At 69.7% G+C, this 89,983-nt stretch carries 74 protein-coding genes, 1 tRNA gene and 1 pseudogene (1 of these 76 only partly in view); 35 read left to right on the top strand and 41 right to left on the bottom strand.

What is annotated here, in order from left to right:
- The 5 genes from AB0N14_RS06610 to AB0N14_RS06590 all read left to right on the top strand — a co-directional run.
- A partial coding sequence (locus AB0N14_RS06610) for a hypothetical protein (RefSeq protein WP_366024594.1) occupies positions 1–544 on the top strand: 544 nt, incomplete at its 5' end.
- A gap of 1,065 nt (positions 545–1,609) precedes the next feature.
- Positions 1,610–2,794 (top strand): DNA cytosine methyltransferase, encoded by a 1,185-nt coding sequence (locus AB0N14_RS06605; protein ID WP_366024593.1) that lies wholly within the window; start codon positions 1,610–1,612, stop codon positions 2,792–2,794.
- A complete protein-coding gene (locus tag AB0N14_RS06600) occupies positions 2,791–5,148 on the top strand; it encodes an ATP-binding protein (RefSeq protein ID WP_366024592.1) in 2,358 nt (785 codons plus the stop codon). The genes AB0N14_RS06605 and AB0N14_RS06600 overlap by 4 nt, the downstream gene beginning before the upstream one ends.
- The gene (locus AB0N14_RS06595; protein WP_366024591.1) at positions 5,145–6,797 is read left to right on the top strand and encodes a helicase-related protein; all 1,653 of its coding nucleotides are present in this window, start codon (positions 5,145–5,147) and stop codon (positions 6,795–6,797) included. The genes AB0N14_RS06600 and AB0N14_RS06595 overlap by 4 nt, the downstream gene beginning before the upstream one ends.
- The gene (locus AB0N14_RS06590) at positions 6,797–7,417 is read left to right on the top strand and encodes a hypothetical protein (protein ID WP_366024590.1); all 621 of its coding nucleotides are present in this window, start codon (positions 6,797–6,799) and stop codon (positions 7,415–7,417) included. Before AB0N14_RS06595 ends, AB0N14_RS06590 begins: the two co-directional genes overlap by 1 nt.
- On the opposite strand, the gene AB0N14_RS06585 is transcribed toward AB0N14_RS06590, so the two are convergent.
- Positions 7,368–7,781 carry a very short patch repair endonuclease gene (locus AB0N14_RS06585; protein ID WP_366024610.1) on the bottom strand — a complete coding sequence of 138 codons (414 nt, stop codon included), beginning with the start codon at positions 7,779–7,781 and terminating at the stop codon, positions 7,368–7,370. The two genes, AB0N14_RS06590 and AB0N14_RS06585, sit on opposite strands and share 50 nt — an antisense overlap.
- Before the next feature lie 1,860 nt (positions 7,782–9,641).
- Between AB0N14_RS06585 and AB0N14_RS06580 the strand changes: the two genes are divergently transcribed.
- Entirely contained in the window at positions 9,642–9,833 is a 192-nt protein-coding gene (locus tag AB0N14_RS06580; RefSeq protein WP_366024589.1) for a hypothetical protein, read from the top strand.
- On the opposite strand, the gene AB0N14_RS06575 is transcribed toward AB0N14_RS06580, so the two are convergent.
- A complete protein-coding gene (locus AB0N14_RS06575) occupies positions 9,808–10,272 on the bottom strand; it encodes a very short patch repair endonuclease (RefSeq protein ID WP_366024588.1) in 465 nt (154 codons plus the stop codon). The two genes, AB0N14_RS06580 and AB0N14_RS06575, sit on opposite strands and share 26 nt — an antisense overlap.
- 93 nt (positions 10,273–10,365) lie before the next feature.
- On the opposite strand from AB0N14_RS06575, the gene dcm reads away from it, so the two are divergent.
- Positions 10,366–11,625, top strand: a complete 1,260-nt coding sequence (gene dcm, locus AB0N14_RS06570; protein WP_366024587.1) for a DNA (cytosine-5-)-methyltransferase — start codon at positions 10,366–10,368, stop codon at positions 11,623–11,625.
- A gap of 288 nt (positions 11,626–11,913) precedes the next feature.
- On the opposite strand, the gene AB0N14_RS06565 is transcribed toward dcm, so the two are convergent.
- The 5 genes and pseudogenes from AB0N14_RS06565 to AB0N14_RS06545 all read right to left on the bottom strand — a co-directional run bounded on the left by AB0N14_RS06565 (position 11,914) and on the right by AB0N14_RS06545 (position 19,149).
- A complete protein-coding gene (locus AB0N14_RS06565; RefSeq protein ID WP_366024586.1) occupies positions 11,914–12,177 on the bottom strand; it encodes a hypothetical protein in 264 nt (87 codons plus the stop codon).
- A 229-nt stretch (positions 12,178–12,406) separates the two neighbouring features.
- Positions 12,407–13,269, bottom strand: a pseudogene (locus tag AB0N14_RS06560) (NgoMIV family type II restriction endonuclease).
- 72 nt (positions 13,270–13,341) lie between these two features.
- Complete coding sequence (locus AB0N14_RS06555) at positions 13,342–14,100, bottom strand: hypothetical protein (protein ID WP_366024585.1); 759 nt, start codon at positions 14,098–14,100, stop codon at positions 13,342–13,344.
- 440 nt (positions 14,101–14,540) lie between these two features.
- On the bottom strand, positions 14,541–17,534 hold the full coding sequence (locus AB0N14_RS06550) for a Z1 domain-containing protein (protein ID WP_366024584.1): 2,994 nt from the start codon (positions 17,532–17,534) through the stop codon (positions 14,541–14,543).
- A gap of 70 nt (positions 17,535–17,604) precedes the next feature.
- Complete coding sequence (locus AB0N14_RS06545) at positions 17,605–19,149, bottom strand: ATP-binding protein (protein WP_366024583.1); 1,545 nt, start codon at positions 19,147–19,149, stop codon at positions 17,605–17,607.
- 986 nt (positions 19,150–20,135) lie between these two features.
- Between AB0N14_RS06545 and AB0N14_RS06540 the strand changes: the two genes are divergently transcribed.
- Positions 20,136–20,930 carry an NUDIX domain-containing protein gene (locus AB0N14_RS06540; protein ID WP_366024582.1) on the top strand — a complete coding sequence of 265 codons (795 nt, stop codon included), beginning with the start codon at positions 20,136–20,138 and terminating at the stop codon, positions 20,928–20,930.
- Here AB0N14_RS06540 and AB0N14_RS06535 read toward each other — a convergent pair.
- On the bottom strand, positions 20,914–22,047 hold the full coding sequence (locus AB0N14_RS06535) for an XRE family transcriptional regulator (protein ID WP_366024581.1): 1,134 nt from the start codon (positions 22,045–22,047) through the stop codon (positions 20,914–20,916). The genes AB0N14_RS06540 and AB0N14_RS06535 overlap by 17 nt on opposite strands.
- 335 nt (positions 22,048–22,382) lie before the next feature.
- Between AB0N14_RS06535 and AB0N14_RS06530 the strand changes: the two genes are divergently transcribed.
- From AB0N14_RS06530 to AB0N14_RS06480, 11 genes are all read left to right on the top strand, one after another.
- Positions 22,383–22,739, top strand: coding sequence for a hypothetical protein (locus tag AB0N14_RS06530; protein WP_366024580.1), 357 nt, complete (start codon positions 22,383–22,385; stop codon positions 22,737–22,739).
- Between the two features lie 3 nt (positions 22,740–22,742).
- Entirely contained in the window at positions 22,743–24,098 is a 1,356-nt protein-coding gene (locus tag AB0N14_RS06525; RefSeq protein ID WP_366024579.1) for an FtsK/SpoIIIE domain-containing protein, read from the top strand.
- Between the two features lie 81 nt (positions 24,099–24,179).
- Complete coding sequence (locus tag AB0N14_RS06520) at positions 24,180–24,386, top strand: hypothetical protein (protein ID WP_366024578.1); 207 nt, start codon at positions 24,180–24,182, stop codon at positions 24,384–24,386.
- Positions 24,386–25,054, top strand: a complete 669-nt coding sequence (locus tag AB0N14_RS06515; protein ID WP_366024577.1) for a DUF2637 domain-containing protein — start codon at positions 24,386–24,388, stop codon at positions 25,052–25,054. Before AB0N14_RS06520 ends, AB0N14_RS06515 begins: the two co-directional genes overlap by 1 nt.
- A gap of 21 nt (positions 25,055–25,075) precedes the next feature.
- Positions 25,076–25,267, top strand: coding sequence for a mobile element transfer protein (locus AB0N14_RS06510; RefSeq protein WP_366024576.1), 192 nt, complete (start codon positions 25,076–25,078; stop codon positions 25,265–25,267).
- Positions 25,268–25,276: 9 nt separating this feature from the next.
- Positions 25,277–25,432: a hypothetical protein gene (locus AB0N14_RS06505; protein WP_366024575.1), complete on the top strand. Its 156-nt coding sequence runs from the start codon at positions 25,277–25,279 to the stop codon at positions 25,430–25,432.
- A gap of 24 nt (positions 25,433–25,456) precedes the next feature.
- Positions 25,457–25,768 carry a SpdD-like protein gene (locus tag AB0N14_RS06500; RefSeq protein ID WP_366024574.1) on the top strand — a complete coding sequence of 104 codons (312 nt, stop codon included), beginning with the start codon at positions 25,457–25,459 and terminating at the stop codon, positions 25,766–25,768.
- A 91-nt stretch (positions 25,769–25,859) separates the two neighbouring features.
- Positions 25,860–26,045: a hypothetical protein gene (locus AB0N14_RS06495; RefSeq protein ID WP_366024573.1), complete on the top strand. Its 186-nt coding sequence runs from the start codon at positions 25,860–25,862 to the stop codon at positions 26,043–26,045.
- Complete coding sequence (gene repSA / locus AB0N14_RS06490; protein ID WP_366024572.1) at positions 26,038–27,402, top strand: replication initiator protein RepSA; 1,365 nt, start codon at positions 26,038–26,040, stop codon at positions 27,400–27,402. Before AB0N14_RS06495 ends, repSA begins: the two co-directional genes overlap by 8 nt.
- The gene (locus tag AB0N14_RS06485) at positions 27,399–27,596 is read left to right on the top strand and encodes a helix-turn-helix domain-containing protein (RefSeq protein ID WP_366024571.1); all 198 of its coding nucleotides are present in this window, start codon (positions 27,399–27,401) and stop codon (positions 27,594–27,596) included. Before repSA ends, AB0N14_RS06485 begins: the two co-directional genes overlap by 4 nt.
- Positions 27,596–28,990, top strand: coding sequence for a site-specific integrase (locus tag AB0N14_RS06480; protein WP_366024570.1), 1,395 nt, complete (start codon positions 27,596–27,598; stop codon positions 28,988–28,990). Before AB0N14_RS06485 ends, AB0N14_RS06480 begins: the two co-directional genes overlap by 1 nt.
- A 174-nt stretch (positions 28,991–29,164) precedes the next feature.
- Here the strand turns inward: AB0N14_RS06480 and AB0N14_RS06475 are convergent.
- Positions 29,165–29,240: transfer RNA gene (locus tag AB0N14_RS06475), tRNA-Arg, on the bottom strand.
- A 304-nt stretch (positions 29,241–29,544) separates the two neighbouring features.
- Between AB0N14_RS06475 and AB0N14_RS06470 the strand changes: the two genes are divergently transcribed.
- The 4 genes from AB0N14_RS06470 to AB0N14_RS06455 all read left to right on the top strand — a co-directional run bounded on the left by AB0N14_RS06470 (position 29,545) and on the right by AB0N14_RS06455 (position 35,647).
- A complete protein-coding gene (locus AB0N14_RS06470; RefSeq protein WP_366024569.1) occupies positions 29,545–31,152 on the top strand; it encodes a dynamin family protein in 1,608 nt (535 codons plus the stop codon).
- A 35-nt stretch (positions 31,153–31,187) separates the two neighbouring features.
- Positions 31,188–33,179, top strand: coding sequence for a GTP-binding protein (locus AB0N14_RS06465; protein ID WP_366024568.1), 1,992 nt, complete (start codon positions 31,188–31,190; stop codon positions 33,177–33,179).
- A 293-nt stretch (positions 33,180–33,472) separates the two neighbouring features.
- Positions 33,473–33,964 carry a single-stranded DNA-binding protein gene (locus AB0N14_RS06460; protein ID WP_366024567.1) on the top strand — a complete coding sequence of 164 codons (492 nt, stop codon included), beginning with the start codon at positions 33,473–33,475 and terminating at the stop codon, positions 33,962–33,964.
- A gap of 276 nt (positions 33,965–34,240) precedes the next feature.
- Positions 34,241–35,647 (top strand): TQXA domain-containing protein, encoded by a 1,407-nt coding sequence (locus AB0N14_RS06455; RefSeq protein WP_366024566.1) that lies wholly within the window; start codon positions 34,241–34,243, stop codon positions 35,645–35,647.
- Between the two features lie 280 nt (positions 35,648–35,927).
- Here the strand turns inward: AB0N14_RS06455 and AB0N14_RS06450 are convergent, their stop codons facing one another.
- Complete coding sequence (locus AB0N14_RS06450) at positions 35,928–36,467, bottom strand: HAD domain-containing protein (protein WP_366024565.1); 540 nt, start codon at positions 36,465–36,467, stop codon at positions 35,928–35,930.
- A 243-nt stretch (positions 36,468–36,710) separates the two neighbouring features.
- Between AB0N14_RS06450 and ettA the strand changes: the two genes are divergently transcribed.
- The 3 genes from ettA to AB0N14_RS06435 are packed head-to-tail and all read left to right on the top strand — an operon-like array spanning position 36,711 to position 39,471.
- Positions 36,711–38,375 (top strand): energy-dependent translational throttle protein EttA, encoded by a 1,665-nt coding sequence (gene ettA / locus AB0N14_RS06445; RefSeq protein ID WP_366024564.1) that lies wholly within the window; start codon positions 36,711–36,713, stop codon positions 38,373–38,375.
- A 2-nt stretch (positions 38,376–38,377) separates the two neighbouring features.
- A complete protein-coding gene (locus AB0N14_RS06440) occupies positions 38,378–38,788 on the top strand; it encodes a thioesterase family protein (RefSeq protein ID WP_366024563.1) in 411 nt (136 codons plus the stop codon).
- Positions 38,785–39,471: a hypothetical protein gene (locus AB0N14_RS06435; RefSeq protein ID WP_366024562.1), complete on the top strand. Its 687-nt coding sequence runs from the start codon at positions 38,785–38,787 to the stop codon at positions 39,469–39,471. The genes AB0N14_RS06440 and AB0N14_RS06435 overlap by 4 nt, the downstream gene beginning before the upstream one ends.
- Before the next feature lie 25 nt (positions 39,472–39,496).
- On the opposite strand, the gene AB0N14_RS06430 is transcribed toward AB0N14_RS06435, so the two are convergent.
- The gene (locus tag AB0N14_RS06430) at positions 39,497–39,910 is read right to left on the bottom strand and encodes a globin (RefSeq protein ID WP_366024561.1); all 414 of its coding nucleotides are present in this window, start codon (positions 39,908–39,910) and stop codon (positions 39,497–39,499) included.
- Between the two features lie 122 nt (positions 39,911–40,032).
- On the opposite strand from AB0N14_RS06430, the gene AB0N14_RS06425 reads away from it, so the two are divergent.
- Positions 40,033–41,013: a methyltransferase domain-containing protein gene (locus tag AB0N14_RS06425; protein WP_366024560.1), complete on the top strand. Its 981-nt coding sequence runs from the start codon at positions 40,033–40,035 to the stop codon at positions 41,011–41,013.
- Between the two features lie 20 nt (positions 41,014–41,033).
- On the opposite strand, the gene AB0N14_RS06420 is transcribed toward AB0N14_RS06425, so the two are convergent.
- From AB0N14_RS06420 to AB0N14_RS06355, 14 genes are all read right to left on the bottom strand, one after another.
- Entirely contained in the window at positions 41,034–42,398 is a 1,365-nt protein-coding gene (locus tag AB0N14_RS06420; RefSeq protein WP_366024559.1) for an FHA domain-containing protein, read from the bottom strand.
- Between the two features lie 82 nt (positions 42,399–42,480).
- A complete protein-coding gene (locus tag AB0N14_RS06415) occupies positions 42,481–43,863 on the bottom strand; it encodes a VWA domain-containing protein (protein ID WP_366024558.1) in 1,383 nt (460 codons plus the stop codon).
- Positions 43,864–44,036: 173 nt separating this feature from the next.
- The gene (locus tag AB0N14_RS06410; protein ID WP_366024557.1) at positions 44,037–45,401 is read right to left on the bottom strand and encodes a protein phosphatase 2C domain-containing protein; all 1,365 of its coding nucleotides are present in this window, start codon (positions 45,399–45,401) and stop codon (positions 44,037–44,039) included.
- 3 nt (positions 45,402–45,404) lie between these two features.
- The gene (locus tag AB0N14_RS06405; protein WP_366024556.1) at positions 45,405–48,341 is read right to left on the bottom strand and encodes a tetratricopeptide repeat protein; all 2,937 of its coding nucleotides are present in this window, start codon (positions 48,339–48,341) and stop codon (positions 45,405–45,407) included.
- Entirely contained in the window at positions 48,338–49,660 is a 1,323-nt protein-coding gene (locus tag AB0N14_RS06400; RefSeq protein WP_366024555.1) for a hypothetical protein, read from the bottom strand. Before AB0N14_RS06400 ends, AB0N14_RS06405 begins: the two co-directional genes overlap by 4 nt.
- 87 nt (positions 49,661–49,747) lie before the next feature.
- The gene (locus AB0N14_RS06395) at positions 49,748–50,752 is read right to left on the bottom strand and encodes a glutamate ABC transporter substrate-binding protein (protein ID WP_366024554.1); all 1,005 of its coding nucleotides are present in this window, start codon (positions 50,750–50,752) and stop codon (positions 49,748–49,750) included.
- A 29-nt stretch (positions 50,753–50,781) separates the two neighbouring features.
- Positions 50,782–52,155, bottom strand: coding sequence for a hypothetical protein (locus AB0N14_RS06390; protein ID WP_366024553.1), 1,374 nt, complete (start codon positions 52,153–52,155; stop codon positions 50,782–50,784).
- 342 nt (positions 52,156–52,497) lie between these two features.
- Positions 52,498–53,472: a BadF/BadG/BcrA/BcrD ATPase family protein gene (locus tag AB0N14_RS06385; protein WP_366024552.1), complete on the bottom strand. Its 975-nt coding sequence runs from the start codon at positions 53,470–53,472 to the stop codon at positions 52,498–52,500.
- Positions 53,463–54,728 (bottom strand): 6-phospho-beta-glucosidase, encoded by a 1,266-nt coding sequence (locus AB0N14_RS06380; protein WP_366024551.1) that lies wholly within the window; start codon positions 54,726–54,728, stop codon positions 53,463–53,465. The genes AB0N14_RS06385 and AB0N14_RS06380 overlap by 10 nt, the downstream gene beginning before the upstream one ends.
- A 10-nt stretch (positions 54,729–54,738) precedes the next feature.
- Positions 54,739–55,632, bottom strand: a complete 894-nt coding sequence (locus tag AB0N14_RS06375) for a carbohydrate ABC transporter permease (RefSeq protein ID WP_366024550.1) — start codon at positions 55,630–55,632, stop codon at positions 54,739–54,741.
- A gap of 2 nt (positions 55,633–55,634) precedes the next feature.
- On the bottom strand, positions 55,635–56,576 hold the full coding sequence (locus AB0N14_RS06370) for a sugar ABC transporter permease (protein WP_366024549.1): 942 nt from the start codon (positions 56,574–56,576) through the stop codon (positions 55,635–55,637).
- A gap of 2 nt (positions 56,577–56,578) precedes the next feature.
- Positions 56,579–57,910, bottom strand: a complete 1,332-nt coding sequence (locus AB0N14_RS06365) for an ABC transporter substrate-binding protein (RefSeq protein ID WP_366024548.1) — start codon at positions 57,908–57,910, stop codon at positions 56,579–56,581.
- A gap of 88 nt (positions 57,911–57,998) precedes the next feature.
- A complete protein-coding gene (locus tag AB0N14_RS06360; protein ID WP_366024547.1) occupies positions 57,999–59,210 on the bottom strand; it encodes an ROK family transcriptional regulator in 1,212 nt (403 codons plus the stop codon).
- 209 nt (positions 59,211–59,419) lie between these two features.
- Positions 59,420–60,517 (bottom strand): mechanosensitive ion channel family protein, encoded by a 1,098-nt coding sequence (locus tag AB0N14_RS06355; RefSeq protein ID WP_366024546.1) that lies wholly within the window; start codon positions 60,515–60,517, stop codon positions 59,420–59,422.
- A 322-nt stretch (positions 60,518–60,839) separates the two neighbouring features.
- On the opposite strand from AB0N14_RS06355, the gene AB0N14_RS06350 reads away from it, so the two are divergent.
- Positions 60,840–61,376, top strand: a complete 537-nt coding sequence (locus tag AB0N14_RS06350; RefSeq protein ID WP_366024545.1) for an HNH endonuclease — start codon at positions 60,840–60,842, stop codon at positions 61,374–61,376.
- 96 nt (positions 61,377–61,472) lie between these two features.
- On the opposite strand, the gene AB0N14_RS06345 is transcribed toward AB0N14_RS06350, so the two are convergent.
- The 3 genes from AB0N14_RS06345 to AB0N14_RS06335 are packed head-to-tail and all read right to left on the bottom strand — an operon-like array spanning position 61,473 to position 64,038.
- Positions 61,473–62,831 carry an ABC transporter permease gene (locus AB0N14_RS06345; protein ID WP_366024544.1) on the bottom strand — a complete coding sequence of 453 codons (1,359 nt, stop codon included), beginning with the start codon at positions 62,829–62,831 and terminating at the stop codon, positions 61,473–61,475.
- Positions 62,828–63,508 carry an ABC transporter ATP-binding protein gene (locus tag AB0N14_RS06340; protein WP_366024543.1) on the bottom strand — a complete coding sequence of 227 codons (681 nt, stop codon included), beginning with the start codon at positions 63,506–63,508 and terminating at the stop codon, positions 62,828–62,830. The genes AB0N14_RS06345 and AB0N14_RS06340 overlap by 4 nt, the downstream gene beginning before the upstream one ends.
- Positions 63,505–64,038 carry a PadR family transcriptional regulator gene (locus AB0N14_RS06335; RefSeq protein ID WP_366024542.1) on the bottom strand — a complete coding sequence of 178 codons (534 nt, stop codon included), beginning with the start codon at positions 64,036–64,038 and terminating at the stop codon, positions 63,505–63,507. Before AB0N14_RS06335 ends, AB0N14_RS06340 begins: the two co-directional genes overlap by 4 nt.
- A gap of 233 nt (positions 64,039–64,271) precedes the next feature.
- On the opposite strand from AB0N14_RS06335, the gene AB0N14_RS06330 reads away from it, so the two are divergent.
- The 3 genes from AB0N14_RS06330 to AB0N14_RS06320 all read left to right on the top strand — a co-directional run bounded on the left by AB0N14_RS06330 (position 64,272) and on the right by AB0N14_RS06320 (position 66,946).
- Positions 64,272–64,511, top strand: a complete 240-nt coding sequence (locus AB0N14_RS06330) for a hypothetical protein (RefSeq protein ID WP_366024541.1) — start codon at positions 64,272–64,274, stop codon at positions 64,509–64,511.
- Complete coding sequence (malQ, locus tag AB0N14_RS06325; protein WP_366024540.1) at positions 64,512–66,596, top strand: 4-alpha-glucanotransferase; 2,085 nt, start codon at positions 64,512–64,514, stop codon at positions 66,594–66,596. It begins immediately after the preceding gene.
- 110 nt (positions 66,597–66,706) lie between these two features.
- On the top strand, positions 66,707–66,946 hold the full coding sequence (locus AB0N14_RS06320; protein ID WP_366024539.1) for a hypothetical protein: 240 nt from the start codon (positions 66,707–66,709) through the stop codon (positions 66,944–66,946).
- 97 nt (positions 66,947–67,043) lie between these two features.
- Here AB0N14_RS06320 and AB0N14_RS06315 read toward each other — a convergent pair whose 3' ends face one another.
- Entirely contained in the window at positions 67,044–67,616 is a 573-nt protein-coding gene (locus AB0N14_RS06315) for a TetR family transcriptional regulator (protein ID WP_366024538.1), read from the bottom strand.
- Positions 67,617–67,758: 142 nt separating this feature from the next.
- Here AB0N14_RS06315 and AB0N14_RS06310 point away from each other — a divergent pair, with 142 nt between their 5' ends.
- A complete protein-coding gene (locus AB0N14_RS06310) occupies positions 67,759–69,234 on the top strand; it encodes an FAD-dependent monooxygenase (RefSeq protein WP_366024537.1) in 1,476 nt (491 codons plus the stop codon).
- Positions 69,235–69,340: 106 nt separating this feature from the next.
- On the opposite strand, the gene pepN (AB0N14_RS06305) is transcribed toward AB0N14_RS06310, so the two are convergent.
- From pepN (AB0N14_RS06305) to AB0N14_RS06295, 3 genes are all read right to left on the bottom strand, one after another.
- Complete coding sequence (gene pepN, locus AB0N14_RS06305; protein ID WP_366024536.1) at positions 69,341–71,956, bottom strand: aminopeptidase N; 2,616 nt, start codon at positions 71,954–71,956, stop codon at positions 69,341–69,343.
- 132 nt (positions 71,957–72,088) lie between these two features.
- A complete protein-coding gene (locus AB0N14_RS06300; RefSeq protein WP_366024535.1) occupies positions 72,089–73,105 on the bottom strand; it encodes an aspartate-semialdehyde dehydrogenase in 1,017 nt (338 codons plus the stop codon).
- Positions 73,106–73,438: 333 nt separating this feature from the next.
- Positions 73,439–76,738 carry a S8 family serine peptidase gene (locus AB0N14_RS06295; RefSeq protein ID WP_366024534.1) on the bottom strand — a complete coding sequence of 1,100 codons (3,300 nt, stop codon included), beginning with the start codon at positions 76,736–76,738 and terminating at the stop codon, positions 73,439–73,441.
- A 378-nt stretch (positions 76,739–77,116) separates the two neighbouring features.
- On the opposite strand from AB0N14_RS06295, the gene AB0N14_RS06290 reads away from it, so the two are divergent.
- Positions 77,117–77,608, top strand: a complete 492-nt coding sequence (locus tag AB0N14_RS06290) for an NUDIX hydrolase (protein ID WP_366024533.1) — start codon at positions 77,117–77,119, stop codon at positions 77,606–77,608.
- Positions 77,609–77,655: 47 nt separating this feature from the next.
- Here the strand turns inward: AB0N14_RS06290 and AB0N14_RS06285 are convergent, their stop codons facing one another.
- Positions 77,656–78,225 (bottom strand): GNAT family N-acetyltransferase, encoded by a 570-nt coding sequence (locus tag AB0N14_RS06285; protein ID WP_366024532.1) that lies wholly within the window; start codon positions 78,223–78,225, stop codon positions 77,656–77,658.
- 236 nt (positions 78,226–78,461) lie between these two features.
- On the opposite strand from AB0N14_RS06285, the gene AB0N14_RS06280 reads away from it, so the two are divergent.
- Positions 78,462–79,691 (top strand): glycosyltransferase, encoded by a 1,230-nt coding sequence (locus AB0N14_RS06280; RefSeq protein ID WP_366024609.1) that lies wholly within the window; start codon positions 78,462–78,464, stop codon positions 79,689–79,691.
- Between the two features lie 103 nt (positions 79,692–79,794).
- On the opposite strand, the gene AB0N14_RS06275 is transcribed toward AB0N14_RS06280, so the two are convergent.
- Positions 79,795–80,847, bottom strand: a complete 1,053-nt coding sequence (locus AB0N14_RS06275) for a hypothetical protein (RefSeq protein WP_366024531.1) — start codon at positions 80,845–80,847, stop codon at positions 79,795–79,797.
- A gap of 308 nt (positions 80,848–81,155) precedes the next feature.
- Positions 81,156–83,768, bottom strand: coding sequence for an aminopeptidase N (pepN, locus tag AB0N14_RS06270; RefSeq protein WP_366024530.1), 2,613 nt, complete (start codon positions 83,766–83,768; stop codon positions 81,156–81,158).
- 160 nt (positions 83,769–83,928) lie between these two features.
- Between pepN (AB0N14_RS06270) and AB0N14_RS06265 the strand changes: the two genes are divergently transcribed.
- Complete coding sequence (locus tag AB0N14_RS06265; RefSeq protein ID WP_366024529.1) at positions 83,929–84,591, top strand: DsbA family protein; 663 nt, start codon at positions 83,929–83,931, stop codon at positions 84,589–84,591.
- 77 nt (positions 84,592–84,668) lie between these two features.
- Here the strand turns inward: AB0N14_RS06265 and AB0N14_RS06260 are convergent, their stop codons facing one another.
- From AB0N14_RS06260 to AB0N14_RS06235, 6 genes are all read right to left on the bottom strand, one after another.
- Positions 84,669–84,899: a hypothetical protein gene (locus AB0N14_RS06260; protein ID WP_366024528.1), complete on the bottom strand. Its 231-nt coding sequence runs from the start codon at positions 84,897–84,899 to the stop codon at positions 84,669–84,671.
- 23 nt (positions 84,900–84,922) lie between these two features.
- Entirely contained in the window at positions 84,923–85,924 is a 1,002-nt protein-coding gene (locus tag AB0N14_RS06255) for an NAD(P)-dependent oxidoreductase (protein WP_366024527.1), read from the bottom strand.
- Positions 85,925–86,048: 124 nt separating this feature from the next.
- Positions 86,049–87,428, bottom strand: a complete 1,380-nt coding sequence (locus tag AB0N14_RS06250) for an amino acid permease (protein WP_366024526.1) — start codon at positions 87,426–87,428, stop codon at positions 86,049–86,051.
- A 121-nt stretch (positions 87,429–87,549) separates the two neighbouring features.
- The gene (locus AB0N14_RS06245; RefSeq protein WP_366024525.1) at positions 87,550–88,440 is read right to left on the bottom strand and encodes a TauD/TfdA family dioxygenase; all 891 of its coding nucleotides are present in this window, start codon (positions 88,438–88,440) and stop codon (positions 87,550–87,552) included.
- 11 nt (positions 88,441–88,451) lie between these two features.
- Complete coding sequence (locus AB0N14_RS06240; protein WP_366024524.1) at positions 88,452–89,831, bottom strand: LLM class flavin-dependent oxidoreductase; 1,380 nt, start codon at positions 89,829–89,831, stop codon at positions 88,452–88,454.
- A protein-coding gene (locus tag AB0N14_RS06235) for an ABC transporter ATP-binding protein (protein WP_366024523.1) crosses the window boundary here: on the bottom strand, positions 89,828–89,983 show its 3' portion. It continues 618 nt past the right edge of the window; 156 of the gene's 774 nt are visible here — the last part of the coding sequence; its start codon lies beyond the right edge, outside the window; its stop codon occupies positions 89,828–89,830. Before AB0N14_RS06235 ends, AB0N14_RS06240 begins: the two co-directional genes overlap by 4 nt.

The following is an 89,983-nucleotide window of genomic DNA, read 5'->3' as shown; positions in this document are numbered from 1 at the left end:
ACTGTTCGTGCTGGTCATACGGGGGTGGACTCCTGTCTCGCCCAGGAAGGATAACCCGGCATACCCGGTGTCTCACCACAGACTGACAGGGAGGGCTCCCGCCACATCGTGGGGCATGCTGGTCGCCATGCCCATGGCTTCTCGCACCCACGCGCAAACTCACCAGGCAGGCCGTCACCTCGCTGTTGCCGAGGCGCTCCTGCGGGGGCTGCCGGCCAGACTAAAAGGCGCCCAAACCTACGTCGAGGTTGGCGGCCACACCGCGCAAGTGATGGTGGCCGCCAAGGGTGCTTGGATGATTGCGGACATCGAGAAGTTCGCAGCTCTGACCTGTACCCGAGTCATACTCGTCCACATCACAGCGGACGGGAGGTATTTCTACGTCGCTGACGGCGACACGCTGCGTGCCGAAGTGCAAACCCGCCACAGGCGGTTCTTGGAGCAAGTGGGAGGTGTACGCCCTCGCAACCCCGACTCGAGGAGCACCGTCATAAAGCCCGAGGACGTCACCGCTTGGCTGGACCAGTGGGAGCTTCTGGCGTAGCCCGATCTCGCCCCCTGCCCATCCATGGTTCCGGAGGCCGCTTGGGGGCCCGGGCAACGCGGCAGGTCACGGCCCTCCACGTGGCAGATTAGGCGGGACCAGTCCACGGGTAGTCCACGGCGGACCGGCACCGCCTTCGCGCCCTCGACCAAGACCATCGTGGACGTTTGGCTGATCGCGGCTCTGCTCAGGTCTGCCCTCAGGTACCGGCGTTGACTAGGAGGCGCGCGCCCCAACCGACGCCGGTCAGCCACTGCCGCTGGGATGTCGACCTGTCAGGGGCGCGTGGGCCTGGCTGCTTTGGCGGTTCTAAACCCGCCCGCCCAGTTCCATGTCTCGCCGTCAACGAGCCTATAGGGCCATCGAAGATCACAGTACGGTCACGTATCGTCACAGAATGAACACATCCTAAGTTGATCGGCTAGGTTGATGGGGCTTTCATCGGCAAGGGGGATGAAGTACTGACGGGTGGGGAGCCTGTGTGTCCTGCGGGTAGATCTGTTCATCTGTCCGCATGCTGTGCTGCCGCGCAGTCATCAGTGCTGCTGCACCGTGACGTTGCCCGCACGGCTTCGTGATTACGCTTCACCTCGCAGGACCACGGGGAAGATCAATGGAGCTGAACACCGTGACCGACTCATACGCGAGCTTCGGCGATGCTCCAGTCGCGAGAGCCGGGGGGCGGGCTAGTGCGGAGATGGTCGGCACTATGTACGGCCAGCGGCTCAAACCGCATCGACAAGGCGCGGGGGACTGTTACCAACAGGCTGGCATTGTCGATGACTTGCTCGCACCAGGCGCGGCCGGTTGACGAAGGTCCAAGGGCGGCCGGGGGGGGGCGACTGCGCGTTGTCGGCCGTCGGCTACCTCGGCGACGTCGCGTGAACCGTGGCGCCAAGCGCTTGCAGCCCGGAAGGCGATCAGGAGACCAACAGGTCCTGGCGAGGTCGTCGGGCCGTGCGGCATCATGATATTCAGACAAAGGCGATGGTTGGAAAGAAGTGCATGTCTGAAACTGCGGTCGTCCCCCGAGGAGTTGTCGCTCGCCACCCCTCCCTCCTATTGATGAGGAACACGCCCGCCCGGCTCGCGAGCGTGGAGTTGTTCGCTGGCGCGGGCGGGCTCGCGCTGGGTTGTCAGGAGGCTGGCTTCGACGCGCTGGCAACTCTGGAGTTGGACAAGTGGGCCTGTGACACGGTGCGACAAAACCAGGCTCGAGGTCACGAGCTCGTCGCGAACTGGCACGTCGAGGAATGCGATGTGCGGGACTTCAACTGGTCCCGCATCACCGACGAGGTGGACCTCCTCGCCGGTGGGCCGCCGTGCCAGCCGTTCTCCATTGGCGGCCATGGCAAGGCGGACGACGACGAGCGTGACATGTTCCCGGCCACGACGGAGGCGGTCGCCCATCTGAGGCCCCGCGCGTTCATCATCGAGAACGTCAGGGGCCTGGCACGCCCGAGGTTCGCTGATTATTTCCAGTACATCCAGGCCAGGCTTTCGATGCCCCTCCTCACCGCGAAGCCCGGCGAACTGTGGGCGGATCACCTGCGGCGACTGCAGGACGCGCGCAAGGACATCGGCAATCAAGAGTTGGCCTACCGGGTCACGTCGGCCTTCGCCAATGCGGCGGACTACGGAGTACCGCAACAGCGACAGCGCGTCTTCCTGGTCGGTTTCCGAAACGATCTAGACGTGACCTGGGAATTTCCGCATGCCACGCACTCGAAGAGAGCGCTACTGCATTCCCAGTGGATCACTGGTGAGTACTGGCAGGAACACGAAGTGCCCAAGGCGAGACGTCCAGAACGGCCTAACGTTCCCATACCCGCGGAACTGCGGCCGGACGAGGTCAAAGCACGCTGGCGCACCATACGTGATGCGTTGGTCGGTCTCCCCGAGCCGACGCTCACGGGTGCTACGGGCGTCCTCAATCACGTCCTTCAGCCCGGAGCTCGTTCCTACCCGGGTCACACTGGTAGCCCGATAGATTGGCCAGCCAAGACGTTGAAAGCCGGGCGTCACGGGGTCCCTGGCGGCGAGAACATGCTGCGTGAGACGGACGGCTCCATACGCTATTTCACGGTCAGGGAAAGCGCACGCCTGCAGACCTTCCCGGACGACTACGAGTTGCATGGCCCTTGGGGCAAGGCGATGCGCCAGCTCGGCAATGCGGTGCCCGTCGAGCTAGCGCGGGTCGTGGCTACCAGCGTCCATGCCGCCCTGCGCGCGGAGGGATCCGAGTCATGACGGAGACGGAGACGAGACCTAACACCCTCAACCTGATGCCGTCCCCGCGGATCTTGGAGATGATCGCGGAGGTCGACCTTCAACTTCACCAGTGTCTGTGCGAGTTGATTGACAACTGCCTCGACGAGCTCATTGAGGCCACCCGTGTCGATGAGACGTTGGAACCTCGAATAGACATCACCCTGCCGACGGCGGGCAAGGCGAACAGGGGCGCCAAGGTCGTCGTGAGTGACAACGGCCGGGGGATGTCTCAGGAGGAATTGGGTCACGCTCTGAGCGCCGGCACGTCGGGTAAGCAACGGTTCGGCAGCCTCGGCCTGTTCGGCATGGGCTTCAACATCGCCACTGCTCGCCTCGGCACGGTGACGGAGGTCCGTACGGGACGACGTGGCGACGACCATTGGATCACCGCCACTATCGACCTTCGAGCGATGCAACAGCGGTCGTCGTACGAGGTGCCCCTTCGCTACGATCCGAAGGATCTCGACGAGCACGGCACTCTCGTCTCGGTCACGAACCTCCGCGAAGACATCGTCGACAAGTTGAGGTCGGCGAGTTCGATCCGGGAAGTCAGCAAGAACCTGGGGCGAATTTACACCTACATGCTGCGTGATCCCGACGGGCCTCATTCAGGCGCGGAGCTGATGGGCGGCTTGAACCAGCGCCTGTACGTCAACGGCCGCCATGTACCCCCTCTCGTACCATGCATCTGGGACCCGACCCGGTCGGTCACGTACAAGGCCGGGAAGGTGCCTGCCGCGGAACCGATCGACGTGCCACTCACCAACGCGTTCGCATGCATGAACTGTGGTCGCTGGTACACCTCAAGGCACGATCAGTGCGTTGATTGCGAGAGCACTGACATCCAGGAGCGAGAGCGCCGGATCGTGGGATGGCTGGGCGTGCAAAGGTTCGCCGACAAGTCCGATTTTGGTTTGACATTCCTCCGGTACGGACGCGCGATCACGACTAGGGACCGGTCACTGTTCGACTGGGAGGGGCCGGACGGGGACATCGAGCTGGAGTATCCGATCGAACTCGGTATGGGCCGCATCGTCGGTGAGATCCATCTCGATCACGCGCCGGTCAACGTCCGCAAGACCAACTTCGACACGTCGTCGCCGGAGTGGCGGTACATGGTCGCGAAAGTGCGAGGCGACCTGCCTTTGCGTCCCCAGCTCTCGAAGCGCCTGTTCAATCGGGAGAACGACTCCCCGATGAGCCGGTTCTTCAACGCGTTCCGGGAGAACAAGCCGGGTCTCCGGTACCTCATGCCCGGTAACGGCAGCACCGCCATCCACACTGAGGCGAAGAGATGGGCACAGAAGTTCCGCAGCGGGGATCCGGAGTATCAGACCGACGAGAAGTGGTACGACGCCGCAGTCGATCATGACCGGATCAAGAACGGACCACCACCGGAGCCGGCCTCGCCCTCTGACGAGGATGACTGGCTAAAGGAGGAGGGGCTCGGACATCTGGGAGCGGGGGCGGCCGACGGCCCCACACCGTCCAAGGATCAGAAGCAGCCGGATGTAGCCGCGGAGACGCTGCCGGAGACCGAAGAGCAACGCTTCGCGAGGTACAAGGAGCACGCGATGCTGCTTCCCGACACCGACCGCGAAGTTCGCCTCGGTACCGCTCAGGCGTTCCTTCGCGTCTATGTCACCACCGGAGTCGAACTGATCAAGGACGGCCAACGGCAGCCGACTGTCGTTCGGATCGTAGCTGGCGAGGTGGAGATCTACGTGGATTCCGATACCGCGCTGATCGCGCGGTACGGGTGGTCTCCGCTGAACGTCGCGCTCTTCTGCGCGGCACCACAGTTGAAGAACGTGTACTCCGTGTCGGGCTCCATTGATGGACTGGTGACCTCGATCCTGGAGCAGTTCCCTGACCGGCGAGTGCACTCGAGTGCGGTGCGTGCCCGCGCGGAGATGCTGCTGGAGGGCCTGCGCGAGCGGCTCGCCGACCTCACTTCGAAGGACGCGTCCACGTTCTGGTCGGCCCTGTCCGGCGAGTCAAAGCGGGCTGCCGAGTCGTACGCCATCGCGGTGGCACCGGACGTCAATTGGAAGGCTGCGGTAGAAAACGGCGAGTTCGCACGCTACCTGGGCGCTGAGGGCATCCTCGACCTCGTTACGAACGCTCCCGAACTGGTGCTGGACGGCGGCTTGTTTCGTAGCACCTATGCGGCGCTGGGCGAGGAGACGCAGGCGGACCAAGTGGCCCGCGTCAGCGCCTTCCTCACTGACCTCAAGCGGATGGTTGTGGGTCCACCCCTGCAGAACACCCTGGAACTGTCCCGCTTGCTCCTTACTGCGGACCTGCTGGACTCGGAGATCGTCCAGGCATGAACCGATCATTCCTAGAGCCGGCCTTCCTCGTCGAGGAGGGCCCGAAGGGCTTCACGCGCCAGCTGGAGCGGTTGCTCGGCCTGATCTCGTTCACGGACGTGGTCAACATCGATGGTCCCGGGGACAAAGGCGCTGACCTCCTGGGCCGACTCAACGATGAGGACTGGATCTTCCAGTCAAAATGGAAGAAGTCGGGCAATGTGGATCGCGAGGCGGTGGACGAGGCCCACGCGGCGATGCGGCATTACGCCATCCACCGCGCGGTCGTAGTCACCAACCGACTGTTCACCCAGAAGGCCAAGGAGCGAGCGGACGCGCTGAGGGAGGTCGGAGTAAATGTGACCCTCTGGGACGGCCGACGACTAGCGACGATCTACGATCGCGCTCCGCAGCGAGTCACACCGTTCGACCTCCACCCCTATCAGGACCGCGCCGTGGAAGCGGCCTGGGCCGCCCTACAGGACACTGGTGAAGCACTCATTTACCTCGCCACGGGCCTTGGCAAGACGGTTGTCGCCGGCAGGGTGCTGCGACGATTCCTCCTCGCCAACCCGGGCTCCAAGGTGCTGGTCACCGCGCACATGATCGACCTCGTGGAGCAACTCGAACGGGCGATGTGGCGGGACATCCCCAAGGACGTACCGACCCGTCTGCTGCACGGCGACTCGAAACCGGACTCCCTGCCAGGCGTCACCTTTGGCGTATCGAACACGGCACGTGACTACGTCCAATCGGGATACGACCCTCAGCTGGTGATAGTGGACGAGGCGCACCACGTGGGAGAGGCCGGGAACTACGCCACCCTGATGGGTCTGCTGCCCAAGGCCAAACGGATGGGTGTGACTGCCACGCCGTGGAGGGGTGACAAGTACGACATCGAGCGGACCTTCGGTGAAGCAGTCGAGCGGGTGTCCATCTCGGAGGGCATGAGACTGGGGTACCTCGCCGAGGTGAAGTACCGTGTGTTCGCCGACAACATCGACTGGGACTTCGTCCGCCACGCCTCCGAGCACGGCTACTCCATCAAGGACCTGAACAAGCGTCTCTTCATCCCCGAGCGGGACGAGTCGGTCCGGGAGCATCTTGAGAAGGTCTGGGACCGGACCACAAACCCCCGCGCCATCATCTTCTGTCAGACGATTGAGCACGCGGAGCGGATGCGCGACCTGCTCGCCCGACGGCCCGGCTGGGAAAGGTCCGAGACGCTGCACGCCAAACTGAAGATGCGGGAGCGCCGGACACGACTACTCAGGTTCCGCTCGGGAGAGGTGCCTATCCTCGTCGCCGTAGACATCCTCAACGAGGGCGTCGACGTGCCCGACGTCAATATCCTCTGTTTCGCCAGGGTGACCCACAGCCGGCGCATCTTCGTACAGCAGCTTGGCCGCGGACTACGTCTTCGTAAGGGGAAGACCCACGTGGAGGTGCTGGACTTCGTTAGCGACATCCGGCGGCTGGCTGAGGTGTACGACATGCGCGGACAGGTGTCCGAAGGCGAAATCGAGCAGGTGTCGGTTGGGCGGAACCAGTTCGAGTTCGAGGACCTGAGGGTGAAGGGGCTCCTGGATCAGTGGATGGCTGACGTGGGTGACCTCGGGGGAGCCGACGACAGCGTCCGTTTGGAGTTCCCGCCCATCGAGGGGGTGTGATGGCGGTCCTTCCGGAACCGATCCGCCTGGAGATTTTCGCGGAGTTGGCCCGCCACTTCGACGCCGCACGGTGGGAGGAAGTCTCTCCACCTGCTGCAACGGAGATGTACGACCGCTTCGCCAAGGATCCCAAGATCGGGGGGCGACTCGCTCAGTTCATGCCCACGGAGAAGATACGCCCGTGGATCAAGGACGGACCGGCGAAGCAGTATCGCAGGGCGCTCGAAGGCCTCGGGCCCATGGCCCAGATGACGTCACGGGAGTACCCCGGTCCGCGGTCGGTAGTCCGGCTCGCCCTCGGCGCGGGTTGGACCCCTCGTGCTGAGACGTTGGACGTGAAGCCAATGCGGTGCTTCGCTGACGGTCCCGACGGTGAGGCGGCCTTCGTCACCTGGGGCCCGATGAACAGCCTTCAGGGCATGGTCTGGCACGCCTGCCTACGCCGAGCGGAGTCCGAGTCGCAATTGATCACCATTGCCGTCACCAAGCCCAACACCGCACCGCTGCCCGACGACGACTGGCAGCTCGCGGTCTCGCTGGCCAGCATCTTGAGAGCACGATGCGAGCAGGTCACTTACGCCGTCTCTCGGAAGGCGACCGCTGGCTTGCGGACCGTCTGATCACTTCGTTCTCGATCTTGTCGGCCACCTCGACCGGGTCAGCGTGCTCCCAAAAACGAAGAACGGTCCATCCCGCTACCGTGAATGCCCTGGTGGAATCTTGATCACGCCGCTGATTCTGCGCGACCTTGGCCGCCCAAAACTCCTTCCGATTCCCCTTTGCCGGCCGAAAGTGCTCCGGACAGCCATGCCAGAAACACCCGTCGATCAGGACGGCGACCCGCTGCCTGGTGAAGGCGATGTCGACCGTCCGCCGGAACGTGGACACAGGCTTGAAGTTCACCCGGTACCGGAGCCCGCGTCGATGCAACTCCCGACGCACTTTCATCTCGGGTGCGGTGTCTCGCCCTCGGATTCGGGACATACGCGCACTGACGACCGGGTCGACACCCGCAGACATCAGACTTCTCCACTCAAACTCTTAGGCTTCAGCGGCGACCTCGACAGGCCACACGTCCGTCAACACGCCGACGAGATGCCAACCGGCCGAGTTGCCATTGTGTGAAACCGAACATGTGATCTTGTGCGCTCAGTTCACCAGCATCGGCATCCTAATGGCAGCGGCGCAGGGAGAGGGATCCTTCGAAGACAACTCGGAGGCCGCGCTACTGATGCTGCAGCGCCATGCCGCATCCTTGGCCAAGCAAGAGTTGAGCAGCGTCGCGGAGAGCGCGACCGTCGAATGATCACGCAGGTATCGAACGCTGTGGTTAGTCCTCGCCCGAGCAGTACCAGGCCATCCGTCGACGGTGGCGTCCTGGCGGTCGCGGTCTCTGCCTGCGCCCATCACGCCGGCGGGGCTGCTGGTGTCCCACTGGCACCCTGTCCGCCCGCCACTGTAGTCCCCGCACGCCCGATCACAATTCGGATACTCGCCGTACCGGCGGAACCACTGCTCGGTCGGCTTACTTTTTCTTGCCCTGGGTCTTGCCGGGTATCTTGGTGAACTGGGTTTTCGCTGGTGAGGGGCGGTGGGACCGTGCGCTTGCTGGTCGTCGTTGGTCGTCTTTGGTTGCTGTCGAGCGGCCTCGGACGGCCCGGAGACGGCCCAGCCTCGGCGCGCTCGGCTGACGGCCAGCACCTTCAATGGCTCCGTCTGAACCTCAGCCAACGACAGCCAGCCACGACGGCGGGTCCGTCGACCACCCCAGGCGCGCGTGTGCCTCGTTGCACCCCCGGCCTCAGCCACGCTGTCTGTGCCGTCGACCAGAGAGCAACCCACGACGGCCGGCCTGTGACGACGGCGCCTGAGCCCTCAGCTTAAGAAGCTGCGAGCATGAGCGGTCCGTTCGCCCGCTTACCTGGGTGAACGGTCTGAGAGCTGCCTGCCGGCCTCGGCTGCGTTCACCGTGGTTCCCCGTTGTTCCCCGCTCGATCTGGTGCATGTGGTGCAGCCGTGATCATCCGCGTTAGAACCCGATGTCACCTGAACACGCAGACGACGCGCCCATAGTCTTCGATCTGCTGCTGTTGTTCGTCGGGACGAGGTGCGTGCTCGTCGTCTCCACACCTGAGGACTGTTCCGTCGTCTCCTTCAAATACGGAGACAACGCCTCCGTGATGGCTACAGGCCCCTTGGCGGCCAGTGGAGTCTGACGGTCACCCGTCTGAGCACTCGTAGCCCTGATACGTCCAGCGAACTGGCGTGAACGTGGCGGATGGAGCTCCAGACCTGACCCGTGGATCCTCATGATCATCGTTCCACCCACTGAGTTGGGCTGTGATCGGGAGGACGACGAAGATCCCTACGCCGATAAGGCCCGCCACGGAGTAGGCCACCACCCGAGCGACCCGCCACGCGCGGCTCTGGACAAGCCTTGCAGGAGACTGGGCACGGAAGACTTCTAGCAGAGCAAGCGGCTGTGGCGGGCTTCTTCGCCGACGTTGGCGGCAGCCCTCCACAGCGTCAAGCGGCGTGCTACTGGTCGTCGTGTCTGGCTTTCCGCAGACCCACCAACACGCTTTCCAAGTGTGCTCGTGCCCGCCGGAAGGTCGTACGGGACCGTTCACCTGCGTTTATGGGTGCTCGTTGCCCTGGGTATCGACTTGCGCTCGTACTCATCCGGACGGGGCGGTACGCGTGCGAATGAGACCAGAAGTGAGACCACTGCCCGGACCGGCACAGCCGGGTTGCCGGGCAATCGACCAGGTCCGACCGGGCGCCCTGACCTGCCACGTCACCCGTCGGTTGCGACGGCGGCCGCGGCATAGAAGGCTCTGCCTCGTGCTTAGGGAACCTATCCAGCTGACGATCGCAGAAGACGGCTCGGTCGTCCTCCCCCTTGGGGTGCTCGCCGAGGCAGGGCTATCGCCCGGGAGCTCCGTGCTGGCCTACAGCAACGGCGACGGCCGGCTCGTGCTGCGCAGGGAAGAGGACGCGGTACAGGACCTCATCCAGTTCGGGCGCCTCGACTAGCCGGGGCAGCGGCGTCAAGAACCGCGAGGATGCGCTCTACGGCCTCCTCCGGAGCCTCGTGCTCCCATACGCGGACGACTGTCCACCCTGCGGCTCCCAGGGCCTCGTCGGCGGCCCTGTCCCGTGCGACGTTGCGCTCTAGCTTGGGTCCCCAGTACCCGCCGTTGACACCAGGTTGCCGACCGTGCTCGGGGCAGCAGTGCCAGAAGCACCCATCCACGAAGACAGCCACTCGTGCGCGCGTGAAGACGATGTCCGGCCGTGGTCGTGCACCCTCCAGCTGCAAGCGGACATCAACGCGGTACCGCTTGCCTGCGGCGTGCAGCAAGGAGCGGATGGTTCGCTCGGGCTTGGTATCCCGCCGCTTGATCGCAGCCATGTTGCGCGAGCGGCCGGGAGTCGGCGGCGTCGGCGATGCGGGGTCACTGTTGAGGGCCATCGGTTACACCGTAGCCAAGAGTGAGTGTCAGACCCTCGGTGTTGGATGGGTCAGGATAGTAGACCTGTGCAATCCCGATCTGGAGGTACGAGCGTGGCTGATCTGTCGGCCGTGGAGATCTGCGCGGGCGCTGGAGGCCAGTCGCTCGGCCTTGAGCTGGCAGGGTTCGATCACGCGGTGGCCGTCGAGCTGGACGAGAACGCTGTCAACACGTTGCGTGAGAACCGTGACTGGAAGGTCGTACAGGGGGACGTCGCCGACGAGGACCGCTGGGAACCCAAGAAATACCATGGCGTGGATCTCCTGGCGGGGGGAGTGCCCTGCCCTCCGTTCTCGATCGCCGGTAAGCAGCTCGGTGCCACTGATGAGCGAGACCTTTTCGCATGGGCCGTCGAACTGGCCGGGAAGATGCAGCCCAGGGCACTGCTTCTCGAGAACGTGCGTGGTCTTTCGATGCCTCGTTTCTCCGCATATCGACAGCACGTGAAAGATCGCCTCAGGGACTTTGGGTATTGGTCTGACTGGAAACTACTTCACGCGAATGACTATGGCGTTCCCCAGTTGCGGCCGCGTTTCGTCCTCGTCGCCATGCGGCATGAAGACGCTCAATGGTTCGAGTGGCCTGAGGAAATGCCCACCGAAGCCACCGTTGGAAGTGCTCTGCATGAAATGATGAAATCTAAGGGCTGGCGGGGCGCCGACGCCTGGGCGACAGAGAAAGCGACCGATATCGCCCCGACAATTGTTGGCGGCTCAAAGAAGCATGGAGGCGCAGACCTCGGGCCAACCCGTGCTAAAACAGCCTGGCGTAACCTTGGCGTCGATCCCATGGGCGTTGCCGACGCACCGCCCACAGTGAAAGATCCTATCGACTTCACACCCAAGCTCACCACGGAGATGGTGGCTCGTATCCAAGGCTGGGGCAAGGAGCCTGAATACGAATGGCGTTTCACTGGCCGTAAGACGACGAGGTACCGGCAGATCGGTAATGCATTTCCGCCCCCCGTAGCACGAGCGGTTGGCACTTCCATTGCCAATGCGTTGAGCCGTAAGGGCCAGCCCAAGGAACTGGCTGAGGTAGAGACCGAGGTCATGCATGACCGGCTCTATTTGGCCCTTAAGAGTGCTCCGACTGCACTGACGGAGAAGGAGCTGGTGAAGCTCTCGGGCGAGAAGATGGACTCTCTGACTTTTGAGCGCCGGATGGCCATGCTCGCCCGAGACTTCGTGATCGACGAGGATGACCAACTCGGGGGACGTGCGTACCGACTCGTAGGCTTCAAGGGCTTCATAGGGCAGGAAGGCCACGAGCGGCACGCACGCTTCGCTGAGATGCGTTCGCGTATCAGCTAGCCCAATGCCTTGGCCGTGCCATGCGGTTAACAACTCGGCCCTGGCTATGGCGAATCAGTCAAGCTCACCCTGAAAAGTCGTCCAGTTCTTTCCAGGCTTGATCGGTCTTCCTCTCCAAAGTGTCTATATCTATTTTGTATTTATCAAAGGATGGGTGCTCACCCGGTGCACTCTCGGCTAGGGCTTTATTGAATAGGGCGTGACGAACGCAAAATTTTACGGCCTCTTCATGTTCGGGGTCTGTTGTGCCGATTGCCTCCGTGTCGGCACGGCGCCAGGCGGCCGCCATCAGGAAGAATTCGTATGCTTCGGTGTATTGACCAACTGCATAATACTGCCATGCGTGCCGTTCAAGCCCATGGTATTCATGGTTATTTTTGACATGTACCCTGGAATCACCTTGGGCTTATCCTTCTTCTTTTTCTTCCAGGCGTAATTTGGCGTCTTCTTGGGGCGCAAAAACGCGAGATTTGGGGGGTAGCCAAAGTGACGCTTAAGGAATTCGACTGCCAGTGCGTCATACTTTGACTTCCATTCATCGTCTATAGTCAAGGTCTCAAACCTTTCTAGCTGCCGCATGACGCGAGCTTTTGAGCGATTAATGGCCCTGCTTCGCCTCGGACTTCGCAATCAATGCGAATGACCAGCTTGGACTCCATGCGTACCGGCTCGGGGCCTTCCTTGACCTGCCTAGAGAAATCCCTTGAAGCCCACGAGCCGGTACGCACGGTTTACGGAGACGCGGTCGCGTATGAACTGACCGGTCGTGCACAGGCCTCCGTTAGACGGTTAGGTCCAGGGGCAGGTCGCTGATGTCGCGAAGTCGTTTCCCTGTAACCAAAGTGTCAAGCATGCTGATTGCCTCGTCATTGCCTGTTTGATCGACTGCTTGGATCAACTCCGGCAGTGCGAAGTGGTACACCGTGTCGATATCTCCCGTTCCCAGGGCTAGGGATGCCAACCTTGATGGCGAGGGTTCCGCGGTCACCACCGCGATATGTGGCGTACGTCCCTTGCGGTTCCGGATGACGTTTAGGGCTTCCGAACGTGCGTTTTGTGCGCGGTCGCTGCGCAGCGTCCACTTGCACGAGACGATTGCGTGGACTAGAGGGCGTTCCTGGTTACTCCGCCGGATAACTGTGTACTGGCCAGAGTGCGCATCTACGAGATCTTGGTCGCGATTTATGACTTCGTCCGGCTCAGGGTTCCGTAGCACCAGGATGTCAGGGCTGATCTCATATGAGTTCCCCAATACGGACGCGAGAGTACGGTCATTCTCAATGGCATTCGCGAGGTCCGCCAGGTGCGAGTAGGGCTCATACTTTGAATCTGGTACTCGGCGCGTGATCCACCTACGTTTTCGATGGTCCAGTCGCCTGGACGGAGGGACTGCAAGGCAGGAAATACCTCTGTTAGGAAATCTTCGACGGCTTCTTCGAACTGCTTGCCGGCGCGCTGACCAGTGAGCTTTGTCGGAATGGTTTGGGCGCCGAGGTTCCGTGCAATAGTCAACGCGATGGCTATACTGGTCCTTTGGCTGCTGTCGGCGTTTGAGGCCACATCAACAGGCGACAGGGATAGGGTGTTCCTGTCGACAATGTTCGTGTGGAATCGCTCCCTTGCCTCGGTAAGTGCTGCGGCCATGCGAAAATGCTCCTGCCTATCGGACTTATCGAAGATTTATGCTGACGTCAACATGACCGATGCTGGTCAAATTTAGGATGGATCGTATGTGTTCTCCGCTCTGAGCACGTGTGCGCAATTGGGTTGATTTCTGCAACTGCACGCCGGGTTGGCGCCCAAGCCGACTTCGCTGGTTTCTGCAGGGGCGGCAGCGATTGGAGCTTGGAAGCGCTGGAGCCACTCGTACAGTTCCGCGCGTGCACGGTGGGCGACGTTGGGTAGTCCGGCGGTGTAACGACTGCTGACCACCTTCTTCGTAAGGGGCGCTCCGCGCTCGATAACAAGCAGTGCCGACGCTACCTCGTCGACTCGCTTATGGCGTGTACGGAAGAAGGCCGGTGTCGCGGCAAACCAGTTGACGCCGACGGAGTCAATTTTTCTGTGGAGTGTTGGGTTTACTGGTGCGGATGCGCCGATCATCTGCCACGCCTCCTCAACTACCGGTTTTAGGTGTGCTGACACGGGTGCGTTGCGAAACAGTGCGATCGAGAGAAGCTGAGCTGCACGCTGGAACGGCTGGCCTTCGCGATCGGTGAGCTTGGCAACCTCGCTCGGAAGCCAGACGAGGTTTGGAATGAAGCTGTAAAGCAACGGAATCCGGCTGGCAAGGACGGGCTGGCCGACGTCTCGCCATATATGTGCTGCAGTGAATCCGCCGGCCATCTTCGCACCGGCGAGAGGATGCCCTGTAGGCGCGGTCACTGTCAGGGAACGGGCTGTGCCCTTGATGAAAGAATTGTCGTCCAAGCAGTATCCGCGCACATCCGGGCTGGACCAGAGCTCTTCGCGCATACCCCCGGCACTACGACAGGACAAATCGCGCACCGACCATGGCAGCATCACTGGCCAGGCAGCGTAAGCGTCCAACGGTAGCCAGATCCCTGTCCGCAGGAGGACGTCGAAAGGATCCTGATCGTTCAAGCTGGATAGGTCGGGCACGAAATGCGCCAAGACCTCCGCACCCGTAGCCCGTCTTACGGTCACTCTGTGCCCATCCAAGTTCGGTAGTAGGTCAAATCCAGGCATGTGGGATGCCCCGATCATGCATGGCTCTTCGTCGACCAGGACGGCACGCCGCTCCGCCACAACCAAGGGCGCCAGCCGTACTTCGATCTAGCGTCCTTGCCGCCAACCTTGGGATATGGAAGACCACCGTTGATCCCGATCGGCTGCCGGCCTGTACCGCCAAGCCCGTTGTCCCTAGGTTCAGCGGGCAGTCGCCCATCAGGGCATCACTGCGCTGGTGCAGCCACGATCGCGGCGTCGGTGTGTGTGGAGTCCTTCGCCTGAAAACGGACAAGGCGGCGGGAGGAGTCGGTCGCGGACTTCGGCGGAATCAAGGTGAAGGCCATGACCAGCTTGGCCGGGTCGGCCTTGCCCCGTGAAACTCCGGCCACGGCGCCGAGATCTGCGCCTAGCTTGGCTTCGACGACCGGGTAGAGCAAAGCAATACCGGTCCTCAGTCCGACACAGGCGCTCGATGGGGGCGCTGAGGCGGGATCGACAGCTGAGTCGATCAACCACTGAGCTGCCGCGCGATGCTCCAGTCCTGCAATGCGCCCGAAAGAGGACTTACCAGGTTGGCGCTGGCGCCGCACGAGCGAGAGCGGGACTGAGTCCAGCACGACAGCTTCAACCCGGTCGGCTTTGGTGAGCTGCGGGGCAAGCACTAGCCAGTCGTCGACCTTGGCGAGGGTGCCGTCCAGTTGGGTCAGGTAGCGCAGGTGGGGCTGGAAGATGCCTTCACGCTCCCACTCCAGCTGGCTGAGCACAGCGATCAGTTCGGAGTGACTGACGCGGGCCGTGAGCGCGGAGAACGTCGTACCTTGTGCGCCGTCTGCCTTGGACGGGCTGGTAAAGGCAGCAGGCTCCGAGGACAGGGCGGTGAGCAGCGGACGCCATCGCTTGGTGTTACGGCAAAGGGTTGCTTCGTCGGTTGGGTAGGCGGCGGGCTCGATGGGCTTGCCGGGCGAGCGTATTTCGACGAGCTCGGCGTTGAACATCTTGTTCCTTGCCGATGGCTTGAGCCAGGGCAGGTGCTGAGCGACCAGCGGCGGTACTTGGGCGGGCGTGAGCTGGGGTTTGCCGTCGACCAATTCGGCATACTGAGCGAGCTGCTGACGGAAAAGTTCCTCATCGCGGCAAACCGACTCGAACGCCTCGTAAAGGTCCGCTATGGCCGTCTTGGTCAGTGGCTCCTCGCGCCCAATGTACAGCCGTACGAGGTCGCGGTAGCCGGGCCGGAAGCCGAACCAGCGGCCCATCTGCATAAGTGTGTCCGCTTGGCGAGCGGTCCGGCGGTAGTAGGTGATTGTTAGGCCCTCCACGGTGAAGCCGCGGGACAGCTTGGTGCCGCCGACCAGGATCTTCCAGACGTTTGGTGTGCGGTCGAAGTCAAGGTCAAGCTGCTCGAAGTACTTGTCCGAGTTGCCATTGACGACGATGACAGGGTTTCCGCCCTTGGCGATGAGTTGGCGGGCGCGGCTGACGTATGGGCGCAATTCGTCGTATGAGGCGGGATTGGGAAGGTGCGCGGCGCGGGCCCCGGAGACTTGGGCGAAGTCAGCGGTCCAGAGATCCGCGAGGCGGTTGTGGCCATACGCAGAGGTGTAGCCGGCCTGGTGCCACATGCTATTGATGCGCAGCGCGAGGGCTGCGTGATCATCCGTCTTCACGGACTCGTGAACCAGCATGGTGTGGTGGCGGAACGGCTTTTCCGCGACCCCGTGGTGAGCGCGGTAGAGTTTTAGGGCACCGCTGAGGAGGAAGGCATCCATCGCCTCCTGGAGGCGGTCGTCAGAACCATCGTAGATGCCCCGCACATGCGCCTTCTCTTGAGAATTAGCGACCGTGCGAGATTCCGGATCCGGCAGCGAGTCGAAGTCGTGAAAGTCCTGGACTCCCATGTAGCCCTCGGGGCGAGGCAGGGAGATGAGGAAGTCGCTAGGGAAGATGTCCTCGGCGTCTCCTGGGTCGACGAAGACGTTCGCAAACGGGGTCGCTGTGTAGCCGACATACTGGGCGCGTGGGAGCAGTGTCAGCAGCTGCGAGATGAGGCTGTTGATGGCGGTGCGCTCAGTGGAGTCCTTCTCCCACTTCCTGGGATCGGAGGTATTGACGGAGGCCTGATCGGACTCGTCGTCGATGATAAGGGCGGGCAGTTCACCGAGGATGCCGTGGATCTGCTTGAGATCCTTGACCAGTTTCGTCAATACTGCCTTGTTCTTCTTGACGACCATCACGCGTGCTGCTGCCCGGTGGAGGTTGACCGGGTCGTACAGCGGCAGAGTCGGCGAGTGCTTTTCGAATTCCAGTGCCTTTATGCCCTGAGCCAGGCTCATGTAGTCCTTGTCTCGGGTCGTTAGGCGCTCGATGTCGAATGCTTGCAGGGTGGAAGGACGTCCCCCGTGGCGGACGAACTCGTCCCAATCCTTGTCGTCTCCCACGTAGTCGATGCCAACAAGTGTGTCCAAGTCGGCTGGGTCTGCGCCACGCAGGATGTTCTCCTGGCCAATCAGCTCCATGTCGAGGCGACGCTGCGTTTGAGCGCGGAGAAGGTTGAGGGTGCCGCCGAGGACGATGATCAGCCGGTAACCGGCGTCGAGGGCCTTTGCCGTGACGCCAGTGAAGTTGGCTGTCTTCCCGGACTGGACGTAGCCGACGACCAGGCCCTTCGCTTGGCGGCGGCCCACCTGCTCGGGGTCGGTGAGGCGCTCGACGACTGCCCGACTGGCTTCGTGCAGGCTCGCGATGGCTGCCTCGGACCAGCCTTTGTTGCGAAGCTTCCCCTCGTACGCCTGCCAGTAGAAGGTGCGGGCGGCCGCGCGTTCGGGCGTGTACCACGGGGTGTGCTCGCGGGCGATGACGGTGGCACCCGGCATCTTGGCAACCGGGATGGCCGAGTCGAGGACCTTACGCAGGGCATCGCTGAACTGGAGGCGGTCGTAGGCCACCGTGCGGCGTTCATCGGTTCTCGCTGTCGTGCCCAGAGCCCAACTTGGGTCTTCGGCGAAGTCCCAGGCCGTGAGTGCCTTCGCCCATGCTGTGGCCAGCGCGCCGCCGTTGGCCCCGTCGTCAGCGAGCCTGATACAGAAGGCCTCTTCGCTGAGGTCCACGCCGGGCACTTCGTCGTCTGCCAGGGCGGTGGCCACCTTGATGAAAGGCAGGGGTTTCGCCCCCATCGCTGCCAGGGCGGAAGTGTGGATTTCCAGAAGCGCGTCGCTCACTGCAGGTTCTCTTCTCGGGGAGGAATCGGCTGACCGGTGCGATTGGGTGCGGGCTATTACGTGCAGCGAGTCAGGAGGAACTGCGCCGTCGGCGGTCACGCTGGGCATAGGCCGACGCCAGTAGGATGCTGTTCCAGTACTCGATACGGTCGGCCCGCTTTTTCTCCCAGCGGCCGAGCCCGAAGCAGTCCTGGAGCAGCAGGTACAGCAGCGTTTTGGCGACAGGCGCATCGTTGGACCCGCCACGTCGGCCGTCGTTGAAGTCGTCCCGGAACGCACGGTTGAGCAGGATCGCGTGGGTGTCTCGGTCGAGGTCGAAGAATCGATCTTCGGGTAGGCCTACCCATTCGATGCTGATGGGATCCTCCCCGCCCCTGAGCGGGAGCTCTTCGGTTATGGTCCGCTTGACCTTGGGGTCGAAGCCTTTGCCGGGAGCGATGACTGGCGGCCGTTCAATGGCCGAGCGCGAGGCGCCCTCACGGTAGGCGGCTTCCGCGTCAGCGAGGTATGTGCTGAATGGGGTGCCCGTGGCGTCGACTGCTTTGTCAACACCACGGGTGAAGGCAGGAGTGACTTGGACGCCTTCCTTCTTCACGTTGAGGCTGAACACCCGATTCTCGTCTGCGGGGAGGTCCACCGCGATTCGGGCTAGCGCTAGGTGGCTTTCGGGGCTCCGCAGGTTGTTCCAGCCGCCGGCCTGCACGAGCCGGTCGTGGCGGTAAAAGTAGAAGCCCTGTCGTTCGCTCAACGGTCCGATGTGCCGAAACCCGGCTTCCTTGGCTTTGGCGGGCCAGATATGCGCCTGCAGACGGATATCGCCTGCGCCCTCGACCGGAGCCGCGAAGACCCTCGGGTATCCGGCCCTGCCCGGTACCTTGTAGCCGAACGGGTCCAGTGGCTCGACGCTGATGTGGTCGGTCTCGTCGCCGGTTTCCACGTCCCACACGGCGATATCCAGGTTCAGTGAGTCGCTGAGGAACCGGTGCAGATAGAGCCCAAGGTGGGTCTCCAGCCGGGATATCGCCTCCGAGAGGAACTGCTCGCTCTGGCCAGAGGAGACCGTTTCGAAGGCGCGCACCCGGTCCCAGCGCACGATCGTGCCGTGCCATTCGATCAGCCCGTCATACGTGTCGATCTGTCTCTGGGCGAACTCCGGGTCAACAGTGTCGCAGCGAAAGCCGTCCTCGATTCCCTCAGCGGTGAGCTTGCGGCCCGCTGCGCGGCTCCGCTTGGTACGGCTGATGACTGTCAGCGAGCGGGCGTGCGACAAGGAGGCGGCTTTCAAGCCGGTGCCGTACATCCCTAGAGCCCGCCCCCTGTAGTCACGACGGCGCCCGACAGTCATGGCGCTGTTGAGGCACGCGTCGTCCATGCCCTGGCCGTTGTCGAGGACGAGCAGCGAGACGATGCGGTCGGTGTCACGCAGGAAGTGCACCACCACCGAGTCCGCTCCAGCGTCGATCGAGTTGTCGACGAGGTCAGCCACAGCAACTTCGAAGCCGTATCCCTGGTTCGTCAGTGCCTTGGCATACCCGGCATCCGGCGGCAGGCGCGTACTGTCGGTGACAGGCACGTCGTACTGCCAACTGGCGGTGAGGGATGCAGAGTGAGTCATACGTTCGAAGTTCCTCAGTCTCACTGAGCGGGGCTAGCTGAGCGGACAGTAGCCTCGGTTCCAACGCCACGATTATGGAGATCCTGTATAGAACTTGTACAGGGCATGCACGTCTTGGCTTCGGGTCTCGGTGAGTCAGGGCGGCCGCCAGCGTCTCATCCGGCAGGAGTTTGCCCGGGTCGTGCGCTGCTTATGTCGTGCGCCCGTGTTCCGCCCGGTTCGCTCACACGCGACTCATTACTCTGCCACACTGTGCACGGCTGGGGTGACGTTACGTCAATCCCACCGGCTGGGCGCAGTCGTGCCGGTAGGCAGAGCGAGGGGGCCAGATCGTGTCGTATCCCGTAGAGCGTCCAAGAGGGAAGGCCAAGACACCCCCGTTGCGGAATATACGGAGGGACGGTTCCCACTGTGAAAGATGCGGATTGAGGCTGCCCAGAGACAGGTGGGGCCGGCTGAGCCAGTGTCCTTGCGTGGACACGAAGTAGAAGACTGCCGTGGCGCGAGCCACTTGCTGACGCGGAACGAGGTCGGCGGAGCGGCTTTTGGGCTGGAGCTGCCTTGGCGCGAGTGATCACGGCCCCTTACGCTGGCCCGCGGATCGGGCAGGCTTGTGGACCTGCCCGTTAGTGCCCGATGTGGGGCCATGATCTTCGAGGCTCGCGCCAAGGTGGCTGCCTAAAAGCCGTGGAGCCGACCGCCCCAGCCACGACGTGTTCTGACCTCACGCCCTGTGTGCCTGCCTCTTGGGCGGGAGCGGGCGGCCGGCGGTGCCGAGCGGGGCGGAGACATGAGCGCGGGCGCCGCCGGCCGCCCGCGCCCGCCCGGAGGAGCGAAGCGACGACGGGTGCTTGATGAAGTAGGGAAAGTTCTACCGCGCCGCTGGCTCTTGATCATCTCCCTCGTCGGTGCCTACTCACGTGAGGAGGTCACGGCTACGCTTGTGTCGGCCGACATAACAGGACGACAAGGAGCGTGCTCACCGGATGGGACCCAAGTCGGAGCGGGTCTACCGCACGATTCGCGAGTGGATCGCGACGGGGCAGTATCCGCCAGGTTCCAAGCTCCCGTCCGAGCGGACCTTGTCGGAAGAGCTGGCCATCGGTCGGACCGCGCTGCGCCAGGTGCTGGCCAAGGTCGTGGCCGAAGGTGCCATTGAGGTGCATGGTCGTAGCTCCTACCGCGTGCCGGATCGGTCCGTGACTACCCAGGCGCCGGCGGATGTCGAGCCGTGGCAGATCCATGGCGAGCGCACCCTGTACGACAACCGCTGGGTGAAGCTCAGCCTCGTCGACGTCGAGCCACCAGGAGTCGACCGCTTTGAGCACCACGTCGTGAAGCTTCACCACGTGGCCATCGCCGCCGTCATCGACGACCAGGACCGCGTCCTGATGATATGGCGCTACCGCTTCGTGCCCGACTCGTTCGGATGGGAGCTCCCGGGCGGCATCGTCGACGACGGTGAGGACCCCTTGCAGGCGGCGCTGCGGGAGGTCGAGGAAGAGACTGGTTGGCAGCCGGACTCCCTTGAGCACGTGGTCACGTATCAGCCCATGGTGGGCATGGTCGACTCACCGCATGAGATCTTCGTGGGCAAGGGTGCCAAGCTCATTGGTGAGGCGACGGATCTGGAGGAGGCTGGGCACATCGCCTGGGTGCCGCTCTCCGACATTCCTGGCCTTATGGCACGGGGTGAGCTCATGGGCTCTGGCACGCTCGTTGCCCTGCTCCATGTCCTGTCCTCGCGCGGTGCTGGTGCTTCGCCTACAACTGCTGCGTGAGCTGTTCGATCCTGCGCCGCTGACGGACTGATCCCGTGCGGTTCGCTATGAGGCGGGCCTGACGTAGGTGCTGTTGTGCCTGGTCGTACTCGCCGCGGGCCATGTGCGCCTGTGCGAGATCGCACCGCAGCCCCGCGGACGCCCGTATGAACGTGGGGTCGGTGGTGTCGAGAGCCTTGTAGAGGCTCTCTACGGCTTCGTCGTCGCCTATCAGGACGAGTGCGTTGCCGCGCCACCTGGTGAGGTGTCCTTCGTTGAGGAAGATGCTCAGCATGTCCGGGTCGCGAGCCTCGTCGCCCGGGGGCAGGGATCGCGCCGCGTCCTCAAGTGCGCGCTTGCAGTCGTCGGCCATGCCTGCACGGGCGCATATCTCGGCCTCGGCTGCGTGCAGCCACGCCGTAAGACGTGGAGACATGGCCTTGCCGCCGAGTCGCTGAGCCTCGCGAATCAGTTGCACTGCCATGGGCGCGCGTCCAGCGTCGCAGAGGACATAAGCCTGCTCGGCTGTTGCGTGTGCCAGGTACATCGGCTCTTCGGCCTCTTGGGCGGCTCGCTTACCCAGCTCGTAGTGCCGCCAGGCACGTTCAATAGCTCCGACGTCAAGCGCCTGCCAGGCGGCCAGCGTCGCGGCTCCTGCCAATGCTCGAGCGACTGGACGCCGGGTATCGGGCAGCACAGCGAAGGTGAGCGCATCCTCAAGCGTCGTCAGGTGAGCCGTCATCTGGTCGACGAGACTGGCGGCACCCATCTGCCGGTCTACGGTCCTGAACAGTTCCGTCTGGTCCATGAACGTGTTCACCATGGTCAGGCTGATGCTGCGAGCCGCGTCGATCCGGCCCATCAACTCGTCGTATCCGTCCGCCGTAACCGATGGCGTCAGAAGCTCTGTCCTGCCTGCCAGTTCGTCGTCAGTGATGCCAAGCAGCGCTCGGAGTATCTTCGCGTAGCGGGCTGAGATGGAGCGCCGGCCGTTCTCCCACTCCGAGACGTACACGCGCAGACTGGCTGTTGATGCCACGTCGAGCATGTGCTGTCGCGCGTAGCGCTCGATCTCCCGAACCAGCCGCTCTTGCGACCACTCCCGTGCGCTTCTTGCTGTCTTGAGTCCGTTCCTCACGTGGCGCCGCCCTGCTTGGGTTACCGAGACCTCAATTGCAGCATGCCTCACATCGCCGCAGGTCGGCAGGGGTTAACGCGTCAGGTGTTAACCCCTGTTGGCTACCGGGTCGTTGGCGTGGGCTGTTCCCTAGAAGCGTCGCAGCAAGGCGAGTTGAGAAGCCGAAGCGGCGGCAGCGCTTGACTTCTGGTGCGCACCAGATGCAACCTACTGGTGCGCACCAGTTGGAGGCGCAAAAACCTGCGGCCCTGCCGTGCGTCCAGTCAATGCACGAGAGCGGCGACCCACCGCGAAGCAAGTACGCCGCTCCCGCCCCTCTTCAAGGGAGTTACATCATGCGTCAGATCCCCGTCGACACCACCGCCGCCACCGTGATGGTCGCCAAGACCCCGCAGCCCAAGGTGAAGGACCGCCGTACGGGCGAAATCGCGCTCGACGCCGAGACCGGCGCAAAGCTGATGACCGTCGACGTGATGTTCGCGGCCAACGACGAGGTCGAGATCCTGTCCATCACCGTCCCTGAGACCGGCATCTCCGGTGACCTGGCCATGGGTACCCCGGTCGCACTGACGGGGCTGATCGCCCGTCCCTGGGAGAACGAGTTCAACGGGCAGAAGCGGCACGGCATCGCCTTCCGCGCGGTCGCCGTCACCTCGCTGACCGCCACCGGTTCGGCCTCGAAGGCGGCCTGAGCCATGACGTGGTTCATGGTCGTTGTGGTGCTGGTCGTCGCCGCTGCGGGTCTCCTGCGGTGGCGGCGCCCCGCCTGGTACTGGCTGACCTTCGGCGTCGTCCTCGCCATGCTGCGGGTCCTGGTCCACTACGCCTCCGTAATGGACGCCTGCGGACTGGCGGTCCCGCCCTCCCGCTGGCGCCTGGCCTTAGCCCGGGCCACCAACCGGCCGGTGCCGGAGTCTCGCCCGCCGCGCATCCTGCGGCTCCGGCCAACTCGCACCGGCCTGGTGCTGCGGCTCAAGCTGCGCCCTGGTCAGGACGCCTTCGACGTCTCGGCCGCCACGGACCGGCTGCGCCACTCCTTCGGCATGTATGGCGTCACCTCCCGTGAGGTCCGCTCGGGTGTGGTCGAAGTGCGGATGACCGGCTACGACGTCTTGAAGCGGGTGCAGATGCCGACCAAGGTCGAGCGTGCGCCGATGCGGATTCCTGTCGCGCTGCGTGAGGACGGCTCGGTGCACTACCGCGACTACCGCGCCGTCCCGCACGGCCTGACGCTCGGAGCTACGGAGTCCGGCAAGTCGGTCTACCAGCGGAACCTGGTGGCCGGGCTGGCCCCGCACGATGTGGCGCTTGTCGGGATCGACTGCAAGCAAGGGGTCGAGCTGTTCCCGCTGGCCCGCCGCTTCTCCGCGCTGGCCGACACCCCGGACACCGCGCTGGAGGTCCTGGAGGCCCTGGTTGCGCACATGGAGGAGGTGTACCAGCTCATACGGGCCGAGCAGCGCATCAGCGGGGCCGTGCCGGATGCGGAGATCGCCGCCGACATCTGGGACCTGCCCGAGGACCTGCGCCCGATCCCGATCGTGGTCCTCGTGGACGAGGTCGCCGAGCTGGCCCTGTTCACCACGAAGGAGGAGGAGAAGCGGCGGGACCGGATCATCACCGCCCTCGTTCGGCTCGCCCAGCTCGGCCGCGCGGCCGGCATCTACCTCGAGATCTGCGGGCAGCGCTTCGGCTCCGAACTCGGCAAGGGCATCACCATGCTCCGCGCCCAGCTCACCGGCCGGACCGCGCATCGCGTCAACGACGAGACCTCCGCCAACATGGCCTTCGGTGACATCTCGCCGGACGCTGTCCTGGCCGCCATCCAGATCCCCGCCGAGATGCGCGGGGTTGCCATCGCGGGTGACTCGACCGGTGGCTGGCACCGCATCCGCGCCCCGCACACCTCGCTGCGGCAGGCCGTGAACATCTGCAACAAGTACGCCGACCGCACGCCGGACCTGCCCGCGCTGGCGGCCTACAAGCCCGTGGCTGCCTCGCTGCCCTCAGCCCCTGTGCCGCTGTCCAAGACAGCCCCCGCGACGGCCTGACTCTCCCCGCTTCCCGGTCGGCGCGACCGCTTCGCGCCAGGTCCCTACCCCTGCCATGCCTGACGAAGGGAAAGCCCCGCCATGTGCCCTCACCGCGAGGACTTCGCCCGCACGGTGCTCCTGCTCCTCCAGCTCGGCCACTACGCCAATACGACCGGCGCTGACCAGGGCTTCATCGAGGCCATCGGCCCGTCCCTGGCCGCCTCGCTGCCCGAGCCGCCGCCCGGCCTCTTCCCGCCCGGCTACGACCCCAACGACGGTCCCGCCTACCCCGGCGAGGACTCTTGATGGCTCGCCCCGCTCTCCGCGTCGATGCCGTCCTGGTCCAGGCTGTCATCGCCGGAGCGCTGTCCTTCGCCCACCTGCACGATCTGGCCGCCGCTGCCGGACAGAGCGGGTGGAAGGCGTGGGCCTACCCGGTCAGCGTCGACCTGCTCCTGGTCGCCGCCTGGCGACGGCTCCGCTCGGACGGCCCGTCCCGGCTGGCCTGGTGCTGGTTCCTCATTGCTCTGTTCGCCTCGCTCGGCGCCAACGTCGCCACCGCCGGATTCCTCGACCTCGCCAACCCGCCCGCCCTGCTCCGCCTCGGCGTCGCCGGATGGCCTGCGCTGGCCTTCCTCGGCGGCACCCTGCTCGCTCACTCGTCGGCCACGGACCGGGAGCCGGTTCCGCCGGCACCCGCCGCCGAGCCGGAACCCGTTCCTGAGGCACCGCCCTCGGAGACGGACACGTCCCCGGAGGCAGAGACCGAAGAGGCCCCCGCGCTTCCCGCTGCCGCTCCGCCTCCGCCCGCCCCACCGGCCGTACCGGTCCCGGCCGCTTTGGTCGAGCACGCCCGGAAGGTCGCCGCCGACCACGAAGCACGCACCGGAGCCCGGATCGACACCGACACCCTCCGCGCCCGCCTCGGCGTCCCGCCCCAGTTGGCCGACGCCATCGCCGCCCAACTCGCCTGAGCCGAAAGGAGAACTGCTGCGATGCCCGCCCGCGACCACTTCCACTCCGTCATGAGCATCGGCCCGGTGCAGATCGGCACCTACCGCGACCGCAACGGCCGGACCAAGCACGCCGCCGTGTGCACCGCCGACCGCTGCGGCTGGTCCGCCGACTACTCCAGCCAGTCCGCCGCCCAGCTCGCCGCCCGCACCCACCGCTGCCGCGTCCGCTAGGAGGCACCCGTGCAGGTTCCGCTCTGGCTCGCCCTGCTCGTCGTCGGCTGGCTCGGCGTCAAGCTCATCCGCCCGCCCTGGTGGCTCATCGCCGTGCTCCTGCTCGGCGGCTTCCTCCTCGCCGACAGCGTCCTGGCCCCCGCCATCAACGCGCTCATCAAGTAACCCGCCCGGAAGGGAGAACCGTTGATGTTCCGCCCGAAGATCCCGACCAACCCCACACCGACCGGCCACGTCACCCCGCCCGCCGTGGTCGAGCCGACCGCCGTCGTCCCGGCTGCCCAGACTCCACCGCCCGCTCCGGCGGCGCCGTCCCGGCCCGTTGTCCAGCTCACCCCCGGCACCGCGCTCACCCTCATTGGCGGCGGCACCGCCGTGGTCCTGGTCGTCGGCGCCGTCCTGGTCTCCATGCTCCTGGCGGTCGCCGTCACCGGCGCCTCGGTCGCCGTCTGCGCCCTGGTGATCCGCTCGCTCGTGAACGCCGAGGCTAAGCGCCGCTGACCGGCCCCCGGGGCGGCCGTCAACCGCCAAGTCTCCGCCGCCCCGGAAGCCGCGCCCCTCACCGATCTCGCAACCGGAAGGAACCCCCAGCATGACCGACCGCGGCACATCCTCGCCCCGCATCTGCCCGAACTGCGACGGCTTCGCCTCCGTCGCCATCACCTCTGGCGGCCGCGACCGACACGGCCACCTACGCACCATCGCGGCGGACTGCCCGGCCTGCCAGGGCACCGGCACCGCCCCCGCCCGCCCCGTCCGGGAGGGTGCCCGTGCCTGACCTGCTTGACCCGACCACCCTCGGCGACCTGTTGAGGGTGGCCTCGGCCCCCGACTACACCCGCTGGGAAGACCAGATCCGCCGCACCGGCGGCTGCGCCGACCCCATCCACCTGCGCGGCTGGGTCCTCCACAAGGACAAGGTCACCGGCGAGACCCTGCACCACTACTCCACCGAGAACGAGCCGGGCGGTCGCCTCCGCGTCGCCTGCGGCAACCGCCGCGCCTCCCGCTGCCCGGCCTGCGCCTGGACGTACGCGGGCGACACCTACCATCTCATCCGCGCCGGGCTCGCGGGCGACGACCGCCGCGACATCCCCGCCACTGTCCGCGATCACCCCCGCGTCTTCGTCACCCTCACCGCCCCGTCCTTCGGCCCGGTCCACAACCGCCCCGACCATGGCGTCTGTCGGTGCGGCACCCGCCACGCCTCCGACGATCCCGCCCTCGGTACCGCTCTGGACCCGGCCACGTACGACTACGCAGGCGCCGTCCTGTTCAACAACTACGCCGGGCAGCTCTGGCAGCGCTTCACCAACCGGCTCCGCCGCGAGATCGCCGCCCGCGCCGGCCTTTCTCAGCGGGAGCTGAAGGAGTGCGCCCGACTGTCGTACGGCAAGGTCGCCGAGTTCCAGAAACGCGGCGCCGTGCACTTCCATGCAGTGATCCGCCTCGACGGACCCGACGGACCGGAGACCCCGCCCGCAGCCTGGGCGACGGTCGGCCTCCTCACCGACGCGATCCGCGCCGCTGCCGCGCACTCGTACACGTCGGTCTCCGTCCCGGCCGTCGAAGACCAACCCGCCCGGACCTTCCGCTGGGGCACCCAGCTCGACGTACGCCCCGTGAAAGCCTTCGGCGACGGCTCCGAGATCACCGAACAGGCCGTGGCCTCCTACGTCGCCAAGTACGCCACCAAAGCCGCCGAGAACACCGGCACCCTCGACCGCCGCATCGGCGAACTGTCCGAACTCGACCGCCACCAGGTCCCCGATCACACCCGCCGCCTGATCGAGGCCTGCAAGATGCTCGACCCGCTGTACCCCGACCGCCGCCTGTGGGCCTGGGCTCACATGCTCGGCTTCCGCGGCCACTTCTCCACCAAATCCCGCCGCTACTCCACCACCCTCGGCGCCCTCCGCCAGGAACGCGCCGACTACCGCGCCGCCCAGGAACGCGAAGCCCTCGGCCTGGACGATGCCGAGTCGGACACCGTCCTGGTCCTGGCCGACTGGCAGTACGCCGGACACGGCCACACCCCCGGAGAATCCGCCCTCGCCGCCACCATCGCCCGCGACCTCCAGCTCAACCGCGAAACCGCCCGCGAAGCCTTGCTCAGCGAAGGGAGCGCACCATGACCACCGCGACCGGATCGCGCACGATGCTCACCCTTGCTGAAGTCTGCGAAGAGTTGAGCATCTCGCGCTCGACCTTCTACGACTGGCGAGCGAAGAGGCGTGCACCGCGCTGCATCAAGCTCCCGAACGGCGACCTCCGAATCCGGCGGATTGACCTCGAACACTGGCTCGACGACCGTGAGGACGCCGCCTGATGGAGACGACGTACGACGTGAAGGTCTACAAGATCCTGACGTACAAGGGCGCCCGGAAGACCACCTACACCGTGCGTTGGGCGGTCGCGGGCAAGCGCTGGCGCGAGCCCTTCAACACCATCGCGCTTGCTGAAGGCTTCCGTTCTGAACTCATCCGGGCGACGGGCAAGGGCGAAGCGTTCGTCGTCGCCACCGGCCTTCCTGTGTCCCACCGTTCCAAGTCGGCTGCCATGAGCTGGTACAAGTTCGCCGTCGAGTACGTGGATGCCCGTTGGCCTCAACTCGGCGGCAACAGCCGCAAGAACATCGCCAAGACCCTCACCGCGACGACCATCGCGCTGTTGCGGGCCAAACCCACACAGTTCACACCGGTGGCCGTGCGCACCGCTCTGCGTGAGTGGGCGTTCAATACGAACCGACGCCCGAACGCGCCCCGAGACGTGGTGGCCATCCTCAAATGGGTCGAGCGGAACTCCCTGCCTGTCTCGGCCTGGGAGGATCCGGAGAAGGTCGACCAGGTCCTGCACGCCATCGACACGCGCCTCGACGGCAAGCAGGCGGCGGCCTGGTCCCGGAAGCGCAACCGCCGGATCCTCAATGTCGCCATGAAGTACGCGATCCGGCGGCGCATCCTCCGGGCCAACCCCCTTCCCAAGGGCAAGGATTCGACGGCCGCCACCAAGACCACGAACGCCGTGGACAAGCGGTCCTTGCTGAATCCCGAGCAGGCGGCGGCGATCCTTGACTGGATACGGCGCCGGCCGCGCGGCGGCAAGCGGCTTCACGCCTTCTTCGCCACGCTGTACTACTGCGGCCCCAGGCCTGAGGAAGCCGTAGCCATGCGTGTGGAAGACGTGACGCTGCCCGAGCCCGACGCCGAGGACCAGTGGTGTGAGCTGCTGATCCATACGGCGACCCCGGAGATCGGAAAGCAGTGGACCGACACGGGGGAGATCCACGAACATCGCGACCTGAAAGGCCGCGCGGAGGGCGAGACGCGCACGGTGCCGGGCCACCCGGCCCTGACGCGCATCCTCCGGCAGCACATCGAGGACGAAAAGCTGCAGCCGGGTGATCTGCTCTTCCAGGGGGAGTCGGGCGGCATCCTCGCCGGATCCGTCATCCGCCGAGCGTGGCGCAGCGCCCGCAAGGCCGTGCTGCCTCCGCACGTCTTCGAGTCTCCGACCGGGCGGCGCGTGTACGACAACCGGAACACGCGCCTTACGAAGTGGCTCAACGACGGAATCCCGCCCGCCCAGGTGGCGGAGTGGGCCGGGAACAGCGTTGCCGTGCTTCTGGCGACCTACGCCCGATGCATCGACGGCCAGCTGCCCGACCTGAAGAGGCGGCTTGAGGCTGCCGGAGATCTCCCTGAGCGGCCGTCCGCGGACTGACCCTTGGCTCAGAACTTCGACACGCATTCGACACAGCCACCCGCGAAAACCCGGTGACAGCCGGACAGCCCCGGAGTCTTCCCTTGATCATAAAGGGGGCGTCCGGGGCTGACTCACGCCGAGCGATACCCACTCTGACCAGCAAAAAGCCCTCCCCGAGGGGAGGGCGGAAACTGGCGCCCCCGGCAGGACTCGAACCTGCGGCCAAGCGCTTAGAAGGCGCCTGCTCTATCCACTGAGCTACGGGGGCCTGTGTGGTGGCCTGTCGTGGGGCTCGGACGGGCTGATCCGTGACCTTGCCGGAGACAAGGATAGGGCTCCCCGGACCCTGGTCCCTGTTGCTTCGCCTCCGTGGCTCCGTGTGGAGGTTCGGTGAAGCGGTTCGATAATCGCAGGCAGGTGCGAATCGTGCATCGCTTTTGCCGTTCGACGCCCCGGGTGTTGTGCACTCGTTATGCCTGCGTCCCAGTAGCCCCTTCCGTCCCGTCTGTCCTTCGGCGCGCAGACATTGCCATATGCTTCAGAAAGCGTCCAAAATTGGGCATTCTTCGCATGTGGTGACCTTGGACGTACGGCCTCAGCTGCTCGACGCACTCTCCGCCCTGCGCGACCGTGTCGCCGCCGCACGCTTCCCGCTGCCCCTGGCCGGGGCTCCTCGCGCGCGTGCGAACCGCGACGAGCTTCTCGCACAGCTCGACGACTATGTGGTGCCCCGGCTGAGAGAGCCTGAAGCGCCCCTGCTGGCCGTGATCGGGGGATCGACCGGGAGCGGCAAGTCGACGCTCGTCAATTCCCTCGTAGGGCGCAAGGTCAGCGAGGCGGGTGTACTGCGGCCCACCACCCGAACGCCCGTCCTCGTCTGCCATCCGGGGGACCACCACTGGTTCAGCCGTATGCGCGTCCTGCCCACCCTTCCGCGCGTGTGGGTGCCCCAGCAGGAGTCCGGCGACGATCCACGCACCGCCGTGGGCCGCGAGGAGCGGGTGCTGCGCATCGAGACCGCCGACACGCTCCCGCGCGGGCTCGCCCTGCTCGACGCGCCCGACATCGACTCCCTGGTCGCGGGCAACCGGATCCTCGCCGCCGAGCTGATCTGCGCCGCCGACGTGTGGGTCCTGGTCACCACCGCCGTCCGCTACGCCGACGCCGTGCCCTGGCACCTGCTGCGCACCGCCAAGGAGTACCGCGCGACCCTCGTCACCGTGCTCGACCGGGTACCGCACCAGGTCGTGTCCGAGGTGGCGCGGCAGTACGGCGCCCTGCTCACCAAGGCCGGGCTCGGTGAGGTCCCCCTGTTCACTGTGCCCGAGCTGCCCGAGTCCGCCTGGGGCGGGGGGCTGCTGCCCGCCACCGCGGTCGAGCCGCTGCGCTTGTGGCTCGCGAACCTGGTCCGGGATCCCGCCGCCCGGGAGGCCGCCATGACCCGGACGGCCCAGGGAGTCCTCGACTCGCTCAGGGCCCGGCTGCCGGAACTGGCCGGCGCCGCCGCCGCCCAGTACGCCGCCGCCCTCCGGCTCACCGCGGCCGTCGAGACGGCGTACGACAGTGAGTACGCGCGCGTGCGGGAGCGTCTGGAGTCCGGGGCCGTCCTCGCCGGCGACGCCCTGAAGCGCTGGCGCGGCCACCCCGTGGACTGCACCGCCGGGGAACTGCTGGACGCCCTCGTCGACAGCCTCGGCGCCCTGCTGCTGTGCGCGGTCGCAGCCGCCGACGAGCGCGTCGAGGAGGCCTGGCGGCGCGAACCCGCCGCGGCGGTCCCGGAGCTGACGCAGCGCGACCCCACGCTGGAGAGCGCCGAGCACCGCATCGGGATGACCGTACGACGCTGGCGGCGCGTCCTGGAGGAGTACTCCGAGGAATCGGTGCGCGACCTGGACAAGAGCGCCGCCCCGGACGCCGAGGAGGTGGCCGCGCTCGTCGCCACGGCCCTGCTCGGCGGACGGCGGGCGCGGGCGGCCGGCGAGGGGCTCGCCGAGCGGATCGGCGCACATCGGGCGCTGCGGCTGCGCGACCGCGCCGCGCGGCTGCTCTCTGAGTACCTCGACCGGGCCCTGCGCACGGAACGGGAACGCCGCCTCGCTCCGCTCGACGCCCTCGACGTCCACGCCGAGCCCCAGGCCGAACTCATCGCCGCGCTGTCCGTACTCGAGAAGGAGAGGTGACCGCGGTGACCGCCGCCACGGATCACACCGATCACATGGGTCACGTTCACATGGGTCACGTCAAGAACCCTGAACATGAGCTCCCGGAAGGGGTCGTCGCCACGGCCGAGGAGCGGGCGGGCGACGGACGGTCAGCCGGCGAGTACGCGCGCGGGGAGCGTGATTCCGCGGCGGAGCAGACAGGCGCGGACACCGGCGTGCCGCACGGCTCCCCGATGGGCGACCCGAAGGCGACGTCCCCGGCCGGGGGCCCGGCGGACGACGACCGGTACGCGCGTGTGCAGCACGGCGACCCGGCCGCGCATACGGAGTCCCCGACCGTCTGGGACGACGGACTGATCGCCCGGCGCATGCCCGGTACGGCCTTCCCGCCGGACGGCACCGCACCGGGCGAGCCCGGTGACGCGGCCGTACGGCATCCCGCGCCGCTCGCCTACGACGGGCCCCTGCGCTCCCGGCTGGACGCGCTGCGCGAACTGGTGGGTCTGTCGCGGACCCGGCTGGACAGCCGCACGCTCGCGGAGGCGGGCCGGGTCCTGGACGAGGCGGCCGCGCGTCGCAGGCTCTCCGGGGAGCACACCGTGGTCGCCGTCGCGGGCGCCACCGGCAGCGGGAAGTCGACGCTCTTCAACGCGCTCGCCGGCGTGCCCCTCTCCGAGACCGGGCTGCGCCGGCCGACCACCGCCGCGCCGGTCGCGTGCAGTTGGAGCGACGGCACGGGCCCGCTGCTCGACCGCCTGGGCGTTCCGGGGCGGCTGCGCCGACGCCCGCTGCCGAACCCCGAGGGCGAGGCGCGGCTGAGCGGCCTCGTCCTGGTCGACCTGCCCGACCACGACTCCGCGGCCGTGGAACACCGGCAGCAGGTCGACCGCATCCTGGCCCTCGTGGACGCCGTCATCTGGGTCGTCGACCCCGAGAAGTACGCCGACGCCGTCCTCCACGAGCGCTATCTGCGGCTCATGGCCGGGCACGCCGAGGTCATGTTCGTCGTCCTCAACCAGGTCGACCGGCTCCCGGGGGAGGCCGCCGAGCAGGTGCTCGACGATCTGCGGCGGCTGCTCGACGGGGACGGGATCGCCCTGGGGGAGTACGGCGAGCCGGGCGCGACCGTGCTCGCGCTGTCCGCGCTCACCGGCGAGGGCGTGGGTGAACTGCGCGAGGCGCTCGGACAGTTCGTGGCCGAGCGCGGGGCTGCCGTGCGCCGTGTCTCCGCGGACGTGGACGCGGCCGCCGCCGGGCTGCGGCCCGTCTATGCCACCGCGGGCCGCGCCGGGCTCACCGAGGAGACGCGTGAGGAGTTCGCCGGGCGGCTCGCGGACGCGGTCGGCGCGACCGCCGCGGGGGAGGCCGCCGAGCGCGCCTGGCTGCGGCACGCCAACCGCGCGTGCGGCACGCCGTGGCTGCGGCTGTGGCGGTGGTACCGGGACCGGCGCGAACCCTCCACGGGACGCCTGCCGGTGCCCGCGCCCCCGGACGAGGAGGCGACCGCGCGGCAGTGCGTGGAGCAGGCCGTGCGGACGGTGGCGGACCGGGCGACGGCGGGGCTGCCGGCGCCCTGGGCCCAGGCGGTGCGCGAGGCCGCGGTACGGGGCGCGCAGGGGCTGCCGGAGGCGCTGGACGAGCTGGCGGTGCGTACCACCCTGCCGTCGGGTCGGCCGCCCCGGCCCGGCTGGTGGCGGGTCGCCGTGCTCGCCCAGGCCTCGATGACGCTTCTGCAACTCCTGGGTTCTCTGTGGTTGGTGGGACAGGTCGTCGGGTTCATGCCGTCGAGCCTCGGGATGCCGCTGCTGATGTTGCTGGTCGGCCTGGCCGGCGGTCCGGCCGTCGAGTGGGGCTGCGGGGTGGCGGCACGCGGACCGGCCCGCCGGTACGGGCTCGAGGCGGAACGGCGGCTGAGGGACGCGGCAGCCGCGTGCGGGCGGGCCCGGGTCCTGGATCCGGTGGCGGCGGAACTGCTGCGGTACCGGGAAGTGCGGGAGCAGTACGCGAAGGTGGCGGGGGCCGGGGTGGGGGCGCGGGTGGGGTGAGCGCCGTGCGGCCGTCGCGTCGGAGAGCCGACGGAGGCGTCGGCCAGGCACGGGCAGGGGCGGAGGCACTCGTTCGGGTGGCGGAGTTTTCCACAACCGGCCGGTAGCCCACAGGGCCCAGCGGGCTCGGGCCGACGGAGGCAGTCTGGCTTCGCGGCGATCGCGGACGACGCGGTCGCCGCACGGCGGCGGCAGGCGACAGGGCGTGGCCGCCGCGGCAGACGCATCCGTGCGGGACAGGCCCGTACGCGTTCCGCTCCGGCGCGCGGCCGGAGCGATGGAGGGGATTGGCCATGAACGAGACGATGGTGTGCGTGGTCGGCAACGTCGCCACACAGCCGGTGTACCGGGAGTCGCCGACGGGACCCACCGCCCGTTTCCGGCTGGCGGTGACGGCGCGGTATCTGGACCGCGAGAAGAACGTGTGGACGGACGGGCACACCAACTTCTTCACGGTGTGGGCCCGGCGTTCGCTGGCCACGAACGTCGCCGCGTCGGTGGCGGTGGGGGATCCGCTCGTCGTCCAGGGGCGGTTGAAGGTGCGGACCGAGCAGCGCGAGGGGCAGGGCTGGCTGTCGGCGGACCTCGACGCGGCGGCGATCGGCCACGACCTGTCCCGCGGCACGTCGGCCTTCCGGCGGTCGTCCCGGCCCGAGGCGCAGGCCGGAGTGACGGCGCAGCCGGAGCCCAACTGGGAGACGGAACCGGCGAGTCGGATGCCGGAGGAGACGCAGCCGCGAGAAGAAGCGGAGCAACCGCACCCGGAGCCAGTGGGAGTGACGTGACGTCAGACACAGCGGTGCATCCGTCCTGACCCAACTGCCGCTTATCGCCGCACGTGTCGGCCAATATCCTGACGCTTCCTACCCAAAGGGCGATAGGCGCAGCTCACAGGCTGTGTGAGCGATAACGATTACGAGTCGGATCGGCTGTTGGGTCACATGATCGGGGAGTGGGGTGCGCGGCGTCCCTAGGATGCCGGGCATAGCTCTCGGGGCTTCTGATTCTGCTGGTGGGACCACACCCCCCACGTCAACGGGTCCTGCTCGAAGGGGAATTCTGTGTTTGCTGCGTTCTCTGCGCCGTCCGCGCGCGGGCGAGGGGCCGCCCGCCTCGCTGCCGCGACGCTGGTGTCCGGACTCGTCGCGGCGGGCCCGCTGGCGGCCGCGGGGGCGGCGGCCGCCGACGGGACGCCGCAGAGCGAGGGCGGGGCGACCGCGACCGTCGGCGGCCTCAAGACCTACGGGGCCGCCGTCGTCCACGGCGGCGGCGCGGACGAACAGGTGCCGGCGGGCCTGTTCGAGATGTCCGTCGACAACGGCGGCACCCTGCAGACGTACGGCATCGACATCCACAACCCCACGCAGAAGGAGGCCAGGTACCACGAGACGTCCTGGAGCGGCACGTCCCTGAACGGCAACAAGAACGCCGGAAAGATCCGCTGGATCCTGCAGAACTCCTACCCGCAGGTGAACGACCTGGCGCGGCTGGCGGCCCAGGCCGGGGCCAAGGGCCTCACCGAGCAGGACGCGGCGGCCGGCACCCAAGTGGCGATCTGGCGCTTCTCGGACGGCGCCGACGTGCACGCGGTCGACCCGCAGGCCGAGAGACTCGCGGACTACCTGGAGAAGCACGCGCGGAACCTTCCGGAACCCGCGGCGTCCCTGTCCCTCGACCCGCCGGCCGTCGCGGGCCACCCGGGCGAGCGGCTCGGCCCGGTCACGGTGCACACGAACGCGGACAGCGTGACGGTGACCCCGCCGGCGGACGCCGCCACCACCAAAGTGAAGATCGTCGACAAGAACGGCAAACCGGTCACGACCGCGGTCGACGGCGGCCGGATCTACTTCCAGGTGCCGAAGACGGCGCAGGACGGTCGGGAAGAGCTGACCGTCCAGGCGTCGACCACCGTGCCGGTCGGCCGCGCCCTCACCTCCGAGACCCGCAGCCAGACGCAGATACTCGCCGGCTCCAGCGAGTCCACCGTCTCGGCCACGACCACGGCGGCCTGGGCCAAGAAGGGCGCCGTACCGGCCCTGTCGGCTGAGAAGAACTGCGCCGAGGGCGCTGTGGACATCACCGCGATGAACAAGGGCGACAAGGAGTTCACGTTCGATCTGATGGGCGCGGAGCGCACGATCCCCGCAGGCGCGTCACAGAAGGTGACCATCCCGCTGCTGGAGGACCAGCCCTACGACTTCACGATCAAGGGCCCGGCAGGTTACAAGAAGTGGGTCAAGGGTGTCCTCGACTGCAAGACGGAGACCGCCATGGGCGGCCTGAAGATCCAGACGCTCAGCGAGCCCAGCCCGGCCACGGCGGGCGGCACGGCAACGGACACCAACCTCGCCGAAACCGGCACGTCGAACGCCACCCCGCTCATCGCGGGCACGGCGATAGCCCTGGTCGTGATCGGCGGTGCGGCGCTTCTCCTGGTCCGCAGGAAGCAGACGCCGACGCATGACTGAGCGACGAAGCGGTCAGGCTCGCGGAATGTCACTGATGTCACGGACGTCATGGAGAGGCGCCCCCAGGTGACAGATAAGACCAGAAGACGCCGTCCGGGTCGTACGTCGCCCTTGAGACTCCGCAGTCGCTACTCGTGAAGCGGCGCTCACGTGAGTGGCCGCCGACCGAAGTGACGGCAATGCCGACGGCAACGACGGCGGACGGCGGCGGTACTCGGCAGCGTGTCACGGTGGTGGCAGGGTGCCGTCGGGTCGGCCCACCAAGAGGTGCCCGCGTCTTCTAGTCGCCTGTGCTTGTGACCCGGCTCGGCGCAACGGCACGCAGCCAACCGGCGAGCGCGGAGAAGTCGGCGTCTGTGAGGCCTCTGGCCGGGTCGACGCGATGAAGAAGCGACGGCCCAGCGTGTTGGGCAGCGACCCAGAGGCGGTCCATGGCACTGATCTCGTCGTCGACCCAGATGAACGACCGGCGGTCGGCCCACTCGACGAGGTGGCGGGTCTTCCAGTGCAGGCCGCGCGGGGTGTGGTCGGCGCAGGCGTCCGGCCACTGCACGACGGGCAGCTGTGGCAGTCCGATGCGTGGGGCGACGGCCCTGTTCGCGTCCTCCATCCATGTGGATGCCCACACGAGATGGCAGCCCAGGGCCATGAGGCGCGGCCCAATCCCGGGGTCGAGCCGCTCAAGCAGTGGGTTCCCCTGATCGAGGTACGCCGAGGAGTCGGGAACAACAGCCTGGAGGTGACCGGACGACGTCCCGAACGGGATGAGTGGACCGTCAACGTCGAGGAAGAGAATGGGGCGCTTCGCTGCGCTTGTCACAGCGGCACGATAGCCCGGCGCGGTCGGGGAGCGGCACTCATCGCCCCTGGGCCGTCTCTGGGCCGTGCGAGGGTGCCCGAGGGCACTCGACAGCGACCGGCAGTGACAGACGAGCCGCCGCTGGCAGCAGCGAAACCCCAGGTCAGAGCCGCCCCGCCGCACGGGTTTCCGCCCAGGGGTGGCGGTACGGCAAGATGGGGTGTATCTGCCCACTGCCAGATTCAAGCTGCCGGACGGTTTCTCTTGGCTGAGTTCATTTACACCATGCGCAAGGCGCGCAAGGCGCACGGCGACAAGGTGATTCTCGACGACGTCACCCTGAACTTCTTGCCGGGTGCCAAGATCGGCGTCGTCGGTCCGAACGGTGCCGGTAAGTCGACCGTGCTGAAGATCATGGCGGGGCTGGAGCAGCCGTCGAACGGTGACGCCTTCCTCACGCCCGGCTACAGCGTCGGCATCCTGCTCCAGGAGCCCCCGCTGAACGAGGAGAAGACCGTCCTGGAGAACGTCCAGGAGGGTGTCGCCGAGATCAAGGGCAAGCTCGACCGGTTCAACGAGATCGCCGAGCAGATGGCGGTCGAGTACACCGACGCGCTGATGGACGAGATGGGCAAGCTCCAGGAGGACCTCGACCACGCCAACGCGTGGGACCTGGACTCCCAGCTGGAGCAGGCCATGGACGCCCTGGGCTGCCCGCCCGGCGACTGGCCCGTCACCAACCTCTCCGGCGGTGAGAAGCGACGCGTCGCGCTCTGCAAGCTCCTCCTCGAGCAGCCCGACCTGCTGCTCCTCGACGAGCCCACCAACCACCTCGACGCCGAGTCCGTGAACTGGCTGGAGCAGCACCTGGCCAAGTACGAGGGCACCGTCGTGGCGATCACCCACGACCGGTACTTCCTGGACAACGTCGCCGAGTGGATCCTCGAGCTGGACCGCGGCCGCGCCTACCCCTACCAGGGCAACTACTCCACCTACCTGGAGACCAAGACCACCCGCCTCAAGGTCGAGGGTCAGAAGGACGCCAAGCGGCAGAAGCGCCTGAAGGAAGAGCTCGAGTGGGTGCGGTCGAACGCCAAGGGGCGGCAGGCCAAGTCCAAGGCGCGTCTGGCCCGCTACGAGGAGATGGCCGCCGAGGCCGAGAAGATGCGGAAGCTGGACTTCGAGGAGATCCAGATCCCGCCGGGCCCGCGCCTGGGCAACGTCGTGGTCGAGGTCAACGACCTGCACAAGGCCTTCGGCGAGAAGATCCTCGTGGACGGGCTTTCGTTCACGCTGCCGCGTAACGGCATCGTGGGTGTCATCGGCCCCAACGGCGCCGGCAAGACCACCCTCTTCAAGATGATCCAGGGGCTGGAGACGCCGGACTCCGGTGACATCAAGGTCGGCGAGACCGTCAAGATCTCGTACGTCGACCAGACCCGCGCCAACATCGACCCGAAGAAGACGCTGTGGGAGGTCGTCTCCGACGGGCTCGACTACATCAACGTCGGGCAGGTCGAGATGCCGTCCCGGGCGTATGTCTCCGCCTTCGGCTTCAAGGGGCCGGACCAGCAGAAGCCCGCCGGTGTCCTCTCCGGCGGTGAGCGCAACCGCCTCAACCTCGCGCTCACCCTGAAGCAGGGCGGCAACCTGCTGCTCCTCGACGAGCCGACCAACGACCTCGACGTGGAGACGCTGTCGTCGCTCGAGAACGCGCTGCTCGAGTTCCCCGGCTGCGCCGTCGTCGTCTCCCACGACCGCTGGTTCCTCGACCGTGTGGCCACCCACATCCTCGCCTACGAGGGCGAGTCCAAGTGGTTCTGGTTCGAGGGCAACTTCGAATCGTACGAGAAGAACAAGATCGAGCGGCTCGGCCCGGACGCGGCCCGTCCGCACCGTGCCACCTACCGGAAGCTGACTCGGGGCTGATCTTGCGCCACATCTACCGCTGCCCGCTGCGCTGGGCGGACATGGACGCGTACGGCCACGTCAACAACGCGGTGTTCCTCAGCTACCTGGAGGAAGCCCGGATCGACTTCCTGAGCCGCCCGGACAAGCAGTTCAGGCAGGGATCCGTGGTGGCACGCCATGAGATCGACTACAAGCGGCAGCTCGTCCACCGGCCCGAGCCGGTGGACATCGAGCTGTGGGTGACGGAGATCAAGGCGGCGTCCTTCACGGTCGCCTACGAGGTCAAGGACGGCGACCAGGTCTGCGTCCGGGCCTCGACGGTGGTCGCGCCGTTCGACTTCGAGGCACAGCGGCCCCGCCGGATCACGGCGGAGGAGCGCGAGTTCCTGGAGGAGTACCGGGACGACGAGGAGGAGGCCGTCGCCGCATGACGGTGCTCCACCTCGCCGATGACGGGGAGGCGGCGGACCTCGCCGCCTTCCTGGCCCGGCTGCTCCACTACGACCGCGGCGCCGCGGTACGTCTCCAGGCGACCGGGACGACGCTGGCGGTCTTCGGGCGGCCGCCGTCGTTCGAGGTGCTCGCGGTCCGCGCGGTGCGGCTCGTCAAGCCGTACGAGGACGGGCTGGAGGTCCAGCTCGATGTGACCGTGTCGGCGGGTGAACTCCTGGAGTCCGTCGACGAGTCGGCGGCCACGGCGGCGGTGCCCGCCGCCGTCACCGGGCCGCCCTGGGCGGGGGTCCTGCCGCCGCGCACCGGCTGGCGGCCCGAGCCGGGGCTTGCGGCGCCCGACGCGCTGCGGGCGACCGTGGCGGCGGCGGTGGCCGAGTTCAGGTCCCGCACGGAGGAACTGCCGGCCGAGCGGCGCACCCGTGCCGAACTGGACCGGATCGGCCGGGAGATCTGGTCGCGCACGGTGGGGGACACCGGGCTGCCGGTGCGGGCCGTGCACGCGGCGCAGTCGCTCGGCTTCCTCCGCTCGGCCCCGCAGGCGTCCACCGAGGAACCGGTCGCGCTGCTCTCCTCCGGCGCGTGGCTCCGGCTGCGCACGCCGTACGGGTCGATCGCCGTGCGCAGGGCCGGATTCGGCGCGCTGAACGTCAGCGTCCGCTGACGTTCAGCGGACCCTGACCCCAGGCTCACCCCGGGGTGTTCACCATCGTCGCGGCGGCGTACGTCAGGTAGTTCCACAGCGTGGTCTCGTGCTCCTCGGAGAGGCCGAGTTCCTCGACCGCGACCCGCATGTGCTTGAGCCAGGCGTCGTGCGCGGCCTGGTTCACGGCGAACGGGGCGTGGCGCATGCGCAGACGGGGATGGCCGCGCTGCTCGCTGTACGTCGTCGGGCCGCCCCAGTACTGGATCAGGAACAGGACGAGGCGCTCTTCTGCCGGGCCCAGGTCCTCTTCGGGGTACATGGGCCGCAGGATCGGATCCTCGGCGACTCCCTCGTAGAAACGGTGGACCAGGCGGCGGAAGGTCTCCTCACCGCCGACCTGCTCGTAGAAGGTCTGCTCCTGAAGCGTGCCGCGCCGAATCTCTTTCACATGCTCCATGGTCTCAGACACGCCGACCGAGGACGCAAGGCTTAGGACCAGGGGGCTGGTCAGAGGGACGGATTCCGGATCAGGAGCGCGGCGTGCTCGCTTCGGACTGTGTGCCGCAGCACAGTGGAGGTATGGCCACGCACGCTCTCGACCAGGATCTGGACAACCTCGCCGCGTCCGCACGGGCGGAACTCGTGCGGGAGATCGACGCGAGCGGCGTCTGGAGCGCGGATCCCGTGTGGCGGGAGGCGTTCGAGGCGGTGCCGCGTCATCTCTTCGTGCCGTACTACTACATCGGCGTCAGGGGCGGCTACGAACGCCGATGGTGCGGCGACCCGGACCCGGAGCGCAGGGACAAGTGGCTGCGCGGCGCCTACACCGACACCCCGCTGGCCACCCGTGTGCGCGACGGCGAGCTGGTCTCCTCCAGCAGCCAGCCCTCCCTGATGGCGGAGATGCTGACCGAGCTGGGGGTCGAGGACGGGAACGCCGTACTGGAGATCGGCGCCGGCACCGGCTACAACGCGGCCCTGCTCGCCCACCGCCTCGGCGACGACCGGGTCACCACCATCGACCTCGATCCGGAGATCACCGAGTCCGCCCGGCAGCACCTGGCGGCCGCGGGACACCACCCGGCCGTGGTCACGGGCGACGGCGCGCGCGGCGTACCGGAACGCGCCCCCTTCGACCGGGTCATCGCGACCTGCTCGCTGAGTTCGATCCCGGGCGCCTGGCTCGCACAGTGCACTCCGGGCGCGCGCATCCTCACACCGTTCGCGACGGGGCTGATCGCCCTGCGGGTACGGGACGCGGGGCACGCCGAGGGGCGTTTCCTGCGTACGCCCGCTTTCTTCGTGCCGTTGCGCGGGGGTACCCGTGCCGAACCGGAGCCGCGGGACCCGGGCGGGCTGCCGCAGCGGGCGCGCGGCAACGACCGGTTCCGGTTCCTGCTGGCCCTGACGCGGGGCAGCCTCGACCCGTACGAGGCGTACACGCTGTGGGAGCGCGAGGAACAGCCCGGGCGGGAGCGGTACGGCATCACGGTCGGCGGCGACCGCTCCTGGGCGTGGCTGGACGACCCGGAGGGGCCGTACGCCTGGCCCCTCCCCTGATCGTCGGTTCTTTCAGCCCTTCAGCCCCGGCGGATGGTGATCGTCGTCCAGGCGCCCACGTGCACCCGGTCCCCGTGCTGCAGGGGCACCGGCACGAAGGGCTGGATGGGCTCCTCGGAGCCGTTGACCGTGGTGCCGTTAGTGGAGTTCTGGTCGACGATCGCCCAGGACCCGTCCGGCTGCTGCACGAGCACCGCGTGCTGGTGCGAGACGCCCGGGTCCTCCGGTGGCACCGACAGGTCGATGTCGGGGGTGTCGCCGGTGGAGTGGCGGCGGCGGCCGATGGTGACCTGGTTGCCGGTGAGCGTGCGCTGCTGCTCCGGGGAGTACGCGGGCAGGTTGAGGCCCGCGGCCTCGGGGCCGGAGCGCTGCATCATCGCCATGAAGTACTCGCGGTCCGGACCGATGGTCGCGGTCCAGGTCGCCGGCGGCTGCTGCTCGTACGGGCGCGGCGGGGCCTGGGTGGCACCGGGCTGCGGGTAGCCGTAGGCACCGCCCTGACGGCCACCCGGGCCGCCGGGGCCACCCGGGCCACCGTGACCGCCGGGCGCCGGGGCGGACGACGGCGGCGAGATCACCCAGTCGTCGTCACCGCCGCCGAAGGACGGACCGCCCGACTGCGGCGGGGCGGGAGGCGGGAAGCCCTGGGTCGGCGGCGGGGGAGGCGGTGGCCCGGGCCGCTGGAAGGCGGAGGGCGGTGCACCCTGCGGGAAGCCCGACGGGGCACCCGGAGCCGTGGTCTGCGGACCACCGGACGCGCCGGCACCGCTCGGGCCACCGGGACCGCCAGGGCCACCGGGCGTCGGCGGCGGAACCGGACGCGACGGATCGGCACCGAAGCCGGGCGGACCGGACGGACCCGCGGGACCGGACGGGCGTGAGGCGTCCGGGCCGAACCGCGTCGGCCCGGACGGCTCGCTGCCGAACGGCGGCGACGGCGGAATCGGTTCCGCAGGCCGGTTGACCTGCGACGGCCGGGACCTCTCGTAGTCGTACGAGTCCGGGCCGGGCCCGGCCGGTCCGCCCTGCTGGAAGTGCGGCGGCAGGCCCGGCGCCGGCGTGCGCGGGGCGGCGGGGGTGTACGAGGTCGCCGTGTTGGTCAGGAAGTTCCACCGGCACTCCTCGCAGAACGGGGCGCCGCCCTCGCGGGGCGTACGGCACTGCGGGCACAACTCCGGCTCGGAATCCGGTACGGCGGACAGCGGGCGTCCTCCCGGGCGGCCGCCCGCGCCCGGAGGCGGCGGGGGCGAACCCGGCGGCGGGTAGCCGTAACCGGCGGCGGGCGGCGGTGGAGGCGGCGGGGGTACGGCACCGGCCATACGGTGACCGCAGACCTCGCACCAGTCGTCGGAACCCGACTGGTGTCCGTTCGGGCAGGTCGGCATGTCGGCGCGTCCCCCTCTCCTTCTTCCGGTCACCGGGACCGGCGTGGTTCTCCAACCCCTGGGGGTCGGGCTGGCTGTTATGTCACTTCTTTACACGAACAGTCTTTGTGGACCGTGTCTCGAGTGTCATCTCGTCGGCCTCCGCGACCTTCGCCTTCAGTCGCACAGTACCTGTCGCGGCATCGACCACGTCCACCACCTTCGCAAGCAGTTTCGCAGTATCCGCGTTCCCTGAGGCATTCGCGAGCTGAACGGCGCGGCCCAGTTTGGCCGTTGCGCCATCGAAATCGCCCTCTTTGCGCAGATCCAGTCCCTGCTGGATGACTTGGGCGAGTTCGGCCTGCCCTGTGTAGTGTGCGACCTGGGCGTTGATGGACGTGGACGCCGCCATGTCGTCGGTCCACATGGCTCGTACGAGCCCCTGCGCGCCCAGGCTCTGGGCACTCCCTCCCCCACTCTCGGCTTCGCTCGAGCGGGAGGTACCCCCGGCCTGGGGTATGACCAAGGACACGCGCGCGGCCAGCATCTCCTGGCCGATGTTCGCGGGCGGGACCTGGACGCAGACGTGGTAGTCGCGGGACTCGTCGCCCCAGGAGCCGGTGGGGTAGTCCCCGGCGCGCGGACCCGCCTCGACCCGTCGGGCGGTCAGGTCCTCGACGGTGGGCGCCACCTGCTTGACGAATTTGATCTCCGTGCCGACGGGTGTCCACAGCCGCAGCGCGACGTCCGCGACCTCCTTGCCCATGGCCGTCTCCATCATCTGTGTGAAGTCGGCGGCGAGGGCGGCCGGATCGGCGACGATGTCGGCGGTGCCGAGCAGCGCGGAGGCGATCCCGGTGACCTCCTTGACCTCCCAGTCGGTGCCCACTCCCCGCGCGTCGCAGGTGAACCGGCCGGCGCAGGCGTCCAGCGTGGCCTTCAGCGCGTCGGGGGACTCGTGTTCGTTGCGGCCGTCGGTGAGCAGGATGCCGTGGCGTATGGAGACGTCCGCCGAGGACAGCAGCCGGTCCGCGAGCCGCAGCCAGGTGCCGATCGCGGTGCCGCCGCCCGCGCTCAGCCGGCGCAGCGCCTGCTTGGCCTGGCCGCGGGTGGTCGCATCGGCGACCGCGAGCCGCCCGCCGCCCGGGTAGACCTCCTTGGCCACATGAGTGCCGCCGATCACCGCGAAGTGCACCCCGTCGCGCAGGGTGTCGATGGCGGCGGCCGTCGCCTCGCGTGCGTTGCGCATCTTGGTCGGCGGATAGTCCATCGACCCGGAGCAGTCGACCATGATCGCCACGGCGGCGTCCGGGCCCTGCCCCGGCGCGTAGAGGTGGGGGGCCGTGACGGAGCTTCCGATCGTGCCGCCGCCGGTCGCCGTCACCGTGATGATGGCGTTGACCTCGCGGCCCCCCTCCGGCAGGTACTCGTTCTGGTAGACGTCCACCGAGAACTGCGGCACGTTCGACTTCGAGAAATTGGCCATGGCCGTATCGGATCCCCCTTGAGAGCCCCACCGCGGTGGGTGACGACTGGTGGCGGACCGGTCCCCTCCGGTCCCAGGCCCTGCCGTCGAACTCCCCACGACAGGACCCAGGGCCGACCCCCGCCGGCCCCGGGCGCGTCCGGGGGCACCCTCGCGGTCCCCCGGCACACCTCTCAGGCGGATCCTGCCCCCTGCGGCAGGGCCGGGAACGGGAGGACCGCCACTGTTACGTTGTCGTGCCCGCCGCCGTCCAGGGCGTGGCCCAGCAGTACCCGGGCGGCGTGCAGCGGGCGGAGCCCGGCGTCGAGCGGCACCACCTCGGCCATCTCCTCGGCGGCCTCCGCGTAGTTCCACAGCCCGTCGGTGCACACCACCACGACTCCCGGCCGGTCCGGCTCGAACGACGCGGTGTGCGGGTCCAGTTCGTAGGCGTCCGCGCCGAGCCAGCCCGTGATCGCGTGGGCACGCTCGTCGGCGTACGCCTCGGCCTCGCTCATCAGGCCCGCGGCGACCATCTGCGCGGCCCAGGAGTCGTCCTCGGTGAGCCGGGCCGGCGGCGCGGCGCGGTCCACAGGGACCCAGTAGGCGCGGCTGTCGCCGACCCAGCCGACGACGAGCAGGCTCGCGGTGACGACGGCGCCGACCAGGGTGCACGCGGGCGCGTTCTGGTGCGGGGCGTGCTCCTGGGCCGTCTCGGGCTCGGCGGCCAGGGAGTTGACGGCGTGGGAGGCGGCGACGATCGCGTCGTGCATGGCCTGCTGCGGGTGCGTGCCGCGCGGCAGGGCGTCGAGGAGCGCCTCGCTCGCCGTCCGGGCGGCGGCCAGGGAGGCGTCGTCGGGGCGGGTCGCCGAGGACACGCCGTCGCAGACGATCGCGACGACCGCGGGCGAGCCGTCGGGCAGCGCGGTGGAGGAGACCGCGAACGCGTCCTCGTTGCGGTGGTGGCGCAGGCCGCGGTCGCTGACCGCCGCGACCGCGCCCAACTCCTGCTCCAGGTGGTCGCGTTCGCGCGGCTGGGCGTGGCCGCAGTTCTCGCAGTAGCCGTCGCCGTCCACGGTGCCCGCGCGGCAGGCCACGCAGACCTTCGTGGCGGCGGGAGGCGTGGACGGCACGGCGGTGCGCGGGTCGACCGGCTGGGACGGGGGTCCCCCCTGCTCGGGAGAAGTCGAGTGCTGCGGGGAGGCGAGGTGGTAGTCGTCGGGTTCCGCGGAACGGTCGAACCGCACGCCCTTCCCGGCGGGCGTGCCGGGCGGCTCCGCGCCGCCCAGGTCCGTGCCCGGCAGGTCGGTCGGCAGGTGCACCGGGGCGGGCGCCTGGGGGCCGCCCGCCGGCGGGGCGGCCGGCCAGTCCACCGGGCCCGCCTCCGAAGAGGGCCGCGGCACCGTGCCGTTCATGGTCAGCGTCGGGGGGTCGGACGGCGGGGCGGGCACCACCGACAGGTCGTACCCGCAGGCGCCGCAGTAGAGGTCGCCCGACTCCAGGGGCTCCTCACAGCTGGGGCACCGCGAAAGCGCCGTCGACCGGGGCATCTGCGACATCGATCACACCCACGTCCGGGGGCGGTAACGGTTTGCACGTTCCACCAGGTCGATCCTCTCCTCGCCGCCCTGTGCGAGTCTGGCCAGCGTCCGGTACGAGCGCTCCAGGCCGAAGCGCAGGCCGCGCTCGTCCAGGTCGCTGCCGAGCAGCGCCCGCCCGTCGGCCGCGGGCGGCGCGGAGCCCTGGCCACCGGAGAGTACCCAGTCCAGCGCACAGCCCAGGACCTCTGTGGACAACTGCTCGCGCCGCACGGCGTCCAGACCGTACGCCTCCAGCGCCTGCACCTGTCCCGCGGCGGCCACCAGGTCGTCCAGGAAGGCCGGGTCCGGTCCCCGGCCGGTGCGCTGCCGCAGCCGCGCCCGTACGGCGGCGACGCGGGCGGCGGTGTAGTGGATGGACGCCTCCGGCACGGACTCCAGGGTACGCACGGCGCCCTGGCGGTCACCGGCGGCGAACTGGACGCGGGCCAGACCGAACGCCGCGCTGACGTAGCTCGGGTCGGTCGTCCAGACGAGGCGGTAGTACTCGGCGGCGTTGTCGAGCTGGCCGAGGACCTCCGCGCACAGGCCGAGGGCCAGCTTGGGCGCGGGCTCGCCGGGGAAGGCGTCGTAGACCGCGTCGAAGGAGAGCGCGGCGGACTCGTGGTCGCCCGTGACGAGCGCGGTGACGCCCCGGTACCACACGACCCGCCAGTCGTCGGCGTGGTCCGCCTCCAGGACCGCGAGGGCCTGCCCGGCACCCGCCGTCTCGCCCATCTCCAGCCGGGCGCGCAGCTCGCGCAGCCGCAGCTCCGGGGAGGCGGCGGGTGCGCTCCGCAGAGCGACGATCAGCTCGGCCGGCGCGGAGGCGATGAGACCGGCCAGGAAACCGGCGTTGGGGTCGCCGGGGTCGACATGCGGGACGGGCAGCGCGAGCGCGGCGGCAGGGGCGTCGACCGGCTTGACGAGGACGGGGGCGGCGGCGCCCCCGCCACCCGTGCTCCCGGCCGCTCCCGGACCGGTACCGGCGGCGGGGGAGCCGGAGACGGCCGGAGGGGCGGCGAGGGCAGGGACTACGACGGCGACGGCGGCGAGGGCAGGGGCGGATGCGGCCCTCACGGCGCCGGTGCCGGGCGTGGCAGGCGTGGTGGGCAGCGCACCCGAGGTTCCGGTGCCGGGCGTGCCGGGCGTGGTGGGCAGCGCACCCGAGGTTCCGGAGCCGGGCGTGCCGGGCGTGGTGGGCAGCGCCCCCGCGGTTCCGGAGCCGGGCGTGGCAGGCGTGGTGGGCAGCGCCCCCGCGGTTCCGGAGCCCGGCGTGCCAGGCGTGGCGGGCAGCGCCCCCGCGGTTCCGGAGCCCGCCGTTCCCGGTGTCGCGGGCAACGCACCCCCGGTCCCGGAGCCCGCCGTTCCCGGTGTCGCGGGCAACGCACCCCCGGCCGCCCGGCCCAGTCGGCGCGCCGACACCACCCGTGCCCCCAGCCGCGACACCTCCCCGGCCTGTTTCGGGAACAACTCCGTGTCCGTGAGCTTGAGTTCCGGACCGAACAGCGTCGACAGCGCGGGCCTCGGACGGCCCGTCCGAAGCGCGACGACCTCGCGCAGCACCCCCGTCAGCTGCTCCGACATCTCCTGCGCGGACGCGAACCGGCGCGCCGGGTCGGGGTCGGTGGCGCGGACCAGCAGCCGGTAGAAGGACTCGTACCGGCGGAACACCTCGATGGTGTCCGGGTCGGGCAGGGAGTCCGCGTAGGCGTTCGTGTAGCCCTGGAAGTCGAAGGTGAGCACCGCCAGGGTGCGCGCGACCGTGTACAGGTCGGAGGCCACCGACGGGCCGACCTCCGCCACCTCGGGCGCCTGGTAGCCGACCGTGCCGTAGATGGCCGACTCGTCGTCGTCCATCCTGCGCACCGCGCCCATGTCGATCAGCTTGAGCTGGTCCTCGGTCTGGATGGCGTTGTCGACCTTGAAGTCGCAGTACAGCAGGTTCCGGCTGTGCAGATGGCCGAGCGCCTCCAGCGCCTCGATGCCGTACGCGCACGCCTGCTCCACCGGCAGCGGATCGCGTCGACCGTCCGGTGCGCGACGCTCGTTGGCGATCTCCTTCAGCGACTTGCCGCCGACGTACTCCATCACGATGTAGCCGTCGAGGGAGCCGGTGCGCTGGTCCAGGTGCTCGACGAAGTTGTAGATCCGCACGATGTTGGCGTGCTCGATCTCCGCGAGGAAGCGCCGCTCGGAGATCGCCGCGGCCATCGCGTCCTGGTCGCCGGTGTCCAGCAGGCCCTTGAGGACCACCCAGCGGTCGGAGACGGCGCGGTCGACCGCCAGGTAGATCCAGCCGAGCCCGCCGTGCGCCAGGCAGCCCACGACCTCGTACTGGCCGTGCACGATGTCGCCGGCCTTCAGTTTCGGGACGAACGAATAGGGGTGACCGCACTTGGTGCAGAAGCCCTCCGTGCGCCCGGGCCGGTCGCCGCGCGCACGCCCCACCGGGGCCCCGCAGTCGGAGCGCGAGCAGAACCGCTTGCGCTCGGGCACCTCCGCGCGCTCCAGCACCATCGCCCGCGGGTCGGGCCGTGGCACCGACGGGACCTGCACCAGGCCCAGGCCGAGCCGGCCGCGACCCGAACTCCCGGCCGTGGAACCGGAGCTGCGCACCGACACCGAGCGGCCGGTGGACTTCCCGGACAGCCGGCCCGACACCGACCGCCGGGACTGCGACGACCGCCGGGACTGCGACGACCGCGACGACGCCCCGGAACCGGGCCGCGCGCCGCCGGTTCCCGAGCCCTGGGAGCCCTTGCCGTCCGCGGTGCCCCCCGCAGGCGGCGAGCCCTCCGCGCCCTTGGCCGAGACGACCGGCGCGAGCCCGCACGTGTCGCAGTAGAGCTCGCCGCCGCCCACGTCCTCGTACGATCCCCCGCAGTCGGGCCGCTGGCACGTCCGCCCCGCCTGGCTCATGCCTCCCCCCTCCGGTCGGCCGGTGCGCCCGGCTCGGGCACGCGCGCGCCGAGCAGTTCCGCCACCGCCCGCTGGTAGCGCAGCACCGCCTGCTCGGCGGCCCGCAGGTCGCAGGGCGCGCTCCACAGCATGCGGCGGGCCGTGTCGTACCGCTCGACCAGCAGCGGGTCCTCCGCCAGGCCGTGCCGGGCCACCTTCGCCTTGTACGCGTCGAGGCGGCCGCGCAGCTCGGCGCGGACCGCGAGCGGCGCGGTGACCGCCGTCAGCGACTCGCGGGCGCGCTGGAGTTCGTCCTCCGCCCTCTGCTCCAGTGAGTCCAGGAGCGGCGAGAGGCGGTGCCACTGGGCGTGCCTGCGGTACTCGGCGGCCGTCGCCAGCTGCTCCTGCAGCGCGGTGGGCGGGCCGCTGACCGCGGGCACCTCCGAGGCGGCGATCTTCGCCAGCACCTCACCGCGCGCGCTGCGGGCCTCGGCCAGGGTGCGGTCCGCGCGGCTGAGCAGGTCGCGCAGCCTGACGAGCCGCTTCTCCGCATCCTGACGAACCATCAGCACAGCGTCGATCTCCCGGCGTACGTCCTCCAGGGCGCGTGCCTGGCGGTCGTACACCGTGGTGTCCGGCCTGCCGCCGCCGGGCGCGGAACTCCCCTGGGCCGGGACCCAGTACGCCAGCGGGTCGGAGACCACCTGCTCGCGCAGCCTGGTCAGGGTACGGGTGATGCGCTCCAGGTCGTCGCCCGCCGGATGCTCGCCGGGGCGTACGCCCACCGAGTGGGCGAGCTGACGCGTACGCTGCAACTCCGCGGCCAGTAAATCGATCCGGGCGGGCAGCGCCGACCACACCGCGTCGGCGGCGACGACCATGTCCAGCGAGGACGCGTACAGGTCGTTCATCCGGTCCACGAGCTGCTCCAGGGTGAACTGCTCGCTGAGCCGGCCGGTGCCCGCCAGGGTCGGCGCGTTCGCCGTCGCCGTGGTGCCGCCCGCGACGGTGACGCTCGGGCCGCGCAGCAGTTCGGTCAGCTCGGCCAGGTCCTCGCGGCTCGACCAGCGCCTGCGGGAGCGGATCTCCCGCGCGGTGCGCAGCGTGTCCGTGTAGGCGTCGAAGTACGCCCACAGCAGGGTGATCGACGCCTCCGCCGACGCCCACCGCTCCTTGGTGACGCCGGTCAGTTCGGCGCCCTCGAGGAGTCTGCGGCCCGCGTGGTCCTGCAGGGCGAGGAGCGAGGTCTCTATGGCCTCGTGCTCCGCACCGAGCCGCGCCAGCGCACGGTCCACCTCGTCCCGGTCCAGTACCGGCCCGGTGGGTCCCGTGACGCCCATCGATCACCTCTCGCTCTCGTCGTTCCCCGCGCGCGTGTCCGGTGCGCCGGGGCAACTCTCCAGTGGTACCAGGTCGGTTGCGCCGGTTCAGGTGGAAGGCGGCTGTGACGGCGTCGAGTCCTTGCCCAGCGTCTGGGACAGCCACCTGGTGTACGAGGTCTGCCAGCCGTTCCTGCGGTAGTCCTCGAGCACCTGGTTGACCCGGCGTACCAGATCCTTGTCATCCTTGTTCATCGCCACGCCGTAGTACTCGGTCGTGAAGGGCTTCCCCTTGAGTTCGACGGTCGGGTCCTGGGCGGCCTGGCTCGCGGCGAGCGCGCCGTCGGTGACCACCGCGTCGACCTCGCCGAGTTGCAGTTTCACCAGGCAGTCGAGCTGGTTGGGGACGGTGGTGGAGATGTCGGCGGACGCGGCGAGCCGGCCGGACTTCCTGTCCTCGGTCAGCTTCGCGCCCGCGGTCGAACCCTGGGCCGAGCAGATCCTCTTGCCGGCGAGCGAGGTGTCATAGCCCGTGATCGGGGACGACTTGGGCGCGAGCACCTGCTGGCCGGTCGTGAAGTACGGCTCGGAGAAGGAGACGTCCGCAAGCCGGGCGCAGGTGATCGTCATGGTGCGCACCACCATGTCCACCTGGTGGTTCTTGATCGCCGGGATGCGCTGGTTGGTGGGGATGGCGTGGAAGCGGACGGCGTCCGGGCTGCCGACGATCTGCCGGGCGATCTCGCGGGCGAGGTCGATGTCGAAGCCCTCGAGGTCGCTGCCCTTGGTGTTGGGGTCGCGGTAGCCCCAGTGGTAGCTGTTCTGGTCGACGCCCACCGAGAGATAGCCGCGCTGCTTGATGGCCGTGACCGCCGGGCCGCTCTCGTCGCTCGACGGCGGCGGGCTCATCCGCTCCGGGTGGCCGCCGCAGGAGTCGTCCTTGGCCTGCGTGGCCTGGGCGAGGCCCGGGCCGTCGGTACCCGTCGAGCCGCTCCCGCGCGGGTGGGTCAGCGGCAGCAGCAGCGCGAGGACCAGGGTGAGCGCGCAGGCGACGAGCATCGCCGCCACGCCGCCCCAGCCCTTCAGACTCGCCCTCAGACGCCGTGCGACCATCGCCGCTCCCCCTCTCACCGCTCCCCCTCTCACCGGTACTCCGACAGCCTGCGCCCGATGCCGAGCACCGTGCCGGACGCGCCCAGCACGGCGAGGACGGCCGCACCCAGCGGGAGCCCGGTCATGGCGTCCCGGCCGCCGCTCGCCGCCTGCACGAACTCACTCTCCTCGTGGTCCAACGCCTTCGCCAGGTTCGCGTCCACGCTGTCGAAGCACTCGCCGGTGGGCTGGTCCGCCCGGGATCCGATGATCTTGTTCAGGGCCGCCTGGTAGTTGCCGTCGTCGTCGGCCGCCCGGGCCTGCCTGTGGCGCTCCTGCCAGACCTTCATGTTGCCGGTGGCGGCCTTCACGGGCTGCTCGCCCGCCTGGTCGTCGGCGAGGGAGGACGCGTTGGCGAGGGTCGTGCCGAGTGCGTCCATGTCCTGCTGGAACGCGTAGTCGTAGGCGTCCTCGACCGCCCCGCTCGGCAGCTTCTTGGTCTCGGCGCCGCGGCTGACCAGGGTCAGGTTCTCGTTGCCGCGCGCGTTCAGGGACGCGATACGGGCGTCGTGCAGCACGTTCAGCGAGCGGATGCCGTGCGCGTACGAGGAGTCCAGGCCCGCGCGGGCGACGCTGTGGCCGGCGACCAGCCACAGCAGGACGATCGCGGAGGCGGCCGTGGCGGCGACCAGACCGTGGTTGAGCACCCGGTTGGTCCGCAGGTAGTGGCGGCGCTGCGCCCAGCCGAGGGCGGCGAGCGCGAGGACGCCGAGGGCGAGGGCGAACCAGGGGTACGGGGTCGCGTGCGCGTAGTCGGAGCGCAGCCGCTGGTTCTCCTTGGTGTACAGGTCCTGGGCGGCCGGCAGCATCTCCTGCTGCATCTTCTCGTTCGCCGCCCGCAGATAGGCGCCGCCGACCGGGAAGCCCTGGCGGTTGTTGGCGCGGGCACGTTCGATGAGGCCCTTGTACTCCGGGAGCAGTGTGTTGAGCTTGGTGATGGTGGCCGCGGAGGGGGAGCCGGGCTCGGCGTTGGCCGCGGCGGTGACCAGCTTGGCGGCGGCCGTCCAGATGTCCTTCTCGTACCGGAGGGTGGTCGCCGCGGGTTCCTGGCCGCCCGCCAGGAAGCCGCTGGAGGCCGCGGTGTTGGCGTCGGCGAGGGAGCGGTAGATGTCGGCGGCGCCGGCGCTGAGCGGCTGGCTGCGGTGCAGTACGTCGTCGGCGGCGCCCGCGCGGTCGGTCATCTGCCAGGCGGTGACGGCGCCGAAGGAGACGACGAGCAGGGCGAGGACGGCGCCGATGACGCGGAGCCGGCCGGGTTCGGTGGCGGCGGCGGCGCGCAGGCGGTCGGCGCCCTCGGCGAAGGCGGTGCGGCGGGGTGCGAGGGGCGTCGCCGGTGGGGCGACGCCGTGCTGCAGCTGTGTCACCTGACCTCCCCCTTGGCCATCCGTCGCGGCAAGTATCGCCGCGGGGGGTGGTGTCCGCACAGGGCTTTGGGTGATCTTGTTGCGGAGCTGTGCTTTTGTATTACCCCCCTCTTGAATACGCGACCTGTTCTTGGTTGGTTCCCGGTGGCGGGGTGGGCCGGGGGGAGGTTGCGCAGCCCGGCGCTCACGGGGTCCCGCTGCGCCCACCCGTGCCGCCCCTGGGGGTCCCCCCAGGCCGTCAAGGCACTGGGGGAGGCACGACGGCCCGCAGCTGGGGCGGCTGCGCCGACTGCGGGCAAGGGCAAGGGCAACTACGCGACGCCCAGCGCAGTGGCCCCGCCGTCATGCCCCCTCGTAGTACGCCCGTACCCGTGTCTGGGTCTCTCTCGGGGCGTTCTGGTGGTCCAGGCCCAGTAGTGCTGCTCCCAGGACCGGGCGGGCCGTGACCACCTGGGGGACCGCCTTCGGGGCCTTCGTCGCCAGAAGGTCCCTCACCGCGTCGTCCAGTTGGGGGTGCTGGGCCGCCAGGATGCTGCCGCCCAGTACGACCGGCGTCTCCTCCTCCAGGAGGTCCAGCCGCCTCAGCGCCACCGTCGCCATCGTGACCACCTCCTGCGCCAACCGGTCCACGACCGCGCGGGCCACCGGGTCGCCCTCCTCGGCCGTCGTGAACAGCACCGGGGTGAGCTCGTGGCGCCGGGCGTGGGCGATGTGCCCCAGGTGCAGCGCCTCGATGAGCGCGTACATCGAGGCGAGGCCGAAGTGCGCCGGCAGCGTACGTGCCAGGGCGGTGGGGCCGCCGCGGCCGTCCTCCGCGCGCGCCGCCCACCACAGGGCCTCCTCCGCCAGGCCCCAACCGCCGCCCCAGTCACCGGAGATGCGGCCGAGTGCGGGGAAGCGGGCGGTGCGTCCGTCGGGGCGCATGCCGACGCAGTTGATGCCGGCGCCGCAGACCACGGCGACGCCTCTCGGTTCGGCCACCCCGGCCCGGAGGATCGCGAACGTGTCGTTGCGCACCTCCACCGTCGTGCCCCACGCGCGCGCGTGCAGCGCGGCGGCCAGCTGTTCCTCCTCCACCGGCAGGTCGGCGTTGGCCAGGCAGGCCGAGACATGGGCGACCGAGGCGACCCCCGCCGCCGCGCAGGCCCGCTCGACGGCTTCCGCCAGGGTGTCCACCGCCGTCTCCACGCCCACGGCCGGCGGCCGGAACCCCCCGCCCCGCGCGGTGCCGAGGACCTCGCCGTCGGTGGCCACCACGGCGACGTCGGTCTTGCTGTTGCCCGCGTCGATGGCGAGGACACTTGCGGTCAGGCCCACGCGAGGTGCTCCCGGTTGTGCGCGATCAGCCGGTCGGTGAAGGCGTCGGCGTAGTCGTACTGGCCGATCAGGGGGTGGGAGAGCAGGGCGCGGAAGACGCGGTCCCGGCCGCCGCGCAGGGCGGCGTCCAGAGCCAGCTCCTCGTACGCCGTCACGTTCGCCATCAGCCCCGCGTACAGCGGGTCCACGGCCGGTACGGGCAGCGGGGTCGGTCCGTGCGGGCCGACGGCCGCCTGCACCTCGATCACGGCGTCGTCCGGAAGGAAGGGCAGCGTGCCCTGGTTGTACGCGTTCACCACCTGGTACGGCGACCCGGACCCGCCGAGCAGCGCCGCCGCGAGGTCGACCGCGGCCTCCGAGTAGTACGCGCCGCCCCGCCGGGCGAGCAGCGCCGGCTTCTCGTCGAGCGCGGGGTCGCCGTACATCTGGAGCAACTCCCGTTCCATGGCGGCGACCTCGGCGGCCCGGGAGGGCTTCTTCTTCAGTTCCCGCACGACCTCGTCGTGGGCGTAGTAGTAGCGCAGGTAGTACGACGGGACCACGCCGAGCCGGTTCACCAGGCTCCGGGGCAGGCGCAGATCGGCGGCGATCGCCTCGCCGTGCTCGGTGAGCAGCTTGGGCAGCACGTCCTCGCCCTCGGGGCCGCCCAGGCGCACACCGGTCTCCCAGGTGAGATGGTTCAGGCCCACATGGTCCAGGTGCACGTCGGCGGGTGTGACCCCGAGCAGCGCGGCGAACTTCCGCTGGAAGCCGATCGCCACGTTGCACAGCCCGACCGCCCGGTGGCCCTCCTTCAGCAGGGCGCGGGTGACGATGCCGACCGGGTTGGTGAAGTCGATGATCCAGGCCTTCGGGTTGGTGCGGCGGACCCGTGCGGCGATGTCCAGCACCACGGGCACGGTACGCAGCGCCTTGGCGAGGCCGCCCGCGCCGGTCGTCTCCTGGCCGACACAGCCGCACTCCAGCGGCCAGGTCTCGTCCTGCTCCCGCGCGGCCTGGCCGCCGACGCGCAGCTGGAGCAGCACGGCGTCGGCCCCCTCGACCGCCTCGTCCAGGTCGCCGGTCGTGACGACGCGTCCGGGGTGCCCCTGCTTGGCGAGGATCCGCCGGGCCAGACCGCCCACCAGCTCCAGGCGTTCGGCGGCCGGGTCGAGGAGGACCAGCTCCTCGACCGGCAGCGTGTCCCTCAGCCGTGCGAATCCGTCGATGAGTTCAGGCGTGTAGGTCGACCCTCCGCCGACCACGGTGAGTTTCATGTGTGGCTGACTAACCCTTCACTCCGGTGAGCGTGACGCCCTCGACGAACGCCCGCTGGGCGAAGAAGAACACGAGGATCACGGGGGCCATGACCAGCACGGTCGCGGCCATGGTCAGGTTCCAGTCGGTGTGGTGCGCGCCCTTGAACGACTCCAGGCCGTAACTCAGCGTCCAGGCGCCCGGGTTCTCGGAGGCGTAGATCTGCGGGCCGAAGTAGTCGTTCCAGGCGTAGAAGAACTGGAAGAGCGCGACGGCGGCGATGCCCGGCCGGGCCATGGGCAGCACTACCTTCAGCAGGATCCGCAGGTCACCGCAGCCGTCGACCTTCGCCGCGTCCAGGTACTCGTTCGGGATGGTCATCAGGAACTGGCGCAGCAGGAAGATGGAGAACGCGTCGCCGAACGCCATCGGGACGATCAGCGGCCACAGCGTGCCCGCCAGATCCAGCTGCTTCGCCCAGAACAGGTACATCGGGATGATGATCACCTGCGGCGGCAGCATCATCATCGAGATCACCAGCATGAGGGACAGATTCCGCCCCCGGAAGCGGAACTTGGCGAGCGCGTACGCCACCGGAACGGACGACACGACGGTCAGGACGGTGCCGAGGCCGGCGTAGACCAGGGTGTTCCTCCACCAGGTGAGGAAGCCGGGCGTGTCGAACACCTTCCGGTAGTTGCCCCACTCCCAGGTGTGCGGGATCAGGTCGCGGCTGAGTGCCTGGCTGTCGCTCATCAGCGAGGTCAGGAGCACGAACACGAAGGGGAGCGTGAAGAAGAGGGCGGCGGCCACGCCGAGGGAGTGGACCGCGACCCACTCCAGGGCGGCCCTGCGACGGGCGGTGCGTGCGGCCGGCGAGACGGGCGCCCGCACCCCCACCGGCTTGTCGAGTACTTGGGTCATGGTCAGTCACCTGCCAGGTTGAGGCCGCCCCGGCGCCGCATCAGGAACGCGGTGAACACCATGGACAGGACGAACAGCACGAGCGCGACCACACAGGCGGAGCCGTAGTCGAAGCGCTGGAAGCCGAGGTTGTAGACGAGCTGGGGCAGGGTGAGCGTGGACTTCTCGGGGTAGCCCGGCTCGAACTGCGTCCCGGCACCCTGGATGACACCGGAGGCGACCTTCCCGGCGATCAGGGGCTGTGTGTAGTACTGCATGGTCTGGATCACTCCGGTGACCACCGCGAACATCACGATCGGTGAGATGTTCGGCAGCGTCACGTACCGGAAGCGCTGCCAGCCCGACGCGCCGTCCAGTTCGGCCGCCTCGTACTGCTCCTGCGGCACGTCGAGCAGGGCGGCCATGAAGATGACCATCAGGTCGCCGATGCCCCACAGGGCGAGCAGGGTGAGGGCGGGCTTGGACCAGGAGGGGTCGTTGAACCAGCCCGGTGCCGGGATGCCGATCTTCTCGAGGATCGAGTTGACCGGGCCCGTACCCGGGTTGAGGAGGAAGGCGAACGCCATGGTGGCGGCGACGGGCGGGGCGAGGTAGGGCAGGTAGAACAGGGTGCGGAAGACGCCCGTACCCGTCTTGATCTTCGTGATCAGCAGTCCGACGCCGAGCCCGAAGACGACCCGCAGGCCGACCATGACGACGACCAGCCACAGGGTGTTGCGCAACGCGGGCCAGAAGTACGGGTAGTTCTCGAAGACGTACGTCCAGTTCTTAGCTCCGCTCCATGCCGGCGGCCGGAAGCCGTCGTAGTGCATGAACGAGAAGTAGACCGTCGAGATCAGCGGGTACGCGAAGAAGACCGCGAAGCCGATCAGCCAGGGCGACATGAAGGCGGCCGTCCGAAGCGCTGCCCTGCGGTGCTTCGAGGCGAGGGTGATCGTGCTCATCGCTACTTCGCCTGCGCGATGTCCGTGTCGATCTGCTGGGCGGTCTTCTGCAGAGCGGCCTTCAGATCGGTGACCTTGCCGCTCTCGTAGTCGTATCCGAGCTGCTGGATCGTCGTGAGGTACACGCCGCCGTTGACCGAGGCGGGCGTGGTCGTGGAGTTCGGGTTCGCGGCGATGTCCAGGAACGTCTTGAAGCGCGGGTCGTACTTCAGCTTCGGGGACTTCAGGGCCGTGAGGGTGGAGGGCACGTTGTGGATGGCGTTGGAGAAGTTCACCACCGCGTCCGTGTCGGTGGTCATGTACTTCACCAGCTCCCAGGCCGCGTTCTGCTTGGTACTGGTGGCGGCGATACCGGCGATCGTGCCGGTGATGTAGCCCTTGCCGTACCGGGCGGCCTGGTCGTCGGGGACGGGCAGCGGGGCGACCCCGATCTCGAAGTTCGGCTTGGCGTCCAGGGCCATGCCCAGGCGCCACTCGCCGTCGAGCTGCATGGCGACCTGACCGGTGTGGAAGGGGTGCTTGGGCCCCCATTCGTCACCGAGCTTCGAGCGGTACCTCTCCAGCTTCTGGTAGCCGCCGAGTTCGTCGACCAGCTTCTTCTGGAGCGTCAATCCGGCTGTGAAGGCGGGGTCCTTGGCGAGGTTCGACTTGCCGTCCTTGTCGAAGTAGGTGGGGGAGAACTGCGCGAAGTAGTGTTCGGTCGTGGTCTCCCAGCCGTGGTAGTCCGGCATGAACCCGAGCTGCTTGTAGCCGTCGCCGTCGCGGACGGTCAGCTTCCTGGCGTCGGTCTCGAATTCGGACCACGTCTTCGGCGGGGCGGTGATGCCCGCCTTCTTGAAGGCGGTCTTGTTGTAGTAGAGCCCGTACGCATCGCCCAGCAGCGGCACCGTGCAGCGGTTGCCGTCGAACTGGGTGTACTCGTTCATCGCCTTCGGGAACGTCGTGGCCGGGTCGATGCCGGCCTTCTTGAAGAACGGGTCGAGGTCGACCAGGGCGCCCGAGGAGCAGAACTTGCCGACGTTGTTCGTGGTGAAGGACGAGATGACGTCGGGAGCCTTGTCGCCGCCGGTGCGCAGCGCCTGGTTGATCTTGTCGTCGGTCATGTTGGCGACGACGTTGACGTGGATGTTGGGGTGCGCCTTCTCGAAGCCGGCGATCAGCGCGTTCACGGCCTTGGTCTCGTTCGGCGCGCTCCAGGCGTGCCAGAAGTTGATGGTGGTCTCCTTGGACGCGTCGTCACTCGCGCCGGAGGCGGACTGGCCGGTACAGGCGGTGGTGAGGAGAGCGACCGAGGCGGTCAGGGCAAAGGCGACTTTTCGGACTGTTTCGGGCATGACGGGGTCTCCCTGGGACGGGCGGGGGTGTGGTTCGACCGGAGCGGGTGCCGGGGCAGGGGTGGAACCGGGGTGCGGACCCGGGGACTCAGCGCGAGGTGTCGAAGACCTCGTCGCGGGTGGCGGCGAGGGCGCTCTCCAGCGCCCCGCGCAGCACGGGGTGTTCATGTACGTCGCCGACGACGAGGCGTGGCCGGGATGCGGCCAGCTCCTCGAGCTCGGCCTGGAGCAGGCCCCGCAGCGGCTCGCCCCCGGCGGTGAGGGAGGCGCCGCTGAGGACGACGAGTTCGGGGTCGAGCACGGAGACGAGCGAGGCCAGACCGGTGGCCAGCCGGGTCGCGTACGTCTCCAGGAGCCGCCGGTGGGGGCCGGTGGCGCTGTCGGCGGCCCGGGCGACGAGGGCGGCGGCGACCTCGGCGTACGGGCCGGTCGGCAGGTCCTCGATGCCCAGTTCACGGGCGAGCTTCGGGATGGCCTGGGAGCCGGCCAGTTCCTGGTAGCCGCCGCTGTTGGCCTTGGTGACCTGGCGGACCAGCGGGGCGCCGGGCACCGGCAGGAAGCCGACCTCGCCGGCGCCGCCGGTCCAGCCGCGGTGCAGCCGGCCGCCGAGGACCAGGGCGGCGCCGAGACCGCCCTCGTTCCACAGCAGCACGAAGTCGTCGTGGCCCCTGGCCGCGCCCAGGCGCTGCTCGGCGAGGGCGACGAGGTTGACGTCGTTCTCGTACTCGACCGGCATCGGCAGGGCGGCGGCGAGTTCCTCCAGCAGCGTGGGGGAGTGCCAGCCGGGCAGGTGGGAGGCGTAGCGCAGGCGGCCGGTGTTGGGGTCGAAGGCGCCCGGGGTGCCCATGACCACCCGGTGCACGTCGGAGGTGGCGAGCCCGGCGGCCTTCACGGCGCCGTCGAGGGCGTCGGTGACCTGTCGTACGACGGGTTGCGCCGCGCGGCGGCCGGGGGTGGGCAGCTCGTACTCGCCGACCGTCCGGCCCGTGATGTCGGCGACGGCGGCGAGGATGCGCTCGGGGGTGACGTCGAGGCCGGCGACATGGGCGGCGGCCGGGTTGACGACGTACAGCTGGGCGCTGGGGCCCGGGCGGCCCTCGCTGGTGCCGGTCATCAGGACGAGTCCGGCGGCCTCGAGACGGGCGAGCAGCTGGGACGCGGTGGGCTTCGACAGGCCGGTGAGCTTGCCGATGCGGGTGCGGCTGAGCGGGCCGTGCTCCAGGAGCAGGTCCAAGGCGGCGCGGTCGTTCATGGCGCGCAGCACCCGGGGGGTGCCCGGTGTACCGGCGGATCCTGCCATGCGTGTCGCCACCTGCCTTTCAACGGCCCAGCTTCTCAGTGGGGGCGCGGGGAAGTCCACCGAGCGATCGTTTCCCGTCACTGTTAGGAAAGTTTCCTATTGGTGAGAGGACCGTAGGCGCCGCGTCCCGTAGGCGTCAATACCCCACGGAAAAGGGCGCCCGGAGATTTCCGGGCGCCCTGTGGGGGTCGTACGAGCCGTCGGCCGTGCTACTTGGCCGCCGGGCGCGGCGGCGGGATCGGTGAGGGTGTCTCCGACTGCGGGGACTCGGGGTTCGCGTGGGCCGACGGGGGTGCGACCGGGGCCGCGGGGTCGGCGGCTTCCTCCTCCGCGAGGGTCGTGGGCAGGCCGCCCACGATGCGGATGTCCGCCTCGTCGAAGGCCCGCTTGACGCGCCAGCGCAGCTCGCGCTCCACCGTCAGTGCCTTGCCCGGCATGGTCTTCGCCGAGAGACGGACCACCATGGAGTCGATCAGCACGCTGTCCAGTCCGAGCACCTCGACCGGGCCCCAGAGGATCTCGTTCCAGGGCTCCTCCTTGCTCATCCGCTCGGCCACCGCGTCCAGGACCGCCTTCACCCGGTCCAGGTTCTCGCCGGCACGGACCGTGACGTCCACCCCGGCCGTCGCCCAGCCCTGCGAGAGGTTGCCGATGCGCTTGACCTCGCCGTTGCGGACGTACCAGATCTCGCCGTCGGCACCGCGCAGCTTCGTCACCCGCAGGCCGACCTCGATCACCTCACCCGAGGCCACGCCCGCGTCGATGGTGTCGCCGACGCCGTACTGGTCCTCGAGGATCATGAACACGCCGGACAGGAAGTCCGTCACCAGGTTGCGGGCGCCGAAACCGACCGCCACACCCGCGACACCCGCCGAGGCCAGCAGCGGGGCCAGGTTGATCTGGAAGGTCGCCAGCACCATCAGCGCCGCGGTGCCCAAGATCAGGAAGCTCGCCACCGAGCGCAGCACCGATCCGATGGCCGCCGCGCGCTGCCGGCGGCGCTCGGCGTTGACCAGCAGGCCGCCCAGCGAGGTGCCGTTGGCCGTCGCCTCGGTGGTGCGGTTCATGCGCTCGATGAGCTGGGTGATCGCGCGCCGTACGGCCACTCTCAGCACTGCCGCGATGACCAGGATCAGGATGACCCTGAGGCCTATCGCGAGCCAGGTCGACCAGTTCTGCTCGACCCAGCTCGCGGCGTGGTTCGCGCTCTCCTGGGCGTCCTGGAGCGTGGGAACCGCCGGAGCCGTCGACTCCGTGGGGGACGGAGCCGGTGCGGCGCCGGCGGCCAGTAGGGCGGGCAGGGACACGGCGGGTACCTCCAGTGCGTCTGCCTCCGGTGGGAGCGGTCAAGGTCGTCGAGGTCACGGAAAGGTCACCGGACGGCAGGAACACCACACTAACGGGGCATCGTGTGGGGATCATGACGATGACCCGTGGAGAGACCGTGTCACCTGGGGGTTCACCAGGTGAGGCAGGGGGGCGCGCGCCCGGTGGCGCACCGGGTGTGGTCGAAAACACTCCCAGCCCGTTACCGGGACATGGTGGCGCTTCCACCAGGCAAGAGGGGAGACTGGCTCTCAGATCGTCCCGGCGCGAGCCACGCGCCGCCGGCGTACAAGGAGGGCATCCGTGCCGCACGTCCTGGTCCTCAACGCGTCGTACGAGCCACTCGGCGTCGTACCGCTCCGCCGCGCGCTCGTCCTCGTCCTCGAGAACAAGGCCGTCTGCCTCGAGGAGTCCGGCGCCTACCTGCACAGCGCGACCGTCACTGTCCCCGCACCCAGCGTGGTCCGGCTGAAGCGATTCGTACGGGTTCCCTACCGGGGGCCCGTTCCTCTCACCCGTCGCGCGCTCTTCGCCCGCGACGGCGGCCGGTGCATGTACTGCGGTGGCGTCGCAACCAGCGTCGACCACGTCATCCCGCGCAGCCGCGGTGGTCAGCACGCCTGGGACAACGTGGTGGCATCCTGCCGCCGCTGCAACCACGTCAAGGCCGACCGCCACCTCGTCGAGCTGGGCTGGCGGCTGCGCCACAAACCCGCCCCGCCCACCGGCCTGGCCTGGCGCATCATCGGCACCGGCCATAGGGACCCGCGCTGGCTGCCATACCTGCAACCGTACGGCGCGGACGACGCCTTGGCCCGGATCGACGGCATTTCAGCCTGAGGATCCGGGCCTTCGTGTTCCTCGAGGCCGGCCGCTCGGGCCTCGGGGCGCGGCCCCGGGAGTCCCCTGTGCTCCCGGGACCGAACCGTCTTGCGCTCATGCGTAGCGCAGTTCCCCGGGGCGGACCGAGCGGCGCAGCACCGGGAGCGAGGTGGCCGCCGCCAGCAGGCAGGCCGCGTACACCGCGAAGGGCACCGGCAGTGCGGCGAACGGCACGACCATCGCCGTGCGCTCCGAGAAGAACGAGGCGTACCACGCGCCGATCGTCGTGCCGCCCAGGCCCGCCACCGCGACCGCGGGCGCCAGCGGCAGCGCGGTCTCCAGCAGCAGCGCCCGGGCCAGAACCCCGTGCGGCACCCCGGCGGCGGCCTGCGCGGCCAGGCCCCGGCGCCGGGTGGCCAGGGACTCGGCGGTGCCGACGGCGAGGCCCGTCAGGGCCAGCACCACTGCGACGAGGATGGCGGCGGCCGTCAGGTCGATACCGGACGTGTAGTAGGCCATGTCCGTCCCGAGCTGACCTTTGCCGCGCATGTCGTGCAGTTCGGCGAGCAGCACCTGCCGTACCCCCATGAAGCCCGAGCCCACGACCGTCACCAGCAGCACCGCGGCATGCGTTCGGGCGGTCGCCCAGGGGTCCTCGCGCAGCCGTTCCGCCGCGATCAGCAGCGCCGGGCGCCGGGCGCGGGCGGCGAAGCCCTCGCCGAGCTGCCGACACGACGCGCCGGCCACCCACACCGCGACGAGACTGAGCAGCAGGGCCAGGACGATCACCGCCACCGGGCCGAGGTCGAAGGTGACGGGGCTGCCGAAGAGCGCGGCCAGGGCGATGAACAGCACTGTCGCCGTGAGCAGCCAGAACGCCGTGCGGAACAGCCGGCCCGGGCCCCGCGTCGGCCGCACCCGCCGCAGCCGGCCCAGCGGCGAGGCCACCACCCGGCGCAGCGCCAGCGCGCTCACGGCGGCACCCACGACGGGGACGGTCACGGCGACCAAGGCGGTCCCGGCCCAGGCCGCTGCGCCGGGACGGGACCACAGGTGCAGCAGCAGCGGTACGGCGCAGGCAGTGGCCGCCAGCGAACCGGCCAGGCAGGCCAGTCCTGACTCCAGCGCTGCTATCCGCCGCGCCTGCCAGGGTGTGGCCCCCGCGAGCCGCAGCGCGGCCAGCCGCCGGTCGCGGTGCACGGCGCCGATGCGTGCGCACTGGCCGAGGAACCCGAACACCGGGATGAGCAGCAGCCCCAGCGCGATGCTCACATTCCGCCGGTCGCTCGCGGAGTCGAGCAGCCCGGAGCCGACGGACACGGAGTAGTACCCGTCCAGCGAGGCCAGGCAGACGATCGCCAGCGCGATGCCCGTGGCCAGTCCCGCCCCGACCGCCGTCAGCCCGGCTCGCCACCACTCCCGCCGGTCCGACCCGCGGGTCAGCAACCACGCCAGCCGCAGATCGGCCCTCATGCCGTCACCCCCGTCGGCAGCACGGCCCCGTCGCTCAGCCGTACCTCCCGGTCCGCGTACGCCGCGACCTGCGCGTCGTGCGTGATCAGCAGCACCGCCGCGTCCGACTCGCGCGCCGTGTGGACGAGGGCCGTCATCACCTGCTCGCTCGCCAGGGAGTCCAGTGCCCCCGTCGGCTCGTCAGCGAAGACCACCTTCGGCCCGGTCACCAGGGCCCGGGCCAGCGCGGTCCGCTGCGCCTGCCCGCCGCTCATCTCGCCCGGCCGCAGCTCCCCCTGCTCCCGCACCCCGAACCGTTCCAGCCAGTCGCCGGCCACCGCCCGGGCGTCCGTACGCGACACGGCCGCGAGCAGCAGTGGCAGCGCCACGTTGTCCAGCGCTGTCAGCTCGGGTATCAGCTGCCCGAACTGGAACACCACCCCGAACTCGGTCCGCCGGAGCAGGCTCAGCCGCGCCTCCGGCAGCATGTCGAGGCGCTCACCGGCGTACTCCACCGTGCCGGAGTCCGGGCGGACGATCCCCGCCAGGCAGTGCAGCAGCGTGGACTTGCCGCTGCCGCTGGCCCCGGTCACGGCGAGGATCTCGCCGGGGTGCAGCGCGAGGGAGGCGCCGCGCAGCGCCGGGGTCGGGCCGTGTGCCTTGTGCAGGCGGTGGCCTGTGAGCAGGGGAGTGCTCATGGTGAGTCGACCTCCGCGGTCAGAGTCGTGAGCCGGGCCGCCGTGGTGGTCATCCAGCGGAGGTCGGCGTCGAGGTGGTTGAGGGCGTAGTCGGCCGAGAGCACCGTCGCGAGAGGGGCGCCGGGGGCGGTCTTCACCGCCGTCAGCTCGCGCATCCGCGCCATGTGCGCGTCGCGCTGCGCCGCGAGGTAGGCGGCCGGGTCCGCCGACGCGAGGATGGAGACCACCACCTTGGCGAAGATCTCGTTCGTCACGAACGGCGCGGGCGGTGTGATCTCCCCGGCCCAGCGGACCAGCTCCCGCGAACCGGTGTCGGTCGAGCGGTACAGCGTGCGCTCCGGGCCGCCGTCGGAGTCGGTGCCCTCCACCTCGGCGAGGCCGTCGCGGACCAGGCGTTGCAGGGTCGTGTAGACCTGCCCGTAGGCCAGGGGCCGCGCCTGGGGGAACCGCTCGTCGTGCCGCCGCTTGAGGTCGTAGCCATGGCTCGGTCCCGCGGCGAGCAGCCCGAGGAGGATGTGGCGGGTGCTCATGGAGATCAGTATGCACTCGCTACATGTACTGAGTGAATAGAGAGGTGGGAAGGTGTCGGAAAGTCTGCGGAAAGTCCGGAAGTTCCTCGGGACGGTGGCGTGCTGCGGGGCGCCGCACCTGAGTATGGTCTGTGAGCAAACCCACCTTGTTCACCCTCGTACGTCTGCGCACGCGCCCCCTGGGTAGGCCTGCACTCACCCGCAGAACGTCGCACGACGACAAGGAGGCCCCTGTGGCCGCACTCGCACACCATCCGCTCCCCACCCTGTCCAAACGCCACGCGGAACCCTCCGCCGACCCCCGGGCCCCGATCGGCGTCCTCAGCGCGGAGGGCCCCCGCACCCAGGCGCCGCTGACAAGTGAGCCGCCCCTGCCCGACGCCGAACCCCTCACCAGCGAACCCCCGCTCGCCGACGTCGCCCCTCTGACGAGTGAGCCTCTGGTCGCCGCCCCGGACCCCATGGGGTACTAGATGACACCGGCGGACCCCGCGCGCGACGACACGCCCCTGGCCCGGCTCGCCGCGCTGCACGGCGTCGCCACCTCCTACCGCCCGTCGCCGGACCGTACGGTCACGGCCTCGGACACCGCGGTCACCGCCGCCCTCGCCGCGCTCGGCGTGGACGCGAGCACCCCGGACGCCGTACGCGACGCCCTGGCCGCCCGTGAAGGCGAGCTGCGGGAACGGCTGCTGCCCCCGACCGTGGTCGGCTGGGGCGGCGAGCCGCCCGCCGCGCTCGCCGCCCTCCCGGACGGCACCCGGGTACGCGTCCAGACCGAACAGGGCGAGACACGCGCCTTTGCCGACGACCTCCCGCCCGGCATCCACACCCTGCACGTCACCGCCCCCGACGGCCGCACGGCCGAGGCCCACCTCATCGCCGCCCCCGCCCGGCTGCCCGCGCCGCCGGGGCGCGCCTACGGACTGCTCGTCCAGCTCTACTCCCTGCTCTCCCGCCGCTCCTGGGGCATGGGCGACCTCGGCGACCTGGCCGAGCTCACCGCCTGGGCCGGACGTGCGCTCGGCGCCGGGTTCGTGCAGGTCAACCCGTTGCACGCGGCCGTACCCGGCGATCCCACCGACCCGTCCCCCTACCGCCCCTCCTCCCGCCGCTATCCGGACCCCGTGCACCTGCGCGTGGAGGACATCCCCGAGTTCCCCTACGCCGAGGGCAGCGCCCGTATCCGGGCGCTGCTGGAGCGCGCCGCACGGCTGCGTGAATCGGTCCTCGACAAGGGCGAGTTGATCGACCGCGACGCCGTGTGGGAGCTCAAACGCGAGGCGCTGGAGCTCGTGCGCGCCGTCCCGCTCGGGCCCGGACGGCGCGCCGCCTACGCCGACTTCCTCGCCGAGCAGGGCCAGGAGCTGGAGGACCACGCCACCTGGTACGCGCTCGCCGAGCTCTACGGCCCCGACTGGCACACCTGGCCCACCCGGCTGCGCGACCCCCGCTCGGCCGCGACCGGCCGCGCCCGCGCCGAGCTGATGGACCGCGTCGACTTCCACAGCCGGCTCGCCTGGCTCACCGACGCCCAGCTCGCCACCGCCCAGCGCACCGCCCGCGACGCCGGAATGCCGATCGGGCTGATCCACGACCTCGCGGTCGGCGTGCACCCGGGCGGTGCCGACGCCTGGGCCCAGCAGGAGTACCTGGCGTCCGGGATGTCGGTGGGCGCCCCACCGGACGCCTTCAACCCGCGCGGCCAGGACTGGGGCCTGCCGCCCTGGCGCCCCGACCGGCTCGCCGCCTCCGGCTACGCCCCCTACCGCCGGCTGCTGCGCGCCCTGCTGCGGCATGCGGGCGCCCTGCGCATCGACCACGTCATGGGCCTGTTCCGGCTGTGGTGGGTGCCGCAGGGGCAGCCGCCCACGGAGGGCACCTACGTCCGCTACGACGCCGAGGCCATGCTCGCAGTCCTGGTCCTGGAGGCCTCGCGCGCCGGGGCCCTGGTCATCGGCGAGGACCTCGGGACGGTGGAGCCCGGGGTGCGTGAGGCGCTGCACGAGCGCGGGGTGCTCGGCACGTCCGTCCTGTGGTTCGAACGGGACTGGGAGGGCAACGGGCAGCCGCTGCCGCCCGAACGCTGGCGCGCCGACTGCCTGGCCACCGCCACCACCCACGACCTGCCGCCCACCGCCGCCCGGCTCAGCGGAGAGCACGTCGAACTGCGCGACCGGCTCGGCCTGCTCACCCGCCCCCTGGCCGAGGAGCGCGCCGAAGCAGCCGCCGAGACCGGCCAGTGGCTCGCCCTGTTGTCGCGGCTCGGCCTGCTGGAAGGGGGCAGCGGCGGGAACTCGGCGGTATCGGAGGAGAGGGAGATCCAGGCCGTCCACCGCTTCCTGCTGCGCACCCCCGCCCGGCTGGTCGGCGTCTGGCTGCCCGACGCGGTGGGCGACCGCCGCCCGCAGAATCTGCCGGGCACCTGGGACCAGTACCCGAACTGGCGCCTGCCGATCGCGGACGCGCAGGGGCGCCCGGTGACGCTGGAGGACCTGGCGGCCTCGCCGCGGCTGTATGCGCTGATGGACGTGGTACGGGGCCGGTGGGCGCGGTAGGGCACCGCGGGCGGCTCGACAGGGACCCTGGTGGCCCGGTACGGCACCTCGGCGGCCCGGTAGGGCACCCCGGGCGCGCGGGCCGTTCGGGCGTTCGCTACTTTTGCACCGTGGACAAGAAGAACGCCCTGCGCGCCGGCGCCCTGGCCGCCGGTACGACGCTGATGATGCTGCTCATGTCGTCCCCCGCGCTCGCGCTGACCCGCGACGACGGCGACGACCCCGGCAAGGGCCTGAGCGTGGCCGACACGCTGGGGCTGTTCGTGGCGGCGCCCATCGTGCTGTTCCTGGTCATCGCGGGTCTGGTCATGGTGACCGACAAGACCCGCAAGCGGGCCGAGCAGGGCTGACGCCGGCAGCTTTTCACACGTTCCACCGAGGGAGTCCGCGCACCGGATGGGTGCGCGGACTCCCTCGGTGTGTTTGTGCCGGGTGTTTGTGCCGCCCTCACGGGTGCGGAGCGGTGAGGTAGCGCCGCAGGGTGGGAGCCAGCCAGGCCACCACCTCCTCGCGGGCCAGGGCGACGGCCGGCGGGACCTTCAGGACGTAGCGGGCGAACGCCATCCCGACGACCTGTGAGGCGGCGAGCGCGGCCCGGGCGGGTGCCTGCTCGGGATCGGGACAGGTCTGCCGCGCGACCGGCAGCAGCTGGTCCCGGAAGATGTCCTGGAGCCGCCGGGCCCCCGCCGGGTTGGTGACGCCGACGCGCAGCAGCGCGGTGAGCGCGTCGTGGTTCTCCTCCCAGAGGGTGAGGAAGTGGTTCACCAGGACCTCGCCCACGTCGTGGCGGGGCACCCCCGCGAGGTCGGGCAGCTGCAGATCGATGTCGAGGACCGCGTCGAACAGGCCCTCCTTGGAGCCGTAGTAGCGCATCACCATGGACGGGTCGATCCGCGCGTCCCTGGCGATCGCGCGGATGGTGGTGCGCTCGTAGCCGTCGGAGGCGAAGCGCTCCCGAGCGGCGGTGAGGATCGCGCCGCGGGTGGCGTCGGAGCGGCGGGGCGGGGGGTTTTCGGACATGCCAACAAACGTAGGCCAACAGCTGTTGACCGTCCAGAGGGGGCCGACGTATGTTGGCAAACGAACGTTGGCCCACAAGCGTTGGCCCACAAGCGTTGGCCCGCAAGTGTCGGCCAACAAGTGTTGGCAGCAGGAGGCAGCCATGACAGAGACGCCCCGCACCACCGCTCCCGGCCACGGCACCACCCCCACCGGCGTCCTCGTCGTCGGCTCCGGCCCCACGGGGCTCCTCCTCGCCGGTGACCTCGCCACCGCCGGCGTCCCCGTCACCCTCGTCGAGAAGCGCCCCCACAAGATCAGCAACCTCTCCCGCGCCTTCGTCGTGCACGCCCGCACCCTGGAGCAACTCGACGCCCGTGCTCTCGCCGACGACCTGGAGGCCAAGGGGCAGCCGCTCTCCGACATCCGCCTCTTCGGCGGGCTCTCCATCCGGCTCGACACCCTCCCCTCCCGCTTCCGCCACCTGCTCGTCCTGCCCCAGTACGAGGTCGAGAAGGCGCTGGAGCGGCGCGCGGTCGACGCCGGGGCGCGGTTCCTGTACGAGACGGAGGTCACCGGCGTCAGCCAGGACGCCGACGGTGTGACGCTGCACGTGCGCCGCCCCGACGGCGAGCCCGGCGAGCTGCGCGCCGCGTACGCCGTGGGTGCCGACGGCCTCCACAGCGCCGTGCGCACCGCGATCGGCCTGCCCTTCCCCGGGAAGTCCGTCATCCGCTCCGTCGTCCTCGCCGACGTCCTCCTCGACGAGCAGCCCGAGCACACGCTGACCGCCAACGCCGTCGGTGACGCCTTCGCCTTCATCGCGCCCTTCGGCGACGGCTACCACCGGGTCATCGCCTGGCAGCGCGGCCGCGACGTCCCCGACAGCGCGCCGGTCGACCTCGACGAGGTCCGCGAGACCGTCCGCCTCGCGCTCGGCCGCGACTACGGCATGCGCGACGCGCGCTGGATGTCCCGCTTCCACAGCGACGAGCGCCAGGCGCCCGCCTACCGCGTCGGCCGTGTCTTCCTCGCCGGGGACGCCGCGCATGTGCACACCCCGGCCGGTGGGCAGGGCATGAACACCGGTCTCCAGGACGCCGCGAACCTCTCCTGGAAGCTCGCCGCCGTCCTGCGCGGCCACGCCGACCCCGCCCTCCTGGACACCTACCAGTCCGAGCGGCACCCCATCGGCAGGTCGGTGCTGCGCAGCAGCGGCGGCATCGTGCGCCTCGCCATGGCCAAGCCCTCCTGGACCCTCGCGCTGCGCACCGTGCTCGCCGCCGCCGTCACCCACGTCGGCCCCCTCCGGCGGCGCGTGACGGGCCAGGTCACCGGCATCGGCTACACCTACGCCGCTCCCCGCGGGGCTCACCCCTTGACCGGCAGGCGCATCCCGGACGTGGCCCTCACCGGCGGCCGGCTCTACGAGTCCCTGCGCGGCGGCCGGTTCGTGCTGATCACCCCGGGCCCGTACGACGCGGACGGCCGCAAGGACCGGCTGGCCGTGGAGCACTGGGCGGGCGGACGGCGCACGACCGTGCTGGTACGGCCGGACGGCTATGTCGCCTGGGCCGCCGAGGCGCCCGACGCCGCGCAGATCGAGGCCGCGCTGCTCAGCTGGACGGGCCGGGGCTGACCGTTCCGGCGAGCGAAGCGGGGCAACCGACCCACCGCGGCCACGGAGAACCCGGCCACTGAAAAAGGGGCGCCCGGCACGAGCCGGGCGCCCCTTCCGCGTGCGATCAGGCCGCGGCCGCGTCCGCCGCCTGGGCCTTCAGTGCCCGTTCGATGCCCGCGCGGGCCTCCGAGACCAGGCGCCGCAGCGCCGGGGGCGGTTCGGCGGAGGCCAGCCAGGCGTCGGTCTTCGCCAGCGTGTCCTCGGACACCTGGATCGACGGGTAGAGACCGACCACGATCTGCTGGGCCATCTCGTGCGAGCGGGAGTCCCAGATGTCCCTGACCACCTCGAAGTACTTCTCCGTGTACGGGGCGAGCAGTTCCCGCTGGTCGGTCTGGACGAAGCCGGCGATCACCGCCTCCTGCACGGCGTTCGGCAGCTTGTCGGACTCCACGACCGACGCCCACGCCTCCGCCTTGGCCTCCGCGGTCGGGCGGGCGGCCCGGGCGGTGGCCGCGTGCCGCTCACCGGCCGCCGTCTTGTCGCGCTCCAGTTCGCCCGCGATCTCCGCCTCGTCGAAGCGGCCCACCGCCGCGAGCCGCTCCACGAACGCCCAGCGCAGCTCGGTGTCCACGACCAGGCCCTCCACCGACTGCGAACCGTCGAGCAGCGCCTCCAGCAGGTCAAGCTGCTCCGGGGTGCGGGCGGTCGCCGCGAAGGCGCGCGCCCAGGCGAGCTGGTGGTCGCTGCCGGGCTCGGCGGCGCGCAGATGGGCGAGGGTCGCGTCCGTCCACCGGGTCAGCAGCGCCTCGCGCGCGGACGGGTCGGCGTACAGGTCGATCGCCAGCTTCACCTGGCGGTGCAGCGACTGCACGACACCGATGTCGGACTCCTTGGCGATGCCGGACAGGACGAGCGAGAGGTAGTCGCGGGTCGCCAGCTCCGCGTCCCGGGTCATGTCCCAGGCCGAGGCCCAGCACAGGGCACGCGGCAGCGACGACTCGAAGTCGCCCAGGTGCGCGGTGACGAAGGCCAGCGACTTCTCGTCCAGGCGGACCTTGGCGTACGACAGGTCGTCGTCGTTGAGCAGGATCACGTCCGGGCGGCGCCGGCCGGTCAGCTGCGGCACCGCGGTCAGCTCGCCGTCGACGTCCACCTCGATCCGGCCGTCGTCGTCGCGCAGCAGCTTGCCGCTGTCGCCGTCGAGGCCGTACAGGCCGATGGCGATACGGTGCGGACGCAGGATCGGCTCGCCCTTGGCGCCGGCGGGCAGCGCGGGTGCCTCCTGGCGGACCGCGAAGGACGTGATGACGCCGTCCTCGTCCGTCTCGATCTCGGGCCGCAGGATGTTGATGCCCGCGGTCTGCAGCCACTTCTCCGACCACGTCTTCAGATCGCGGCCGGAAGTCTCCTGCAGGGCGCCCAGCAGGTCCGACAGGCGTGTGTTGCCGTACGCGTGCCGCTTGAAGTACGCCTGCACACCGCGGAAGAACTCGTCCATGCCGACATACGCGACGAGCTGCTTCAGGACGCTCGCGCCCTTGGCGTACGTGATGCCGTCGAAGTTGACCAGGACGTCGTCCAGGTCGCTGATCTCGGCCATGATCGGGTGGGTGGAGGGCAGCTGGTCCTGCCGGTACGCCCACGTCTTCATGGAGTTGGCGAACGTGGTCCAGGAGTGCGGCCAGCGGGAGGCGGGGTGGAGCGCCTGGCAGGCGGCCTCGGCGTAGGTGGCGAACGACTCGTTCAGCCACAGGTCGTTCCACCACTCCATGGTCACCAGGTCGCCGAACCACATGTGGGCCAGCTCGTGCAGGATCGTGGCGGCCCGGGCCTCGTACGCCGCGTCCGTCACCTTCGAGCGGAACACGTACTGGTCGCGCAGGGTGACCGCACCCGCGTTCTCCATGGCGCCCGCGTTGAACTCCGGCACGAAGAGCTGGTCGTACTTCTTGAACGGGTACGGGAAGTCGAACTTCTCCTGGAACCACTCGAAGCCCTGCCGGGTCACCTCGAAGATCGCGTCCGAGTCGAGGTACTCGGCGAGGGAGGGCCGGCAGTAGATGCCGAGCGGGACGCTCTGGCCGTCCTTCTCGTACACGCTGTGCACGGAGTGGTACGGGCCGACGATCAGCGCGGTGACATACGTCGAGATCCGCGGCGTCGGCTCGAAGACCCAGACGTCGTCCTTGGGCTCGGGGGTGGGCGAGTTGGAAATGACGGTCCAGCCGCTGGGCGCCTTCACGGTGAACTGGAAGGTGGCCTTCAGGTTCGGCTGCTCGAAGGAGGCGAACACCCGCCGGGCGTCGGGCACCTCGAACTGCGTGTAGAGGTAGGCCTGGTCGTCGACGGGGTCGACGAAGCGGTGCAGGCCCTCGCCGGTGTTGGTGTAGGCGCAGTCGGCGACGACGCGGAGGATGTTGGGGCCCTGAAGGAGGCCGGGCAGGGCGATCCGCGAGTCCTTGAAGACCTCGGCGGGGTCCAGGGCGTCGCCGTTGAGGGTGACCTCGTGGACGGTCGGGGCCACCAGGTCGATGAAGGACTCCGCGCCTCCCCCAGTCTCGACTTCGCTCGACCGGGAGGTGCCCCCACCGGCTACGTCGAAGCGCACCGTGGTCACGGACCGGTAGGTGCCGCCCTCCTGCGCGCCGGAGAGGTCGAGATCGATCTCGTACGAGTCAACGGTGAGCAGCTTCGCCCGCTGCTGCGCCTCTTCGCGAGTCAGGTTTGTGCCAGGCACGCGGTCATCTCCTCGTGATGTGTCGGTTCGGTCATCCTTCCACGTCACCGCCGTGCCAAGCGATGACCGGACGCACAGCAAGGGGCGCGCACCGGCAGCGGTGCGCGCCCCATCTCGGCGTGAGGGTTTTCCCTACTTCTTCAGCTCCGCCGCCACCAGCTCCGCGATCTGCACGGCGTTCAGCGCGGCGCCCTTGCGGAGGTTGTCGTTGGAGACGAACAGGGCCAGGCCGTTCTCGACCGTCTCGTCGCGGCGGATGCGGCCCACGTACGACGGGTCCTTGCCGGCCGCCTGGAGCGGGGTCGGGATGTCGGAAAGGGCCACGCCCGGCGCGCCGGCCAGCAGCTCCGTCGCACGCTCCACCGACAGGGGACGCGTGAAGCGGGCGTTGACCTGGAGGGAGTGGCCGGAGAACACCGGGACGCGCACGCAGGTGCCGGAGACCTTCAGACCGGGGACCTCGAGGATCTTGCGGGACTCGTTGCGGAGCTTCTGCTCCTCGTCGGTCTCGTTCAGGCCGTCGTCGACGAGGTTGCCCGCGAAGGGGACGACGTTGAAGGCGATGGGGCGCTTGTAGACCTGCGGGTCGGGGAAGTCGACCGCCTCGCCGTCGTGGGTCAGCTTGTCGGCCTCGGCGACCACCTTCTGCGCCTGCCCGTGCAGCTCCGCCACGCCCGCGAGGCCCGAGCCGGACACCGCCTGGTAGGTGGCGACGACCAGCGCCTCGAGCCCCGCCTCCTCGTGCAGCGGCTTGAGTACCGGCATCGCGGCCATCGTCGTGCAGTTCGGGTTGGCGATGATGCCCTTCGGCCGGTTCACCACCGCGTGCGGGTTCACCTCGGAGACCACCAGCGGCACGTCCGGGTCCTTGCGCCATGCGGAGGAGTTGTCGATCACGACGGCGCCCTGCGAGGCGACCTTCTCGGCCAGCGCCTTGGAGGTCGCGCCGCCCGCCGAGAACAGCACGATGTCCAGGCCGGTGTAGTCGGCCGTCGCCGCGTCCTCCACCGTCACGCCGTCGAGGATGGTCCCCGCCGAACGGGCCGAGGCGAACAGGCGCAGCTCGGTGACCGGGAAGTCGCGCTCCGCGAGGATCCTGCGCATGACCGTGCCGACCTGACCGGTCGCTCCGACGATTCCGACCCTCACGGCGACTCCCTCTCGTGATCTTTACATGGGCGATGCTCTACCGAGGCTTTTCCATCATGCGGCCGACCCCGGCCCGCCTGTCCAATTCTTTGTACGGCGTGCCCGAGGAATGGGACGCGACGGCCCGGACGGCGGTTGCGGAACTGCGGCGTCCATCCCGCTGAGCTGCAGAAATTCAGCCGACGGGGGTCCCGCACCGCAAGCTGTGCTGCCCCGTGCCTGCCCCCGCCCCGTCCGGCGCACACGACGATGTGACGTACGCCCCATCGGGCGGGCGGACGAGGGAAAGGGCGGGCGCCCCACGGACGCCCGCCCACACAGCCGTAGGGAGCCCTACGGTGCGACCTTCTCGATCTTCACGCTGCCGGTGCCCGCGACCGTGCCGCGCGCGTTCACCAGCTGGACCTGGCCGAAGAACTCCCGGCCCTCGGGTGCCGGAGCGGCCGCGGTGACCGTGCCGGACACCGTCGCGGAGTCGCCCGTGCCGAGCTTGACCGGGGCCGAGCCGTCGACCGTGACGGAACCGAGCGCGGGGGAGAAGAACACGTCCCGGTAGTCGTAGGCGGTCGAGCCGGACGGGACCGAGTAGCCGACGATCTCGATGGTGTAGGTGCCGGCGGCCGGGGACGGCACGGAGACCGCCTCCTCCGAGTCGCCGTCGGCGGACTTGCCGACCTCCTTGCCGGAGGCGTTGTACACCGTCAGGTCGAGGTCGGCGGCCGTGTCCGAGACGCCCCCGATGGCGACGTCGAGCGAGGTGGCGCCGGACGGGACCTCCACCGTGATGGTCTGCTTCTCGCCGTTCTTGATGGTCGGCCGGGCCGTCTTCGACGAGCCGAGCGGGCCTCCGACCAGCTTGCCGTCGAGCGCGGCGTACTTGTTGGTCACCTTCCAGGAGGCGGCGGCCGGGGTGCCGACCTTGGCCTCGGGCACGGTCACGGTCTCAGGGTCGAAGGCCGCGCCGAGGACGGTGACGTCCAGCGTGTACGGGTTGTCGAGCAGCGGCGAGGTGCGGCGCGACTCGACCTCGATCTCCCAGACACCGGCCTGCGGGTCCGCGTACGAGCGCACGTCGGGCTTGCAGCCGTTGCCGTCGAGGTAGTTGTTGTAGCAGTACGGGGTCGAGGTGTTGTCGACCGGGACGCCGTACGGGTGGATCGCGATGAACCGGGTCTGGCTCTTGTCCTTCAGCCCGCCGATCGCCACCTCCAGCGACTTCGCGCCCTCGGGCACGGTCAGGAAGTACGACCGGCTGCTGTTGCGCTGCACCGAACCCGACGCCGAGTAGGTGTACGTGACCGGGGTCGACACCACGACCGTGGTGAGGATCTGCTTGTCGACGCCCTCGGTGAACGGGTCGTCGACCTCGAGGATCGCGCTCTTGATGCCCGCCGAGCGAGGCGCGGCCTGGACCGTCACGGTCACCGGCTGGTTCAGGGGCAGCATCACCAGGGGCGAGCCGAGGAGGCGGAAGGTGTCACCCGCGTTGTTCTCGAAGCGCAGCGTGTGCCAGACCGGCCTGTCGGAGCCGGAGGTGCGGGTGACGGTGATGTCGTACGTCTTCTTCTCGCCCGCCTTGAGGCCGCCCTCGCGGTCGTACAGGCCGGTGCCGAAACCGGGGGTCTTCAGCGCGTAGTCGATCGCGGTGTCGACCGGGGCCTTCACGGTGTAGTCGTGAGAGGCCGCCTCGTCGCGGATCGCGTCCCAGGCGTCGACGATGTTGATGCGGCCCGCGCCCTCCTCGTACGCCTGCACACCCTTGATGTGGTCGGCCGTCGAGGTCAGCGCGGTGCGCAGCTTCGCGGGCGTGAGGTCGATGCCCTTCTGCTTGGCGGCGGACAGCAGCAGCGCGCTCGCGCCCGTGGCCTGCGGGGAAGCCATCGAGGTGCCCTGGAGCATGGAGTAGCCGGCCGGCAGCGAGTAGCCCGCCTCGGCGACCGGGGAGCCCGGCAGCCAGGTCTGGGTGGTGTTGATCGCGGCGCCGGGCGCGACGAGCGTCGGCGTGAAGCCGCCGTCCTCGCGCGGGCCGCGCGAGGAGAAGGGCATCATCTGGTACTTCTTCTCCACGACCGAGCCGTAGTTGGCGGCCCAGGTCTCCTTGGAGATGGCCGCGCCGACCGAGATCACCTTGTCGGCGAGACCGGGGTCGCCGATGGTGTTGGCGCCGGGGCCGGAGTTGCCCGCGGAGATCACCAGCTGGACGCCGTAGGTGTCGATCAGGCGGGTGTACAGCTCGGCGCGCGCGTTGTTGCCGTCGTTGAGCGCCGGCAGGCCGCCGATGGACATGTTGACGATGTCGACGCCGCGGTTGACGACGAGGTCGATCATGCCCTCGGTGAGGGCGACGTTGGTGCAGCCGCCGGTCCAGGTGCAGGCCCGGGAGGAGACGATCTTCGCGCCCGGGGCGGCGCCGTTCATCTTCCCGCCGAACAGGCCGTTGGCGGCGGTGATGCCGGCGACGTGGGTGCCGTGCTCGGACTCGATGACGCCGATGTTGACGAAGTCGGCCTTCTTGCCGACCCAGGACCCGCCGTAGGGGTCCATCGGGACGTCCTTGCGGACCTGCACGACGAACGGCACCCGCTCGACGACGTCCGTCTTCGGGTCGTCGGTGCCGAAGTAGCCGACCTGGAAGCCGTCCTTGTACGGCTTCATCGGCGTGTCGTCGGTGAAGTCGTTGTCGTTGTTCAGGTCGACGGTGACCGTGCCGGCCGCCGGGTCGTAGAGGACGCCCCAGATGTCGGTGGTGTCGCCGTCGCGGTTGAGGTCGCCCTTCTCGTCGCCGCCGGTGGTCGCGGACTCCTTGAAGGTGCTGATCTCGTACGAGCCCGCCGGGGCTGTCCAGGTCTTCTTGTCGTAGGTGAAGCTGGGCCCGGAGACGGCGGTGAGCATCGGGCGCCAGGTCGCGTCGCCGTCCACGATCGGGTCGGTCGCGGTGACCCAGTCGACGATCTTCCGCTCACCGGTGGTGGTCTTCTGCAGCGCCGGATGGCCCAGGTCCACGCCCGAGTCGAGGATGCCGATCGTGATGCCGCGGCCGTCCGCCTTCGGGTGCTCCTGCACGAAGTCGACGGCACCCGTCTCGAAGGACGGGTTGTACGGGTTCTCGGCCGGGGTGTTCTTGCCGGGGGCCGGGTAAGTGGCGTCCTTCGCGCCGGACTTGGCGCCGTCCGCGCTCGGCGAGGGGTCGTCGAGCGGTATCTCCCGCTTCAGGTCGATGGCGTGCACGGAGGACAGCTTCTCGGCGGCGGCGATCGCCGAGTCCGCCTCGGCCGTCGGGACGGTGGCGCGGACGTAGCCGAGCTTGTCGTAGGTGCGGCCCACGGAGCCGCCCTTGACCGCGTCGAGTTCCTTGGCGACCTGCTCGGTCTGCCCGGGCGCGGTCGCGACCATCATGGTGACGTTCTTGGCGCCGTCGGCCTTGGCCTCGGCGAGCAGGTCCGCGTCGTCCGAACCGAGCTTGGCGCTCGCGGACTTCACGGCGGGGTCGGCGTCGGCCGGCGGGTGGTCCGCGGAGAAGGCCAGGGGTATAGGCCCGGCCGCGGAGAGCGCGGCCACGAGACCGGCGGTCACGGCGGCGCGGGCCACGCGTCTCGCGCCCGATGTCGGGGCGCGGTGAGGGTCGGTGGTCATCGGCATCCCTTGTAGGTAAAGGAACGTGGGCGGTGCGGCCGGAATCCGACAGTGGATCGGTCCTGACCGCAGTCGTCCGGATGTCGGGTCCGGGTGACCGCTCAGCTTTACCCGAGAGACAGATGTTTGGGGAGAGTTGACCGAGACGGGGTGGACTCATGGCGTAATCCCGCCATGCGCCATCGGGGACGTACGGGACCAGGACGGGACATACCTGATCCGGCTGCGCCCCTACGCGCGTAGCGGCGCGGCTCGGTCCACGCGTGTGCGCGCCGAGTGACGGGCCGCCTTCGCGCGGTCGCCGCGGGCGGCCGCGGCGCCGACCCCCCGCCCGGACAGGCACCGGCCGGCCCCGCCTCGGCGCGCTAACGTCCGTCCATGCGACGGAACTTGAGGGTGGCGGCCTACGCCGTGTGCGTCCGTGACGGACAGCTCCTGCTCGCCCGCTCGCCGGGCTTCGACGGCACCCCCGAGTGGGTGCTGCCCGGCGGCGGCATGGAGCACGGCGAGGACCCCTACGACACCGTCCGCCGCGAGGTGACCGAGGAGACCGGCTACGGGATCCGGGTGACCGGCCTCCTCGGAATCGACTCCCGCCGCCACCTCTTCCGGCGCCGCGGCCTGGAGCCCGCCACCGACCACCAGGCACTGCGGCTGATCTACGAGGGAGAGATCGTCAGCGGCGGACTCCGGCACGAGGTGGGTGGTTCCACGGACTTCGCCGCCTGGCAGGACCTGGACGCCGTGCCCGGACTGACCCGGGTACGGCTCGTCGACGTGGCACTGCGGCTGTGGCGCGAACGGCCGGCCGACGGACACCTCGCAGTTCTTGAGACTCCTCCCCTTCCTCAGGAGGTGAACGAAGAGTGACCGTGTCTCGTCAGGGGCGGGCGGCCGTCACCCGTCCTTCGGTGCCGTCACCCGGCCTTCGGTGCCAGGACCAGCTCCGCCCCCTCCACGACGGGCTCCCGTGGCCCCGTCGAGCGGTTCGCGGTCGTCGGGCCCTGCGGGGCCGGGCCCGTGAAGCGGAAGGAGAGCGCGGCGAGGAAGCGGCGGCCCCGGTCCCAGTCCGTCGGGACCGTCGCGGTCACCCGGGCCGTGCCCGAGGCGGCCGTGCGGTCCAGCAGCGCGGTGGCCAGGGGCCGGGCCGCTCCCGTCCCCCACAGGGAGCGGTGCAGCAGGAACAGGCCCACCGCGCAGGCGTCCGGGTCCGGGTGGCGCAGCACCGCGTCGACGATCCCCACCACCGGGCCGTCGGTGTCCTCGGTCACGACCAGGACCCGTTTGTCCTGCCAGTCGGCGCCCGGCGGCAGGCTGTAGTACAGGCTCTGCAGATCGGCGGGGCCCGAGGGCAGGCCGGTGGCCGCCTCGAAGTACTCCGTGCTCGCCTCGAACAGGGACGTCACGCCCGGCTCGTCGTCGGGCGTGGCCTCGCGGACGGTGTAGCGGCGCCCGTCCTCCGTGGTCACGGTGATCGGCTCGGTCATCGGCTCATCGTCACATCGGCCGCCCCCCCTGGCCACCGAAAATGTGGTGAGCCACTGGATCACGGTGTACAAGACCGACGAATTACGGCGTAACCCAGTCGACCCGGACATGAGACGCCCTGTTCATCCGCCCGAAACTTTTGTGCCGCCTCATAGCGACCAACCCGCTGTTCACGGGGATGGTTCGACACTTGTGCAAGGCGGGTGGTCACGTGCGCGTAAGGCACGAGCTGCGCGTGCTGTCGGTCTACGACGGCTTCTTCTCCGGGGGCGCCCGGATCCTCCACAGCGACGTCGTCCTGGGGCTGCGCGAAGGCGGCCAGCACCACCGGGTGCTCAGCGTCCACGGGGAAGTGCTCCGTGAGGCGACCCGGCAGGCCATGCGGGACGACGCCTGCTACCGGTCGCTGACCGCGGCCGGGGTGGAGGTCACGTCCCTGGGCCGTACCTTCGGGCTGAGCGGGGTCCCGGCCGTCGATCCGGCCGCCTTCAGCGGGCCGGAGCTGGCGGAGACCGCACGGGCGATGGCCGGGGCCGACGTCGTCCTGTCGCTCAAGGAGCAGCCGCTCGGCCTGCTCAACCAGGCGGGCCTGCCGCGCCGCCCCGTGATCGTCTGCCTGCACCGCTCCGACCCGGAGAACCAGGGCGGGGCGCTCGCCGAGCTGAAGGCCGCCATCGCCGACGGCACCGTGGTCGCCTGCGTCTGCTGCGCCGAGTCCACCCGGGAGGCCTACCGGGCCGCCGGGATCCCGGCCGAGCTGCTGCACGTCATCCCCAACGGGGTCGACCTGCTGCGGTTCCGGCCCGACCCGGGCCGGCGTCTTCGCACGCGGGAGGCGCTCGGCATCCCGGACACCGCACCGGTCGTCGTCTTCGCGGCCCGCTACGACGCCATGAAGAACGTCCCGCTGTTCCTGCGCGCCGCGCACGCCTGGCTGCGCCGTGAGCCCGCCGGGCACGTGCTGATGTGCGGCGCGGGCATGACCGGGGACCAGCCCGGGCTGGCCGCCGACATCCGGGAGGTCTTCGGCGACGACACTCGGCTCACCGAGCGGCTGCACGCGCTGGGTGTCCGGCGCGACATGGAGACCGTCTACGCCGCCTCCGACGTGGTGGCGCTGACCTCGTCCTGGGGCGAGGCGGCCCCGCTGTGCCTGATCGAGGGCATGATGTGCGGGGCCGTCCCGGTCGCCACGGACGTGGGGGACAGCGCGCTGATCGTGTCCGGGCACGGCTACCTCACCCCGCCGGACCCCGACGCGATCGCCCGGGCCTGGACCGAGGCCGTCGCCGCCCGCATCGACCTCGCGCCCGTCCTCGCCCGCAGCCGCGAGCGTTTCAGCCGCACCCGCATGATCGTCTCGTACGCCGACCTCATCGACCGCGTCCACGCGGAGGCGATGAGGCCCACCCCGCCGGAGCCGGAGCCCGCGCTCCCCGAACCGCCCCTCCGGGACCCGCTCTGACGGTCACCGGTGTCCCCGGGCCGAATCGGACCCGCACACGAGGAGGGGCCGCCGACACCTGTCGGCGGCCCCTCCTCTCCCCTCCTCGTGTCACCCCGGTCGGTCACCGGGGCAGCACCTCCACCGGCGCGGCCGGCTCCCGGTCCAGGGACGCCATGAGCGCTGTACGGACCACTGTCGCCTGCTGCTCCAGACAGTCGCGGAGCTTCTTCGGCGTCAGGTGGACGACCGTGATGCCGAGCCGCTCCAGCTGCTCGCGCTTGCGGGCGTACTCCGACCACAGCGCGTCCTCGTCGTGGCGGGGGGCGCGGGTGTCCAGTTCCAGCGCCACCGCCTGTTCGGGCCAGTACGCGTCCAGGCCGCCGAGGTAGGGGCCGCCCGGCAGCCTCAGGTCCACGTTCCAGACCGGGTCCGGCAGGCCGTGGTCGCGCACCATCCGGTACAGGCGGTCCTCCGCGACCGCTCGGCTCTCCGCCAGCAGCGCGTCCACGGCGTCCACCACGTGCGGGCGGCTCAGCAACCTCGCCTGGTTCAACTCCCGTACCAGCGCGGCCGGTTCGCAGTGCCCGTCGCGGACCGCCTCGGTCAGCAGGCGGCGCACGACCGCCGCGTCCGGCACCTCGGCCACCGCGTCGGCCAGGGCGCGCGTGACCGGGGCGACGGGCACGCCGGTCACCAGCCGCGGGTCGGGCAGCGACGGGGTGCGGACCACCCGGGCGCAGCCGGTGCTGCGCAGCCGGCGCGTCCGCGGCACCAGGACGTCGATCTTCTCGAGTGACGACAGCCCGGGCGCGGAGCCGAAGCCGTACAGAGCGAGCGCGGCCAGCCCGGTGACGATCGCGTCCGTGTACGGCAGCGGGCCGTGCGGGCTGCCCGCGCCGGGCTGGGCCGGGACCGCGGGCACGGGGTCGGCGAGCGAGGTACGGGCCGCGTAGAGCAGCACTCCGTGCAGGCGTTCCTCGGAGGTCGGCGGGCCGGGGTGCAACAGGTACACACCGGGCAGGAACTGCTGCCAGGGGCCGCCGGGCCGGCACTTCCCGGTGGTCTCGGCGGCGGTCACTCCGTGGGCGCGCAGCTGGGCGGTGGTCAGCACCCGGCGCTGCGCGTCGGACAGATGGCGGAGGGGGCGGGGGGAGAGCGGGGTGTTGTGGTTCATGATCCCGGGTTTCCCGTCCCCGGTCCGTCCTCTAACCGCTGTTACACGCCTGTCGACAAATGCGGACAACAAGGCGCTAAAGTACGTGCGTTCGACTGCCGAAAGAGGCTGGTCCGGACGGGGGACACGGCAGGTTACGGGTTCCGATACTCGTATTTCGTCACTGTCGTCCCGCCGCGCCCGTCAACCGCTGTCCCCGGCGTCGGCGGGCCGCCCGCCAACCGCCGTCCCCGGCGCCGGTGAGCCCCGCCCGCCAACCGCCGTCCCCGGCGCCGGTGAGCCCCGCCCGCCAACCGCCGTCCCCGGCGTCAGCCGGCCGCCGCCGCGTCGCAGGCCTGCCCCCGCAGGGCGCGCGCCAGGTCGTCGCGCGCCTCCAGCACCAGCCGTCGCAGCGCCGGCGGGGCGTCCTCGTGCGCGGCGAGCCACGCGTCCGTCGCCTCCAGCGTCTCCGGCGAGTCCTGCAGCGCCGGGAACAGGCCCCTGACCACGTGCATCCCGATCTGGATGGACCGCTCCGCCCACACCCGCCCGATCGCCGCGAAGTACTTCTCCGTGTACGGCGCGAGCAGCTCCCGCTGGGAGGGCTGCACAAAGCCCGCGATGGTCGCCTCGACGAGCGCGTTCGACAGCGTGTCGGACTCGACGACCTGCGCCCACGCCTGCGCCTTGACCGCCGCCGAGGGGCGCGCGGCCAGGCAGCGGACCTGGTGGCGCTTGCCGGAAGCCGTGTCGTCGCGGGCCAGCTCGGCGGCGAGCACCGACTCGTCGGCCGCCCCGTGCGCCGCCAGCGGCCGCAGGAACGCCCAGCGCAGCTCCTGGTCCACGTCCAGTCCGTCGATCTTGGCCGTGCCGTCCAGCAGACCCCGCAGCAGCCGCAGATCGGCCTCCTGGGACGCCACCGTCGCGAAGAACCGCGCCCAGGTCAGCTGGTGCTGGCTGCCCGGCTCGGCCTGCCGCAGCTCGCGCAGCGCGCCCTCGGCGAGCAGCCGCCCGCCCGTCTCCCGCCACGCGGGCGCCGCGTAGTACGTCAGCGCCGAGTCGGCCCAGGTGTGCAGCATCTGCAGCACGCCGATGTCGGACTCCCGGCCGGCGAACCGCAGCACCAGGTCGACGAAGTCCCGCGCCGGCAGCAGCGCGTCCCGGGTCATGTTCCACAGCGCCGACCAGCACAGCGCACGGGCCATGGGGTATCCCCCGCTCGAAGAGCTTGGGGAAGGTTCGGTGATGTCACCGAGACGGTCCTTCAGGGTCTCCAGCGAGGTGTCGTCGAAGCGGATCTTGCAGTAGGTGAGGTCGTCGTCGTTGACCAGGACCAGCTCCGGCGCCCCGGCGCCCGCCAGTTCACCGACGACCGTCCGCGGACCGTGCACGTCCACCTCGGCGCGCGCGTACCGTACGAGCGCGTCGCCCTCGGTGCGGTACAGGCCGACCGCCACCCGGTGGGGGCGCAGCTCCGGATGGGACTCGGCCGCCTCCTGGAGCACCGACAGCTCCGCGATCCGCCCGTCCTCACCCAGCAGCACCTGCGGAGTCAGGGAGTTGACCCCCGCCGTCTGGAGCCAGGAGCGCGCCCAGGACGCCATGTCCCGGCCGCTCGTCTCCTCCAGCACCGACAGCAGGTCGGTCAGGCGCGTGTTGCCGTACGCGTTCCGCTTGAAGTAGCGGCGCGCGCCCTCCAGGAACGCCTCCCGACCGACGTACGCCACCAGCTGCTTCAGTACGGACGCGCCCTTGGCGTAGGTGATGCCGTCGAAGTTGAGTTTCGCGTCCTGAAGGTCGCGGATGTCCGCCGTGATCGGGTGCGTGGAGGGCAGCTGGTCGGCGCGGTACGCCCACGCCTTGCGGTTGTTGGCGAAGGTGATCCAGCCGCTCGTGAACCGGGTCGCCTCCACCAGCGAGAACGAGCCCATGAAGTCCGCGAAGGACTCCTTCAGCCACAGGTCGTCCCACCAGGCCATGGTCACCAGGTCGCCGAACCACATGTGGGCCATCTCGTGCAGGATCACATTGGCCCGGCGCTCGTACGACGCCCGGGTGACCCTGCCGCGGAAGACGAACTCCTCGGTGAAGGTCACGAGCCCCGGGTTCTCCATGGCGCCGAGGTTGTACTCGGGCACGAACGCCTGGTCGTACTTGCCGAACGGGTACGGGCAGTCGAAGTGGTCGTGGAAGAAGTCCAGGCCCTGCTTGGTGATCAGGAAGACGTCGTCCGCGTCGAAGTGCCGGGCCAGACCCCTGCGGCACATCGCGCCGAGCGGGATCTCGAGGGTCGTGCCGTCGTCGAGGGTGCGGGTGTAGGTGTCGGTGACGTAGTGGTACGGGCCCGCCACGACGCAGGTGATGTACGTCGAGATCGGCTTGGTCTCCGCGAACCGCCACACCCCGTCGTGCTTCTCGCCGGCGCCGTTGCTCCACACCGTCCAGTCCTCGGGGGCGCGGACCTCGAAGCGGAAGGGGGCTTTGAGGTCGGGCTGCTCGAAGTTGGCGAAGACGCGGCGGGCGTCGGCGGGCTCGTACTGGGTGTACAGGTAGACCTCGCCGTCCTCCGGGTCGACGAAGCGGTGCAGGCCCTCACCGGTGCGGGAGTAGGCGCACTGGGCGTCGACCACCAGCTCGTTCTCGGCGGCCAGGTCCTCCAGCAGGATGCGGGTGCCGTCGAAGACCTCGCCGGGGTCGAGGTCCTTGCCGTTGAGGGACACCGCGGTGACGCTCGGGGCGATCAGGTCGGCGAAGCAGGCCGCGCCCGGCTCGGCGCAGCGGAAGCGGATCGTGGTGACCGAGCGGAAGGTGCGCGGCTCGTCCGCGCCGCCGGGTGTCTCGCCCACGGCGGAGCGCAGGTCGAGCGACACGTCGTACCCGTCGACGGACAGCAGGGCGGCCCTCTCTTGGGCCTCGTCGCGGGACAGGTTCTCACCGGGCACGGGCGGCACTCCTTGGCGGCTGCTGGGTGGCACGGACAGGACCGATCCTGCCATGCGCCCCTGACCTGGGGCAGCAGGGAATACGGCCGGGGTGCGAGGGAATGACGTGGGCGGCTCACCGGTTGTTGACGAATGAACGTCCATGTTTCCGAGGAGAGCCATGCCCGAGACCGCGACCGCTTCCGGCAAGACCCCCGTCGACTTCTGGTTCGACCCGCTGTGCCCCTGGGCCTGGATGGCCTCCCGCTGGGTGCTGGAGGTCGGGAAGGTACGTGACATCGAGGTCCGCTGGCACATCATGAGCCTGGCGGTGCTCAACGAGGACAGGATCGACCAGCTGCCCGAGGACTACCGGGAGATGCTGGCGACCAAGGCGTGGAAGCCGGTGCGCGTGGTGACGGCGGCGTGGCAGAAGCACGGTGCGGACGTCCTCGGGCCGCTGTACACCGCGCTCGGCACGCGCTTCCACAACCAGGACGAGGGCCCGACGCTCGAGGCGATCGCGGCGGCGCTGGAGGAGGCCGGTCTGCCCGCCGACCTGATCGACTACGCCGAGCAGGAGGACTTCGAGTTCGATGCGGAGCTGCGGGCCTCGCACAAGGAGGGCATCGAGAAGGTGGGCCAGGAGGTGGGCACGCCGGTGATCGCGGTGCCGGGCCCGGACGGGGAGCAGATCGCCTTCTTCGGGCCGGTGGTGACACCGGCGCCGATGGGCGAGGACGCGGTGAAGCTCTGGGACGGGACGCTGGCGGTCGCGTCGGTGCCGGGCTTCTACGAGATCAAGCGGACCCGGACGAAGGGGCCGGACTTCAGCAACCTGTAGTCCTCACCGCCGGGTGCCGCTGAGGCCAGGCGGACAGGGCGCCGCAGCCACGGCCGGTGCGGCGCCCTTTCCCGTATCTAGGACTCCTCCGGCAATGTCGCCCCCGTCCTCCAGTGGTCCTTGCGCTGGATGCGCCGGCAGCCGGGGCGGGCGCAGCGGTGGTAGTCCTTCGCGACGAAAAGGTGGCCCTCCAGGATCGGCCGGAGGGCCTCCTCGGCCGCCGCCTTCTCCGCGTCTCCCTCCAGCTCCCGGAAGTCCTGCATGGTGTCCCCGCACTTGGGACACCGCCGGTATGCCCGGTAGGTCATGGTTGTCTCCTCGTTGTGCCCGATCACGCCAGGGAGTGCGCCGGGGGCTCCCCGCGCACCCAGCGGCCGACCTCCTCCGCCGCGATCCCGGCCGCCTTCTCGGCCGCCGCGCGGCTCGACCCGCCGAGGCGCGGGGTCAGCACCAGCCGTTGTGCCAGAGCGAGGAGCCGGGAGTCCGGCGGCAGCGGCTCGTGCGCGTACGTGTCGAGGGCCGCCGCCGACAGCTGCCCGCTCTCCAGTGCGTCGCAGAGCGCGTCCTCGTCCAGCAGATCCCCGTCCGCCGCGTTCACCACCACCGCGCCGCGCGGCAGCAGGGCCAGCTCGCGGGCTCCGATCAGGCCCCGGGTCCCGGAGGTGAGCGGGGCGTGCAGGGTGATCACCCGGGAGCGGCGCAGGAGGTCGTCGAGCGAGCCGATCCGCAGCCCGTGCACCTCCCCGCGCACATACGGGTCGCAGACCATCACCCGCGCCCCGAACGCGCACAGCACCCGCGCGACCCGGCTGCCCACCGCGCCATGACCGATCAGGCCCACCGGCAGGTCCTCCAGCTCCGGGCCGGCGTGCTCGTACGCGGGGGACGCGGGGCCCTGCCACCTCCCTCGCCGGGTCAGGAATTCGTGGGCCTCGGGGATGCGGCGCAGGGCGGCCAGCATCAGGCCGACCGTGAACTCGGCAGTGGCCGCCGCCTCGCCGCCGGGCGCACGGCACACACGGACGCCGTGCGCCTTCGCCGCATCCAGGTCGACGTTCACCGGGCCGCCCCGGCACACCACCAGCAGCCGCAGCTCCGGCGCGGCGGCCAGCACCCGCTCGGTGACCGGACCGCCGCGGGTGACGAGGACCTCGGCGTCCGCCAGCGCCTTGATCAGCTCCTCCTCGGCGTCGCCCGCGTCCTCCGCGAACACCAACTCCCTTACCTCGCAGGGATGTTCGTCCAGCTCGTGGTGTATGGCCGCCGTGATCAGCGACGGCAGGACGAAGCGGTCACCCGCGGCCACCACGCGTACCGGGTCGGTCGACTCCATCGGCTCCCCTTCCCGTCCCCGTCCCCTCGTGGGAACGGCTTGTCGACCGAGGGTGATCCCGAGGTGGCGGACCGTCAATCCCACGTGCGGCGGAGAGAGGAACACCGGGCGCCAGGCCCCGGCGTCAGCCCTTGGCGCGCGCCCTCTGCCAGGCGTAGCCGACGGCTGCCAGGAACAGGGTCATCCCGCCCGTCGAGTACAGCTGTACGCGGGTGTCCGGCTGCCGCGCCATCAGCACGAAGATCGCCGCCATGCCGGCCAGCGCGAGCCACGTCAGCACGGGGAACGCCCACATCCGCACGACCGGCTTGCCGGGCGCCTCCCGCTCCAGGCGGCGGCGCAGGCGCAGCTGCGAGACCGCGATGAAGCCCCAGACGACCAGGATCACCGCGCCGATCATGTTCAGCAGCCAGGGGAAGACGTCGTCCGGCCGCCAGTAGCTCAGCACCACGCACACGAACCCGAAGACCGAGGACGCCAGCACCGCGATCCGCGGGACGCCGCCGGAGACCCTGCCCAGCGCCTTCGGGCCGTGGCCGCGCTCCACCAGCGAGTACGCGATGCGCGAGGACCCGTAGATGTTGGCGTTCATCGCGGACAGCAGCGCGACCAGCACCACCACGTTCATCAGCTGCCCGGCACCCGGGATGCCCAGGTGGTCGAGGGCGGCCACGTACGGGCCCTTCTCGACGACCTCCTTCGCGTTCCACGGGACCAGCGTGACGATGACCGCCATCGAGCCGACGTAGAACACCGCGATGCGCCACATCGCCGTACGCACCGCGCTCGCCACGCCCTTGACGGGGTCCTGCGACTCGGCCGCCGCGATGGTGACGGTCTCCAGGCCGCCGTACGCGAACACCGACGCGAGCAGGCCGATGACCAGGCCCTCGCTGCCGTGCGGCAGGAAGTCGGTCAGGTGCGAGGCGCCGGGGGAGTCGGTGCCGGGCAGCACGCCCGCGATCGCCAGCACGCCGAGCATCAGGAACAGGGTGATCGCGCCGACCTTCAGCGCGGCGAACCAGAACTCGAACTCGCCGAAGTTCTTCACGGCGGCCAGGTTCGCCCCGCAGAAGACCAGCATGAACAGCGCCACCCACGCCCATTCCGGGGTGCCGGGCAGCCAGCCGGTGACGATCTTCGCGGCGCCGATGCCCTCCAGCCCGACCGCCGTGCACAGCAGCACCCAGAACGACCAGCCCGCGGTGAAGCCCGCCCAGGGGCCGATGGCCCGCTCGGCGTGCGCGGAGAAGGAGCCCGACGACGGGTAGGCGGCCGACATCTCGCCGAGCATCCGCATCACCAGCATGACGAGCAGACCGGAGACGGCGTACGCGATCACGATCGACGGCCCGGCGGCGGCGATGCCCGCGCCGGACCCGACGAACAGACCGGCGCCGATCACGCCGCCGAGGGCGATCATCGACAGATGGCGCTGCTTGAGGCCGTGGGAGAGGGAGACGTCGTCGGTCGGCGGCGTCTCGACGGTAGTGCTGCTGGGCATGGGCGCGGCTCGTCCCGTACGTGAGAGGGGGCAAAACGCCCACAGTGTGGGCAGCCTCCCCGATCGGACGGAGAGGCTGCCCACTATCCGGACGCCGTATGTACGAAGGGTGACGTGTCGGTTACGCGGCGACCGGTGTGTAGTGCGAGGCGTCGCCCTCGATGGAGTAGCTCTCCTTGCCCTCGATGCCGACCGGGACGTCACCGGCGACGGTCACCCGGTGCAGCCGGCGCGGCTGCCCGTCGTAGTTGTCGATGGCGTAGTGCTGGGTGATCCGGTTGTCGAAGAGCACCAGCTCGTTCTCCGCCCAGCGGTGGCGCAGGATGTTCTCCGGGCGGGTGACGTACGCCTGGAGCAGGTCCAGGATCTTGCGGGACTCGCCGACCGACAGGCCCACGATCCGCTGCGCGAACCCGCCGATGAACAGCCCGCGCTCCCCGGTCAGCGGATGGACGCGGACGACGGGGTGGGCGGTGCGGTACTTGATCGAGGTGAACTGGGCCCGCTGGGCGGCCTTCTCCTCGTCGATCTCCTCCTCCGGCACCGCGTAGTCGTAGTCGTTGGTGTGCTCGGCCCACAGGGTGTCGGCCAGGCGGCGCAGCGGCTCCGGCAGGTCGCGGTAGGCCGCCGCCGCGTTGGCGATCAGGGTCTCGCCGCCGTAGGGCGGGATCGTGATCGAGCGCAGGGTGCTGGCCTGCGGCGGGTTGAGGACGAAGGTGACGTCGGTGTGCCAGTGGTTGGCGCGGCCCCGCTCGCTGTCCACGGGCAGCACGTTCGGGGCGCCCTCGACGGCGCCGACCGTCGGGTGGGCGGTGGTGAGGTCGCCCAGCCGGCGGGCGAAGGCCTGCTGGCCCTCGTCGTCCAGGTCTCCGGCGTCGAAGACGAGCGCCTTGTGGGCGTTCAGGGCCTCGCGGATCGCGGTGACCTGCTCCTGGTCGAGCGGCTTGGTGAGGTCGACTCCGGAGACCCGGGCGCCTATGCGTGCGGTGACCTTGGTGATCTCGAGGGACATGGCGGGTCCTTTCAGGCGGTGGCGAGTGCGGGGGATGGGGGTCCCCCCTGTTCGAGCGAAGACGAGAACTTGGGGGAGTACTGGTTGGCGGGGCGGGGGAGGCCGTAGCGCTCCCGCAGGGTCTGGCGGGGGCCGTACTCCGTGCGCAGCAGGCCGCGGGTGCGCAGGATGGGCACGACGTGCTCGACGAACGCCTCCAGACCCGAGGGCAGCACGGCGGGCATGATGTTGAAGCCGTCGGCGGCTCCTTGCGTGAACCAGGTCTCGATCTGGTCGGCGACCTGCTCGGGCGTCCCGGCGAAGGTGAGGTGCCCGCGCCCGCCGCCGAGCCGCCCGATCAGCTGCCGTACGGTCAGCCGCTCCCGCCGGGCCAGCTCCACGACGAGCGTGTAGCGGCTCTTGGCGCCCTCGATGGCGGACTCGGGCGGCAGGTCGGCGGGGAGCAGGGCGTCCAGCTCCAGGCTCCCGGGCTCCAGGTGCAGCAGGCTCTCCAGGCGGCCCACCCCGTGGTCGTACACGATGTGGTCCTCGAGGAGCTGCTCGGCGGCTCTCGCCTCGGCCTCCGTCGAGCCGAGCACGGGGACGATGCCGGGCAGCACCTTGATGTGGTCGGGGTTGTGTCCGGCCCGCTCGGTGCGGGACTTGAGGTCGGCGTAGAAGGCCTGTGCGCCCTCGATGGTCTGTTGGGCGGTGAACACCGCCTCCGCGTACCGCGCGGCGAACCGCTTCCCGTCCTCCGAGGATCCCGCCTGCACCAGGAGCGGGTAACCCTGCGGGGTGCGCGGCACGTTGAGGGCGCCGGCGACGCTGAAGTACCGCCCCTTGTGCCGGGGCGGGTGGATCTTGCTGTCGTCGCCCCAGACGCCGGCCGCCTTGTCGGCGACGATGGCGTCGTCCTCCCAGCTGTCCCAGAGCTTGAGGGCCACGTCGAGGAACTCGGCGGCGCGGGCGTACCGCTCGGCGTGCGCGGGCTCGGCGTCCAGGCCGAAGTTGCGGGCGGCCTCGGCGCCCGCGGTGGTGACGATGTTCCAGCCCGCCCGGCCCCCGCTGATGATGTCCAGCGAGGCGAACTTGCGGGCCAGGTTGTACGGGGAGTTGTAGGAAGTGGAGGCGGTGGCGATCAGGCCGATGTGCTCGGTGGCCGTCGCCAGCGCGGTCAGCAGGGTGAGGGGTTCCAGGGCGCCGGCCGGCCGCTGGGCGAGGTTGTTCCACAGCTGTGGGCCGTCGGCGAGGAAGAGGGAGTCGAAGGTGCCGCGCTCGGCGATCCGCGCCAGGTTGACGTAGTGCGCGAGGTCGACGTGCGCGTAGGGGTCGCTCTCCGGGAGCCGCCACGAGGCCTCGTGGTGACCGGTGTTCATCAGGAACGCGTTGAGGTGGAGCCGGCGGGTCATGCGTGGTCCTCCGTGACACCGAGGGCGGCCAGCAGCCGCTCGCGGTATTCGCCCAGGACCGGCTCGCGGTAGGAGCGCGGATGCGGGCGGTCGATGGTCAGGTCGAGGCCGATACGGCCCTGGTCCAGGACGAGGACGCGGTCGGCGAGGAC

This window comes from Streptomyces sp. NPDC051104, from assembly GCF_040682835.1.
Taxonomy (GTDB): domain Bacteria; phylum Actinomycetota; class Actinomycetes; order Streptomycetales; family Streptomycetaceae; genus Streptomyces; species Streptomyces cynarae.
The sequence above is the reverse complement of the archived record's forward strand: the minus strand, read 5'-3'. Positions and strand labels throughout refer to the sequence as shown.

Coding starts and splice junctions, on each gene's coding strand:
- AB0N14_RS06605 (WP_366024593.1), top strand. CDS start 1,610: ATGAGGAACACGCCCGCCCGGCTCGCGAGCGTGGAGTTGTTCGCTGGC.
- AB0N14_RS06600 (WP_366024592.1), top strand. CDS start 2,791: ATGACGGAGACGGAGACGAGACCTAACACCCTCAACCTGATGCCGTCC.
- AB0N14_RS06595 (WP_366024591.1), top strand. CDS start 5,145: ATGAACCGATCATTCCTAGAGCCGGCCTTCCTCGTCGAGGAGGGCCCG.
- AB0N14_RS06590 (WP_366024590.1), top strand. CDS start 6,797: ATGGCGGTCCTTCCGGAACCGATCCGCCTGGAGATTTTCGCGGAGTTG.
- AB0N14_RS06585 (WP_366024610.1), bottom strand. CDS start 7,781: ATGTCCCGAATCCGAGGGCGAGACACCGCACCCGAGATGAAAGTGCGT.
- AB0N14_RS06575 (WP_366024588.1), bottom strand. CDS start 10,272: ATGGCCCTCAACAGTGACCCCGCATCGCCGACGCCGCCGACTCCCGGC.
- AB0N14_RS06555 (WP_366024585.1), bottom strand. CDS start 14,100: ATGCGCGAAGAGCTCTGGTCCAGCCCGGATGTGCGCGGATACTGCTTG.
- AB0N14_RS06545 (WP_366024583.1), bottom strand. CDS start 19,149: ATGACTCACTCTGCATCCCTCACCGCCAGTTGGCAGTACGACGTGCCT.
- AB0N14_RS06540 (WP_366024582.1), top strand. CDS start 20,136: ATGGGACCCAAGTCGGAGCGGGTCTACCGCACGATTCGCGAGTGGATC.
- AB0N14_RS06530 (WP_366024580.1), top strand. CDS start 22,383: ATGCGTCAGATCCCCGTCGACACCACCGCCGCCACCGTGATGGTCGCC.
- AB0N14_RS06525 (WP_366024579.1), top strand. CDS start 22,743: ATGACGTGGTTCATGGTCGTTGTGGTGCTGGTCGTCGCCGCTGCGGGT.
- AB0N14_RS06520 (WP_366024578.1), top strand. CDS start 24,180: ATGTGCCCTCACCGCGAGGACTTCGCCCGCACGGTGCTCCTGCTCCTC.
- AB0N14_RS06515 (WP_366024577.1), top strand. CDS start 24,386: ATGGCTCGCCCCGCTCTCCGCGTCGATGCCGTCCTGGTCCAGGCTGTC.
- AB0N14_RS06510 (WP_366024576.1), top strand. CDS start 25,076: ATGCCCGCCCGCGACCACTTCCACTCCGTCATGAGCATCGGCCCGGTG.
- AB0N14_RS06500 (WP_366024574.1), top strand. CDS start 25,457: ATGTTCCGCCCGAAGATCCCGACCAACCCCACACCGACCGGCCACGTC.
- AB0N14_RS06495 (WP_366024573.1), top strand. CDS start 25,860: ATGACCGACCGCGGCACATCCTCGCCCCGCATCTGCCCGAACTGCGAC.
- AB0N14_RS06485 (WP_366024571.1), top strand. CDS start 27,399: ATGACCACCGCGACCGGATCGCGCACGATGCTCACCCTTGCTGAAGTC.
- AB0N14_RS06480 (WP_366024570.1), top strand. CDS start 27,596: ATGGAGACGACGTACGACGTGAAGGTCTACAAGATCCTGACGTACAAG.
- AB0N14_RS06465 (WP_366024568.1), top strand. CDS start 31,188: ATGGGTCACGTTCACATGGGTCACGTCAAGAACCCTGAACATGAGCTC.
- AB0N14_RS06460 (WP_366024567.1), top strand. CDS start 33,473: ATGAACGAGACGATGGTGTGCGTGGTCGGCAACGTCGCCACACAGCCG.
- AB0N14_RS06435 (WP_366024562.1), top strand. CDS start 38,785: ATGACGGTGCTCCACCTCGCCGATGACGGGGAGGCGGCGGACCTCGCC.
- AB0N14_RS06430 (WP_366024561.1), bottom strand. CDS start 39,910: ATGGAGCATGTGAAAGAGATTCGGCGCGGCACGCTTCAGGAGCAGACC.
- AB0N14_RS06425 (WP_366024560.1), top strand. CDS start 40,033: ATGGCCACGCACGCTCTCGACCAGGATCTGGACAACCTCGCCGCGTCC.
- AB0N14_RS06420 (WP_366024559.1), bottom strand. CDS start 42,398: ATGCCGACCTGCCCGAACGGACACCAGTCGGGTTCCGACGACTGGTGC.
- AB0N14_RS06415 (WP_366024558.1), bottom strand. CDS start 43,863: ATGGCCAATTTCTCGAAGTCGAACGTGCCGCAGTTCTCGGTGGACGTC.
- AB0N14_RS06410 (WP_366024557.1), bottom strand. CDS start 45,401: ATGTCGCAGATGCCCCGGTCGACGGCGCTTTCGCGGTGCCCCAGCTGT.
- AB0N14_RS06405 (WP_366024556.1), bottom strand. CDS start 48,341: ATGAGCCAGGCGGGGCGGACGTGCCAGCGGCCCGACTGCGGGGGATCG.
- AB0N14_RS06400 (WP_366024555.1), bottom strand. CDS start 49,660: ATGGGCGTCACGGGACCCACCGGGCCGGTACTGGACCGGGACGAGGTG.
- AB0N14_RS06395 (WP_366024554.1), bottom strand. CDS start 50,752: ATGGTCGCACGGCGTCTGAGGGCGAGTCTGAAGGGCTGGGGCGGCGTG.
- AB0N14_RS06380 (WP_366024551.1), bottom strand. CDS start 54,728: ATGAAACTCACCGTGGTCGGCGGAGGGTCGACCTACACGCCTGAACTC.
- AB0N14_RS06375 (WP_366024550.1), bottom strand. CDS start 55,632: ATGACCCAAGTACTCGACAAGCCGGTGGGGGTGCGGGCGCCCGTCTCG.
- AB0N14_RS06370 (WP_366024549.1), bottom strand. CDS start 56,576: ATGAGCACGATCACCCTCGCCTCGAAGCACCGCAGGGCAGCGCTTCGG.
- AB0N14_RS06365 (WP_366024548.1), bottom strand. CDS start 57,910: ATGCCCGAAACAGTCCGAAAAGTCGCCTTTGCCCTGACCGCCTCGGTC.
- AB0N14_RS06360 (WP_366024547.1), bottom strand. CDS start 59,210: ATGGCAGGATCCGCCGGTACACCGGGCACCCCCCGGGTGCTGCGCGCC.
- AB0N14_RS06345 (WP_366024544.1), bottom strand. CDS start 62,831: ATGAGGGCCGATCTGCGGCTGGCGTGGTTGCTGACCCGCGGGTCGGAC.
- AB0N14_RS06340 (WP_366024543.1), bottom strand. CDS start 63,508: ATGAGCACTCCCCTGCTCACAGGCCACCGCCTGCACAAGGCACACGGC.
- AB0N14_RS06335 (WP_366024542.1), bottom strand. CDS start 64,038: ATGAGCACCCGCCACATCCTCCTCGGGCTGCTCGCCGCGGGACCGAGC.
- malQ (WP_366024540.1), top strand. CDS start 64,512: ATGACACCGGCGGACCCCGCGCGCGACGACACGCCCCTGGCCCGGCTC.
- AB0N14_RS06315 (WP_366024538.1), bottom strand. CDS start 67,616: ATGTCCGAAAACCCCCCGCCCCGCCGCTCCGACGCCACCCGCGGCGCG.
- AB0N14_RS06310 (WP_366024537.1), top strand. CDS start 67,759: ATGACAGAGACGCCCCGCACCACCGCTCCCGGCCACGGCACCACCCCC.
- AB0N14_RS06295 (WP_366024534.1), bottom strand. CDS start 76,738: ATGACCACCGACCCTCACCGCGCCCCGACATCGGGCGCGAGACGCGTG.
- AB0N14_RS06290 (WP_366024533.1), top strand. CDS start 77,117: ATGCGACGGAACTTGAGGGTGGCGGCCTACGCCGTGTGCGTCCGTGAC.
- AB0N14_RS06285 (WP_366024532.1), bottom strand. CDS start 78,225: ATGACCGAGCCGATCACCGTGACCACGGAGGACGGGCGCCGCTACACC.
- AB0N14_RS06275 (WP_366024531.1), bottom strand. CDS start 80,847: ATGAACCACAACACCCCGCTCTCCCCCCGCCCCCTCCGCCATCTGTCC.
- AB0N14_RS06265 (WP_366024529.1), top strand. CDS start 83,929: ATGCCCGAGACCGCGACCGCTTCCGGCAAGACCCCCGTCGACTTCTGG.
- AB0N14_RS06260 (WP_366024528.1), bottom strand. CDS start 84,899: ATGACCTACCGGGCATACCGGCGGTGTCCCAAGTGCGGGGACACCATG.
- AB0N14_RS06255 (WP_366024527.1), bottom strand. CDS start 85,924: ATGGAGTCGACCGACCCGGTACGCGTGGTGGCCGCGGGTGACCGCTTC.
- AB0N14_RS06250 (WP_366024526.1), bottom strand. CDS start 87,428: ATGCCCAGCAGCACTACCGTCGAGACGCCGCCGACCGACGACGTCTCC.
- AB0N14_RS06245 (WP_366024525.1), bottom strand. CDS start 88,440: ATGTCCCTCGAGATCACCAAGGTCACCGCACGCATAGGCGCCCGGGTC.
- AB0N14_RS06240 (WP_366024524.1), bottom strand. CDS start 89,831: ATGACCCGCCGGCTCCACCTCAACGCGTTCCTGATGAACACCGGTCAC.